The organism is Mycetocola sp. CAN_C7 (assembly GCF_015752285.1).
Taxonomy (GTDB): Bacteria; Actinomycetota; Actinomycetes; order Actinomycetales; family Microbacteriaceae; genus Mycetocola_A.
The window spans coordinates 400,703-513,587 of record NZ_JADOUY010000001.1 but is presented as its reverse complement, the minus strand read 5'-3'; the positions used below and the strand labels follow the sequence as shown (position 1 = coordinate 513,587).

Annotated in this window: 110 protein-coding genes (2 of these 110 cut by a window edge); 61 read left to right on the top strand and 49 right to left on the bottom strand. The window is 67.0% G+C overall.

Translation table 11 applies throughout. The features are described from left to right. A protein-coding gene (locus IWX78_RS02410; RefSeq protein ID WP_196831780.1) for a sortase domain-containing protein crosses the window boundary here: on the top strand, positions 1-542 show its 3' portion. It extends 34 nt beyond the left edge of the window; 542 of the gene's 576 nt are visible here — the last part of the coding sequence; its start codon lies off the left edge, out of view; it ends in the stop codon at positions 540-542. Between the two features lie 29 nt (positions 543-571). On the opposite strand, the gene IWX78_RS02405 is transcribed toward IWX78_RS02410, so the two are convergent. The 4 genes from IWX78_RS02405 to IWX78_RS02390 all read right to left on the bottom strand — a co-directional run bounded on the left by IWX78_RS02405 (position 572) and on the right by IWX78_RS02390 (position 4,981). Further along, positions 572-1,855: a hypothetical protein gene (locus tag IWX78_RS02405; protein WP_196831779.1), complete on the bottom strand. Its 1,284-nt coding sequence runs from the start codon at positions 1,853-1,855 to the stop codon at positions 572-574. 55 nt (positions 1,856-1,910) lie between these two features. After that, entirely contained in the window at positions 1,911-2,615 is a 705-nt protein-coding gene (locus IWX78_RS02400) for an HAD hydrolase-like protein (protein ID WP_196831778.1), read from the bottom strand. Between the two features lie 85 nt (positions 2,616-2,700). Beyond that, a complete protein-coding gene (gene nucS / locus IWX78_RS02395; RefSeq protein WP_196831777.1) occupies positions 2,701-3,396 on the bottom strand; it encodes an endonuclease NucS in 696 nt (231 codons plus the stop codon). A gap of 331 nt (positions 3,397-3,727) precedes the next feature. Continuing rightward, a complete protein-coding gene (locus IWX78_RS02390; RefSeq protein WP_196831776.1) occupies positions 3,728-4,981 on the bottom strand; it encodes an MFS transporter in 1,254 nt (417 codons plus the stop codon). Positions 4,982-5,121: 140 nt separating this feature from the next. Here IWX78_RS02390 and IWX78_RS02385 point away from each other — a divergent pair, with 140 nt between their 5' ends. Next, on the top strand, positions 5,122-6,231 hold the full coding sequence (locus IWX78_RS02385; protein WP_196831775.1) for a LacI family DNA-binding transcriptional regulator: 1,110 nt from the start codon (positions 5,122-5,124) through the stop codon (positions 6,229-6,231). A 4-nt stretch (positions 6,232-6,235) separates the two neighbouring features. Here IWX78_RS02385 and IWX78_RS02380 read toward each other — a convergent pair whose 3' ends face one another. From IWX78_RS02380 to IWX78_RS02335, 10 genes are all read right to left on the bottom strand, one after another. After that, a complete protein-coding gene (locus tag IWX78_RS02380; RefSeq protein WP_196831774.1) occupies positions 6,236-7,336 on the bottom strand; it encodes an FUSC family protein in 1,101 nt (366 codons plus the stop codon). A gap of 78 nt (positions 7,337-7,414) precedes the next feature. Next, positions 7,415-7,984: a GNAT family N-acetyltransferase gene (locus tag IWX78_RS02375; RefSeq protein WP_196831773.1), complete on the bottom strand. Its 570-nt coding sequence runs from the start codon at positions 7,982-7,984 to the stop codon at positions 7,415-7,417. Between the two features lie 114 nt (positions 7,985-8,098). Continuing rightward, positions 8,099-8,752: a response regulator gene (locus IWX78_RS02370; protein ID WP_196831772.1), complete on the bottom strand. Its 654-nt coding sequence runs from the start codon at positions 8,750-8,752 to the stop codon at positions 8,099-8,101. Beyond that, positions 8,749-9,936 (bottom strand): sensor histidine kinase, encoded by a 1,188-nt coding sequence (locus IWX78_RS02365; RefSeq protein WP_196831771.1) that lies wholly within the window; start codon positions 9,934-9,936, stop codon positions 8,749-8,751. The genes IWX78_RS02370 and IWX78_RS02365 overlap by 4 nt, the downstream gene beginning before the upstream one ends. A gap of 57 nt (positions 9,937-9,993) precedes the next feature. After that, positions 9,994-10,860 (bottom strand): ABC transporter permease, encoded by an 867-nt coding sequence (locus IWX78_RS02360; RefSeq protein WP_196831770.1) that lies wholly within the window; start codon positions 10,858-10,860, stop codon positions 9,994-9,996. Continuing rightward, the gene (locus tag IWX78_RS02355; protein WP_196831769.1) at positions 10,853-11,773 is read right to left on the bottom strand and encodes an ABC transporter ATP-binding protein; all 921 of its coding nucleotides are present in this window, start codon (positions 11,771-11,773) and stop codon (positions 10,853-10,855) included. The genes IWX78_RS02360 and IWX78_RS02355 overlap by 8 nt, the downstream gene beginning before the upstream one ends. A 120-nt stretch (positions 11,774-11,893) precedes the next feature. Next, positions 11,894-13,690 carry a glycoside hydrolase family 15 protein gene (locus IWX78_RS02350; RefSeq protein ID WP_196832099.1) on the bottom strand — a complete coding sequence of 599 codons (1,797 nt, stop codon included), beginning with the start codon at positions 13,688-13,690 and terminating at the stop codon, positions 11,894-11,896. 113 nt (positions 13,691-13,803) lie between these two features. Next, complete coding sequence (locus IWX78_RS02345; RefSeq protein WP_196831768.1) at positions 13,804-14,700, bottom strand: glucose 1-dehydrogenase; 897 nt, start codon at positions 14,698-14,700, stop codon at positions 13,804-13,806. 65 nt (positions 14,701-14,765) lie between these two features. After that, on the bottom strand, positions 14,766-15,332 hold the full coding sequence (locus IWX78_RS02340) for an RBBP9/YdeN family alpha/beta hydrolase (RefSeq protein ID WP_196831767.1): 567 nt from the start codon (positions 15,330-15,332) through the stop codon (positions 14,766-14,768). Between the two features lie 21 nt (positions 15,333-15,353). After that, positions 15,354-16,667, bottom strand: a complete 1,314-nt coding sequence (locus IWX78_RS02335; RefSeq protein ID WP_334684508.1) for an MATE family efflux transporter — start codon at positions 16,665-16,667, stop codon at positions 15,354-15,356. 82 nt (positions 16,668-16,749) lie between these two features. On the opposite strand from IWX78_RS02335, the gene IWX78_RS02330 reads away from it, so the two are divergent. From IWX78_RS02330 to IWX78_RS02300, 7 genes are all read left to right on the top strand, one after another. Then, positions 16,750-17,103, top strand: coding sequence for a VOC family protein (locus tag IWX78_RS02330; protein ID WP_196831765.1), 354 nt, complete (start codon positions 16,750-16,752; stop codon positions 17,101-17,103). 59 nt (positions 17,104-17,162) lie between these two features. Next, positions 17,163-17,516 (top strand): VOC family protein, encoded by a 354-nt coding sequence (locus tag IWX78_RS02325; RefSeq protein WP_196831764.1) that lies wholly within the window; start codon positions 17,163-17,165, stop codon positions 17,514-17,516. A gap of 72 nt (positions 17,517-17,588) precedes the next feature. Next, a complete protein-coding gene (locus IWX78_RS02320) occupies positions 17,589-18,542 on the top strand; it encodes an ABC transporter ATP-binding protein (RefSeq protein ID WP_196831763.1) in 954 nt (317 codons plus the stop codon). Further along, a complete protein-coding gene (locus IWX78_RS02315; RefSeq protein ID WP_196831762.1) occupies positions 18,539-20,158 on the top strand; it encodes an ABC transporter permease in 1,620 nt (539 codons plus the stop codon). The genes IWX78_RS02320 and IWX78_RS02315 overlap by 4 nt, the downstream gene beginning before the upstream one ends. A 131-nt stretch (positions 20,159-20,289) precedes the next feature. After that, entirely contained in the window at positions 20,290-22,305 is a 2,016-nt protein-coding gene (locus IWX78_RS02310) for a M13 family metallopeptidase (RefSeq protein WP_196831761.1), read from the top strand. Positions 22,306-22,483: 178 nt separating this feature from the next. After that, on the top strand, positions 22,484-23,410 hold the full coding sequence (locus tag IWX78_RS02305; protein ID WP_196831760.1) for a serine hydrolase: 927 nt from the start codon (positions 22,484-22,486) through the stop codon (positions 23,408-23,410). Between the two features lie 658 nt (positions 23,411-24,068). Next, positions 24,069-24,470, top strand: coding sequence for a VOC family protein (locus tag IWX78_RS02300; protein ID WP_334684507.1), 402 nt, complete (start codon positions 24,069-24,071; stop codon positions 24,468-24,470). Positions 24,471-24,474: 4 nt separating this feature from the next. Here IWX78_RS02300 and IWX78_RS02295 read toward each other — a convergent pair whose 3' ends face one another. From IWX78_RS02295 to IWX78_RS02285, 3 genes are read right to left on the bottom strand one after another with little or no spacing between them, the layout of a single operon-like run. Beyond that, positions 24,475-24,882, bottom strand: a complete 408-nt coding sequence (locus IWX78_RS02295; RefSeq protein WP_196831759.1) for an NUDIX hydrolase — start codon at positions 24,880-24,882, stop codon at positions 24,475-24,477. After that, positions 24,879-25,631: an esterase/lipase family protein gene (locus IWX78_RS02290; protein WP_196831758.1), complete on the bottom strand. Its 753-nt coding sequence runs from the start codon at positions 25,629-25,631 to the stop codon at positions 24,879-24,881. Before IWX78_RS02290 ends, IWX78_RS02295 begins: the two co-directional genes overlap by 4 nt. Continuing rightward, positions 25,628-26,377, bottom strand: a complete 750-nt coding sequence (locus IWX78_RS02285; RefSeq protein WP_196831757.1) for an alpha/beta fold hydrolase — start codon at positions 26,375-26,377, stop codon at positions 25,628-25,630. The genes IWX78_RS02290 and IWX78_RS02285 overlap by 4 nt, the downstream gene beginning before the upstream one ends. 111 nt (positions 26,378-26,488) lie before the next feature. Here IWX78_RS02285 and IWX78_RS02280 point away from each other — a divergent pair, with 111 nt between their 5' ends. Both IWX78_RS02280 and IWX78_RS02275 read left to right on the top strand, forming a co-directional pair. Next, positions 26,489-27,874 (top strand): glycine--tRNA ligase, encoded by a 1,386-nt coding sequence (locus tag IWX78_RS02280; RefSeq protein WP_196831756.1) that lies wholly within the window; start codon positions 26,489-26,491, stop codon positions 27,872-27,874. Between the two features lie 140 nt (positions 27,875-28,014). Further along, positions 28,015-28,404, top strand: a complete 390-nt coding sequence (locus IWX78_RS02275; protein WP_196831755.1) for a DUF4190 domain-containing protein — start codon at positions 28,015-28,017, stop codon at positions 28,402-28,404. Positions 28,405-28,562: 158 nt separating this feature from the next. On the opposite strand, the gene IWX78_RS02270 is transcribed toward IWX78_RS02275, so the two are convergent. From IWX78_RS02270 to idi, 8 genes are all read right to left on the bottom strand, one after another. Further along, positions 28,563-29,906, bottom strand: a complete 1,344-nt coding sequence (locus IWX78_RS02270; RefSeq protein ID WP_196831754.1) for a glutamyl-tRNA reductase — start codon at positions 29,904-29,906, stop codon at positions 28,563-28,565. A 66-nt stretch (positions 29,907-29,972) separates the two neighbouring features. Further along, entirely contained in the window at positions 29,973-30,857 is an 885-nt protein-coding gene (locus IWX78_RS02265; protein WP_196831753.1) for a prenyltransferase, read from the bottom strand. Continuing rightward, on the bottom strand, positions 30,854-31,192 hold the full coding sequence (locus IWX78_RS02260) for a lycopene cyclase domain-containing protein (protein WP_196831752.1): 339 nt from the start codon (positions 31,190-31,192) through the stop codon (positions 30,854-30,856). The genes IWX78_RS02265 and IWX78_RS02260 overlap by 4 nt, the downstream gene beginning before the upstream one ends. Next, positions 31,189-31,518: a lycopene cyclase domain-containing protein gene (locus tag IWX78_RS02255; RefSeq protein WP_196831751.1), complete on the bottom strand. Its 330-nt coding sequence runs from the start codon at positions 31,516-31,518 to the stop codon at positions 31,189-31,191. Before IWX78_RS02255 ends, IWX78_RS02260 begins: the two co-directional genes overlap by 4 nt. Further along, complete coding sequence (gene crtI, locus IWX78_RS02250; RefSeq protein ID WP_196831750.1) at positions 31,515-33,089, bottom strand: phytoene desaturase family protein; 1,575 nt, start codon at positions 33,087-33,089, stop codon at positions 31,515-31,517. Before crtI ends, IWX78_RS02255 begins: the two co-directional genes overlap by 4 nt. Continuing rightward, complete coding sequence (locus tag IWX78_RS02245) at positions 33,086-33,967, bottom strand: phytoene/squalene synthase family protein (RefSeq protein ID WP_196831749.1); 882 nt, start codon at positions 33,965-33,967, stop codon at positions 33,086-33,088. Before IWX78_RS02245 ends, crtI begins: the two co-directional genes overlap by 4 nt. Next, a complete protein-coding gene (locus IWX78_RS02240; protein ID WP_196831748.1) occupies positions 33,964-35,034 on the bottom strand; it encodes a polyprenyl synthetase family protein in 1,071 nt (356 codons plus the stop codon). Before IWX78_RS02240 ends, IWX78_RS02245 begins: the two co-directional genes overlap by 4 nt. After that, a complete protein-coding gene (idi, locus tag IWX78_RS02235; protein WP_334684506.1) occupies positions 35,031-35,588 on the bottom strand; it encodes an isopentenyl-diphosphate Delta-isomerase in 558 nt (185 codons plus the stop codon). The genes IWX78_RS02240 and idi overlap by 4 nt, the downstream gene beginning before the upstream one ends. Before the next feature lie 66 nt (positions 35,589-35,654). On the opposite strand from idi, the gene IWX78_RS02230 reads away from it, so the two are divergent. Both IWX78_RS02230 and IWX78_RS02225 read left to right on the top strand, forming a co-directional pair. After that, positions 35,655-36,194: a MarR family winged helix-turn-helix transcriptional regulator gene (locus IWX78_RS02230; RefSeq protein WP_334684505.1), complete on the top strand. Its 540-nt coding sequence runs from the start codon at positions 35,655-35,657 to the stop codon at positions 36,192-36,194. Positions 36,195-36,225: 31 nt separating this feature from the next. Further along, positions 36,226-36,816: a thermonuclease family protein gene (locus IWX78_RS02225; protein WP_196831747.1), complete on the top strand. Its 591-nt coding sequence runs from the start codon at positions 36,226-36,228 to the stop codon at positions 36,814-36,816. Positions 36,817-36,819: 3 nt separating this feature from the next. Here IWX78_RS02225 and IWX78_RS02220 read toward each other — a convergent pair whose 3' ends face one another. Then, a complete protein-coding gene (locus tag IWX78_RS02220) occupies positions 36,820-38,292 on the bottom strand; it encodes an SDR family oxidoreductase (RefSeq protein ID WP_196831746.1) in 1,473 nt (490 codons plus the stop codon). A 76-nt stretch (positions 38,293-38,368) separates the two neighbouring features. Here IWX78_RS02220 and hemE point away from each other — a divergent pair, with 76 nt between their 5' ends. The 12 genes from hemE (at position 38,369) to IWX78_RS02160 (ending at position 49,243) form a co-directional block, all read left to right on the top strand. Continuing rightward, a complete protein-coding gene (hemE, locus tag IWX78_RS02215; RefSeq protein WP_196831745.1) occupies positions 38,369-39,481 on the top strand; it encodes a uroporphyrinogen decarboxylase in 1,113 nt (370 codons plus the stop codon). Continuing rightward, positions 39,478-40,992 carry a protoporphyrinogen oxidase gene (gene hemG / locus IWX78_RS02210; RefSeq protein WP_196831744.1) on the top strand — a complete coding sequence of 505 codons (1,515 nt, stop codon included), beginning with the start codon at positions 39,478-39,480 and terminating at the stop codon, positions 40,990-40,992. Before hemE ends, hemG begins: the two co-directional genes overlap by 4 nt. A gap of 44 nt (positions 40,993-41,036) precedes the next feature. Beyond that, complete coding sequence (locus IWX78_RS02205; protein ID WP_196831743.1) at positions 41,037-41,420, top strand: hypothetical protein; 384 nt, start codon at positions 41,037-41,039, stop codon at positions 41,418-41,420. A 17-nt stretch (positions 41,421-41,437) separates the two neighbouring features. After that, positions 41,438-41,851, top strand: coding sequence for a phage holin family protein (locus IWX78_RS02200; RefSeq protein WP_196831742.1), 414 nt, complete (start codon positions 41,438-41,440; stop codon positions 41,849-41,851). Continuing rightward, a complete protein-coding gene (locus tag IWX78_RS02195; RefSeq protein WP_196831741.1) occupies positions 41,838-42,074 on the top strand; it encodes a DUF3618 domain-containing protein in 237 nt (78 codons plus the stop codon). Before IWX78_RS02200 ends, IWX78_RS02195 begins: the two co-directional genes overlap by 14 nt. A gap of 389 nt (positions 42,075-42,463) precedes the next feature. Then, positions 42,464-43,183: a hydrogen peroxide-dependent heme synthase gene (gene hemQ, locus IWX78_RS02190; protein ID WP_196831740.1), complete on the top strand. Its 720-nt coding sequence runs from the start codon at positions 42,464-42,466 to the stop codon at positions 43,181-43,183. Beyond that, positions 43,180-44,361, top strand: coding sequence for a ferrochelatase (locus tag IWX78_RS02185; RefSeq protein WP_196831739.1), 1,182 nt, complete (start codon positions 43,180-43,182; stop codon positions 44,359-44,361). The genes hemQ and IWX78_RS02185 overlap by 4 nt, the downstream gene beginning before the upstream one ends. Continuing rightward, positions 44,358-45,317, top strand: a complete 960-nt coding sequence (hemC, locus tag IWX78_RS02180; RefSeq protein ID WP_196831738.1) for a hydroxymethylbilane synthase — start codon at positions 44,358-44,360, stop codon at positions 45,315-45,317. The genes IWX78_RS02185 and hemC overlap by 4 nt, the downstream gene beginning before the upstream one ends. Before the next feature lie 9 nt (positions 45,318-45,326). After that, the gene (locus IWX78_RS02175) at positions 45,327-46,133 is read left to right on the top strand and encodes a uroporphyrinogen-III synthase (RefSeq protein ID WP_196831737.1); all 807 of its coding nucleotides are present in this window, start codon (positions 45,327-45,329) and stop codon (positions 46,131-46,133) included. A gap of 95 nt (positions 46,134-46,228) precedes the next feature. Beyond that, the gene (gene hemB / locus IWX78_RS02170; RefSeq protein ID WP_334684504.1) at positions 46,229-47,155 is read left to right on the top strand and encodes a porphobilinogen synthase; all 927 of its coding nucleotides are present in this window, start codon (positions 46,229-46,231) and stop codon (positions 47,153-47,155) included. After that, positions 47,152-48,474, top strand: coding sequence for a glutamate-1-semialdehyde 2,1-aminomutase (hemL, locus tag IWX78_RS02165; protein WP_196831735.1), 1,323 nt, complete (start codon positions 47,152-47,154; stop codon positions 48,472-48,474). The genes hemB and hemL overlap by 4 nt, the downstream gene beginning before the upstream one ends. A gap of 91 nt (positions 48,475-48,565) precedes the next feature. Next, positions 48,566-49,243, top strand: coding sequence for a hypothetical protein (locus tag IWX78_RS02160; protein WP_196831734.1), 678 nt, complete (start codon positions 48,566-48,568; stop codon positions 49,241-49,243). A gap of 27 nt (positions 49,244-49,270) precedes the next feature. Here IWX78_RS02160 and IWX78_RS02155 read toward each other — a convergent pair whose 3' ends face one another. Continuing rightward, positions 49,271-50,281 carry an MDR family oxidoreductase gene (locus IWX78_RS02155; RefSeq protein WP_196831733.1) on the bottom strand — a complete coding sequence of 337 codons (1,011 nt, stop codon included), beginning with the start codon at positions 50,279-50,281 and terminating at the stop codon, positions 49,271-49,273. Positions 50,282-50,320: 39 nt separating this feature from the next. Here IWX78_RS02155 and IWX78_RS02150 point away from each other — a divergent pair, with 39 nt between their 5' ends. The 3 genes from IWX78_RS02150 to IWX78_RS02140 all read left to right on the top strand — a co-directional run bounded on the left by IWX78_RS02150 (position 50,321) and on the right by IWX78_RS02140 (position 52,382). After that, positions 50,321-51,724, top strand: coding sequence for an MFS transporter (locus IWX78_RS02150; RefSeq protein ID WP_196831732.1), 1,404 nt, complete (start codon positions 50,321-50,323; stop codon positions 51,722-51,724). A 10-nt stretch (positions 51,725-51,734) separates the two neighbouring features. After that, on the top strand, positions 51,735-52,019 hold the full coding sequence (locus IWX78_RS02145) for a hypothetical protein (RefSeq protein WP_196831731.1): 285 nt from the start codon (positions 51,735-51,737) through the stop codon (positions 52,017-52,019). 111 nt (positions 52,020-52,130) lie between these two features. Then, complete coding sequence (locus IWX78_RS02140) at positions 52,131-52,382, top strand: hypothetical protein (protein WP_196831730.1); 252 nt, start codon at positions 52,131-52,133, stop codon at positions 52,380-52,382. On the opposite strand, the gene trhO is transcribed toward IWX78_RS02140, so the two are convergent. After that, the gene (gene trhO / locus IWX78_RS02135) at positions 52,383-53,288 is read right to left on the bottom strand and encodes an oxygen-dependent tRNA uridine(34) hydroxylase TrhO (protein WP_196831729.1); all 906 of its coding nucleotides are present in this window, start codon (positions 53,286-53,288) and stop codon (positions 52,383-52,385) included. It abuts the gene before it with no gap. A 189-nt stretch (positions 53,289-53,477) separates the two neighbouring features. Between trhO and IWX78_RS02130 the strand changes: the two genes are divergently transcribed. From IWX78_RS02130 to IWX78_RS02080, 11 genes are all read left to right on the top strand, one after another. Next, the gene (locus tag IWX78_RS02130) at positions 53,478-54,668 is read left to right on the top strand and encodes a thiolase family protein (protein ID WP_196831728.1); all 1,191 of its coding nucleotides are present in this window, start codon (positions 53,478-53,480) and stop codon (positions 54,666-54,668) included. A 144-nt stretch (positions 54,669-54,812) separates the two neighbouring features. Beyond that, entirely contained in the window at positions 54,813-55,577 is a 765-nt protein-coding gene (locus IWX78_RS02125; protein ID WP_196831727.1) for an SDR family NAD(P)-dependent oxidoreductase, read from the top strand. A gap of 37 nt (positions 55,578-55,614) precedes the next feature. After that, positions 55,615-56,385 (top strand): enoyl-CoA hydratase/isomerase family protein, encoded by a 771-nt coding sequence (locus IWX78_RS02120; protein ID WP_196831726.1) that lies wholly within the window; start codon positions 55,615-55,617, stop codon positions 56,383-56,385. Between the two features lie 146 nt (positions 56,386-56,531). Continuing rightward, positions 56,532-57,353 (top strand): SDR family oxidoreductase, encoded by an 822-nt coding sequence (locus tag IWX78_RS02115; RefSeq protein ID WP_196831725.1) that lies wholly within the window; start codon positions 56,532-56,534, stop codon positions 57,351-57,353. A gap of 76 nt (positions 57,354-57,429) precedes the next feature. After that, a complete protein-coding gene (locus tag IWX78_RS02110; protein WP_196831724.1) occupies positions 57,430-57,906 on the top strand; it encodes a hypothetical protein in 477 nt (158 codons plus the stop codon). Positions 57,907-58,051: 145 nt separating this feature from the next. Then, positions 58,052-59,086, top strand: a complete 1,035-nt coding sequence (locus tag IWX78_RS02105) for an enoyl-CoA hydratase/isomerase family protein (RefSeq protein ID WP_334684503.1) — start codon at positions 58,052-58,054, stop codon at positions 59,084-59,086. Between the two features lie 92 nt (positions 59,087-59,178). Next, a complete protein-coding gene (locus IWX78_RS02100; protein ID WP_196831722.1) occupies positions 59,179-59,847 on the top strand; it encodes a GntR family transcriptional regulator in 669 nt (222 codons plus the stop codon). Further along, a complete protein-coding gene (locus IWX78_RS02095; RefSeq protein ID WP_196831721.1) occupies positions 59,844-61,367 on the top strand; it encodes an MmgE/PrpD family protein in 1,524 nt (507 codons plus the stop codon). Before IWX78_RS02100 ends, IWX78_RS02095 begins: the two co-directional genes overlap by 4 nt. Further along, the gene (prpB, locus tag IWX78_RS02090) at positions 61,367-62,266 is read left to right on the top strand and encodes a methylisocitrate lyase (RefSeq protein ID WP_196831720.1); all 900 of its coding nucleotides are present in this window, start codon (positions 61,367-61,369) and stop codon (positions 62,264-62,266) included. Before IWX78_RS02095 ends, prpB begins: the two co-directional genes overlap by 1 nt. 73 nt (positions 62,267-62,339) lie before the next feature. Beyond that, a complete protein-coding gene (locus tag IWX78_RS02085) occupies positions 62,340-63,455 on the top strand; it encodes a bifunctional 2-methylcitrate synthase/citrate synthase (protein ID WP_196831719.1) in 1,116 nt (371 codons plus the stop codon). 149 nt (positions 63,456-63,604) lie between these two features. Then, a complete protein-coding gene (locus IWX78_RS02080) occupies positions 63,605-64,189 on the top strand; it encodes an acyl-CoA thioesterase (RefSeq protein ID WP_196831718.1) in 585 nt (194 codons plus the stop codon). A gap of 103 nt (positions 64,190-64,292) precedes the next feature. Here the strand turns inward: IWX78_RS02080 and IWX78_RS02075 are convergent, their stop codons facing one another. Then, entirely contained in the window at positions 64,293-65,660 is a 1,368-nt protein-coding gene (locus IWX78_RS02075) for an FAD-dependent oxidoreductase (RefSeq protein ID WP_196831717.1), read from the bottom strand. Between the two features lie 98 nt (positions 65,661-65,758). Here IWX78_RS02075 and IWX78_RS02070 point away from each other — a divergent pair, with 98 nt between their 5' ends. Further along, positions 65,759-66,745, top strand: a complete 987-nt coding sequence (locus IWX78_RS02070; protein ID WP_196831716.1) for a DNA-3-methyladenine glycosylase family protein — start codon at positions 65,759-65,761, stop codon at positions 66,743-66,745. Positions 66,746-66,772: 27 nt separating this feature from the next. On the opposite strand, the gene IWX78_RS02065 is transcribed toward IWX78_RS02070, so the two are convergent. Then, the gene (locus tag IWX78_RS02065) at positions 66,773-68,443 is read right to left on the bottom strand and encodes a phytoene desaturase family protein (protein WP_196831715.1); all 1,671 of its coding nucleotides are present in this window, start codon (positions 68,441-68,443) and stop codon (positions 66,773-66,775) included. Positions 68,444-68,545: 102 nt separating this feature from the next. Continuing rightward, the gene (locus IWX78_RS02060; RefSeq protein WP_196831714.1) at positions 68,546-69,421 is read right to left on the bottom strand and encodes a LysR substrate-binding domain-containing protein; all 876 of its coding nucleotides are present in this window, start codon (positions 69,419-69,421) and stop codon (positions 68,546-68,548) included. A gap of 154 nt (positions 69,422-69,575) precedes the next feature. Here IWX78_RS02060 and IWX78_RS02055 point away from each other — a divergent pair, with 154 nt between their 5' ends. Continuing rightward, complete coding sequence (locus tag IWX78_RS02055; RefSeq protein WP_196831713.1) at positions 69,576-73,229, top strand: proline dehydrogenase family protein; 3,654 nt, start codon at positions 69,576-69,578, stop codon at positions 73,227-73,229. 8 nt (positions 73,230-73,237) lie between these two features. Here the strand turns inward: IWX78_RS02055 and IWX78_RS02050 are convergent, their stop codons facing one another. Further along, positions 73,238-73,975 (bottom strand): hypothetical protein, encoded by a 738-nt coding sequence (locus IWX78_RS02050; protein WP_196831712.1) that lies wholly within the window; start codon positions 73,973-73,975, stop codon positions 73,238-73,240. Between the two features lie 111 nt (positions 73,976-74,086). Between IWX78_RS02050 and IWX78_RS02045 the strand changes: the two genes are divergently transcribed. Beyond that, positions 74,087-75,478: a DHA2 family efflux MFS transporter permease subunit gene (locus tag IWX78_RS02045; protein ID WP_196831711.1), complete on the top strand. Its 1,392-nt coding sequence runs from the start codon at positions 74,087-74,089 to the stop codon at positions 75,476-75,478. Positions 75,479-75,494: 16 nt separating this feature from the next. On the opposite strand, the gene IWX78_RS02040 is transcribed toward IWX78_RS02045, so the two are convergent. Both IWX78_RS02040 and IWX78_RS02035 read right to left on the bottom strand, forming a co-directional pair. After that, positions 75,495-75,863, bottom strand: a complete 369-nt coding sequence (locus IWX78_RS02040) for a GntR family transcriptional regulator (protein ID WP_196831710.1) — start codon at positions 75,861-75,863, stop codon at positions 75,495-75,497. A 2-nt stretch (positions 75,864-75,865) separates the two neighbouring features. Further along, complete coding sequence (locus IWX78_RS02035) at positions 75,866-76,636, bottom strand: GTP pyrophosphokinase (RefSeq protein WP_196831709.1); 771 nt, start codon at positions 76,634-76,636, stop codon at positions 75,866-75,868. 165 nt (positions 76,637-76,801) lie between these two features. Here IWX78_RS02035 and IWX78_RS02030 point away from each other — a divergent pair, with 165 nt between their 5' ends. Next, the gene (locus IWX78_RS02030; RefSeq protein WP_196831708.1) at positions 76,802-77,635 is read left to right on the top strand and encodes an alpha/beta fold hydrolase; all 834 of its coding nucleotides are present in this window, start codon (positions 76,802-76,804) and stop codon (positions 77,633-77,635) included. A 61-nt stretch (positions 77,636-77,696) separates the two neighbouring features. Here the strand turns inward: IWX78_RS02030 and IWX78_RS02025 are convergent, their stop codons facing one another. After that, on the bottom strand, positions 77,697-78,035 hold the full coding sequence (locus tag IWX78_RS02025) for a cupin domain-containing protein (RefSeq protein ID WP_196831707.1): 339 nt from the start codon (positions 78,033-78,035) through the stop codon (positions 77,697-77,699). Between the two features lie 153 nt (positions 78,036-78,188). Between IWX78_RS02025 and IWX78_RS02020 the strand changes: the two genes are divergently transcribed. Further along, the gene (locus IWX78_RS02020; RefSeq protein ID WP_196831706.1) at positions 78,189-81,884 is read left to right on the top strand and encodes a choice-of-anchor I family protein; all 3,696 of its coding nucleotides are present in this window, start codon (positions 78,189-78,191) and stop codon (positions 81,882-81,884) included. 147 nt (positions 81,885-82,031) lie between these two features. Then, positions 82,032-82,196 carry a hypothetical protein gene (locus IWX78_RS02015; RefSeq protein WP_196831705.1) on the top strand — a complete coding sequence of 55 codons (165 nt, stop codon included), beginning with the start codon at positions 82,032-82,034 and terminating at the stop codon, positions 82,194-82,196. Between the two features lie 133 nt (positions 82,197-82,329). Here the strand turns inward: IWX78_RS02015 and IWX78_RS02010 are convergent, their stop codons facing one another. Then, complete coding sequence (locus IWX78_RS02010; protein ID WP_196831704.1) at positions 82,330-82,767, bottom strand: Lrp/AsnC family transcriptional regulator; 438 nt, start codon at positions 82,765-82,767, stop codon at positions 82,330-82,332. 179 nt (positions 82,768-82,946) lie between these two features. Between IWX78_RS02010 and ddaH the strand changes: the two genes are divergently transcribed. Both ddaH and rocD read left to right on the top strand, forming a co-directional pair. Then, positions 82,947-83,807 carry a dimethylargininase gene (gene ddaH, locus IWX78_RS02005; protein WP_196831703.1) on the top strand — a complete coding sequence of 287 codons (861 nt, stop codon included), beginning with the start codon at positions 82,947-82,949 and terminating at the stop codon, positions 83,805-83,807. Continuing rightward, entirely contained in the window at positions 83,804-85,045 is a 1,242-nt protein-coding gene (rocD, locus tag IWX78_RS02000; RefSeq protein ID WP_196831702.1) for an ornithine--oxo-acid transaminase, read from the top strand. Before ddaH ends, rocD begins: the two co-directional genes overlap by 4 nt. Before the next feature lie 10 nt (positions 85,046-85,055). Here rocD and map read toward each other — a convergent pair whose 3' ends face one another. After that, entirely contained in the window at positions 85,056-85,838 is a 783-nt protein-coding gene (gene map / locus IWX78_RS01995) for a type I methionyl aminopeptidase (RefSeq protein WP_196831701.1), read from the bottom strand. Positions 85,839-85,917: 79 nt separating this feature from the next. Between map and IWX78_RS01990 the strand changes: the two genes are divergently transcribed. From IWX78_RS01990 to IWX78_RS01980, 3 genes are all read left to right on the top strand, one after another. Then, complete coding sequence (locus tag IWX78_RS01990) at positions 85,918-86,190, top strand: helix-turn-helix domain-containing protein (protein ID WP_196831700.1); 273 nt, start codon at positions 85,918-85,920, stop codon at positions 86,188-86,190. 84 nt (positions 86,191-86,274) lie between these two features. Next, a complete protein-coding gene (locus tag IWX78_RS01985) occupies positions 86,275-87,741 on the top strand; it encodes a peptide MFS transporter (RefSeq protein ID WP_196831699.1) in 1,467 nt (488 codons plus the stop codon). A 74-nt stretch (positions 87,742-87,815) separates the two neighbouring features. After that, positions 87,816-88,559, top strand: coding sequence for a polyprenol monophosphomannose synthase (locus IWX78_RS01980; protein ID WP_196831698.1), 744 nt, complete (start codon positions 87,816-87,818; stop codon positions 88,557-88,559). A 7-nt stretch (positions 88,560-88,566) separates the two neighbouring features. On the opposite strand, the gene IWX78_RS01975 is transcribed toward IWX78_RS01980, so the two are convergent. From IWX78_RS01975 to IWX78_RS01965, 3 genes are all read right to left on the bottom strand, one after another. Beyond that, on the bottom strand, positions 88,567-89,829 hold the full coding sequence (locus tag IWX78_RS01975; protein ID WP_196831697.1) for an alpha-hydroxy acid oxidase: 1,263 nt from the start codon (positions 89,827-89,829) through the stop codon (positions 88,567-88,569). A 50-nt stretch (positions 89,830-89,879) separates the two neighbouring features. Continuing rightward, positions 89,880-90,632, bottom strand: a complete 753-nt coding sequence (locus IWX78_RS01970) for a FadR/GntR family transcriptional regulator (protein ID WP_196831696.1) — start codon at positions 90,630-90,632, stop codon at positions 89,880-89,882. Positions 90,633-90,844: 212 nt separating this feature from the next. Continuing rightward, entirely contained in the window at positions 90,845-91,765 is a 921-nt protein-coding gene (locus IWX78_RS01965) for a 2-hydroxyacid dehydrogenase (RefSeq protein ID WP_196831695.1), read from the bottom strand. Between the two features lie 54 nt (positions 91,766-91,819). On the opposite strand from IWX78_RS01965, the gene IWX78_RS01960 reads away from it, so the two are divergent. Beyond that, the gene (locus IWX78_RS01960) at positions 91,820-92,038 is read left to right on the top strand and encodes an SCO4848 family membrane protein (RefSeq protein ID WP_196831694.1); all 219 of its coding nucleotides are present in this window, start codon (positions 91,820-91,822) and stop codon (positions 92,036-92,038) included. 55 nt (positions 92,039-92,093) lie between these two features. Here the strand turns inward: IWX78_RS01960 and IWX78_RS01955 are convergent, their stop codons facing one another. The 3 genes from IWX78_RS01955 to IWX78_RS01945 all read right to left on the bottom strand — a co-directional run bounded on the left by IWX78_RS01955 (position 92,094) and on the right by IWX78_RS01945 (position 96,382). Continuing rightward, positions 92,094-93,509: a rhamnulokinase gene (locus tag IWX78_RS01955; protein WP_196831693.1), complete on the bottom strand. Its 1,416-nt coding sequence runs from the start codon at positions 93,507-93,509 to the stop codon at positions 92,094-92,096. Beyond that, complete coding sequence (locus tag IWX78_RS01950) at positions 93,506-95,542, bottom strand: bifunctional aldolase/short-chain dehydrogenase (RefSeq protein WP_196831692.1); 2,037 nt, start codon at positions 95,540-95,542, stop codon at positions 93,506-93,508. The genes IWX78_RS01955 and IWX78_RS01950 overlap by 4 nt, the downstream gene beginning before the upstream one ends. 78 nt (positions 95,543-95,620) lie before the next feature. Continuing rightward, on the bottom strand, positions 95,621-96,382 hold the full coding sequence (locus IWX78_RS01945) for a DeoR/GlpR family DNA-binding transcription regulator (RefSeq protein ID WP_196831691.1): 762 nt from the start codon (positions 96,380-96,382) through the stop codon (positions 95,621-95,623). An 80-nt stretch (positions 96,383-96,462) separates the two neighbouring features. On the opposite strand from IWX78_RS01945, the gene IWX78_RS01940 reads away from it, so the two are divergent. After that, a complete protein-coding gene (locus IWX78_RS01940; RefSeq protein ID WP_196831690.1) occupies positions 96,463-97,140 on the top strand; it encodes an ABC transporter permease in 678 nt (225 codons plus the stop codon). Between the two features lie 84 nt (positions 97,141-97,224). Next, entirely contained in the window at positions 97,225-97,803 is a 579-nt protein-coding gene (locus tag IWX78_RS01935; RefSeq protein WP_196831689.1) for a dienelactone hydrolase family protein, read from the top strand. Between the two features lie 13 nt (positions 97,804-97,816). Here IWX78_RS01935 and IWX78_RS01930 read toward each other — a convergent pair whose 3' ends face one another. The 3 genes from IWX78_RS01930 to IWX78_RS01920 all read right to left on the bottom strand — a co-directional run bounded on the left by IWX78_RS01930 (position 97,817) and on the right by IWX78_RS01920 (position 101,017). Continuing rightward, positions 97,817-99,268: an HNH endonuclease signature motif containing protein gene (locus IWX78_RS01930; protein ID WP_196831688.1), complete on the bottom strand. Its 1,452-nt coding sequence runs from the start codon at positions 99,266-99,268 to the stop codon at positions 97,817-97,819. Positions 99,269-99,457: 189 nt separating this feature from the next. Continuing rightward, on the bottom strand, positions 99,458-100,624 hold the full coding sequence (gene rhaI / locus IWX78_RS01925; protein WP_196831687.1) for an L-rhamnose isomerase: 1,167 nt from the start codon (positions 100,622-100,624) through the stop codon (positions 99,458-99,460). Positions 100,625-100,675: 51 nt separating this feature from the next. Next, positions 100,676-101,017 (bottom strand): L-rhamnose mutarotase, encoded by a 342-nt coding sequence (locus IWX78_RS01920; protein ID WP_196831686.1) that lies wholly within the window; start codon positions 101,015-101,017, stop codon positions 100,676-100,678. Positions 101,018-101,213: 196 nt separating this feature from the next. Between IWX78_RS01920 and IWX78_RS01915 the strand changes: the two genes are divergently transcribed. The 4 genes from IWX78_RS01915 to IWX78_RS01900 are packed head-to-tail and all read left to right on the top strand — an operon-like array spanning position 101,214 to position 105,699. Next, entirely contained in the window at positions 101,214-102,230 is a 1,017-nt protein-coding gene (locus IWX78_RS01915; RefSeq protein WP_196831685.1) for a LacI family DNA-binding transcriptional regulator, read from the top strand. A 42-nt stretch (positions 102,231-102,272) separates the two neighbouring features. Beyond that, complete coding sequence (locus IWX78_RS01910; RefSeq protein ID WP_196831684.1) at positions 102,273-103,934, top strand: circularly permuted type 2 ATP-grasp protein; 1,662 nt, start codon at positions 102,273-102,275, stop codon at positions 103,932-103,934. Further along, entirely contained in the window at positions 103,928-104,857 is a 930-nt protein-coding gene (locus IWX78_RS01905; protein WP_196831683.1) for an alpha-E domain-containing protein, read from the top strand. Before IWX78_RS01910 ends, IWX78_RS01905 begins: the two co-directional genes overlap by 7 nt. Then, the gene (locus IWX78_RS01900) at positions 104,854-105,699 is read left to right on the top strand and encodes a transglutaminase family protein (RefSeq protein WP_196831682.1); all 846 of its coding nucleotides are present in this window, start codon (positions 104,854-104,856) and stop codon (positions 105,697-105,699) included. The genes IWX78_RS01905 and IWX78_RS01900 overlap by 4 nt, the downstream gene beginning before the upstream one ends. Positions 105,700-105,937: 238 nt before the next feature. Here the strand turns inward: IWX78_RS01900 and IWX78_RS01895 are convergent, their stop codons facing one another. Continuing rightward, complete coding sequence (locus IWX78_RS01895) at positions 105,938-107,380, bottom strand: MFS transporter (protein ID WP_196832095.1); 1,443 nt, start codon at positions 107,378-107,380, stop codon at positions 105,938-105,940. A gap of 5 nt (positions 107,381-107,385) precedes the next feature. After that, the gene (locus tag IWX78_RS01890; protein WP_334684502.1) at positions 107,386-107,811 is read right to left on the bottom strand and encodes a MarR family winged helix-turn-helix transcriptional regulator; all 426 of its coding nucleotides are present in this window, start codon (positions 107,809-107,811) and stop codon (positions 107,386-107,388) included. A 107-nt stretch (positions 107,812-107,918) separates the two neighbouring features. Here IWX78_RS01890 and IWX78_RS01885 point away from each other — a divergent pair, with 107 nt between their 5' ends. Together IWX78_RS01885 and IWX78_RS01880 are read left to right on the top strand one after the other, a co-directional pair. Beyond that, complete coding sequence (locus IWX78_RS01885; RefSeq protein WP_196831681.1) at positions 107,919-108,791, top strand: alpha/beta hydrolase; 873 nt, start codon at positions 107,919-107,921, stop codon at positions 108,789-108,791. Beyond that, complete coding sequence (locus IWX78_RS01880; protein WP_196831680.1) at positions 108,758-110,287, top strand: carboxylesterase/lipase family protein; 1,530 nt, start codon at positions 108,758-108,760, stop codon at positions 110,285-110,287. Before IWX78_RS01885 ends, IWX78_RS01880 begins: the two co-directional genes overlap by 34 nt. A gap of 5 nt (positions 110,288-110,292) precedes the next feature. On the opposite strand, the gene IWX78_RS01875 is transcribed toward IWX78_RS01880, so the two are convergent. After that, positions 110,293-110,916 carry a histidine phosphatase family protein gene (locus tag IWX78_RS01875; protein ID WP_196831679.1) on the bottom strand — a complete coding sequence of 208 codons (624 nt, stop codon included), beginning with the start codon at positions 110,914-110,916 and terminating at the stop codon, positions 110,293-110,295. Positions 110,917-111,012: 96 nt separating this feature from the next. On the opposite strand from IWX78_RS01875, the gene IWX78_RS01870 reads away from it, so the two are divergent. Together IWX78_RS01870 and IWX78_RS01865 are read left to right on the top strand one after the other, a co-directional pair. After that, a complete protein-coding gene (locus IWX78_RS01870; RefSeq protein ID WP_196831678.1) occupies positions 111,013-112,062 on the top strand; it encodes a lipoate--protein ligase family protein in 1,050 nt (349 codons plus the stop codon). 65 nt (positions 112,063-112,127) lie between these two features. Further along, positions 112,128-112,885, top strand: the 5' portion of a protein-coding gene (locus IWX78_RS01865; RefSeq protein WP_196832093.1) for a DNA-methyltransferase. Its footprint extends 109 nt past the window's final position; only the first 758 of its 867 coding nucleotides appear in the window; the start codon lies at positions 112,128-112,130; its stop codon lies off the right edge, out of view.

The window sequence follows — 112,885 nt, the reverse complement described above, 5'->3', positions numbered from 1 at the left end:
TCGTGCTTGCGGCGACGCTCGCTCTCACCGCCCCCCTTGCTGCCGCATCCGTGCAACTCGGCCCGCTGCCCTCGACGACGGATGCCGTGGTCACGACCGCGAACCCGACCATCATCGGAACGCTCCGTATCCCGCGCTTCGGCGGTGAGTACGCCGAGCAGATCGGCGAGGGCATCGGTGAGAGCGCGGTGCTCAACCACATGGTCGGGCATTTCCCCGGCACTGCGGCCCCCGGGGGGCTCGGCAACTTCGCGCTGGCAGGTCACCGCGTCACCTACACCGCGCCGCTCTACAACATCCACACGCTCATCATCGGCGACCCGATCTACGTCGACACCGCCGAAGGGCGGTACCTCTACCGCTTCCGATCGCTCGAATACGTCGACCCGTCGGCGATCGAGGTCACCTATCCGGTGCCGCACGAGTCGGTGTCGACCTCACTCGACCGGATCATCACCTTCGTGGCGTGCAGCCCGATGGGCTCGACGGCCGAGCGGGTCATCGCGTACGGCGTCTTCGAGTCGTTCACGCCAGCCGACTGAGCGGGTCCACGTCGTCCCGGGGAGCTGCGTCAGCTTCGGTAGGGAGCGGTGGTCGGACCCACGTCGTAGCGCGCGAGCGCTTCGGCATCCTGGGCCAGCCGGGAGACCCGCCGGGCGGTGTCGAGGGCGTCGACCGGGTCGTCAGCCGCTTCGGCCAGGGCGAGCTGGCGCTCCGCCTCCGCGAGCCGGGTGCGTGCGTCTGGTCCGACTCGCCCGCGGTTGCCCGCGATGAATGTCGAGGCGACCTCGAGGTGGCTGCGTGCGGAGAAGAGCGCACCACGAAGGGCTTCCCTGGCTGAGTCGATCCGCTGCTGTCGGGTTCTGGCGCTGGAGAGCGCAGCGTCCAGCCTGGTCTCCGCGTCGCGGACGATGTCGAGGCGGGCGAGGGGATCAGGCAATTCGTTGCGATCAGAGCCTCGGGCGAGCGCGTCGGTAAGAATGTCGATCCCGGCCGAGATGTCTGCGGCCGCCTCGGGGAGCTCGGCCGTATCGCGCCGCCTGCGCGCTTCGTCGAGGGCGGCGCGACCCCGCTGGATGGCTGCGTCGAGCTCCCTGCTGGCAGCGTCGAGCGCTGTCGCGGTTCGGGTGACGTCGTCGAGCGCGTGGCGCGCGGCGAGCAGGCTCTGGGCTGCGTCGTCGAGAACGTCTGCGGCAACCTCGCGTGCCGAAACCCTGGTCTCGGCCTGCTGAAGGGCGGTGTGCGCCCGTGAGAGGGCGGCGCGGGCCCGTGAGGGGGCATCCGTCACCGGCGCGACCGCGGAGAGGGCGACCTGCCCGGTCAGGCGGTCGATGGTGGCTTCCGCCTCGGTCAGCCGGTCCTCGGAGGCGGCGATACCCTGCCTGAGCTCGCTCAGGCGGTCGGGGGCGTTTCGCTCGACGGCACGGCGGTCGTCGAACCGGCCGGTCTGCTCCAGCACCGTCGAGGTGACCGAGCCGCAGAGCTCTGCGATGCGCCTGGCCCAGCGACGTCGCTGGGAGTCGCTGTCCGGGATCGCGTCTGCGAGCTGCTGATGCAGCTGAAAAGCTTCGCGCAGCTGGTCACGGGCGGTCGCCATCGCGGCGGAGAACTCTCGCGCTGCGGCATCCCCGAACTCTGCTCGAGCGAAGTCCACTTCGTCTTCAGCCGCGTGTACCAGGTCGTCTGCGCGCACGAGTGCGACCCCGGCCTCCTGCTCGAGCGCGGCGAGGTCGTTCGTCACCCCGGATCCGAGTCGTCGCCGTCTACCGGCCGCGACCCGGGCAATCACGACGATGCCGACGCCGACCGAGCCGAAGACGATGAGGGACGGGAGCCACCAGAGTCCGTCAGTCATGCTCCGAGCCTAGGGGGCTGCGGTGGGAGGACGCCGAGAACGCCGGCTCTCGAGGTCAGCCGAGCAGGAGCTTCGAGAGCTGGTCCGTCGAGTGGACGACCGCCATCGCGTGCGTCGCTTCAGCCGGTGAGCCGTAGCCCCACTCGACCATGATGGTGGGGATGCCGTGAACGGCAGCACCCTCGACGTCGTGGTGGCGGTCGCCGACGAGCACGGTGTGGGTCAGGTCGATGCCCTTCTCCGTGAGGCGCACGATGGCCTCGGCCACCACATCGGCCTTGGCGCTTCGCGTCTCATCTTCGGACGCGCCGCAGATGACCGTGAAGAATTCGGTCAGCCCGAAGTGGTCGAGCACGGCATGGATCTGCGATTCCGGCTTGCTGCTCGTGATGGCCAGCGGGATGCCGCTCGCGGCGATCTTCTTGATGAGACCGGCGATCCCCGGGTAGACGGCGGATCCGGTCCACGGCCCGTCGGCATCCGAAATTCCGCGGTATACGGTGAGGGCACCGAACGCTTCTGCTGGCGTCATGCCGGCGCGCAGCTCGAGGGACTCGAGCATCGGCGGGCCGACCCAGTGGAGCAGCTCTTCCTCGGACGGGACGGGGAGATCGAGTGCAGCGAACATCTTGGCGAGCCGCGCGACGATGCCGGGCGCGGAATCCGTGATCGTTCCGTCGAGATCGAAGAGGATGCACGACCAGGTGCGGTTGACGATGATCGAGCCGGTGCTCGTTCGTTCGGGAGAAGAGATAGACATAAGGGCTCCATAGTAGGCAGTTTCGCTGCCCATTCGACAATTGCGTGTGATGCGTGCGTCAGCTCCGGGCCCGGAGCTGACGGAACTAGAAGAGGCGTCCGTCGGCGTTGTCGAGTCCACGCATCGCGTCGTAGTCGAGGACGAGACAGCGGATGCCGCGATCCTCGGCCAGCGTACGTGCCTGAGGCTTGATCTCCTGGGCCGCGAACACGCCGCGAACGGGGGCGAGGTGCGGGTCCCGATTCATCAGTTCGAGGTACCGGGTGAGCTGCTCGACGCCATCGATGTCTCCACGGCGCTTGAGTTCGACGGCGATCGATGCGCCCGTCTCGTCGCGAGCGAGGATGTCAACAGGACCGATCGCCGTCATGTACTCGCGGCGCACGAGGGTGTGGCCGTCGCCGAGAAGGCCGATCTGTTCGGCGAGCAACTTCTGCAGGTGCGCCTCGACTCCGTCTTTCTGCAGTCCGGGGTCGACGCCGAACTCGAATGCGGAATCGGAGTGGACCTCGTAGATCGACACGACGAGCTGGTCGCCTGTCTTCGCGTGGGTGACCGTCCAGAGTTCGCTGATGCCGGCATCCGTCTGGATCGCGTCCGGCTCCGAGACGCTCAGCGTGCACGGAGGGCTCATCCAGTTGAGCGGCTTGTAGCTGCCGCCGTCGGAGTGCACGAGCAGGCTGCCGTCGCTCTTGAGCATGAGCAGACGTGTCGCCAGCGGGAGGTGCGCCGAGAGTCGACCGGCGTAGTCCACCGAACACTTCGCAATCACCAAACGCACTCGACGAGTTTAGCTGGCTGGGTCGTTGGTCATGAACGGTGGTTACGCGGGCGATCAGCCACGGTTCGCGACGGATGAGCGGGGTGGCGGATGCGACGAGGCGATTCATCCGTCGCACGTGGTGTTATGCCGGGGCAGAAGTCGGCATCAGCGACGGACGGAGAGGGGCTGATGTCGAGCCGGTCGATTCATCCGCCGCGTGTGTCCGTTTTGCGAGGCGAAAGTCGGCAAGAGCGACGGGTGGGCGCCAAAGGATGCGTCGTGGCCGTTCCTGGGACGCAAACAGTGGTTATGCGGGCGGGTCAGCGACCGCCTGCGGCGGATGAGTCGCTCACTCCCGGCGAGCGCCGACTGTCGCCGTGGCGCGGCCTCGCGCGGCCGGGGATGCCAGCCCGGACAGCACAACAAGCACGAGCACCACGTAGAGCGCGTTGAGCAGTCCGACGTGGTCGCCGAGGATGCCGATGAGCGGCGGCCCGACGAGGAACGCGAGGTATCCGATCATCGCGACGGCACTCACCCGCGCTGCGGCATTTTTCCCCTCGGCAGCCGCAGACATGCCGAGCGGGAAGCCGAGGGCACTCCCGAGGCCCCAGAGCACCGCACCGATCAGCACGATCGGAAGGTTCGGCGCGAGGATGAACACCAGCAGGCCGACGATCGCGGAGACCGCGGACACCTGCAGCACGAGCACACGCCCGAACCGGTCGATGAGCGGCCCGCCGGCAACACGCCCGACGGTCATGGCCGAGACGAAGACACCGAAGACGATCGCGCCCGTCGGCTCAGAGAGGCCGTGGCCCTCGACGCTGGCGAGGGCGAGCCAGTCGTTCGCACTCCCCTCAGCGAAGGCCATTCCGAGCATGATCACGCCGATGAGGATCAGCCGCACGTCGGCCCAGACCGACAGGTTCGCGCGCAGCCTGGCCCTCCAGTCGAGCTTGTGCGAATGGGTCGGGGTGTCGTCGCCGAGCTCCTCTCGTACCGGAACGAAACGCACGGCAATGACCGCAGCGATCGCGATGACCACGGCCATGGCGATGGCGTGCCATTCGACCCCGATCGACAGTGCCGATGCCGCGGCGCCGATCCCGGCGCCGATCACGGTTCCGAGACTGAAGCAGGCGTGCATCAGCGGAAGGACGGTCTTGCCGAGCTCGGTCTCTGCTGCAGCGCCCTCGACGTTCATCATGACGTCGACGCATCCGTTTCCGAACCCGAACAGCGCGAGGCCGATGAAGACGAGAACGGGGGAGAAGGTCAGCCCGGCCCCGATGCCGATGAGCACAAGGCCGACAGAGACGAGGCTCAGTGCCAGCACCATGCCGGTTCGGGCGCCGAGACGCACGAGAAGCCAGGCGGATGCCATCAGCCCGAGAATCGACCCGACGCTCATTCCCAGGATGAGCACGCCGATCGATCCGGTGGTGACGTCGAGGTTGTCCTTGATCGCGGGTAGCCGAGCAGCCCAGGTGGCGATGCTCAGGCCGGAGAGCGTGAAGATCACGAAGATCGCGTTGCGCCAGGCGACGAGCTCACGGCGAGGCCGAAGAACAGGAACAGAGGGCGTGGGAGGAGAGGACATATCAATTCGAGGGGTCGTAGCGGAGAAAAAATGGAGGTCGAATCGATTCGAGCCGGTGTCGCCTAAGCTAGCCCGAGACGACTGTAACGGTCAAGCCGCACTCCGGCCCGAGCCGTTCGAGTACGAGCGATCGAGGAGTCATGACCCGTCAGCCTGAGGCATCCGGCGCGACCGGGCGCGGTGATGCCGGCGTCGACGCCGCACGGCCAGATGGCCGTCCGACCCTCGCCACTGTCGCCGCGCGTGCGGGCGTCTCGCCCTCGACCGCCTCCCTTGCCTTCAGCGGACACGGTCCGGTGTCAGACGACACGAAGGCAAAGGTCCTCGCGGCGGCCCGCGAGCTGGATTACGGCGGCCCGGACCCGTTGGCGCAGTCGCTTCGGCGGGGGCGCAGCGGCATCATCGGCGCCCTGATCCCGGCCCGAATCGGGGTGTCGTTCCGCGACCCTGTTCTCATCCAGACCCTCGACGGACTCGCCGAGGAGATCAGCGCGATCGGTGCCGGGCTTCTGCTCATGCCCGACCTCGGCGACGGCGAGGTCAGTGTGACGAGCGCCCCCGTGGATGCCGTGGTGCTCGTAGGCTGCAACGCTGACGCCCTGGGAACACTCGAGGTGCTGCGCAGGCGAAACATTCCGATGGTGCAGATCGAGGGTGACGACAGCGCGGGAGTGGTCACGATCAGCGTCGACAATCGTGGGGGCAGCCGCCTGCTCGCCCAGCACCTCAAGGATCTCGGCCACGAGCGGGTGGCGATCGTCGCCCTGGGGCTCGACCGAGGCCGTACCGTCGGCCCGCTGACGGCCGAGCGGGAGTCCGCAGCCACAGTGACGACCACGGTCGAGCGGCTCGCCGGGGCTCGCGACGTCTACCCGCACATCGGCGGCTGGATCGCCGGCAGCAGCCGCAGCGACGCCGGGCGCGCGGCGGCGCTCACGCTGCTCGACGTTCCGCCCAACGAGCGCCCGACGGCGATCCTGGCCCAGAGCGACCTGCTGGCTGCCGGGGTGATCGCCGCAGCGGAGGAACGGGGTCTGCGCGTGCCAGAGGATCTCAGCGTCGTCGGTTTCGACGGCATCCGCGTGGATGGTCTTGAACGATCGCTGACCACGATCAGGCAGCCGTCGCAGGAGAAAGGCACGGCAGCGGGTCGGGCCGTCGTCGAGATGCTCGCGGGCCGGACGCCGGTCGCCGTCGCCTTCGACGTGACCTTCCAGCCCGGAGACACCACAGGGCCTCCGCCCGCCTGAACCGTCAGCTCTGCTCGCTGCTTTGAGCGTCGGCCTGGCGCATGATGGCGAGAATGCGACGCAGGTCCATCGCAACGGATGCCGCTGGACTGAGCGACGACGGCGAGAGGTCGCTCTGGTCGTCGAGCCGGGCGAGCAGCGTAACGAGGGCGTCGTCCGCCGCGGTCACGCTCGGCGTGAGGTCTTTGCCGTCATTGCGGGCGATCAGCACATCGGCGACGGCACACAGGGTGGTGCTGAGCGGTTCACGGAGTCCCTCGGGGAGTTCGGCGGGAAACGGCCCCTCCCAGATCGAGGCAGACAGCACACCGGTGAGGTCGCGAACGTGGAATGTCATCGTCTCGAGCGCCGTGAGGTCTTCGTAGTCCCGGTTGAGGTCGCGCTGGTGCAGTCTCGCCCGCGGGTTGAGCCGCCTGCTCTCGTCTGCGTGCCTGACGGCGGCGCGCACCTCGTCTGCCGTCTCGGCGAGAGCGCCGCTGCGTCCCGCCCACTGCTCGTGCTCCGGAGGCCAGGTTTCGACGAGGGCGGCGGCGATCTCGCGCATGTGCGTTGACAACTGTGTGCGGAACGAGGCGAGCTGCAGCACGGCAGCACTGAAGTTGAGGGGTGGGAGCACGATCATGTTGACAGCGAGCCCGACCGTGATCCCGACACTCATCTGTACGAGATAGCCGATCGAGTACGCGTCGGCGTTCTGGCCTCCGACGATCAGCACGAACAGCGCAGCGACCGCGACATAGTCGCCGCCCGTCGTCAGCCAGCGGCTCCCGGCGATCAGCACGCCCACACCGATGACGAGTGAGATGGTGATCACGTTCGGCTCGGCGAGGAAGATCACGATTCCAGCCAGGAGGATGCCGATCGCCAGCGCCGCAAGCGTCTGAACGCCGTGCTTCACCGAACTCATCAGGGTCGGCGACATGCTGATCAGTGCGCCGAGCGGCGCGTAGTAGGGGTAATCGTCTGCCACCCCGGGCATGAGCGGTGCGATAAGCCAGGCGATCCCGACGGCGACGCCCGTTTTGACGGCCAGGAGGAGCCGCGGGTGAACGAGCCACGACTTCAGGCGCGACGCCACGGGGCGTTCAGTGGAGAGGATGCGCATCTGATCATCATCACAAATGGATGCGCGGAACATCGATTACTGGAGCCCCCCTTGCGCTTTCGGCACGGAAGTCCCGCCTCAGTCGTTGCGCGCCGACCACTCCCGGTCGAGTATCGCGTAGACACCGGTGTCTTCCCACCGGCCCTTGATGAACATGTCCTCGACGAAGTGGGCTTCCTCGCGCATTCCCAGCCGGAGGCAGAGTTGAACGGACGCCGTGTTCTCCGGGGTGAGCGACGCGATGATCCGGTGCACCCCCATGGTCTCGAAGCCCAGGGACAGAACCGCCAGGGCGGACTCACTTGCGTACCCGCGCCCGGAGACGTCGGGGTGGAAGACCCAGCCGACTTCGAGCGTCGAGTACTCGGCGTTGTCCACGGTGAGAAACATCTGGCCGATCACCTGGTTGTCACCCCGCCGTTCGACGGCCAGTTGCAGGTAGTCGCCGTTCTTCTCGAGTCGCGTCCTGGCGGCATCCTCCGCCACCTTGACGGCAACCGTTGCGCGATCCCGCGGTTCGTAGAGGAGGTAGCGGCAGACGTCCTCACGCGACTGCCACGAGTGGATGGCGTCGACGTCGGCATCCGTCTCTCGACGCAGGAGAAGCCGCTCGGTCTCAAGGGGCTCGGTGAACTCGAACGCGTGCATGCCTCATGCTAGCGACTGCGGTCCGAGCAGCGAGAGCGCACTTGCGCACTCAAGAACGGGATTTCTCGCGATCATGAGTGCTCAACTGCAATCTCGACGCGGGTCACGTCCCGCTCAGAGCAGTCCGAGTTCGAGCGCGAGGGTGACGGCCCGCGTGCGGTCTTTCACCCCGAGTTTCTCGAACGCGTGCAACAGGTGGGTCTTCACGGTCGCCTCGCTGATGAACAGCCGGGCGGCGATGGCTGGGTTGCTGTTGCCTGCAGCGACAAGCCGCAACACGTCGAGTTCGCGAGCGCTGAGTCTGGGCGGAATCGGCGCAGCCCCCTGTCGCATCCGGTCGACGAGTTTCGCCGCGATGGCCGGGGCGAGCACCGTCTGGCCGCCGACCACCGATCGCACTCCGGCGACGATCTCGTCCTGCGGTGCCGCCTTCAGCAGGTAGCCGCTCGCGCCGGCCTCGATCGCCCCGAGGATGTGGTCGTCTGTCTCGTACGTGGTGAGGATCAACACCCGGGTGCCCGGCAGCGCGGCGATGATCTGCGCGGTTGCCGCGGCACCGTCGATCTCGTCGCCGCCCGGATTCGGCATCCGCAGGTCCATCAGCACGAGGTCGGGTCGGTGTTCTCCGGCGAGGGCGATCGCTTCGGCGCCGTTCGCGGCCTCCCCGACGACCTCGATGCCGTCGGCGAGCGAGAGTAGCGCAGCGATGCCGGAGCGCACGATCGGATGGTCGTCGGCCACCAGTACCCTGATCGGCTGATCGGTCATGCCTGCACCTCTCGCGTGAGGGGGATCTCGACGGTGAGTTCGGTGCCCGACGTGGTGGCGGCATCCGCAACGGTGAGGGCGCCACCGACCAGTCCGACCCGGTCGCGCATGCCGCTCAGGCCGAATCCGCGTTCTGACCCGCTCTCGTCGTTCGGCTGATAGCCGCGCAGCCCGCGCCCGTCGTCGGTGACGCGCAGGCTGACCGTGAACGCGGTCTGGATGACGAGAACGGATGCCGCACGCGCGTCCGCGTGCTTCCTCACGTTCGCGAGTCCTTCCTGTGCGCAGCGGAGCAGCACCACCTCGATGTCCCTGGGGAGCCCGGCCAGGTCGGTGTGCGTCGTCACGGTGACTCCCGTCTCGCGGGAGAAGCGCTCGCCGAGGCGGGCAAGGGTGTCGGTGAGCGAGGCATCGCTCGACGGCAGCCCGGCATTCGCCGTCACCAGGGCTCGGGCTTCACTGAGCGCGTCCCTGGCTGTCGATTCGATGAGCTCGAGGGTGGAATCTGCTGTGGGCTGCTCGAGCCTGGCCCGCTGCGCCAGCATCACGACGCTCGTCAGGCTTTGCGCGATCGTGTCGTGGATCTCGCGGGCGATGCGTTCGCGCTCGGCGGTCGCGCCGGCATCCCGACTCAGCAGTTCCAGCTCGCCCTGGGCAGACCTGAGGTCGTCGAGGAGCCTCTGGCGTTCGTCGCCGTACTCAGCGATGCGCGTGATCCAGAGTCCGAGGGCCAGGCTGAAGCCGAGCGAGAGCCCGCCGACGAGGAGCGCCTGGACGGTGCCACCGATGCCTTCGCCGAGGCCGATGAAGAAGCCGATGGTGATGATGAGCGCCGTGGCGCAGTTCGCGAGAACCGCCTGCCTGGTGCTGAGCGACACCACCCAGATGAGCGGGTAGACGACGAACTGTGCGGTGAGGATGTTCGGTTCGAACGCGGCGCCGGTGCCGACGATGAGCCCGAGGAGCGCCTGCAACGTGATGCTCGGCGCCAGCGAGGTGGGCGCCGGAATCCGGTCGACTGCGCCGACGATCCGGCGGCCGAAGCCGTAGTAGACCGCAGAGAGCAGGCCGAGGGCGATCCAGGCGGCCCAGCGGTCGAGGCCATCCGCCGCTACGGTGACCGTGACCCCGACCACGATGACCGTGGCGGCCACCGCGACGTCCCACCACCTCGGATTGTTCACGGTCCTACTCTCTCGTACTTCGGGTCTCTCCCCGTCGGAACGGATGCCGCAGCGCCGTCAGCTGTCTTTGCGGATCCAGCGGAAGGTGAGTCTGCAGAGCACAAGCCCGACGATGCACCAGATGAGCAGGTTGATGCCGACGAGGCCGAGCTCCCACGCGCCGTTCTGCTCCACTGCGGCGAAGGATTCGGGCAGGAACACCGACCGCATGCCCTGGGCGAGCCATTTGAGCGGGAAGAGGCTGGCGATGTTCTGCAACCAGTCGGGGAGCATCGTGAAGGTCAGGTAGACGCCTGAGATGAACTGCAGCACGAGCACGATCGGGATGACGACCGCTGTCGCGCTCTTGCCCGACCGCGGCAGGGCCGAGAGGGCGATGCCGAGTACGGCAGAGGTGACGATGCCGAGCAGGTAGAGCCAGCCGAAGGTGAGCCACTTCTCGGGCTCGGTCGGCAGTTCGATCGAGAATGCGACGCGGGCGACGACGAGCAGCAGCGCGACCTGCGCGACGGAGGTGACGAAGACCTGCCCCATCTTGCCGATGAAGTAGCTGATCACCGGTAGGGGCGATCCGCCGAGCCGTTTGAGGGTGCCGTCGCTTTTCTCGGTGGCGATGTCCGTGGCGAGATTCTGCACACCGGAGAGCAGGATGCCGGCTGCGACCATGCCGGGGAGGAAGTAGGCGCCCTGGCTGATTCCTCCGCTACCGTCGGGGTCGGTGCCGACGTTGCCCGCCGTGCTGAACGCGGTGGCGAAGATCGAGAGCATCACCACAGGGAACAGGAACGTGAAGAACACCTGGTCTCCGACCCGGAAGTACACCCGGGTCTCGTAGGCGATTCGGGCGAGGCCGAGACGGATGCCACGTCCGCGCGGCAGCGCGGGTACCGGGCCAGCCGGTCGGGTGAGCGTCTGTTCAGACATGTGCTGCTCCTGTCGATTCGGTCGTCGTCGCGGCATCCGTCACTTGTGTGCCGACGAGGTCGAGGTAGACGTCTTCGAGGGTGGGGCGGATCACTTCGAGATCGCGTGGTTCGCCGGCCCCAGCTGCGAACAACCGCGATACGACGGCCGCAGGGGTGTGGGTGCGTTCCTCGTGGAGGCCGCCTGCGTCGCGCCAGCGGACGACGGGCACACGGGCATCCGCCCCGCCGATGGTGTCGACAGGGCCGATCTCGACGAGGCGGCCGTTGGCGATGACCGCCACCCGGTCGGCGAGTTGCGCGGCCTCGTCGAGGTAGTGAGTCGTGAGGAGGATCGTGGTGCCATCGGCCTTGAGCGAGCGGATGAGCTCCCAGAAGTGGCGACGGGCTTCGGGGTCGAACCCCGTCGTCGGTTCGTCGAGGAACAGCAGCTGGGGACGCCCGATGACGCCCAGCGCGACATCGACGCGTCGGCGCTGGCCACCGGAGAGCTTGCCGATGCGGGTCTTCGCCTTCTCGGCGAGGCCGACCGCGTCGAGGACCTCATCGACGTCACGGGGATTCTCGTAGTAGGCGGCGAACTGCTCGACCTGTTCACGGACCGAGACGTGCGCCGCTTCTGCGCTCGATTGGAGCACGATGCCGAGCTGGGCCTTCCAGGCGAGATCGGCCTTCTGCGGGTCGCGGCCGAGCACGCTCACGTCGCCGCTCGAGCGGTCGCGGAAGCCCTCGAGGATTTCGATGGTGGTCGACTTGCCCGCCCCGTTGGGTCCGAGCAGCGCGAAGGTCTCGCCTCGGTAGATGTCGAAACTGACGCCGTCGACGGCGGTCAGGGCGCCGTAGCGCTTGGCGAGATTGCGGACGCTGACCACGGCATCGGTCGACTCGTGGTGTCCGGGTTCTGGGATGGTCATGGCACCAGCATGCTCTTCCGGCGCGCACCGCAACAGCGGTGGTCCGGCTGATTCCGGGGTCAACCGATCGGTGGATGCCGCGCTGCTTTCATCGTCGTCAGCGGAGGCAGCGCCGATGCGTCAGTCGCCGAGTTCGTCGATGAGGATGGCGGTGTAAATGAGCGACAGGTGGCTGAGGCCCTGTGGCAGGTTTCCGGTGAAGTCGAGCGAACCGGCTTCGATCATCTCGGCGTAGAGGCCGACGTCGTTCGAAAGGGCGACGAGGTCGTCCATGAGTTCCCGAGCCTCGTCGACCCGGCCGACGCAGGCCATTGCGCCGGCCAGCCAGAACGCACACGCGACAAAGGTCGACTCCTCCTCCCTCATTCCCGTGTAGCGATAGAGGAGCGGGCCGTCGCCGAGCTCTGCCCTGATGGCGTCGATCGTTGTCGACATCCGTTCGCCCCGGTCGAACCCGCTGGGGGCATGGAGCAGGATCGAGGCATCCAGTTCGTCAGACCCCGGATACATCGTGAACGACTGTTTCGCCTCTGACCAGCAGTTCGCGTGAACCCACGAGCCGATGCGGTCGCGTTCGGCGATCCAGCGGTCGGAGTTGCCGTGGATCTGCCCGAGCTCTGCGAGGTGCACCGCGCTGTTGAGCGCCTGCCAGCAGCCCAGGGCGGACGTCGTGTAGTGGCGGTTCTCCTCGAGTTCCCAGATGCCGGCATCCGGTCTGTGCCAGTCGTCACACGCACGGTCAGCGACCGACGCCAGCAGTGCGCCGGTTTCGGGGTCGAGAATGTTTCCGGCGTCGACGTAGGCGCGCATGACATCGAACAGGTCGCCGTACGGGGCAAGCTGAAGCTGGTGCCTGGCGTCGTTGCCACTGACGACGGGCGGAAGGTTGCGCCAGCCCGGGGCGTCGGTGTGCCTGATCGCGTCGGGGATCTCACCGTCGAGGGTGTAAAAAATCTCGAGCTCAGGGCCGTGTCTGCGGATCGTCGTGAGGAGCCACGAGACGGCTGCCTGGCTCTCTTCGCGCAGGCCGAAGCGGATGAGCGCCTGCAGCGTGTACGCGACGTCGCGGACCCAGGCAAACCGGTAGTCCCAGTTCTTGCCGCCGGTGACGGTTTCGGGGAGCGACGTGGTCGCAGCAGCGGCGATCGCGCCCGTCGGGCTGTGGATGAGGAGCTTGAGGGCGAGCGCACTGCGCCGGACGGCATCCGCCCACGGCCCGTCGTAGGAGAACTCGGTCGACCACGCGCGCCAGTTCGCCACCGTGCGGTCGATTCCCCTGTCGACGTTCTGCGGGTTCGGCGGGTGAATCGGTTCGCGATGCGTACCGGAAACCGTAATCAGCGAGCGCGACGCCGGCTCGGTCGCGAATGCGCCGTCGAGCCGTTGGGCACCCGGTTCGTTCGGACCGTGCCCGAAACCCGTCACGGTGAGGGTGACGCCGTCGACCCGCAGCACCGGGCCATGCACCGTTTCGTGCACCCAGGGCATCGCGGTTCGCAACGCGCGGCCGGGTTCGACGCTCCACGCCATCCGCACCGAGCCGGAGATCCCGTCGACGCGACGGGCCAGTTCCGTCCAGGGCAGGCGACCGGCTACTCCGGTGACGAGGGCATCGGTGACCCGTACGACCCCGGATGCCGTCGTGAACGTCGTCTGCAGCACATTCGTTCCAGACACGTACCGTCTGGTCACCGTGAACGGGTCGGTCGGCGCGAGGGTGATCCGTCCGCCGTGGTCGGTGTCGAGGAGGGCAGCGAAGACGGGCGCCGAGTCCAGGGCAGGAATCGGGAACCAGTCGACGCTGCCGTCCAGGGCGATCAGCGCGACGGTACGACCGTCGCCGATTCCCGCGTATCCGCGGAGGTCGGCGTAGCCGTTATCGCGTTCAAGCGCGCCGCCGCGGTCGGCCGTGCGCAGCCGGTGTGATGGCGAACTGGGCAAGCGGTCACCTCTCGTGGTTCATCGGCGACCCGTCGCCCAGCGTGCGCGAACGACGGTTTCACCGCCCGGTTGGGCGGCGAACCCGATCGTTACGGGGTCGGCATGCCGCCGTTGACGTTGAGCGTCTCACCCGAGACATAGCTCGACTCACCCGATGCCAGGAACACATAGGCGGGGGCGAGCTCGGCCGGCTGGCCGGCGCGGCCGAGCGGCGTCTGCTCACCGAACTCGGGCAGCACATCCGTCGGCTGGCCGCCCGCGGTCTGCAACGGGGTCCAGATCGGGCCGGGAGCCACCACGTTGACGCGGATGCCCTTCGGAGCGAGTTGCTGCGCGAGCGCCTTCGAGAAGGCGTTGATCGACGCCTTGGTCGTTGCGTAGTCGACGAGGTTCTCCGACGGGGAGTATGCCTGGATGGACGACGTGTTGATGATGGTCGAACCAGGAGCGAGGTGAGGCAACGCCGCTTTCGTGGTCCAGAACATGGCGTAGACGTTCGTCTTGAACGTCTCGTCGAACTGTTCGTCGGTCAGCTCGGCGAGGTCTTCGACGTGCTGCTGCTTGCCGGCGTTGTTGACGAGGATGTCGAGTCCGCCGAACGCCGAAACCGTCTTCTCGACGATGCCCTTCGCGTATGCGGAGTCCGTCAGGTCGCCGGGGAGGGCGAGGGCCTTCTGGCCGGCCTCCTCGATGAGCGCGACGACAGCCTTGGCGTCTTCTTCTTCTTCGGGAAGGTACGAGAGAGCGACGTCCGCGCCCTCCCGGGCGTATGCGATGGCGACGGCAGCGCCGATCCCCGAGTCGGCTCCGGTGATCAGGGCCTTGCGCCCCTGGAGGCGGCCCGTGCCCCGGTAGGACTTCTCGCCGCGGTCAGCGGTCTCCTCGAGCTGGGAATCGAGCCCGCTGCCCTCCTGGTACTGGGCGGTCGTGTCGATGTCGGCGTACTTCTTGGTCGGGTCTTCGAATGTGTACTGGTCGGCAGCCATGAGCTGGTCCTCCTGTGATCTGGACGCGTTTCCGATTCGACTGAACTCGGTCACTCCCGATGCTGTCAGGGGTTGCGCATTGCGAGCATGAGGTTGATTACGGGGAGGAGTTCAGCTATGGCTCGACAGCCCTGGCGCTCGACGAAATGACCTCCGCCGGGAATGATCGTGAGCGGTGCGTCGAGGCTCCTGGCGAGCGCCGCGGTGATCGGCGGGGCCACCGTCGTGTCGTTGTCTGACCCGAACACGTGACGGTGCCTGATGTTGGCCCGAATCGGCTCCAGGTCGAGTGACGGCACCGTGAACGGGTCGAGCTTCGGCAGGTTCGGCAGGGGTTCGGCGAAACCGGCGACGATCACGAGTCCGCCGAGCGTCCATGGCCGGGGAAGCGCGGCCAGCACCCGCAGCGTGGTGATCGTCCCCAGGCTGTGCCCCACGAGCACGGTGTCGTCGTCGACCTCGCCGATCGCCGCGGCGAGGGTCTCGAGCCAGGCGGCCGGTTGCGGCTCGGTCGGGTCGGGCAGCGCCGGTACGTGCACCACATCGGCCCCGTACTGTTCGACGAGCCAGGGGAACCAGTGTTTGTCGGGAGACGCGAGGTACCCGTGTGCGACGACGATGCGTTTGCCCATGTCGTCGAGTGTGCCAGCTGTTCAGGCGCCCGTGCGCATCCAGGCCGTCGTTCGGGCACGCAGACCCAGGGTCACAGCGCGGGCCGCGACGTAACCGAGCGCGAATGCGGCGGTGAGCAGAGCGAGCCCCGCGGCATCCGTTGGCGCTGAGAACAGGACCCACAGCGCGAGCGGCACGAAAACGACGACGTTGAGGATGCCGGTGAGCGCGAGATAGCGGGCGTCACCTGCACCGATCAACACGCCGTCGAGCACGAAGACGAAGCCGGCAAGCGGGGTGCTGAGCCCGAGCACGAGAAGGCTCGGCATCAGCAGCGCGGCAAGAGCCGGGTCGCCGGTGAACAGCAGCCCGGTCACCCCCGAGGTTCCGGCGACGACGAGTCCGAGCACCACGCCAGAGCCGACTCCCCACTGCAGGCAGCGCAGAAGCACCGCCAGCACGCCCTCGGTGTCTGCGGCGCCGAGTCCTTTGCCGATGAGCGCCTGCGCCGCGATCGCGAGGGCATCGAGGGCGAACGCGGTGAGGGTGAAGATCGTCATCACCACCTGAAAGCCGGCGAGCTCGCTCGTGCCGAGCCCGGTCGCAACGAAGACGGCCAGCAGGATCGCGGCCCTGAGGCTCACCGTGCGCACGAACAGCCAGCCGCCTGAGAGCGCCGATCCCGAGATCCCGGCGCGGTGCGGCCGAATGCCTGCCCCCGTCCGCCTGGCGTGGGCGAGCACGACGGCGAAATACACAGCGGCCATGCCCCACTGGGCGATCACGGTGCCGATCGCCGAGCCGGCGATCCCGAAGCCGAGCAGGTAGATGAGCACGGCGTTGAGCGCGACGTTCGCGGTGAACCCTGCGACGGCGACGAGCAGCGGCGTCCGGGTGTCCTGCAGGCCGCGGAGCAGGCCGGTCGCCGCGAACGCGAGCAGCATCGCCGGAAGCCCCGCCATCGAGATCGAGAGGTAGACGGATGCCTGCTCCGTCACATCCGCAGGCGCTCCGAACGGTGCGAGAAGGACCGGTGTCGCCAGCGCCCCGATGGCGGCGAGGGCGATGCCGAGTCCGAGGGCAAGCCAGAGCCCGTCGATGCCGACCGAGACGGCGCCGCGTTCGTCCCCGGCGCCGAGTCGACGGGCGACGGCCGGGGTCGTGGCGTATGCGAGAAAGACCATCAGCCCGATGATCGTCTGCAGAACGGCGCCGGCGAGGCCGAGGCCGGCCAGCTGGGTCAGGCCGATGTGGCCGATCATGGCCGAGTCGGCGAGGAGGAACAGGGGCTCCGCGAGCAGGGCGCCGAGTGCGGGGACCGCGAGGCGAAGGATGTCGCGGTCAACGGTTCTCACCCGCTCGAGCCTACTGCCGGCAGGCAACCGGGCGGGTGCCCCTTCTTCCGCTATGCCGCTTTCCGCCGGTAATGTCGCGATCATGATCGGAGAACTGCACGCCGTCGTGATCGACTGCCCGGACATCGAGGAACTCGCCACCTTCTACCAGGAACTGTTGGGAATGGTCCGCGTCTCGACCGATGACGACTGGATCATGATCGGCGACTCGCCCGATCGGTCCAGGGTCGCATTCCAACTCGTGGACCCATACACGCCGCCTCAGTGGCCGGGCCAGCTGGTGCCACAACAGATGCACGTCGACGTGCGGGTCCCCGACCTCGACGAGGGTGAAAAGAACGTCATCGCCCTGGGCGCGACCGACGCCGCATACCGCGAAGACGACTTCCGGGTCTACCTCGACCCGGCCGGGCATCCGTTCTGCCTCGTCCTCTGACGGGCCGAGGCCCGTGGCACGGTTGCCGAGCGGGTGGTCCGCCGCTAGCCTCAGAAACCATGATCGGTGAACTCCGCAGCTTCGTCTTCGACTGCCCGAACCCCCGCAACCTCGCTTCGTTCTACGAAGAGGTGCTCGGGATGGACCGCATCATCGACAACGATGACTGGGTCGCCCTCAAAAAATCCGATGGCGGTCCCCGGCTGGCCTTCCAGCAGGTCGAAGGCTACGTCCCGCCGCAGTGGCCAGGCCAGCTCGTGCCCCAGCAGGCACACCTCGACGTCGAGGTCACAGACATCGCCGAGGCCGAGCGCGCCGTTCTCGCCCTCGGTGCAACAGACGCCGGCTACCGCGAAGACGATTTCCGCGTCTATCTCGATCCAGCCGGCCACCCGTTCTGTCTCGTCTTCTGACTCACACCGCCGGTCGTACCTGCGGCTGGATGCCCCTTACGAACACGCCCGCTGAGGCGTAGTGTCCGCAGCATGAGCACGGTCATTTCAGCGCGCGACCTGCGAAAGTACTACGGGCGCGTCCATGCACTCGACGGCCTCGACCTCGAGGTCGCGGCGGGAGACATCCACGGATTTCTCGGCCCGAACGGTGCCGGAAAGTCGACGACGATCCGCATCCTGCTCGGACTGGCGAGAGCCACATCCGGCAGCGTGTCGGTCTACGGCAGGGACCCGTGGACCGATGCCGTTCCGCTCCACAGCCGGATGGCCTACGTGCCGGGGGGTGTCCCGCTCTGGCCCACACTCACCGGGGGTGAGGCGATCGACCTGCTCTGCCGGCTGCGAGGCATCCAGGACCCGGCGGCCTATGTGGCGCGGCGCGCGCATCTCATCGAGGCGTTCCAGTTCGATCCGAGCCGCAAGGGACACACCTACTCCACCGGCAACAGGCAGAAGGTCGCCCTCATCGCGGCGCTCGCCGTGCCTGCCGGACTGTACCTGCTCGACGAGCCGACCTCCGGTCTCGACCCGGTGATGGAGGCCGTCTTCCGCCGCGAGATCTCGGCGGCTGTCGCCGACGGCAGCACCGTCGTTCTGTCGAGTCACATCCTCAGCGAGGTCGAAGCCTTGTGCGACAGAGTCAGCATCATCCGGGCCGGAAAAATCGTCGAGACCGGGACCCTCGCCGATCTGCGTCACCTCACCCGTACCGACGTCGCCTTCGCGCGTGAGGGACTCAGTGACGACGACCTGCGCGCCATCCCCGGCAGCCCCGATCTCGTCTTCGACGGGACCCGTGCCCACTTCACCGCAGACAGCGACGAACTCGTCGACGTTCTGCCGGCTCTCGCTGCCCTGAGGGTGCGCGGGCTCACGATCACGCCGCCATCGCTCGAGGAACTGTTTCTCAGCCACTATGGCGGCGAAGAAACAGAGGCCGCGCCTCGAACGAGGCGCCAGGCTCGCGTCCACAGGGCGAAATGATGGACACCCTCCTGCGTCTCGTCCTCCACCGGTTGCGGCGGGACCGTCTGCAGATCCCGATCTGGATCCTGTCGATCGCCGGGTTCGTCTTTCTTGCCGCCGTCGGTCTGCAGAACACCTTCGGTTCGCTCGCGGAGCGGACGGTGCTCGTTCGGCTGGCGACGGCCAACCCCGCGATCATGCTGCTGCGTGGTCCACCGCAGGGCACCGATCTCGATGCCCTGCTGATCTTCACGGTCTTCGGTTTTCTCGGCGTTCTCGCCGGGCTGATGAACACCTTTCTGGCTGTGCGCCACCTGCGGGCAGAGGAGGAGAGCGGACGGGCATCGCTCATCTCAGCGACACCCGCCGCCCGGGTGTTCCCTCCGCTGTCGACGCTCGTCTACGGCTTCGGCGTGGACGTGGTGCTCGCTCTCGCGGTCGCTGGGTGCTTTCTCGCCGCGGGCCAGGACCTCTCCGGCTCGATCGTCGCTGGACTCGCTCTCGGCGCGGTCGGCATCGTCTTCCTCGGTGTGGGTGCAGTGGCATCCGAGCTCATGGCCAGTTCCCGTGCAGCGAACGGCGTCGGTGTCGGAGCGGTGCTGCTCGCCTATCTGCTGCGCGGCCTCGGTGACGCGTTCGGTACGGTGTCTGCCGACGGCCTCAGCGCCGAGAGCGCCTGGCCGTCGTGGCTGTCACCGATCGGCTGGGCCCAGCAGACCCATCCGTTCACTGAGAACACCCTCGCGCCACTCATCCTGTCCGTTATCGTTGCCGCGGCGCTGATGGGGGTAGCCGGCCTCGTGCTGGTGCGGCGCGACTCAGGGGCGAGTGTGCTCGCGAGCGGCGCGGGCCGGGAGGCCGCCGACCCTCGCCTCTCGGGGGCATTCGGCCTGGCGTGGCGGCTGCAATGGCCGTCGATCCTGGCCTGGTCTCTCGGCGGCGCGTTGTTCGGAGTCTTCGGCGGTTCGCTCGGAACCGCCATCGGCTCATCGGATCTCGGAAACGGGCCGATCGCCGACGAGCTCAGTGGACTCACCGGGGGTACCGGCTCCCTGACCGAGGCATTCGTCTCCGTGGTCTTCACCATCGTCGGCGTGATTGCGGCGGGCAGCGCCATCCAGTCCGTCGTGCGATTGCGGCAGGAGGAGGCGTTGGGAACAGGGCACCTTCTCCTGGCCACTCCGCTCTCGAGACTCGGCTGGCTGGTCAGCTATCTGGCCGTCGGAGTGATGGCCGTCGTGCTCGTCCTCGCGTCCGGCGCCGCTGCGGCGGTCGTCTCCTCAGCCGCGGTCGGAGCGCCTGAGCTCGCAGACGATGCGGTCCTGGCAGCTGTGGCCCAGGTTCCTGCCGCACTCCTCTTTCTCGGCGCGGTGGCCACCGTCTGGGCCCTGCTTCCTCACCTCACGGCAGGACTCGGCTGGGGAGCTCTCATCCTCGCCGTCTTCCTCGGAATCTTCGGGCAGCTCATCGGACTGCCGGACTGGACGGCCGACCTGTCGCCGTTCACCCACAGCCCGCAGCCAGCAGGGGCAGACACGGACTGGACCGGGGGAATCGTCATGGCCGGAATCGCTCTCGCGGCCGGGGTCGCGGCATCCGTCTTCTTTCGCCGGCGGGATATCGCGGGCGGATGACGCCGGTGACAGCGCCGGGCGTCAGGTTCAGGTGGGGGTCGACCGAGGACCGCTGAGCGCGACGACCGAGCCGCATCCGTCTGGTGCGAATTCGCAGCCCGCGATCCTCCCCGTTCTCCTAGGGTGGAGGCATGACTGACGCAGATCTTCCCTCCGGCATTCTTCTCGACGAACTCGATCGGGCGGTGCGGCCGCAGGACGACCTCTACCGGCACGTCAACGGTCAGTGGCTCGATCGCACCGAGATCCCGGCGGACAAGGCGCGCTGGGGGTCGTTCCACATGCTCGCCGAAGAGGCCGAGAAAGCCGTGCAGACGATCATCCTCGAAGCGCAGGATGCCGGCGACAGCGTGGAGGCCGACGGCGAACAGCGCAAGGTCGGTGACCTCTACGCGAGCTTCATGGATGACGATCTCATCGAGGCGCTCGGCGCGACTCCGATCGCCGGTCAGCTCGCCGCCATCGAGAACATCGGCTCGATCGAGCAGCTCGTGCGCACCACGGCGCAGTTCGACCGCGCAGGGGTGAGCGGCTTCTTCCAGCTCTACGTCGACAACGACCCGGGCAACCCGGAGCGCTACCTCGTTCTCGTCGAGCAGGGCGGCATCTCGCTGCCGGACGAGAGTTACTACCGAGACGACAAGTTCGCCTCGATCCGGTCCGCCTACGTTTCGCACGTGCAGCAACTGTTCGAACTCGTCGCTGACGGAATTCCGGGTGGAGCGCAGTTCAGGAACGCCGCTGCCCGCGCGCAGCACGTGTTCGACCTCGAGACCGAGATCGCCGCCGTGCACTGGGACAACGTTCGTTCACGGGACAGTGAGGCGACCTACAACCTGCACACGTGGGCCGAAGCCGCAGCACTGTTCGGGGGCGAAGGAGGAGCATCCGCTCTCCTCAGCGCCTGGCGTGAGGCACTCGGCGCGCCGGAGGGAGCCTTCGACGAACTCGTCGTCCGGCAGCCGAGCTTTTTCGCCGGCCTTGCGCCTCTGCTCGTGCCGTCGAAGCTCGAGGCCTGGAAGGACTGGCTGGCGTGGAAGGTGATCCACGGAGCAGCCCCCTACCTTTCGAACGAATTCGTGGCATCGAACTTCGCTTTCTACGGTCGCACCCTCTCTGGCACCCCTGAGATCCGCGACCGCTGGAAGCGCGGCGTCTCGCTCGTCGAGGGCGTGCTCGGCGAGGCCGTCGGCAAGATCTACGTGGAGCGTCACTTTCCGCCGCAGGCCAAGGAGTCGATGGACGTGCTGGTCGAGAACCTCGTCGAGGCCTACCGGCAGTCGATCTCGACGCTCGAGTGGATGGGCAACGACACCCGCAGGCGCGCCCTCGAGAAGCTCGAGAAGTTCACGCCCAAGATCGGGTTCCCCACGACGTGGCGCGACTACTCGACCCTCGACGTTCAGCGCACAGACCTCATCGGCAACGTGCGCAGGGCGAGCCTGTTCGAGTTCAACCGCGAGCTCGGCAAGATCGGCAAACCGCTCGATCGCGACGAGTGGTTCATGACCCCGCAGACCATCAACGCCTACTACAACCCCGGTTTCAACGAGATCGTCTTTCCTGCCGCCATCCTCCAGTTCCCGTTCTTCGACGAAGGGCGGGATGCCGCCGCGAATTACGGTGCGATCGGTGCAGTGATCGGCCACGAGATCGGGCACGGCTTCGACGACCAGGGTTCGAAGTACGACGGAGACGGCAAACTCACCGACTGGTGGACCGCGAAGGACCGCAAGGCGTTCGAGAAGCGCACAGCGTCGCTGATCGAGCAGTACAACGCGCTCGCGCCCGCGCAGGTCCCAGACCACCACGTCAACGGCGCACTCACCATCGGCGAGAACATCGGCGACCTCGGTGGCCTGTCGATTGCGTGGAAGGCCTACCTGCTCTCCCTCAACGGGGAGACGCCTCCGGTCGTCGACGGCCTCTCCGGTGCTGAGCGTTTCTTCCTCTCCTGGGCGCAGGCCTGGCAGCAGAAGGGCAGGGACGCTGAGGTGATCCGCCTGCTCGCGATCGACCCGCACTCGCCGAACGAATTCCGCTGCAACCAGATCGTGCGCAACATCGACGAGTTCTACGAGACGTTCGGCGTCGGGGCATCCGACGCGCTCTGGCTGGAGCCGTCGCAGCGGGTCACCATCTGGTAGCTCGCTGTCGCTCGCTCCGACCGGGCGTGTCTCACATCGGATCTGCGATACTGACAGAGACGGCTGGTCGATGCATCCTGCACCTTCGGACGGCATCCGTGGCCGAACGCAGAGCAAACCGATCCGGTGCGACCGCGAAAGCGGCAGTGGGGACGCGTCGGGCACTTCACGGAGATACATGCCAGTGGCACCGCCGACGCAACACCCAGCACCGCAGTCCCGCGGTCGAACGCGGCAGCGCGAGCGTCGGCGAGCCCGGCACAGGTCCGCGGAGCCCGCTGAGACGTTCAGCCACAGCCTCAAAGCGCTGGGCTACCTGGCCCGCAACGGTGTGCAGGTCTCTGCTCGGGTCACCGACCTGGCCACCGGCAGCGAGTTGCTGAGTGTCGATGACTATGTGGTGATGCCGACAGCGTCGATCGGCAAGGTCCTGCTGCTCGTCGATGTGGCCGCGCGCCTCGACGACACCGAGTTCGCGGCTCTCACGATCCTCGACCGCGAATCGAATGACTCGGTCGGGGACTCGGGCCTCTGGCAGCACCTCCAGGTGCCGTCGCTCCCGGTCGCGGATCTGGCCTCGCTCATCGGGGCGACGAGCGACAACCTCGCCACCAACGTGCTGTTGCGGCTGATCGGCCTGGACTCGGTCCGCAATCGCGCCGAGGCGATCGGCCTGAAGCGCACGGCTCTTCTCGACCGGGTGCGCGACCACCGCGGCCCTGACGATGCGCCCCATCTCTCGGTCGGATCGATGAAGGAGCTGGCCTGGCTCTTCTCTGCGATCGCCCGCGGTGAGATCGTCGACGCATCGACGAGCCAGCGGGTGGCGGGCTGGCTGTCGCTCAATGCCGACCTCTCGATGGTGGCCTCAGCGTTCGGCATGGACCCGTTGTCGCACCGGAGCGGAGATCACGGCATCCAGATGTTCAACAAAACAGGCGTAGACACCGGGGTGCGCGCCGACGTCGGTGTCGTTCGCGGTCCGCGGGCCGGGGTGTCGTACGCGGTCGCCGTGTCGTTCGCCGACACCGACCTTTCGACCCGCCTCGCCGTCTACGACGCGATGCACACAGTGGGCCTCGACCTCGTGGAGTACATCCACTAGCGCGCGCCGGCGCGCCGAGGGCGTCCGTTCGCCCGTGGCGCTGCCGTGTGGGTGAACTATGCTGCACCTTTACGTCGATGCTGCTGTTGCAACAGCAGCATCGGCAAGAAAGTGCAGCATGGACGCGGCGGGCACTCACGAAGGTGCAGCATCGACACGAAACTGCAGCATCGATACACGACGGCCCGGATGAGGGCTTCTGGACCGCGCGACGCTGTCGACCGCACAACGAGCACTTGTGATCATTCGGGCGGGAATGCGATCGGCGTGCCGTCGATGTTTGACGTGCGACCACAGCGGGCGCACCGGTAATAGCGGCCCCCTTCTGGTGAATCCTGTGTGATGACGTATTTGTGGATGCCGATTCGGCATCGCAGTGGTCGTTTCATGTCCGCCTCCCCTGACTGGGTTTGCGTCGGGTGCAGCGGATCGCGAACCGGCGAGCGGCTGACGCCATCGGCGCCGTTTCTCGGCACGGTACTCCCGCTCGCGACCGGAGACAACCTCTCTGCCGCGCCGAAGGCATCCGTTCCGGTCGAAGACACCCCGCACGCCGGATGCCTTCGACCTCAACGGGAGTTCTCGCTATGTTTCGGTCGAGGGAAGGGTGCGGTCGCCTCCATGGTTGCACTCCTCACGACAACCGGAAGGACACCCCGTGGACAACGTTCTGCAGATGAGACTCGTCGTCGAGGCCGACGACTACGACGCGGCTGTTGCGTTCTACCGCGACGCGCTCGGGCTCGACGAGGAAGCGGCGTTCGAGGGCGACGACGACGCCCGCGTGATGATCCTCGACGCCGGTCGGGCGACACTCGAGATCATCAACCCGGCGCAGAAGCGCATGATCGACGACGTCGAGGTGGGGCGCCCCGTCGCCCCGAAGTTCCGGCTGGCCTTCGAAGTCGCGGATGCCTCCAGCGCCACCGAGACGCTCACCGAGGCGGGTGCGACCCTCGTCGCCGCGCCGACCGAAACGCCGTGGCGGTCACTGAATGCGCGGCTCGAGGCCCCCGACCTGCAGATCACGGTGTTCCAGGAGCTCGACGAGTCCCACTGACCGGTCAGTCGATCAGGTCCATCTCGGCCAGACGACGCAGCACCTCGGCGCCGGCCGGCGGGCAGCGGTGCAGGTCGGCCGTCGTCACCCAGTGCAGCGCGCTCACTTCCGCGCTCGGCCTGGGCTCGGCATCGGCGTCGGCGGTGAAGACGACCATTCGCACCAGGCGGCCGTCCGGCTCACCGTGCGCCTGGGTCACCACGGTGAAGAGTTCGCGTACAGAGCCGGGGACGAGCCCGACCGCGACTTCTTCGCGGGCCTCGCGCGCAGCGGCATCCGCCGGGAGTTCACCCGGGTCGATCTTGCCGCCGGGGAGGTAGAGCACGTCGCGACCGCGCGCGGTGACCATGAGCATCCTGCGGCCGCTGAGCAGCACGACGGCGGCGACCTGCAGTTCGGCGAGAGAGGTCATCGGTCGTCTCCGGAGACGGTACCTGCCCCCGCATGGTCCCGCATCGGATGCTCCGTGGTCTCGACGAGAAGCTGAACGCCCTCGCTGACCGCATCGATCGTTTCGGTGCGACTGAGGATGCGGAAATGTCCGTCGACGGGGAGCAGTACGTTGGTCGCGCCGGTGAGGACGCTGCCGTCGGGAACGTGGGGGTCGAACCCACCGAAGACCGAGACGATCGCCCCGTTCACCCCCGAGCTGTTGCCGAGGCTCACGATCGTCTCGTCCGTGGGCATGAACGCACGCAGAGTGCTGCCGAGCACGAACCGGGCGTAGCGGGAACCACCGAAGGGTGTGCAGACGGCGACGAGTCCACGCAGGTGCAGATCGTCGCCGGTGAGCAGCAGGTGCTTGCCGACGAGCCCGCCCTTGCTATGCGCGACGACAAGGCGCCCAGCCGGGTTCGCTCTCACACGGGAGAGCGCACGGGCGAGGCGCTCAGATGTGTCGACGATCGGGCGACGGTTGTAGCCGAGGCCGTGCACGACGCTGATCGGATAGCCGTCGGCGTTGAGCCGTTCTGCGATCGGCCGGAGAAAGCTCCACCGTTCGTAGACGCCGGGGAGAAGAACGATGGTCGGCTTTCCGGGGTCCCCGGTGGCGAACGAGACCGGGACTCCCCAGGTGAGCAGCGCACGCGCGTGCATGGCTCCCGCGTGCACATAGTCGACAGCCCAGACCCTGAGCTTGTGGAACAGTGCGGTCATCATCGTCGTCCTTCCGCGTGGCGGGCGACCAGCGACGCTACCGCCTTGCCGTTCGTCATCATCACTTCGTGCCCGGTCCCTGGCACCTCCATGTACCGCGAGTCAGGGACCGCAGCGAGGATCCTGTCCACCCAGCTCTTCGGACAGAGTCTGTCATCACTCCCGCGGATGATCAGCGTGCTGGCCCGGACGTGCGGCATCGTCTTCTCGACCTCGTGGTCGATCATCATCCGCAGCTTCTTGACGTACCAGCGCGGCCCTGCCTGCAGGTAGTAACGCAGGCCGGACCGGAGCACACTCAGTTGCGCACCCCAGAGGTCCTGGGCGAGTCTGAGGGCCTGGATCCGTCTGCCCCGTTCATCAGGGTTCACGGTCGGGCTGATGAGCACGACGCAGTCGAAGAGCTCAGGATGCCGTGCGGCGGCCTCGACCGCGATCTGCGATCCCATGGAGTGCCCGACCAGGACCGGTCGCTCGATCCGCAGGCGCTCGACGAGTTCGGCGATGAGGTCCCCTGACTGCACCATGTCGAGCGGTGTCTCGGGTTCGGGGGCATCTCCGAAGCCGGGCAGGTCGAGTGCGTAGACGCGACCGGTGCGTCCGAGCGTGTCGGTCAGCGTCCCCCAATAGCGCCTGCCCATGCCGATTCCGTGCAGCAGAATGAAGCTCGGACCGGTGCGCACGCCGCTCTCCGCCACGATCGTCACGCGCTCCCGCGAGCGAAACTCGGAGACGGAAGGGGCAGACATTGCGCCAGTCTACGGACGCACGATGGGCGGCGACCGGGGCGAAGTCGCGCGGCTAAGCTTGGAGGGCGTCCGTGCAGCCGGCACGGGCCCCCGTTCGCATCAGGAGCCACAGTGGCCGCATCCAGCCGTCTCGACTCAGTCATCGCCCTCGCCCGCCACCGCGGATTCGTGTTCCAGGCCGGTGAGATCTACGGAGGGTCGCGATCCGCCTGGGACTACGGGCCGCTCGGCGTCGAGCTCAAAGAGAACATCAAGCGGCAGTGGTGGAAGTACATGGTCACCCGCCGCGACGACGTCGTCGGTCTCGACTCCAGCGTCATCCTGCCGAAGAAGGTCTGGGAGGCATCCGGTCACGTCGGTGTCTTCACCGACCCGCTGGTCGAGTGCCTGCACTGCCACAAGCGCTTCCGTGAAGACCATCTCCTCGAGGCATTCGAGGAGAAGAAGGGGCGAGCGCCCGAGACCGGGATGCTCGAGATCGCGTGCCCGAACTGTGGCACTCGCGGCGAGTGGACGCCACCCCGCGACTTCAACATGATGCTCAAGACCTACCTTGGCCCGGTCGAAGACGAGTCCGGCATGAACTACCTGCGCCCGGAGACCGCTCAGGGCATCTTCGTGAACTTCGCCAACGTGCTGCAGGCGTCGCGCATCAAGCCGCCGTTCGGCGTCGGCCAGATCGGCAAGAGCTTCCGGAACGAGATCACGCCAGGAAACTTCATCTTCCGTACCCGCGAGTTCGAGCAGATGGAACTCGAGTTCTTCGTCGAGCCGGGCACAGACGAGAAGTGGCACCAGTACTGGATCGACTACCGCTTCTCCTGGTACACCGACCTCGGCATCGACCCCGAGAACCTGCGCCTGTTCGAGCACCCGCAGGAGAAGCTGTCGCACTACTCGAAGCGCACCGTCGACATCGAGTACAAGTTCGGTTTCGTCGGAGGGGAGTGGGGCGAGCTCGAGGGAGTCGCCAACCGCACCGACTTCGACCTCACCACGCACGCCGAGCACTCCGGCAAGGACCTCTCCTTCTTCGACCAGGGCAAGAATGAGCGCTGGGTTCCGTATGTCATCGAGCCGGCGGCCGGACTCACCCGCTCGCTCATGGCCTTCCTCGTCGACGCGTACTCCGAAGAGGAGGTGCCGAACGCAAAGGGCGGCACAGACAAGCGCACCGTGCTCAAGCTCGACCCGCGCCTCGCTCCTGTGAAGGCTGCCGTCCTCCCGCTCAGCCGCAACGAGGCCCTGTCGCCTGTTGCCAGGAAGATCGCAGCCGAGCTGCGCGAGACCTGGAACATCGACTTCGACGACGCTGGCGCCATCGGCCGTCGGTACCGTCGGCAGGACGAAATCGGTACTCCGTACTGCATCACCGTGGATTTCGATTCGCTCGACGATCACGCCGTCACCGTGCGCGATCGCGACACCATGGAGCAAGAGCGCGTGCCGATCGACACGCTCTATCTGTACCTCGCTGAGCGGCTCAAGGGCGCATAGCCTCACGATCGTCCTCAGCCGGATGGACACCGGCACCGGCCCAGGACAGGGGAGAAGTCCCCATGCCACACACCGTCACGGTCGTTGACACTGCTGAGCCCTGCTGACAGCATGGAACCCGGCTTACGAAGGAGCAGACAATGACTGACAACACCCCGCCAGTACCCCCCGCCGGCTCGAACCCCTCCGGACAGAACGCGCCCCAGTACGGCGCGCCCCAGTACAACGCGCCGCAGCAGCAGGCTCCGGGCTATGGCGCACCGGCTTACGGCCAGTCCGGCCAGACCAACCCGAAGTGGAACGTCCTCTCGATCGTCTCGATCGCTGGCGCCGTCCTCGGCTTCAACATCATCGCGGCCATCCTCGGATTCATCGCGCTCAACCAGATCAAGAAGACCGGCGAGCAGGGCAAGGTGCTCGCGATCATCGCGATCGTCCTCGGCATCCTGTCGCTCATCATCATCATCATCGCCGTGATCGCGTTCTTCGCGGCACTCAGCGCTGGTGTCTCGACGTACGAAACGTACTAGAGCGCACAGAAACGCCCCGCCACGATCTCGTGGCGGGGCGTTTTTTGTGTTGTGCTGCGACGGAGAACAGGCATCATCGCACGGTTGTCGCGCTCAACAGGTGCGGATGCACGCTTCCGAGCGGCGGTACCTGTCGAGCGTCACACGACGGCTGCCGATCAGGATGCCGCTTCGTCTTCGGCGAGGATCGTCGCGACCGGCTCGACCTCCACAGTCAGCCCGAGCAGCGCGTCGAGGGCGTCGAGGTACCTCTGCGCCTCACCCGAACGCGCCAGCTCGCGAGCGCGGACGGTCGGCGCGTGCAACAGGCGGCCCATCATGTGCCTGAGTGCCTGCTCGGCCACACCGTCAGGATCGCGGGGTGCGACGCGGGCGATCTCGGCGTCGAGGAGATCGTGGGCACGCCGACGCAGAGCGACGACAGCCGGGTCGAGGCTCTGCTCGTCGGTGACGGACGCGAACTTGCGGGCGGCGCGATTGACGATCTGGTGGGCGTGGTCCGTTGCCTGCAGTTCCTCGAGGGGAGCGTGGATGCGGATCGTCTCGAGGTCGAGCAGGTCGACGCCGTTCACTCCGGCAACATCGGGGTCGACGTTGCGCGGGAGTCCGAGGTCGATGACGAGCTGGCCGGCACGGTGATCGACCGGGCAGCCCGGCGTCTCGTCGCGCTCGAATGCAGGGAGCGACTCGCTGAGCGCGATCCGCCCGGCCGTGAGGCTCGCAGCATCCAGGACGAAACCGGATGCCGTCGTGCAGGTGACGATGATGGTCGCGTCTGCGGCTGCGCTGGGGAAGGCATCCGCTTCGACGGCGTGAATCCCGTGGCTGGCGGCGAACCGTGCCGCGCGCCCGGATGGAGAATAGACGCCGACGTCGGTGACACCGCGGTCGCGGAGGGCGGCGAGGCTGGCACCGGCATACGCCCCGGTCCCGATGAGCAGCACGCGAACGGTGGACCAGTCGACGATACGGCTCTCGGCGAGGTCGAGCGCGAGGCGCACGATGGAGCGGCCCGCGCGTCCGAGCGGGGTGTTGTTCTTCACTCCGCGTGACGTTTGTGATGCCCGCTGGAACAGCCGCTCGAGGTCGCTCGTCGTCGTGCCCGATTCGCGTGCACTTTCGAGCGATCGTCGCACCTGACCGGCGATCTCACCCTCGCCGACGATCACCGACTCGAGTCCGGCTGAGACCGCGAAGAGATGCCGAGCGGCTTCTTCATCGGTGTGGACGCTCCAGGTGGCGTGCAGTTCGTCTGCCGGGATGCCTGAGGCGGCGCTGACGGCGGCGGTCGCGGCTTCGACACCGACCTGCTGGCCAGCGGTGACCGGCTCATCGAGATCGATGTAGGCCTCGAACCGGTTGCAGGTCGAGATGACGACGGCGCCCGCGACGCATTCGGAGTGCCCCGTGATGAGTCGCGCAACCGACTCGGCGCCCCCGGAGAGTCGCTCGAGCAGGTCGAAAGAGGCGTTTTTGTGACTCGCCGTCAGACACATGAGCACGGATCAAGGATACCTTCTCCGATCGGGTGCTCCGGTCGGGGAAGGGTTCGGAGTCACGCGGCGCCGTCAGGAGCGGATGAACTCCCAGCCGATCATCAGCATGGTCACGAGAAAACCGACGAGGAAGTTGAGCCAGAGAAAGTGCCTCCACCCGCGGTTCGCCCGCTCGGAGACGTCATCATTGATCGACCGGTACGGCAGAACGGCGAGGAGGTACGGTACGGCCAGAAGGGTCGCGAGAGGGCCCGGCCAGTCCGTGAACAGCATGAGGAGCCCCGCGAACGTCCACGCGCCGAGAGCGAGGCGCACGGTTGTTCGCGCGCCGAGCACGGTGGCGATCGACGCGACCCCGCCCGCTCGGTCCGGGAGCACATCCTGCACGGCGCCGAAGGCGTGGCTCGCCATTCCCCAGAGGAAGAACGCGCCGAGGACGGCGAACAACTGCGGGGTGAATGTCGCCCCCGCGAGCACCAGGGCGTAGACCGCCGGGCTCACGAAGTGGGTGCTCGACGTGATCGAGTCGAGGAAGGGTCGCTCCTTGAACCGCAGGCCAGGGGCCGAGTACGCGACGACGGCGAAGAGGCTGACAGCGAGGACGAGCCAGGATGCCGGCGAGCCCAGCACAACGAGCACGACGATGAACGGCAGGCACGTCACAGCGGAAGCGAGGAGCGTCCACCGGTGCAGACTCCGGTCGAGCAGTGCGCCTTCGACTCCGCCCTTGCGTGGGTTGGCGAGGTCGGATTCGTAGTCGAAGACGTCGTTGATGCCGTACATGGCGAGGTTGTACGGAACGAGGAAGAACAGCGTTCCGACGACGAGCGTGAGGTCGATCGACCCGGTGGTGAGGAGGTATGCGGCAGCGAACGGGAATGCGGTGTTGATCCAGCTCAGTGGCCGTGAGGAGAGCAGCAGCTGCCCGGCGACGCGACTCGGGCTGTTCACGGTCATTCGTCACTCCGGAGGGATGCGCGGGAGCGCCGTCCGAGCAACGACCAGAGAGCGGGAAGCAGGAGCAGCCCGGCGAGGGGATACGCGAAGTCCTCGAGAGGGGCGGATCCGATCAGGATGCCGGCCAGGTGCCCGGGTTCGTAGACCATGAGGCCGGTGGCGATCATCACGTTGTCGAAGAGGGCGGTGAGGACCATCAGTGCGACGCCGGCGGCGAGAACGGGAAGCCGCCAGCGGGCGACAAGGTCACTCCGGTCGTCGCGGGTGGCCAGCGCCAGTGCCAGAACGACGGCGGCGACGGCGAGGAAAGCGATGCTCAGTGTGAGGTAGGTCACTGTCGAACCTCCGTGCGTGCGCGGATCAGCCGGTCGGTGCCTGTGACGAGGATCATCGTGAGGTAGCAGAGGAAGGTGAGGAAGAAGAGTTCTTCGATCGGCAGTTCAGGCGCGACCACGAGGCCGGTCATGAACTCGGTCTCCCCGCGGTAGAAGATGCCGAGCCCGATGCCGAACAGGTCCCAGAGCACGAAGAAGGCGACCCCGATGAGGGTGACGATCGTGGCGCGACGGGCATCGCGCCAGAAGAAGAGTGAGAATCGCCGGTCGAGGAGCACCATGCAACCGAGTGACGCCAGCAGGGTCAGCAGGTAGATGACGCTCATAGCGGCTCGGGAAGCGGTCCGGTGCTGAGGTCGCCGCGGATCCGCTTGATCACGAGTTCGGCGCTGATCAGGCACATCGGCAGCCCGATGCCCGGCACGGTCGTGGCCCCGGCATAGTAGAGGCCGTCGACCTTCGACGAGACGTTCTTGCCGCGGAGGAAGGCGCTCTGCCTGAGCGTGTGCGCCGGGCCGAGCGATGTGCCCCTCCACGAGTTGAAGTCCTCGGCGAAATCCCGCGGGCCGACGGTGCGACGCACGACGATGCGCTCGGCGAGGTCCGGCACGCCGGCCCAGGTCGAGATCTGGGCGATGACCTCATCGGCGAGATGCTCGACGAGGGGGGAGCCGTCGCCATCGTCGCCGCCCGAACCGATCGACGGATCGGCGGGAACGGGAACGAGCACGAAGAGGTTCTCGTTTCCGTCCGGCGCTGCGCCGCCATCCGTGGCGCTCGGGCGACAGACATAGATGGATGCCGGGTGCGGAATCGACGTTTTGTCACCGAAGATCCGGTCGAAGTTGTCGTGCCAGTCCTCAGTGAAGAAGAGGCTGTGGTGGGCGAGCTGCGGGAGTGCGCCCTCGACGCCGAGCAGAAGGAGCACGGCGCCAGGCCCGGGGACGCGGTCTTCCCACCAGCTCTCGGGGTAGCTCTGAAGTGCGGGAGGGAGCAGTTCGGTCTCGGTGTGGTGGAGGTCCGCTGCTGAGACGACGACGTCTGCGGTGAGGCGGTGCCCGGCACCCGAGCCGTCGGTGTACCGGACACCGGTGACCTGGGCGCGCGTGCCGCCGCCCGTCGTTATCGCGGTAACCGTGGCATCCGTCGTCACAGTGACCCCGGCGCCGACGGCGAGCGCTTCGATCCGCGAGATCACCTCGGTGAAGCCGCCTCGAGGGTAGTAGACACCGTCCTCGAGGTCGAGGTGGCTCATCAGGTGATACAGGCTGGGGGCGATGAACGGCGACGAGCCGAGGAATACCGCGGGGTAGCCGAGGATCTGGCGCAGTCGCGGGTCGCTGAACGACCGCGAGATGAGGGTGTCGAGCGGCTGCAGGAGCAGTCTGGCCAGCCGACCGGTGCGGCCGAGCACATCGCGCGTGATCGCTGTGCGATACGACTGGAAGGTGCTGTAGAGGAACCGTTTCACCGCGATCTGGTAGGTGTCGCGGGCGGATGCCAGATAGCGGGTGAGCGCGATGCGTGCGCCAGGTTCGACCCGTTCGAAGGTGTCGAGATTGGTCTCACGGTCTGCGGCGATGTCGATGGGCTCGTCGTGCTTCTCGAAGAAAACGCGATAGCCGGGGTCAAGCTTCTCGAGGGCGAGTTCGGCGTCTGCCGAGCTGCCCATGAGCCTGAACCAGTGGTCGAAGACCTCGGGCATGAGGTACCACGACGGGCCGGTGTCGAACCGGAAGCCGTCTTTCTCCCAGCTTCCTGCGCGGCCTCCGACAGCGCTCCGCGATTCGAGCACGGTGACCGAGAAGCCGTCGGCGGCGAGGAGCCCTGCCGTCGCGAGCCCGGCGATTCCTCCTCCGATGACGACAGCGGTGCGTCCGGTGGGTGCGGCGTTCATCGGAACCTTCCCGGGGTCGCCGAGCGCGCGAGGACGGCCAGTTTGGTCCGCGTCGAGACCCGCACGCGGGTGGTCAGCAGAAGCGCGGCCGGGGTGGCGCTGACCTTCTCGGTCAGCACGCTGAAGAGACCATGGGCTGCGGCGACTGCCCTGCGGCAGTTGGCGGGGAGGTCGGGGATGGTCGCGCCTGCAGCGTCGAGGTCGTCCTGGATGTCGGCGACAAGAGCGTCCTTCTGGGTCTCGGTGAGTGTGCCCGGATCGATGCCGGGGAAGTAGCTGCGACCGAGCACCGCCCAGTCGACGGCCAGGTCGCGCAAAAAGTTGATCTTCTGGAACGCGGATCCGAGGCGCCTGGCGCCCTCCTCGAGCCGCAGCCGCTCCGAAGCGCTCACGTTGTGCGTGGAGAGGAACACCCGCAGGCACATCAGGCCGACGACCTCGGCTGAGCCGTAGATGTACTCGCTCAGTTCCTCCTGGGTGAAGTTCACCGGGGTGAGGTCGCGGCGCATGGATGCGAAGAACGGCGCAGTGAGGTCTGTTCCGATTCCGCACTCCCGCGCGGTGATCGCGAAGGCGTGCACGACGAGGTTGGTGCTGTAGCCGTCGAGCATGGCGGCCACCGTCTCCGCCTCGAGTGCGTCGAGCAGGGCGCGCTGCCTGTCGAGGTCGAGGCCGGCCTGCTCGGCTGCCCCGTCGACGACCTCGTCTGCGACCCGGACCAGTGCGTAGATGTCTTCGACGCGGTCCCGGACGTCACCGGAGAGCAGCCGGGATGCCATCCCGAAGGACGTCGAGTAGTCGCGGATGATCCGTGAGGAGCTGCGGTGGGCGACCCGCGAGTACAGCGCGAGGTCGTCTGCCCGCTTTGTGACCGTCATGCCGCCCGCACCACGGCATGCCTGGCGACCTCGCGAAGGTGCGCAGTGAGGGTCTCGGGCAGGGACGAGCCGTCGACGTGGTCGACGGCTCGTGAGACGTGGTCGTCGATGAGCGTGTCGACGAAGGTGCGGGCGCCGCATTCCTCGAGGGTGGCGCGCACGAGCAACCCGACCTCGTCTGACAGGTCGGGGTCGCCCAGGGCTTCGGCGATCCTCGGCCATTCTGCTGTGGATCTGGCGTGGGCGATCAGCGGGGTCTCTTTGCCGTTGCGGAGGTCGTTGATCACGCTCTTGCCGGTGACGGCCGCGTCACCGAACACACCGAGCTGATCGTCGCGGAGCTGGAATGCGATGCCGGCGAGCCGACCGAACTCTCCGAGCACCTCCAGGGTGTCGGTCCCGGCTCCGGCCAGGATCGCTCCGGCCTTGAGGGGAGCTTCGAAGGAGTAGCTCGCGGTCTTCTGCTCCGTCATCGCCATCACATCGGCGAGCGACGGCACCCGGACGCGGGCGCTGAATGCGACGTCGGCGAGTTCCCCGGCCGCCGTCACGAATACGCTCCGGTCGAAGAGGTCGAGAAGACGGGACCGGATGTCATCGCGCACGGTGAGGCGGGCGATGAACCCCTGTGCGGCCTGGATCAGGAGATCGCCGGCGAGGATTGCGGAGGCTTCCCCCCAGGTCCTGGCTGCCGCGGGTGTGGCGCCGAGCTCGGTGGCATCCGCTGCGAACGAGCCGACGAGGTTGGGCACGCCACGACGCACGAGATCCTGGTCGATGACGTCGTCGTGGAGAAGGAAGGCGGTGTGCAGCAGCTCGAACGCCGTAGCGACCCGGAGCGCCGAGTCGATGTCGATCCCGCCGAGATCGCGATACACGCCGACAACGAGTGCGGGGCGGAACCGCTTGCCGCCGGTACTCGCCTCTCGGGCGGCTTCCCAGAGCAGGCGATAGTTGTCGCCGTAGGCGGAGGCGAGACTGATTCGTTCGTCGAAGAAGTCGTCGAGCCGGTTCTGCACGGCGTCGTGCACGTCGGTGCCGGCGAAATCGGTGAGCACGGAGGTCATTGGCGCACCGGCCGGGTGCCGCCGAGGAACTCGAGTTGCGCGGCCTGGAGCACGAGCCACGGACTGAACGCCCAGGGCGTCGCAGCGATCGACTCTGCCAGCAGGGTCGGGTGCACCCACCTGGTGTCCATCACCTCGAGCGGGTTCGGTGCGGCGTCACGGTGGGTCACCGCGACGTAAACAGGGCAGACCTCGTTCTCGACGATGCCTGAGGCGTCGACGGCGCGGTACCGGAAGTCGGGCAACTCCAGCTGAATGTCGACGAGATCGATTCCGAGTTCGTACTCGGCACGACGGTGCACGGAGGCGATCGACTGTTCGTCCGGGCCGGGGTGACCGCAGAACGAATTCGTCCAGACGCCTGGCCAGGTCGACTTGCCGAGCGCCCGTCGGGTGACGAGAACGTTTCCGTCAGCATCGAACACGTGGCAGGAGAACGCCAGGTGAAGCGGGGTGTCCATCGTGTGGACCCTGGCCTTGAGATCGGTGCCGATGGCGGCACCGGCAGCGTCGAGCAGAACGACCCTCTCGACGGTCTCCTGGAGGTGCATCATCGCCTTCCCGCTTTGCTAGCCAAGTGAATTGCTAGATTAGCATGGCACTTTCCGTATGATTGCGGGATGGGTACTGATCGCACACCAGCCCCTCAGGCGTGGATGCTCGACCCTCGGGTGATCGACCCGTCGCAGGAGCTGGTGAATCGCTCGACGATGGACGACGCCGAGGTCGACTCCGTCGTGCGCGTGCTTGCTGCCCTCCGGGCCTGGTCAGACGCTGAGCAGAAAATGAGCCGCGCGTCGCAGAAACACATGAAACTCAACGCGACAGACATGAAAGCACTCCGTTTCCTTATGGCGTCGCGCAACGTCGACGCTGTCGTGACACCCGGGATGCTTGCCGAGACCCTGCAGATCTCCTCGGCGTCGACGACGAAGCTCCTCGATCGGCTCGAAAACGCCGGCCACATCCAACGCTCGCCACACCCCACTGACCGCCGCGCCCTGATGATCACCGTGACGGATGCCACGCGCACCGACGCGCGGGAGAGCGTGGGACGCAGCCACGCGCGCCGATTCGAAGCGGCCGCGAAGCTCAGCCCTGCCGAGAGGGACGTCGTCGTGCGCTTTCTCACCGACCTCAGTGAGCTCCCCGACCGATAGGCTCTGCTGGCAGCAGTCGAAGGAGGATTCGTTGCTCCGCAGACTGATGGTCCTGGTGATCGCCGGCGTACTCGCCATCGGCGCTCTTCTCGCGTACTCTTCCGGGTTCGATCTGCCGATCCCCGGACCGGGTACAACGGCAACGGCCCCTCCCGCCCCGCCGAGCTCGAACGACCACGACCTGCCCACCGCTCCAGGGTCAGCCGCCGAGTCGGCGACGGTCGTGCGCGTCGTCGACGGAGACACCCTGGTGATCGACCGCGGCAACGGCGACGAGCGGGTTCGGCTGGTGGGAGTCGACACTCCCGAGACCGTCGCGCCGAACAGCCCCGTCGAGTGTTTCGGCCCCGAGGCATCCGCCTACCTGACCGGGATGCTCACGGGCGCCTCTGTACGTCTCGATGCTGATCCGAGCCAGGCGGATGCCGACCGTTACGGCCGACTGCTCCGGTACGTGTGGGTCGCAGACGAGACCGGCAGCTGGGTGTCGGTCGAGGCGCTGCTGCTCGCCGGTGGCTACGCGGAACCGTATCGCGACGCTCACTCCCGCAAGGCCGGCTTCGACGCCGTCGCCGCGGAGTCGCAGGCCGCCGGGCGCGGCCTGTGGAGCGCCTGCCCGTGAGCGTCAGGCCGGCCGCTGCTCCGCTTCGAGGGTGATGCGGTTCGCCATGCCGTTGAAGATGATGCCGTGGAACGGCAGGATGGCGAGCCAGTACAGTCGCCCCGACAGACCACTGGGGAAGAAGACGGCGCGCTGGCGGTAGCGAGATCGACCGTTTTCGCCCGGTTCGATCTGCATCTCCAGCCAGGCTTTCCCCGGCACCAGCATCTCGGCACGGAGCCGGAGGTGCTTCTCGTGCTCGATCGATTCGACGCGCCAGAAGTCGAGCGCGTCACCGGTCTGGAGTTCCTGGGCGTGGCGCCGGCCGCGGCGCAGGCCGACTCCTCCGACGAGTTTGTCGAGCCAGCCGCGCAGCGCCCAGGCGAGGGGGAACGAGTACCAGCCGTTGTCGCCGCCGATCCCCTCGATGACCGTCCAGAGTTGCGCGGGCGAGGCATCCGTCTCACGGACCTTGAGGTCGATGAAGACGGTGTGACCCGCCCAGTCCGGGTCGCTCGGCAGCGGGTCGCTCGGGGCTCCGTCGACCGATGCGTTCTGCCAGCTCGTCTCGACGTCACCGTCGTTGATCTTGGCGAGGGCGAGGCGCACGGCACGGCGGTACCCGGTGAGCCCGCCATCCGGCGGGGCGATCACCGCATCGATGTCATGTTCGTTCATCACGCAGTCGTGCTGCAGCGACTCGATGATCGGCACGGCGATCCGGCGCGGGATCGGGGTGACGAGGTTCACCCACTGTGAGGCGAGCCACGGGGTGAGAACCGGGAGCGCCGCGATCGCGCGCTGGGGGAGGCCGGCTTCGACGGCATAGCCGTTCATCATCTGCCCGTACCGGAGGATGTCAGGTCCGCCGATGTCGAAGGTGCGGTTCACATCCGACGGCAGGTCGATGGCTGCAATGAGGTAGTGCAGCACGTCACGGATGGCGATCGGCTGGATCCGGTTGCGCACCCATTTCGGTGCAGGCATGTACGGCAGCACCTCGGTGAGGTGGCGGATCATCTCGAACGAGGTCGACCCTGACCCGATCACCACCCCGGCCTGGAACGCCACGGTCGGTACACCCGATGCGAGGAGCGTCGTGCCGACGAGCGCCCGCGAGCGCAGGTGCCGAGAGAGGTCAGGAACATCCGGGTGCAGTCCACCGAGGTAGACGATCCGCGAGACACCCGCATTCTTCGCGGCGGATGCCACGCTCTCGGCCGCTGCGCGTTCTTCCGATTCGAAGTCACCCCGGCCGGTCATCGAGTGGACGAGGTAGTAGAGCACGTCGATGTCTGCGCACGCGGCCGCCATGGCATCCGTGTCCTGCAGGGAACCTTCGACGATCTCGACCTGCCCTGCCCATGGCACGTCGCGCAGCTTCTGCGGCGAGCGGACGACGACCCTGACCTGGTGTCCAGCGTCGAGGAGTCGTGGGACGAGCCTGCCGCCCACGTACCCGGTCGATCCGGTGACCAAAATCCGTTGCGCGCTCATGGGCAGACCATACGCCCTCGGAACCGGAACACCATGGGAGGGCGGGGACACAGGAGGGATTTGACAGAATGAGAGCGTGCAGCTTTCTCAGAACCACCCGCTCGAAGCAGGACTCACCTCAGACTCCCGGCTGATCACCGCCTACCGTGGCGGCCGTCCGGACGTCACCCCGGTGTGGTTCATGCGCCAGGCCGGCCGGTCGCTGCCTGAGTACCGCGACCTGCGCGTCGGCACAGCCATGCTCGATGCCTGCCTGACCCCGGAGCTTGCCAGCGAGATCACGCTGCAGCCCGTCCGCAGGCACGGCGTCGACGCCGGCATCTTTTTCAGTGACATCGTCGTTCCGCTCAAACAGGTCGGCGTCGACGTCGAGATCGTGCCTGGCAAGGGGCCAGTCCTCGGCTCCGCCGTGCGAACGGCCGCCGATGTCGACCGGCTCGTCGCCCTCGACCCCTCCGTGCTCGACGAGACCCTGGTGCCGGTGATCGAAGCCGTCCGACTGACCATCGCAGAGCTGGGTTCGACCCCGCTGATCGGTTTCGCCGGTGCCCCGTTCACCCTCGCCGCCTACCTCGTCGAGGGAGGGCCGTCGAAGGATCACATCCACGCACGCACCCTCATGCACTCCGATCCGGATGCCTGGTCGCGGCTGATGGAATGGGTCGCAGAGGTCACCGGCCGGTTCCTGCGCGCGCAGGTGCTCGCCGGAGCATCTGCCGCCCAGCTGTTCGACTCCTGGGCAGGAGCACTGTCGCTCGACGACTACGTCCGTCACGTCGCCCCGGCGTCGACCCGCGCCCTCGAACACGTGCGCGACCTCAGCTACACGACGTCATCCGCTGACGCGGCGAGTTCCGGGACGCACAACGTGCCGATCGTGCACTTCGGCGTCGGAACCGGCGAGCTGCTCAAGGCCATGCATGACATCGGTGCAGACGTCGTCGGTGTCGACTACCGGGTGCCGCTCGATGAAGCCTCACGCAGGCTCGGCGGTGTTGTGCCGCTCCAGGGCAACGTCGACCCTGCGCTCCTCGCCGCTCCGTGGCCGGTGCTCGAGGCCCACGTCCGCGATGTGCTCGACCGTGGCGCGAGCGCCCCGTCGCACGTGCTCAACCTCGGCCACGGCGTGCCGCCGGAGACCGACCCGACCGTGCTCACCCGGCTCGTCGAATTCGTGCACTCACGATGATCGAACCCCGGCACCTCGTGGTGGTCGGCGGCGGGATCGCCGGCCTCGTCGTCGCTCTCGATTGCGCGAGGGTCGGCATCCGCGTCACCCTCATCGAGAAGGCGGGACGGCCGGGCGGGGCTGTCGCCACCGAAACGGTCGCCGGAATCCGCGTCGACACCGGCGCCGAGAGTTATGCCACGCGCGGCGGCACCGTGCGGTCGTTCGTCGACACCCTCGGGCTCGCGGACTCCGTTGTCACCCCCGCTGCCGCCGGTGCGTGGGTGCGACTGGAGAGCGGTCGCACCGTGCCCCTCCCGAAAGCCGGTCTGCTCGGCATCCCCTCGAACCCGCTCGCCGACGATGTGCGTCGCGTGATCGGCTGGCGCGGTGCGCTCCGCGCATACCTCGACCGCATCCGCCCGGTCCTGACGATCGGCCGCGAGCACAACCTCGGCGATCTGGTCGAACGCCGGATGGGTCGCGCCGTGCTCGACTCTCTCGTCGCCCCGGTCACCCGCGGCGTGTACTCGGCCGATCCAGCCGACCTCGATGTCACCCGTGCGGCGCCCGGGCTGAACCGTGCACTCACCGTGGCAGGCTCGCTGTCTGGTGCTGTCGCGATGCTGCGGGCGGATGCGCCGGCCGGTTCGGCGGTCGAGGGCCTGCGCGGTGGGATGTCGACCCTCGTCGACGCACTCGTCGCCGAAGTGAAGCGTCGCGAAGGCGAGGTGATCCTCGGCGTCGGAGTGACCGGTCTCGCGCGGATCGGGACGCCAGCAGAGGCTCTTTCCCGCTGGCAGGTCACCCTCGACGACGAACGTGTTCTCGACGCGGACGCCGTCGTTCTCGCCACCCCCGAAGCGGAATCGCTGAGCCTGCTTGCACCTTTCTCGGCAGCGATCTCCGCCGAGGAACCCGTCGCCACCCCGACGGTCGAGCTGGTCACCCTTGTTCTCGACGCTCCCGCGCTCGACGCGGCACCGCGTGGCACCGGAGTGCTCATCGCCGACTCGGACCGGTCGTCGGTCGTCGCCAAGGCGCTCACGCACTCCACAGCAAAATGGCAGTGGCTGCACGACGCCGCGACGGCGGAGCATCCGCATCGTCACGTGATCCGCCTGTCGTACGGTCGGCAGGGCGCCGAGAATCCGATCCTTGGTCGCCCTGACGACGAGGTCGTGCCTCTCGCGCTGCAGGACGCCGCCGAGATCCTCGGAGTGCCGCTCGACGAGTCCGCCGTCGTCGGTTTCACGCGCACGGTCTGGAGGGGCACCCTGCCGGGAGCGGCGATGGGCCAGCGCGAGCGCGCGGAGTCGCTGCGGAACGCGGTTCTCGAGATCGGAGACATCGACATCACCGGGGCGTGGCTCTCCGGCACCGGCCTGGCCTCCGTCGTGCCGGACGCCCTCGCGTCATCCGGCCGGATTCGGCACGTCATTGCCGCGTCGTACCTCGAATCAGGCGAGCTGAGCGACGGGCATACCAGAACAGGCATGGACAAAGCCAGCCCGGACGAAACCCCCGAGTAGGGTCTACGCTTGACACGCTGGCAGCGCGACGAAACGGAGTGAACATGAGGGGCAAGCTGATTTTTGTGGCCGGTCTGGCCACCGGATACGTGCTCGGATCCCGTGCGGGACGTGCACGCTACGAACAGATCAAGAAGAATTGGCTCAAGGTCTGGAACACAGACGTTGTGCAGGACAAGGTCGAGATCGTCGAAGGTTTCGCCAAGGCTCGCGCGAGCGAGATCCCTGGAGCATTGTTCGCCGGAGTGAAGAAGGTGTCCACCGCTATTGGTGGAGACGGAACTCCCGGCCAGAAACTCGACGCAACCATCGCCAAGACGAAGGATGCCGTCGACGACGTGGTCGAGAAGGTCAAGCCGGAGAGCTCGACGACGAAATCGAACGGTTCCGGTTCGAAGAACTCGTCCACCACAAGCACCACCAAATAGATGTCAGGAGTTCTGTCATGACGGACCCCACCGTGAACGACAAGAGCCGTGAATCGCTCGTCACCCTGATCGGGAACCTTCCCGGTCTGGTGACCAACCTGATCCAGGCCGAGATCGAGCAGCTCAAAACCAAGGCGAAGCACCTCGGCAGTTATGCGGGCAAGGGCGCGATCTTCATGGTCATCGCCCTGATCTTCCTGTTCTTCGCCATCGGCACGCTCGTCGCCGTCGGCATCCTGGCTCTCGCACTCGTGCTTCCTGCCTGGCTGGCGGCACTGATCGTGTTCGTAGCGTTCCTGCTCATCGCGGTCGTGCTCGCACTCATCGGACTCAGCTTCTTCAAGAAGATGAGTGACGATGCAGGTCCGGTCGAGAGCGTCAAGAAGGATCTCCGAGCCGTGAAGGGGGTGGGCGAGTATGAGCGTTACTAGCTCGACCGAGCAGGCACGAGCCGAACTCGCATCCACGCTCAACGCGATCGAAGACAAGCTCAACGTTCCCCGCAAGGTGAACCGTGCGATCGCGCGCGGCAAGGTCACCGTTGCCAGGCTGCAGCGCGACAACCCCGCTGCTCTGGCCGCAGGCATCGCAGCGGTAGCTGTCACAGCCGGCGCAGCCGCGTGGGCGATCACCCGGGCTCTCGTCCGGCGCTAGGTCCGGTTCCCGCACGTCTGGCAGGAGATCGCGCAGTTGTCAGGATGCTCTCGGCATCTGTGTCCTGACACTCGTGCGATCTCCTGATTGTGCGTGCGGGAAGGCATCCGCCGGTCCGGTCGCTACTCGGATGGCTCTAAATTCAGGAACGAACTCTACATTCAGGAGTTCTGTTCCGACCCGCCGTACGAGAGCGCTCCCACCACGGCGTGTCGCCAGAATCTCCTGAATTTGGAGGGATTGAAGCCAGCGCCCGTGGTCTGCTTTCCACCGGGTTTCGACACAACGCGGCAAGCGTGCCGCGTCGATCGACCTGCTTCGCTGCGAATGCTCCGTGTCCTCGGCACAGCAATTTGGGTAGTTCAGGAGAAAGAGTGATGATGTTAGGTATGACACACCCGGCCTCTGCCGAGGCACCCTCCCCTTCCACACCCGAACCTGAAGAGAACCCGATCGGCTTCGCACTCTGGGCCGTTCTGCGCCGGGACCCCGAACATCGGGCGCCACTGAGCGACCACGCCGTCTTCGAACTCGACGGCGCCGTTGCCCGCATCCAGGCCGACGGCGTCACTGTGCGCGGCTTCTACGACGTGTCGGGACTCCGAGCGGATGCCGACCTCATGGTCTGGCTGCACGGTGAGACCGCGGAAGGCCTGCAGCGTGCCCTGCGCGTACTGCGCCGCACGAGCATCCTGCGTTCGCTGCTTCCGACCTGGAACGCGATGGGCGTCCACCGCGAGGCCGAGTTCAACAAGCGTCACGTCCCCGGTTTTCTCCGGGGTATCGACCCGAAGGGCTGGCTCACGGTCTACCCCTTCGTGCGCAGCTACGAGTGGTACCTGTTGCCAGACGCGGAACGCAGCACGATGCTCGCCGACCACGGCCGCAAGGGTGCAGCCTTCCGTGGTGCCATCGCGAACACCGTCTCGGCGTTCGCCCTCGGCGACTACGAATGGATCCTCCCGATCGAGTCTGACGACCTTCTCGAACTGGTCGACCTCATGCGTGACCTCCGCGCGACGGATGCCCGCATGCACGTGCGCGAAGAAGTCCCGTTCTACACCGGCCGACGCATCGCGACGACCGAGATCCCGGAGGTCCTGCAGTGAGTGAACTCGTCCTCGGCGCATCGGATGCCGCGGCATCCGGCGAACCGCATATCACCGAACCGGTCGCATACGACGCCATCCTCCTCGCCGGTTTCGGCGGGCCTGAGGGCCAGGACGACGTCATCCCGTTCCTTCGCAACGTCACCCGAGGCCGCGGCATCCCCGAGGAGCGCCTCGAAGAGGTCGCGCACCACTACCGCCACTTCGGCGGCGTGAGCCCGATCAACGACCAGAACCGCCAGCTCAAGGCCGCTCTCGAAGCCGAACTCGCCTCACGCGGCATCGACCTTCCCGTGTTGTGGGGCAACCGCAACTGGGATCCGTACCTGCGCGACGCGCTGGTCGAGGCCAATGAGCGCGGCTTCACCAAACTCATCGCCATCGCCACGAGCGCGTATTCGTCATACTCCAGCTGCCGCCAGTACCGCGAGGACTTCGCGATCGCTCTCGACGAGACGAGCCTGTTCGGGCACATCTCGATCGACAAGGTCCGCCAGTTCTTCGATCACCCCGGGTTCGTCACCCCGTTCATCGACGGCGTGCGCGACGGCCTCGAGAAGGTGCAGCGTGACAACCCGGGCATCGACCTCTTCTCCGAGGTCGAGATCCTGTTCTCGACGCACTCGATCCCATCGACGGATGCCGCGAAGTCCGGTCCGGCGGAACGCGGCTTCGGTGAGGGTGGCGCGTACGCTGCCCAGCACAACGCCGTCGCCGAGGTCGTCGTCGAATCCGTCACGCGTGAGCTCGCGCTCGAGGGTGAACTCGCCTGGCAGCTCGTCTACCAGTCCAGGTCGGGCCCGCCGAGCATGCCCTGGCTCGAGCCCGACATCAACGACGTGATCGCCGGGCAGCCGGCACGTGGCATCCGCGCCGTCGTCATCGTTCCGCTCGGATTCGTCAGCGACCACATGGAAGTGCTCTGGGACCTCGACAACGAGGCCACCGAGTCGGCCGAGGAGAACAAGGTGTACTCGGTGCGGGTTCCGACGCCTGGGACGCACACGGCCTATGTCTCCGGACTCATCGATCTCGTGTTGGAACGCCGCGACGGCACCCCGGTCGAGGAGAGACCCGCCATGACCGATCTCGGACCCTGGTACGACGTCTGTCGACCCGGATGCTGTGAGAACGTCCGTCTCGGTTTCAAGCCGGCCCTCTCCGGACTCCAGCCATGACACTCCGCGTCGGAACCCGGGGCAGCGCACTCGCGATGGCCCAGTCGGGTGACGTCGCGCGTGCGATCACGGAAGCGACGGGCGAGCCCACCGAACTCATCCCGGTCACCACCCACGGAGATGTGTCACGCGAGTCGCTGTCGAGCCTGGGCGGGACCGGCGTGTTCGCCTCAGCCCTGCGCGAGTTCCTCCTGCGCGCGGAGTGTGACCTCGTCGTGCACTCGATGAAGGACCTCCCGACCGTCGCGTATGCCGGCCTCCGAATCGGAGCGGTACCCGAGCGTGCCGATGCCAGGGACGTGCTCTGCGCCCGGGATTCGCTGGCCCTCGCCGACCTCCCCGATGGGGCACGCGTCGGAACCGGCTCCCCGCGACGGGCAGCCCAACTCGCTTCGCGCCGTCCCGACCTGCAGGTCATGGACATCCGCGGCAACGTCGAGACGCGGCTCGGTTTCGTGGCGTCTGGCGAACTCGACGCCGTCGTTCTCGCTGCTGCCGGCCTGTCCCGCCTCGGGCGGCTCGACGCGGTCACCGAGTTCTTCGACCTCGAGTCCTGGCCGACCGCTCCCGCTCAGGGGGCGCTCGCCATCGAGGTACGCACCGCCATCTTCGACGACCGCGACGGACACGCTGTGCTGTTCGCTGCTCTCGACGCGCTCGAGCATCCGGCCACGCGGGCGACGGCCACGGCCGAACGTGCCGTCCTCAATCGCCTCGAGGCCGGATGCGCCGCCCCGATCGGCGCGCACGCAGAGACGACAGCAGGCGGAATCCGCCTCACCGCCGCTGTGTATGCACCAGACGGTTCCGGTACGCTGGCTCTCACCCGAGAGGCCGATTTCGCGACCTCAGCCGGACACGAGATCATAGGGACGGCAGAGAACGTCGGCAGTGCCCTGGCCGACGACCTCCTGGCCCAGGGCGCGGCAACGCTCGCGCCGCTCCGGCAGAGCTGAAGGCAAACAATGATGTCCATACCCGCGTCCCCCAAACCGCTGAAAGGCTGGCGCATTCTTGTGCCCCGCGGCGGTCCGTGGGGCGACAGCGTCGCCGCCGATCTGCGCGCGCGGGGGGCGACACCCGTCGTGGCACCGATGATCAACTTCGCGCCGACGGAAGACCCTGAGCGGCTCACATCGGCGCTCGTCGCGCTCGCCGACGGCGCGTTCGACTGGCTCACGGTGACGAGTGCCACCACGGTCGACGTGATGTATTCGCAGGGTGTCAGGATTCCGGAGCGCACGCGCGTGGCGGCCGTCGGCGAGACGACGGCGGCTGCTCTGCAGGCGGTCGGCTACCGGGTCGACCTCGTTCCGGTGAAGGACAACTCTGCGAGGGGGATGCTCACCGAGCTCACCACTCTGGAACCGACCCCGAAGCGCTTCCTCACCCTTCGCTCGGAGATCGCCAAACCGCTCCTCACCGAGGGTCTCATCGCCGCGGGCCACGACGTGGAATCCGTCGTCGCCTACCGGACCATCGGCGAGCCGGTGTCCGACAAAGTCATCGCCGACGTGCGGTCAGGCCGCATCAACGGCATCCTCGTCACCAGCGGCAGCGTCGCCCAGCAGGTCGTCGACCAGTTCGGCGAGCTTCCGAACTCCACGCTCGTGGCCGCAATCGGACCCCGAACGGCAAAGGACGCGGCGAAGTACGGGCTCAGCGTCCACGTCGTCTCGCGGCACCAGACCGTCGCGGCTCTGCTCGACTCGATGGTCGCACTCGTCGAGGCCGGCGAAGCACCGCGCGCGGCAGAAGCCGCCCAGCACTGACCACGCCCGGCCACTCGGCTGCGTTTCAGTGCGCGTAGGCTGAACAGGTGAATGTACCTGTGATCCGTCCCCGCAGACTCCGCCAGACTCCCGCAATGCGCCGCCTCGTTTCCGAAACCCGGGTGCATCCGTCCGAACTCATCCTCCCCCTCTTCGTTCGCGAAGGTGTGACCCAGCCGGTACCGATCTCGTCGATGCCCGGTGTCGACCAGCACTCCATCGATTCGCTGAAGCGGGCAGCGACGGATGCAGCAGAAGCAGGTGTCGGTGGCGTCATGCTGTTCGGAGTGCCGAGCATCCGTGATGCGACCGGAACGCAGGCCACCGACCCCGATGGCATCCTCAATCGGGCGACGGCGGCCCTCGTTGCCGAGGTCGGCGACGCACTCGTCGTTCAGACGGACCTCTGCCTCGACGAATTCACCGACCACGGCCACTGTGGCGTCCTCGACGAGGTCGGCCGGGTCGACAACGACGCCACCATCGAGCGTTACGTCGACATGGCACTCGTCCAGGCCGATGCCGGATCGAGCATATTGGGCCTGAGCGGAATGATGGACGGGCAGGTCGACGCCGTTCGGACGGCGCTCGACGAGGCCGGTCACATCGACACCGCGATCCTCGCCTACTCGGCCAAATACGCCTCGGCCTTCTACGGCCCGTTCCGTGAGGCCGTCGACTCGCAGCTCTCCGGCGACAGACGGACGTACCAGCTCGATCCAGGCAACCGGCGCGAGGGAATGCGCGAAGCGACGCTCGATATGTCGGAGGGTGCTGACATCGTTATGGTCAAGCCAGCTGGCAGCTATCTCGACGTGCTCGCTGACGTTGCCGCCATGAGTGACATTCCGGTGTGGGCATACCAGGTCTCCGGTGAGTACGCGATGATCGAGGCCGCCGCAGCGAACGGCTGGATCGACCGCCGCCGCGCCATCGAGGAGTCGGTCGTCGGCATCCGTCGTGCCGGTGCGGACGCCGTCCTGACGTACTGGGCGACCGAACTTGCAGGGTGGCTCCGATGAGAAACGACGACCTCTTCGACCGCGCCAAACTCTCCATCCCCGGAGGGGTCAACTCTCCGGTGCGGGCGTTCGGGTCGGTCGGCGGCACGCCCCGGTTCCTCGCGCGGGCGTCCGGCGCCACAGTGACGGATGCCGACGGTCGGGACTACCTCGACCTCGTCGGTTCCTGGGGGCCGGCAATCCTCGGCCACGCCCACCCGGACGTGGTCCGGGCCGTGCAGGAGGCCGCATCGCGAGGCCTGTCATTCGGAGCGTCGACCCCGGCAGAGACGGAGCTTGCGGAACTCGTCAAGGAGCGGGTCTCCGCGGTCGGAGTCTCGCCGATCGAGAAGATCCGCCTGGTTTCGACGGGCACGGAGGCCACGATGACGGCCATCCGGCTCGCGCGCGGGTTCACCGGCCGGGATCTGCTCGTGAAGTTCGCCGGGCATTACCACGGACACTCAGACGGACTCCTGGCTGAGGCCGGCTCAGGGCTCGCGACGCTCGCCATGCCCGGCTCGGCCGGAGTCACGGCGGCCACAGCCGGCCAGACCCTCGTTCTTCCGTACAACGATCTCGATGCTCTCCGCACGGTTTTCGCCGAACGCGGCGACCAGATCGCCGCAGTGATCACCGAGGCGGCCGCAGCCAACATGGGTGTGCTCCCTCCAGACCCCGGGTTCAACGCCGCGCTGGTCGAACTCGCTCACGAGAACGGTGCCCTCGTCATTCTGGACGAGGTCCTCACCGGCTTCCGGGTCAGTGCATCGGGCTACTGGGGCCTGTCGCTCGCCGACGGACCCGTCTACCGGCCCGACCTGTTCACGTTCGGCAAAGTCATCGGCGGAGGTATGCCGTTGGCTGCATTGGGTGGTCGTGCGGAAGTCATGGACTATCTCGCCCCGAGCGGGCCGGTCTACCAGGCCGGAACGCTCTCGGGGAACCCGGTGGCTGTCGCTGCCGGGATCGCCACACTCGAGCGAGCCACACCAGCTGTCTACGCTCGCCTCGATGAGGCCGCAGCGACGCTGTCATCGGCGGTCTCCGATGCGCTCGAGCGCGAGGGGGTCGCCCACGTCGTGCAGCGTGCCGGCAACCTGTTCAGCTTTGTCTTCGCCGCCAGGCACCCCCGGAATTACGCCGATGTCCAGGCCCAGGAGAGCTGGAGGTACGCCCCGTTCTTCCACGCGATGCTCGACGGCGGGGTCTCGCTGCCCCCGAGTGTGTTCGAGGCGTGGTTCGTGTCGGCCGCCCACGACGACGATGTACTGCGGCGCATCATCGACGTGCTCCCCGCTGCGGCGCAGGCCGCGGCATCCGCGGTGAAACCAGGTTGAGCGGGACCCAGTGGCATCGCACAAGCTGGGTGTTACCTCTTTGTGAGGTTTCGCCACGGGTATTCGACCCGGTCACCGGCAGACTAGAGAGATGGCTCGACTTCTCCTGCATTCCGACCGTCTCGAAGTGATTCTGTCGACCGCGGAGAAGACCCTGGCGCTGCGTCGGGAGAACATCAGCATCCCGCGATCCTCGATCCGGTCCGCGACGCTCACTGACGATCCGTGGATCTGGGTGCGGGGCATCCGCGCACCGGGCACAGCGGTTCCGCTGACGCTCGCTGTTGGCCAGTGGAAGTTCCACGGAGGCAAGGACTTCCTCGTGCTCAAGGGCACGCGCCCGTCGGTTGTGATCGATATCGCCGATGAGGAATATTCGCGCGTCATCATCACGACGAAGCACGGGATGGAACTCGTCTCGAAGCTGCAACTCGACATCAAGCCGGTGACGAAGTCACCGCGGACGCGCAAGACGAGCCCGCAGGTGACTCCCAAACCGAAGCGGGCAGCCAAGCCGAAGACGGCACCAGACGAGTCGCAGACGGATGCTGCGCCACTCACCGACGGCGCCGCCGTGATCGCGCCGGCCACGGCCGCTGCAGCGGCGAAGGCGCGTGCGCCGAAACGACCTGCCGCAGCCAAGGCGCCGAAGTCACCCAAGTCAGCCCACGCCCCGACGAGCCCGTCTCAAGCCACGACGGTCCTTCCGGGCGATCCGTCGAGCGGGCTTGCGACCAAACCCGCGAACGAGTCTCCCGACCAGATCTGACGCGACACGCGACCACGGTGCCGCCGATCAGGCGTGGACGTCGACGACCGTCCGGCCGCGCACGTTCCCGGCCAGGATGCTCGTGGCGCGATCCAGCGCCCCCTCGAGCGGGATGGTCTCGCTCATGCCGTCGAGGAGTGAGGGGTCGAGGTCGCTGGCGAGGCGCTGCCAGGCCTCCTCCCGACGTTCGCGAGGGGCCGTCACCGAGTTGATGCCGGCGAGGCTGACGCCGCGGAGGATGAACGGAAGCACGGTCCCGTCGAAATCCGGACCCTGGGCGAGGCCGCACGCCGTGGCGATGCCGCCATCGGCGAGTTGGGCGATGGCGTTCACGAGAGTGGTGCTTCCCACAGCGTCGACCACGGCAGCGTAGCGCTGGGACTGCATCGGCTTGCCGGGTTCGGAGAGGCCGAGGCGGTCAATCACTTCGGCGGCGCCGAGGGTGCGCAAATAAGAACCCTGACTGTCTGCCCGTCCCGTCGATGCCACGACCTCGAAGCCGAGGTGGGAGAGGAGGGCGACGGCGACGGATCCGACGCCGCCTGCTGCGCCGGTGACGAGAACCAACCCGTCTGCCGGGGCGACGCCGTGGCGCTCGACGGCGAGCACCGAGAGCATCGCGGTGAACCCGGCTGTTCCGATGGCGGCGGCGCGTGACACATCGATCGATGGAGGAACGCGCACGAGAGACGACCCGTCGACGCGGGCGCGTTGCGCCAGTCCACCGTGCCTGGTCTCGCCGAGGCCTGCCCCGTTGAGCACGACGCGGTCTCCGGGCGACCACCGGCTCGAGCTGGACGACTCCACGGTGCCGACGAGGTCGATCCCGGGAATCAGGGGCCAGGTGCGGACGACTCCTGGCCGGCCGAGGAGGGCGAGGCCGTCCTTGTAGTTGATGCTCGAGTACTCCACCGAGATGACGGTGTCTCCGGGCATGAGGTCGTCGTCGGTGAGGTCGCGCAGGCTGGCTGTCTGCGTGGTCGTGCCTGTGGCATCCGTCTGCTTGTCGACCCACCAGGCCGCGAACGTCGTCGTCATACGACCAGCCTAGGCCGACGGTCGAGGGAGAATGGGGGGATGCCACGGTCCGCGTCCCTCAACCGGCCGCTGGCGCTGCTCGTCGCCGGCACCTTTTTCATGGAGACGCTCGACGGAACGATCATCCAGACCGCGGCACCGGCGATGGCCGCCGATTTCGGTGTGCGGGCGGTCGACATCAACGTGGCGATGACCGCTTACCTGCTGACCCTCGCCATCGGTGTTCCGGTGAGCGGCTGGCTGGCCGACCGCTTCGGGACGAAGCGGATCTTCTGTATCGCGATCGCCATCTTCACGATCGCGTCTGCGTTGTGCGCGATCAGTACCACCCTGCCGATGTTGTACATCATGCGTGTGCTGCAGGGGATCGGGGGCGCGATGATGGTCCCGGTCGGGCGGCTCGCCGTGTTGCGGTCGATCGAGAAACGCGACCTGTTGGACGCTATGGCGTACCTCACCTGGCCGGCGCTGCTCGCCCCCGTGCTCGCTCCGGTGATCGGAGGAGTGCTTGCCGACACGGTCGGCTGGCAGTGGATCTTCCTGATCAATATCCCGCTCGGCGTTGTCGCGTTCCTCGCGGCGCTGAAGCACATCCCGGCCATCGACGAGCGGAGCACAGAACGCCTCGACTGGTGGGGCTTCATTCTCGTCGGCGTCGCCCTCGCCGCGCTGGTGCTCGGCATGGAGTTCGTCGGAGCCGGCCCGACCGACTGGCTGCTCGTCACCCTCCTCCTGGTCGCCGCCATCGGGGTCGGCGTGCTGGCGGTCCGGCGGATGCTGCGCACGCGGCATCCGCTTCTCGACCTGTCTGCGCTGCGATTGCTCACCTTCCGCGTCGGAAACGTGGGCGGGGGCGTCTATCGGCTGCTGATCGGCGCTGCACCGTTTCTGTTCGTGCTGCTGTTCCAGTCGGGTTTCGGTTGGAGCGCGTCGCAGGCCGGCATCGTCGTCATGGCCGTTTTTCTCGGCAACATTCTCATCAAACCGGCGACGAGCCCGCTCATCCGTCACTTCGGCTTTCGGCGGGTGATTCTCTGGAGCAACCTCTGCGGTGCTCTCGTCTTCGCCGGGTGCGTGTTCCTCACCCCGGAGACGCCGATCATCGTCACTGCCCTTCTGCTTTTCGCCAGCGGTGTATTCCGCTCGATCGGTTTCAGCGGCTACAACTCGGTGCAGTTCGCCGACGTGCCCCCGGAGCTCACCTCGCGTGCCAACACCCTGGCCTCGACGCTGCAGCAGGTTGCGGTCGGCCTGGGCATCGCCGCCGCAGCGCTCATCGTGCGCGCGACGACCCTCGCGGCAACGGCGGTCGATCCGGCGCAGCCGGAACTCGGTTATCGGTGGGCGTTCGCCGTGGTCGCTGTGCTGCTGCTGTTCCCGGCGGTCGAGGCGGCTCGGATGCCGGTGCAGGCAGGCGCCGAGGTCGCCGCCCGCCGTGGATAGGGTGGGCTGCATGAAACGCATCGACTATTACGGCCGTTCCTTCACCGTCTCGGACGCCTACGCCGAGGCCCTCGTCGCCCATGTGAACCACCTGGTCGAGACCGGACAGCCGCAGGGGCAGTTCTTTCCGATGCGGTGCTACACCACCGACCCCTCGACCCTCGTCGAGGTCACCGCCCAGTTCGTCGCGGGTGTTCCGTTGCTGGTCTACCCGGCGGATGCCGCCTTCGACGGCATCGCCGAGCCGGCCGACGACCCCGAAACGATCGCGCGGCTGACGGCGTTCCCCGCGTAGCTCGACACGATCGCGCTGAGGCATACCGAGGTCGCCTGCAGCGCAAGGCCCTTGCCGCCGACGAGCCGACACGCCTAGCGTCGAAGAACCCGCAACAAAGGAGAACACCAGATGAGTGACATCGAGAACGGCTCGCCCAAGAACGCCCTCCCCGACGGCCTCGCCGCGACCCCCGAGGTCGTCGACGCCCAGTTCGTCGAGCAGGGGTACAGCGAAGACATCGTCTCCTCGCCCGAGATGCGCGGCCAGGAGTACGGCGGAGACGATCCGCTGCTCAAGGAGCACTACAACGCAGACGACGCCGATCCCGACGCCGCAGACCAGATCGTCAACGACCAGATCGACGGTCGCACCGACGGCTGATCAGCCCGTGATGGCCGCGTGCGTCTTGCAGAGGGGCGCCGCGGTCGCATGCGCGTCGCAGAGGACCAGCTGGGTGCGGCAGGAGGAATTCGCGCAGTTCTGCATGAGTTTCGACGGTGTGCCGCAGATCGCGCAGCTGCCGATGACCGCGGCGTGGTCGGAGAATTCCATCGACATGCGATTGTCGAAGACGTAGAGCGAGCCCTCCCACAGCCCGTCGTCGCCGAAGGTTTCGCCGTAGCGAACGACCCCGCCGTCGAGCTGGTAGACCTCGCCGAATCCGCGGCTTTTCATGAGCCCGGAGAGCACCTCACAGCGGATGCCTCCGGTGCAGTACGTGACCACCGGCTTGTCCTTGAGATGATCGTACTTTCCGCTCTCGAGCTCGGCGACGAACTCGCGCGTGTTCGACACCTCAGGAACAACGGCATTTTTGAAGCGGCCGATCTCGGCCTCGAACGCGTTGCGTCCGTCGAAGAAGACGACGTCGTCACCCCGCTCGGCGACGAGGTCGTGGAGTTCGGCCGGCTGCAGCTTGTCGCCGCCACCGACGACGCCGTTCGCGTCGACCACGAGCTCGCCCGGTGCGCCGAACGAGACGATCTCATCGCGTACCTTGACGACGAGCCGGGGAAAGTCGAGGCTCGCCCCGTTCTCGTCGACGCCTGTGCCCTCTGACCATTTGACGTCGAGGTTCTTGAACGCCGGATACTCCCGCGTCTTGCGCAGGTACTTCTTCACGGCGTTCAGTTCACCGCCGACCGTTCCGTTGATCCCGTCCTTCGAGATCAGGATGCGACCGCGCAGGTTGAGCGACTCGGCGAGGTCACGCTGCCAGAGCCTCACAGCATCCGGGTCGGCGAGTGGCGTGAAGACGTAATAGAGGAGGATCTTCGAAATGGCCACCCGGCGATTTTACCCGGGTTCGCTGCGAGCCGGCCCCGCACGTTCGACAGGCGGATTGGGCGCGCGGTCACACTCGACAGGCGCAAACGACCCCCTCGGCGGTGCCGCACCTGTCGAGCCTGCGGTCGGCGCTGGCCGCCCACCCGGCATCCGTCGTACGCTCGACAGCAACCGACCGATCGGAGCACCATGTCAGCCGTCATCGTCGATGCCGTCCGTACACCGTCCGGAAAGGGCAAGCCGGGCGGCGGGTTGAGCAGCATCCACCCCGTCGACCTGCTTGCGCAGACGCTGCAGCACCTCGTCGCCCGCGCCGGGATCGACCCCGCGCTGATCGACGACGTCATCGCTGGCTGCGTGACCCAGGCTGGTCGGCAGTCGTCGAACATCGCCCGTAACGCCGTGCTCGCCGCCGGATTCCCCGAGAGCGTGCCTGGCACCACCGTCGACCGGCAGTGCGGGTCGAGCCAGCAGGCCGCGCAATTCGCCGCGCAGTCCATCCTCGCCGGAACGAGTGACATCGTCATCGCCTGCGGCGTCGAGCAGATGAGTCGCCAACCCATCGGCTACGCCAGGCTCGGTGAGGATGCATCCGGCCCTCTCCTGCGCCACAGGTACCCGGACGGACTCGTTCACCAGGGCATCTCCGCTGAGCTCATCGCCGCCCGCTGGAACATCGACCGCGCCGAACTCGACGCCTTCGCTGCCCGGTCCCACGCGCGGGCGGTCTCCGCTCTCGACCGCGGACTGTTCGTGCCCGAGGTCGTCGCGGTCACCGGAACTGATGCCGACGGGCACGTCTCGCTTTTCGGCGTCGACGAGACGGTGAGGCGGGGCACCACTGCTGATGCGCTCGCGGCGCTGCCAGCGGCATTCCGTACCGACGAGTATGCGGAGCGTTTTCCCGAGATCGGCTGGAACATCACCGCTGGGAACTCGTCTCCACTCACCGACGGTGCCTCCGCTGCCCTGATCATGAGTGAGGGGAAAGCCGCCGAGCTCGGTCTCATCCCGCTGGCGCGCTTCGTCGGTTTCGCGCAGGTGGGCAGCGACCCGATCGAGATGCTCACCGGGGTGATCCCGGCAACCAGGAGGCTGCTCGAACGAACGGGTGTCGATATCGATGACATCGATGTCTTCGAGGTCAACGAGGCATTCGCCTCTGTGCCCCTGGCCTGGCAGCGTGAGTTCGACGTCGACGAGGCCCGACTGAACCCCTGGGGCGGCGCGATCGCCCTCGGTCATCCGCTCGGCGCATCCGGGACCCGGATTCTCGCCACCCTCGTGAATTCTCTGCAGACCGGCGGAGGACGCTACGGGCTGCAGACGATGTGTGAGGGCGGCGGTATGGCCAACGCGACCCTCATCGAACGGATCTGAGCCGACGCTCGAGTTGTAGACACGACACAAGGGTGTCGCAGGGACGCCGCGTCGCGATCGCCGCCGCCGACAACCGGGGTGGAGCGCTCACCGGCAGCCCCCTAGGCTCACACCACACCCGCTCTGCACCGAGAGGATCCAGCAATGAAGCTTGACGGAGCATCCGCCCTCATCACCGGGGGCGCCTCAGGGCTCGGCAATGCCACAGCCACCCGCCTGGCCGCAGCAGGCGTCTCGGTGGTGATCGTCGACCTTCCGTCCTCGGCCGGCGCGGATGCCGCGACCCGGCTGGGCGCGAACGCCCGCTTCGTAGCCGCAGACGTGTCGAACGACGGCGAGGTCCAGGCGGCCGTCGACGCGGCGGTCGCGCTCGGCCCGCTCCGGATCGTTGTGAACTGCGCCGGCGTCGCCACCCCAGGCAAGGTCCTCGGTCGCGAGGGAACCCTGGCGCTCGCCGACTTCACCCGGGTGATCCAGGTCAACCTGATCGGCACCTTCAACGTCGTGCGGCTCGCCGCCGCAGCCATGGCGGCATCCGAACCTGATCCCGAGGGAGAGCGCGGGGTCATCGTGAACACCGCGTCCGTCGCCGCGTTCGACGGGCAGATCGGGCAGCCGGCGTATGCGGCGTCGAAGGGCGGGGTCCACGCCATGACCCTGCCGCTGGCCCGCGAATTCGCGCGCTACGGCATCCGGGTCACCACGATCGCCCCCGGCATCATGGAGACCCCGATGCTGAAGGGCCTGCCCCAGGCGGCGCAGGACTCGCTCGGCGAGCAGGTGCCGTATCCCTCGCGCCTTGGTCGTCCCGACGAGTACGCGGCGCTCGTGCAGCACATCGCCGAGAACAGCTACCTCAACGGCGAGACGATCCGGCTCGACGGTGCCATCCGGATGGCACCGAAGTGACAGCAGCGCAGACAACACCCGAACCGAAAGGCCGCGTATGAGCGACAGCATCCTTCTCACCGTCGATGACGGACTCGCCCGCATCACCCTCAACCGGCCGCACAGGCTCAACGCGATCAACGCGGATGCCGCCAGGGCCTGGCGCGACATCGCCGCCGAAGTCGCCGGTCGCGACGACGTCGGGGCTGTGCTCTTCGACGCCGAGGGACCCGCCTTCTGCGCCGGGGGTGACGTCGCCGAGATGTCGTCGATGGATGGAGGGGAGGGGTCGATCAGCGGTTTCGCCGACATCATCCACGAGGGCCATCAGACGCTTGGGGCCATGCCGAAGCCGATCGTCGCCGCGGTGAACGGTGCCGTCGCCGGCGGCGGCCTCGGCTTCATGCTCGTCGCCGACTACATCGTCGCCGCTGAGTCGGCGAGATTCGTCTCCAAGTACGCCGACATCGGGCTCACCCCGGACTGCGGCGTCTCCACTCTGTTGCCCGAGGCGATCGGCATGCGCCGGGCGCTGCAGCTCACCCTGACCAGTACCTCGCTGACCGCCGCAGAGGCACTCGACTGGGGCCTCGTCACCGAGGTCGTCGCCGACGGCGGGACGGATGCCCGCGCTCGCGCGATCGCTGCCGGCTGGCTGTCGGGCGCGACCGCCGCCTTCGGCCAGGCGAAACGGCTCCTCCGTGCCGGCGTCGGTCGCGACTACGGTACGGCTCTCGACGACGAGGCCCGCACGATCGGCGCGGCCTTCGAGACGCCGGACGCCCAGGCGCGGATCGGCGCATTCCTCGCCCGCTCCGCCCGCAGGTAGCATCCGCGTCCCCACCGCCCCCTGCCCGACCCGCGACTCGCGCGAGGGCCTCCGTTTCGGACGAAAGCACCCGGCACACCCGATGCCATCGACCACATCGGATGCCCTCGGCAACAGCACCATCAACCTCGACCGAAAGTGACCCCATGACCCTCGCCGGAAAGACACTCCTGATGTCGGGCGGAAGCCGCGGCATCGGCCTCGCCATCGCCCTGCGCGCGGCGCGCGACGGCGCCAACATCGCGATGCTCGCCAAGACCGACACGCCTGACCCGCGGCTCGATGGCACGATTCACACGGCAGCGGATGCCATCCGTCGGGCGGGCGGGCAGGCGCTCGCCGTCGTCGGCGACGTGCGCGACGACACTTCCATCGCGGATGCCGTCGCGCAGACGGTCGCCACCTTCGGTGGCATCGACATCGTCGTCAACAACGCGAGCGTGATCAGCCTGGCCCGCACCCTCGAGCTCGAGCCGAAGCGCTTCGACCTCATGCAGGACGTCAACATGCGTGGCACCTTCATGCTCTCGCGCGCAGCCATCCCACACCTCAAGGAGGCGGACAACGCGCACATCCTTTCACTGAGCCCTCCGATCAACCTCGACCCGAAGTGGCTCGGCGCGCACACCGGATACACGCTCGCCAAGTACGGCATGTCGATGGCGACCCTCGGTATGGCCGCCGAGTTCGCCCGCGACGGGATCGCCGCGAACACGCTCTGGCCACGCACGACGATCAAGACCGCTGCGGTCGGCAACATCCTCGGCGGCGAGGCGCTGCTCGCAAAAAGTCGCACCCCCGAGATCTATGCGGACGCCGCCTACGAGGTTCTGACGAGGCCTGCACGTGCGTACACCGGCCAGTCCCTCATCGTCGAAGACGTGCTGATCGCCGCCGGGGTGACCGACTTCGCGCAGTACTCGCCCGGGGTCGACGAGAAGGACCTGTTCCCCGACATCTTCCTGTAGCGAGGTATCCGCGCCGTTTCGTCAACGGATGAACAGATGTCCTGATGAGACGTCCATACCCGATACGCTTCGGGCCATGGGCAGACGCGTGGCAGATCCGATTCCCGAGACCAGACCACTTATCGTCCGGATGCTCCTCGTGATTCTCGGGGTCACGATGCTGGTGGCCGGCGCGGTCGTCGTACTCACCATGGTCGGCATGATCCTCTTCGGGGGGCTCGATCTCTCCGAACGCGTCGGTAGCACGCTCGCCAGCCAGCTGACGGCGATGTGCGTGACCGGCGTGATCGGCATTCTCCTGGCGAGCGCAGGCTGGGGCATCCTCGGGTCGGGGCTTCGACCGTCGCGCAAGCCGGCCAGTCGCCCGGCGCCGGTCGGCTCGCGGCGAGGGGGCGATGGCGCTGTCGCGTCGGATGCCGGCGGCGGCAGTACACGCGACCGGGACGACGACAGCAGCGGCAACGACGGCAGCGGCAACGACAGCGGCGGCGACGGTGGATACGGGGGCGGTGACGGCGGTGGCGACGGCGGGGGCGGCGGCGGCGGGGACTGATCCCGTCAGCCTCCGGTCGAGATCACCCACTCCGGACGAGCACTCACGCGCTCCGGTCGCACACACCTCGCGCACCAGGTGAGCGCGTCAGGAACAGGTGACGGCGCCGGGCGATAGGCTCGCAACAGACGTGAGGGGAGCAGGTGTGGACGAGCTGCTGACACGCGTGTCCGACAGCGTCGGCCGCATCACGCTGAACCGTCCCGACGCGCTCAACGCGATCACCCACGACATGATCCGCGGCATCCGAGACACGCTCGCAGCCTGGCGTACCGACTCCGAGGTATCGCTCGTTCTCCTCGACGGTGCCGGCGACCGCGGGCTCAGCGCGGGAGGCGACATCCGGGCACTGCACAACAACGCCATCACCGGTCGTAACGACCTCTCGCGACACTTCTGGCACGACGAGTACGAGCTCTGCGCCACGATCGCCGAGTACCCGAAACCATTCGTCTCGATCATGGACGGCATCACCATGGGCGGAGGTGTCGGGGTGTCAGGGCACGCCGGCATCCGCATCGTCACCGAACGCAGCCGCGTGGCCATGCCCGAGACCCGCATCGGCTTCAGCCCGGATGTCGGCGGCACGTCCCTCCTCGCCGGCGCGCCGGGAGAGCTCGGCAGTTACCTCGCCCTCAACGCGGCGACGATGACCGGGGCGGATGCCGTCGCCTGCGGGTTCGCGGACTACTACGTTCCGTCCGAGCGACTCCCGCACCTCTACCAGGCCCTGGGCGAACGCGCAGACCCCGGCTCGCCGGCCGAGGTGGTGCTGCTGTTCGATGAGACCCCGCCTCCGTCCGCCCTCGAAGCACGGAGGGACTGGATCGACCGCTGCTATTCCGCTGGCACCGTCAGCGGAATCCTCGAGCGGCTCGGCGCCGAATCGAATCGCGATGCAGCGCACGCCGCAGATGAACTCACGCGGCTGTCGCCTCTGGCTCTCACGGTCGCACTGGCATCCGTCCGCGCGGCGCGCACCCTGGGATCGCTGCGAGAGGTGCTCGACCAGGAGTACCGCGTGTCGTCCTGGCTCGCCGAACAACCGGATCTGGCCGAAGGCATCCGCGCGCAGGTCATCGACAAAGACCGCAATCCGCGTTGGGCTCCATCGACCCTGGCCGCGGTGCCCCCCGGCGTCGTCGATGCGGCGCTGAATCACCGGCCCCCTCGACACTGACCCGGTATACCAGAGGCGGCGGATGTCGCGGAAACAGCCAGGGAATAGCTTGCTCTGTATACCCAGGCGCCTCGGGCGGCTAGAATGATGCCGTGCGTGCAAGCGATAGGGCCTACGACGTCCTCAAGGACGACATCCTTCAGTGGCGGCTCGCACCCGGGACGGTGCTCGGTGAGACCGAGCAGTCCGAGCGTCTCGGCATCTCGCGCACGCCGCTCCGCGAGGCGATCACGCGGCTCGCCGCCGAGGGACTCGTCGACACCCAGCGCGGGCGAGCGGGCGTCGTCACCGATGTCTCACCGGCGAACCTCACCGAGCTGTTCGAACTCCGCGAAGCGCTCGAAACCCAGGCCGCCCGGCTCGCGGCCCGGCGACGGAAGGCCGAAGTCTTCCTCGCTCTGCGCGACGACTTCCTCGCTGCCCCCGCCGGGCTCGACCGCGACACCGCCGGCTATTACGACCTTGTCGGGCGTCTCGATGCCGCCGTCGACGCTGCGATGGCCAACCGGTTCCTCCTCGCCTCGCTCACCGGCCTGCGCAGCCACCTCGCGCGGGCCAGACGCCTCGCCCAGGACAACCCGGCCCGGCTGGCCGAGTCCGTAGCCGAGCACCTGCTCATCGTGCAGGCCATCCTCGACCGCGACGAGATGCTCGCCGCACAGGCCACGGCCGTGCACCTGCGCAGGAGCCTCGCCAATCTTCTCGACACCGCCGGCTCACCCGGCGCATCCGACTTGTCTTCGACGAAGGGAACACCATGAAGACCCATCACCTGCGCGTACACACGAGCGAAGAGAACCTCGACCGCACCGGCCAGCTGGCCTGGGCGATCGCCGAGGTCGCCGCCGACCGGGTCGACGTGACCCCCGAGGTCACCGACATGATCATCAACCGGGTGATCGACAACGCCGCCGTCGCCGCGGCATCCCTCACCCGCGCGCCGGTCGTCGCCGCTCGCTCGCAAGCCCTCGCTCACCCGTGCACGACCGGCGGAGACGGTGCGACGGTCCTCGGAGCGGATGCCGCCCGCCGGGTCAGCCCCGAGTGGGCCGCCTGGGCCAACGGCGTCGCCGTGCGTGAACTCGACTACCACGACACCTTCCTCGCGGCTGACTACTCGCACCCGGGCGACAACATTCCCCCGATCGTCGCCGTCGCCCAGCATGTCGGAGCATCCGGTGCCGACCTCGTGCGTGGCATCGCCACCGGCTACGAGATCCAGATCGACCTGGTGAAGGCGATCAGCCTGCACAAGCACAAGATCGACCACGTGGCGCACCTCGGCCCCTCTGCGGCCGCCGGGATCGGCACCCTTCTCGGTCTCGACGTCGAGACGATCTTCCAGGCCGTCGGCCAGGCGCTGCACACCACGACGGCCACCCGGCAGTCGCGCAAGGGCCAGATCTCCACCTGGAAGGCCCACGCCCCCGCTTTCGCCGGCAAGATGGCCGTCGAAGCGGTCGACCGTGCGATGCGCGGGCAGACCTCGCCCGAGCCGATCTACGAGGGCGAAGACGGTGTTCTCGCCTGGCTGCTCGATGGACCCGACTCGTCGTACGAGGTTCCGCTGCCCGAACAGGGCGAGCCGAAACTCGCCATCCTCGACAGCTACACGAAGGAGCACTCGGCCGAGTACCAGGCGCAGGCCTGGATCGACCTTGCACGCAAGCTCCACGCCGAACACCCGGAGCTGCTCGCGCCCGGCACCATCGACCGTGTGGTGCTGCACACCTCGCACCACACGCACTACGTCATCGGCTCGGGTGCCAACGACCCGCAGAAGTATGACCCGCTTGTCTCCCGCGAGACGCTCGATCACTCGATTCCGTACATTTTCACTGTGGCGCTCCAGGACGGTCTCTGGCACCACGTCGACTCATACGCGCCCGCCCGCGCCGGGCGTGAAGATACCGTGGACCTGTGGAACCGCGTGAGCACCGAAGAAGACGCCGAATGGACCCGCCGGTACCACTCGCTCGACCCGGCGGAGAAGGCATTCGGCGGGCGGGTCGAGATCACTCTCACCGACGGCTCGACGATCACGGACGAGATCGCCGTCGCCGACGCCCACCCGCTCGGTGCCCGCCCGTTCGCCCGCGAGGACTACGTTGCGAAGTTCCGCACTCTCGCTGCCGACGTGCTCGAGCCGGAGGAGATCGAGCGCTTCCTCGGTCTGGCCCAGCGCCTCCCCGACCTCACCGCAGACGAGCTCGGCGGACTCACCATCCGCGCGGCAGCCGGGGTCCTTTCCTCGGTCGAGTCGCCGAAAGGACTGTTCTGATGCTGTACTCCACCACCACACCCGCCGACAAGCGACGCTTCTTCCGTGAGCGACTGTCGAGTGGTGAACTGCTCCGTTTTCCCGGTGCATTCAACCCGCTCTCGGCACGACTCATCGAGCAGAAGGGCTTCGACGGCGTCTACATCTCGGGCGCGGTGCTCAGCGCAGACCTGGGCCTGCCCGACATCGGCCTGACCACCCTCACCGAGGTGGCCGGCCGGGCGAAGCAGATCGCCCGCATGACGGAGCTGCCCGCCCTCGTCGATGCCGACACCGGATTCGGTGAGCCGATGAACGTGGCCCGCACGATTCAGGAACTCGAGGATGCCGGTCTCGCCGGCATGCACATCGAGGATCAGGTCAACCCGAAACGCTGCGGTCACCTCGACGGCAAGCAGGTCGTCGACGAATCGACTGCGCTCAAGCGGATCCGATCGGCGGCCGACGCACGTCGTGACGACAACTTCCTGATCATGGCGCGCACGGACATCCGTGCGGTCGACGGTCTCGACGCGGCGATCGACCGGGCAAAAAAGCTCGTGGATGCCGGAGCGGACGCGATCTTCCCCGAGGCGATGCGCGACCTCAGCGAGTTCGAGGCCGTTCGTGCAGCGGTCGACGTGCCGATCCTCGCCAACATGACCGAGTTCGGCAAGAGTGAGTTGTTCACCAGTGCCCAGCTCGCCGACGTCGGCATCAACCTCGTGATCTGGCCGGTGTCCCTGCTCCGCATCGCGATGGGAGCAGCCGGTCGTGCGCTCGACACGCTGAACGACGAAGGCTCCCTCACGTCTGCGCTCGGTGAGATGCAGCACAGGGCGGACCTGTACGACCTGATCGACTACGAGGGCTACAACCACTTCGACACCTCAGTGTTCAACTTCACGGTGACCAGGTGACCAGCCCGATCACCTGCCTAGTCACTAGGGTGGACTGGCAGCAGACGCCGGCGACCGAGCAAAGGAGCATCGCATGACCGATTCCGAGATCAAGAAGGGCCTTGCGGGGGTCGTCGTCGACTACACCGCCGTCTCCAAGGTGAACCCGGAGACCAACTCCCTGCTCTACCGCGGATACCCCGTCCATGAGCTCGCGGCCAACTGCAGTTTCGAGCAGGTCGCGTATCTGCTCTGGCACGGGGAGTTGCCGACGGATGCCGAATTGAGGGCATTCGTGGACGTCGAACGCGGCCAGCGCGCCCTCGGCGACAACGTCAAGGCGGTCATCGACCTCATTCCGACGACGGCGCATCCGATGGACGTGCTCCGCACAGCGGTCAGTGCGATCGGGGCGTCCGACCCCGATGCAGAACTCGCCACAGAGGAATCGAGTCTCAACAAGGCGGCCAGGCTCTACGCTCAGCTTCCGGCGATCGTCGCGTACGACCAGCGTCGGCGTCACGGGAACGACCTCGTGCCGCCGAGGGACGACCTCGGCTACTCCGAGAACTTCCTCTGGATGACGTTCGGTGAGGTCCCGGCCCCGGTCGTCGTCGACGCCTTCAACGTCTCGATGATCCTCTACGCCGAGCACTCCTTCAACGCGTCCACCTTCACTGCCCGGGTCATCACGTCGACGCTCAGCGACCTGTACTCCGCTGTCGTCGGCGGCATCGGTGCGCTCAAGGGCGCGCTGCACGGTGGGGCGAACGAGGCCGTCATGCACACCTTCGACGAGATCGGCACGGCAGACAAGGCGGAGGCCTGGCTCGAGGATGCCCTCGCAACCAAGCGCAAGATCATGGGCTTCGGGCACCGGGTCTACAAGAACGGCGACTCGCGGGTGCCGACGATGAAGGCCGCTCTCGAGACCCTCGTCGAGCACTACGACCGTCCGGAGACACTCGAGTTGTACAACACACTCGAAGAGGCGATGGTGTCGCGCAAGGACATCAAGCCGAACCTCGACTACCCGTCCGGCCCCGCATACAACCTGATGGGTTTCGACACGCTGACTTTCACTCCGTTGTTCGTGGCGGCGCGGGTCGTCGGCTGGACGGCCCACATCATGGAGCAGGCGGCGTCCAACGCACTCATCCGCCCGCTGTCCGAGTACAACGGTCCGGACGAACGGCACCTGGCCGGCTGACTCAGATGCTGAGCCCGGTCGAAGGCTCGGTGTCGTCGGCTCGGTGATTGTGGGCTCGGTGCAGAGCACGCACCGGCACGGTTGCGGTGGGTTGTCCGTCTTCTACAGCGCGGATGCCTCGTCGGCGGCGACCGCGTAGCATCCGTCGAATGCACATGATCTTCCGCACCCTCCTGTTGTTCTGGCGTGCTCCCCGTGCGGGCAGGCGCGGCACGCCTCTCGGCCACTACGACGTCGGTCGACTGTCGATGCGGACGCTGCCGACGGATCTCGACCTCAACCGGCACATGAACAACGGCGTCTACCTGTCGGTTCTCGATCTGGGCCGGTTCGACCTGCTCATTCGCAACGGGATCTGGGACATCCTGCGCGGGCGGGGCTGGTACCCGGTGGTCGTGTCCGAGTCGATCACGTTCCGCAAGTCGCTGACGCTCTGGCAGAAGTTCGTGATCGAGACGCGGGTGTCCGGCTACGACGAGAAGGCGGTCTTCGTCGACCAGCGCATCGTCGTCGGTGGTGAGATCTACGCCCAGGCGGTCGTCCGGGCGCGCTTCCTCAAGAAGACGGGTGGAACGGTCTCGGTCGCCGAACTCATCGATGCGATCGGCACTGTTCCTCCCGACCTGCGCCTGCCCGAGTGGCAGGTGCGCTGGGGTGCGGATGTCGCGCTCCCGTCGACCTCGGCCGCCGCGCCGAGCGAGTGGCCGGGCGCGGTGCTCGACCCGCGGGGCTGAAGCGACGCATCCGTCGGCATCCGTTCGTCGCTTCAGACGACGGAAACGGTGGTGTTGCGCGCGTCGCAGCGACCGTTTGTGTCCATTGAACGCAAACGCGCTCTCACACCACTGCGGGGCCGTAGGCGAAAACGCGGTCGGGGTCGTACTGCGCGCGTGTCTTCGACAGCCGCTCGAACGTATCCCCGGGCCAGGCGCTCGCGAACCGCTCCGAGTCGGTGACGTTTCCCGCGAAGTTGATGTTCGTCTCGGGGGAGACCCACCGTGACGCCGCGGCGAGGAACGCGTCCGCCGCCGCCGGCATCCGTTCGAACAACGGCGGAGCGACCCCGATCAACGTCAGGGTGTGTGCGCTCTTCCGTCCGCCAGCTGCCGACCCGCCGGCCACATCCGTCGCGGTCGCGCCACCCAGGTGGCGCACCTCCACCCCGACGAACGGTGCGCCTGCTTCCCGGCCGAAATGGGCGAGGAGTTCATCGACGAATTCCTGATCGATGGGTGTGAGCAGAAATCCGCGCGTCCACACCGGTCCTGGCTCGGACGGGTCCCCGTGGATGCCCCCGACCTCGGTGGCGGGAATCTCGGCGACGCCGTCGATGTACACAGGTGCGGCAGCCCGGAGAGGGGCGAGGATCCGCTCGCCCTCCGTGGAATTCCCCACCCAGGCGAAGCGCAGGCTCAGCAGGAATCGTCCGCGGAACGGTTCGGGGATCTCCTCGATCGGCGGCATGTTCATCAGAGCGACCGATGTGGTTGCGGCCGCAGGCGCCGTCGGCAACCAGTCGGTCCACGCGCGCAGGGCTGCCTCGACGTTCGGGCCGTCGAAGAAGAGGCTCCCGGCATAGAGGGTGCGGATCGGCACGAGCTCGACCCGCATCTCGGTGACGACACCGAGACCGCCTTTTCCGCCGCGCAGTGCCCAGAACAGGTCGGGATTCTCGTCGGCGTCTGCGGTGACGAGGCTGCCGTCTGCAAGCACAACGCGGAATCCTCGCACCCAGTCCGAGGTGAATCCGTGGCTGCGGGCGAGCGGTCCGAGGCCGCCGCCGAGGGTGTAGCCGATCGCACCGACGTGGGTCGACGACCCGGTGATCGGGGCGAGACCGTGCTCAGCCGCCGCTCGGATCACCGCCTCCCAGCGCACGCCGGCAGCGATTGTCGCGACGCGGGATTCCGGATCGACCGACAGGTCGAGCATCCGTTTGGTGAGCAGTAGCAGTCCGTCGATGATCGGTGCTTCGGCTCCGTGCCCGGTGGCCTGAACCCGCACGGCGAGTCCGTGACCGGCGGCGAAGCGCACCGCGGCGCGCACATCCGCGTCGGAATGGGGGATGACGGCGAGGTGCGGTGTGTGAACGATGAGAGTGTTCTGGGCGGCTACTTCGGCCGCGAAGTGCGGATCGTCAGGTTCGAGGACGTCGCCGTTGAGAGCCGCTCTCAGCTCGGCGACATCGGTGTCGGTAAGTGTCATGGCGCACACTTTACGCACGCGGCGGCCGGGAACACCAGTGCTATCTGAGGATGCCTCAACTCTGCGGATGTCGGTGGCGCTGACATAGGGTGAACGGGATGGACGCGCTCGCCGAACCCCGCACCGCCCCAGACGCCGCGTCTGGATCGGCCACCGACGCGCCCGCCAGGCACTCGCGGTATGCCCCGCAACATCCGCTGCAGCTTTCCCGGACGATCGCTCCGCTCGCCCGAGGCGGCGACGGTCCGTGCTTCCGCCGCACCAGCACCGGTGCGTGGATCACGATGCGCACGCCGCTCGGCCCTGCCACGCTGCGTCTCGAGCAGGATGCCGACGGCATCCGATCGACCGCATGGGGTGCCGGTGCCGAGTGGGCGCTCGACGGCGTCCCTGAACTGCTGGGCGCACGCGATGACTGGGACGACATCGACCTGTCTCCGAGCCCTCTCCTGACCGAGGTACGTCGCCGTAATCCAGGCCTGCGACTCAGCCGCAACCGGCTGGTGCTCGAGATGCTCGTGCCGTCGATCCTCGAACAGAAGGTCACCGCGGTCGAGGCCTGGCGGGCCTGGCGGATGCTCGTTCGACGACACGGCGAGGTCGCTCCCGGCCCGGCACCCGACGGCATGGTGGTCGCGCCGACGGCAGACGGCTGGAGGATGATTCCGAGCTGGGAGTGGCATACGGCGGGCGTCGGACCGCAGCGCTCAGAGACGGCGGTGCGCGCGAGCCGGGTCTCCGCCGCCCTGGAGCGCACCGTCACCGGCGCGGGCGATGTCGCCGCCGAGTCGGCCGAGGCATCCGTTCGTCTGCGCAGCCTGCCGGGTATCGGGATCTGGACGGCCGCCGAAGTGACATCGAGGTCACACGGCGACCCGGATGCCGTCAGCGTCGGGGACTACCATCTCGCGTCCACCGTCGGGATGGCGCTCACCGGCTCGCCGGTCGACGACGACGGCATGCTCGAGCTGCTGTCCCCGTGGGCCGGGCAGCGGCAGCGCGTACTGCGGCTGATCCTGGCCAGCGGGATTTCCAAGCCGCGGCGTGGCCCGAAGATCACCATTCAGGATCACCGCGGGCACTGAGTCCCGTACGGGCGCACGTCGTGTGAGCTATTCGCTCTCCAGCACCGCCATCGCCGCATTGTGGCCGCCGAGGCCGGACACCGCTCCGCCGCGCCGCGCACCCGAGCCACAGAGCACGATTCTCGGATGCGCCGTCGCAACACCCCAGCGTTCGGCCGGGGTGGTCGCGGGGGCGTCATCCTCGAGGAACGGCCAGTCCAGCCCGCCGTGGAAGATATTGCCCTTCGGCATGCCGACCGACTGTTCGATGTCGAGTGTGGTCTTGGTTTCGATGCAGGGGCGACCGGCGGCATCCATGCTCAGGACACCCTCGATCGGCTCGGCAAGCACCGAGTTGAGCGATGCGAGCACCGCGGCCTGCAACTCATCCCGACGCTCGGCATTGTTCTCGGGGGTGATCAGTCGCGACGGCACGTGCAGTCCGAACACGGTGAGCGTCTGGGCACCCGCCTCGCGCAGCTCGGGCGACAGGATGGTCGGGTCGGCGAGCGAATGGCAGTAGATCTCGCACGGCAACGGGTTCGGGATGCCGCCGGAAGCGGCCGTCAGGTACGCCTCGTCGAGTTGCGTCCACGACTCGTTGATGTGGAAGGTGCCGCCGAACGCGGCTTCAGGGCTGATCGTCTCGTCACGCAGGCGCGGCAGGCGGGTGAGCAGCAGGTTGACCTTGACCTGCGCGCCCTCGCGGGAGTGGTTGGGGATGTCGTCCGTTCCGATACCGAACGGACGCGCCTCGAAGACGCCGACGGACGGTTCGCCGGCCGCGAGCTGGTCCCGCCCGTACGACACTTCGGTTCCGGCGATGAGAAGGCGGTCGAGGGTGGCGGGAGCGACGTTGGCCAGGACCCACTCGGCCGATGCCTCCAGCTCGGCGCCGTCGACGACGTAACGCACCGAACCGGACGGGTGCACGGCGGCCACCTGTGCTCCGGTGACGAGGGTCGCTCCTGCGTTCCGTGCCGCGCGGGCGAGTTCGGCTGACACTGCGCCCATGCCGCCGACGGGAACATCCCAGTTCCCGGTGCCTCCACCGATGAGGTGATAGAGGAAGCAGATGTTCTGCTGCAGGTCAGCATCATCGGCACGCGCAAAGGTGCCGATGAGGGCGTCGGTGAGCACGACGCCTCTGACCAGGTCGTTGTGCAGGTGCCGGGAGATGATCTCTCCGATTGGATGCTCGATCATGGCGTCCCACACGCTGGAGCCGCCGGCGTCCGTCACGAGTCGTTTCGCCTCCGACCGGGTCAGCAGTGGGCCGGTCATCGTCGGCCAGAGTGCCTGGGTGAGTACACGGCAGTGCTCGTAGAACTGCTCGAAGAGGTCATGCTCGTCGTCGGGCGCGCCGATCCGGGTGAAGGACGCCGCGGTGGCGACCGGGTCATCGTTGTCGACGAGCAGGCCACGGCTCGGGTCGGCCGGGTCGGGCGTGTACGACGAGTAGCGGCGGCGGACCAGCGTGATGTCGAGCCCGAGGTCGTCGATGATCCGCGCGGGGAGCAGGCTGACGAGGTACGAGTACCGCGAGAGCCAGGCCTCGACCCCGTCGAAAGCCTGGGCAGAGACCGCTGCGCCGCCGACGGCATCCAGTCGTTCGAGGAGCAGCACCCGCTTTCCGGCCTTGCCGAGATACGCGGCGGCGACGAGGCCGTTATGGCCTCCACCGACGATGATGGCGTCGTACGTCTGCGCTGTCGTCATGCTGCGATTCTTGCACGGCGCCCGACTCTGACCGCGAGTTGCTGGGTTTGAGGGGTGCGGGTGCAGGGTGACCCCTGTAAACCCAGCAACTCGCGAGGGGGGTCAGATCGCCCGGGCCAGCGCACCGCGCACAGCGGTCACCGCAGGCCGCGCCGCACTCACCCGTCGCGCCGAGGTGAACACCGTCCGCGACGGGATCCCGGGCAGGTCGAGCAGCCGCAGTCCCGGTTCGCGCCCGGCCCAGACCAGGTCCGGCAGCATGCCGACCGCGTTGCCCGATTCGATCAGACGGATGTGTGCGATGAGATCCGCGGTCTCGAAACGAACGTCGGGCTCGAAACCCTCCGCGCGGCAGAGTTGCGTCGCCCAGAGTCGGGCGACGGTCCCCGCCGGTTCCATCACGAACGGGAGCCCAGCGACATCGGCGAGGGACGTCGCGTCGGATGCCGTCGGCACGGCGAGTCTGAGGGCATCCGTCGCGAGGAACTCGCGGTCGAGGTCGGGCAGGTGTGGTCGGGTGTGGCCCGGGTACTGCTCGGCGAGCACGAGGTCGAAGTCGCGCGCGGCCAGGTCGAAGAGGCCGGCTTCGGGCTCGCGTTCGACAATCTCGACGCGCAACTGCGGATGCTCCATCCGCAGGATCGACAGTGCGGCGGGGATGACGGCGTGCGCAGCCGACTGGAAGACGGCGAGCCGCACGGTACCGACGACGGCGTCGAGCGATGTGGCGAGCTCGGCCTCTGCCCGTTCCATGCTGTCGAGCAGTTCGGCTGCACGCGTGGCGAGCAGCTCGCCCTGCGGTGTCAGCTGCACCCGGCGGCCGCTCTTCTGCAGCAGTTTCACGCCGGCCTCGCGCTCGAGTTGAGCGAGTTGCTGCGACACCGACGACGGGCTGAAAGCCAGGGCCGAGGCGACGTCGGCAAGTGTTCCGCGCAACTGCACCTCGCGAAGCAGTCGGAGGCGGCGCATGTCGAGCATGACAGCAGCCTACTCGTCAGAAATCCCGATGAATATCCGTCAGAAACATTCGCTTTTCTGAATCGACGGTGGCGCGCACACTGAGTCTGAGAGTTGCAGCACACGACCGCGCAGCTCCCCGTCATCGACCTTCAGAGGGAATAGTCTCGTGATCATGCCTCACACCTCGGCCGGCGCCGATTTGAGCGCCACTCAGCTCGCGACGGATGCCGTCACTCTCGCCCGCAAGTGGGTCGACGAGAGCGCAGGCGCACCGGTCGACCCCGCCGCCCAGCGCCTCGCCGAGGTTCTGAAGGACCCGAACGGCCTCGACTTCACCGTCGGATTCGTCGACGGTGTCATGCGCCCCGAAGACCTCTTCGTCGCCGGCTACAACCTCCAGCGCGTCGCGAAGCTGACCCCCGCGTTCCTGCCCTGGTACCTGCGTGCCGCCATCCGGGCCGGAGGCATCCTCGGCCCGGTGATCCCCTGGGTCGTCATCCCGGTCGCGCGCCGCGTGTTGCGTTCGATGGTCGGGCACCTCGTCGTCGATGCCACTCCGGCCCGGCTCGGTCCGGCGATCGCTGCGCTCAAGGAGGAGGGCTCGAGGCTCAATCTCAACCTGCTGGGCGAAGCGGTGCTCGGCGAGGGCGAAGCCGCCAAACGCCTCGCGGGAACGCACGCCCTCCTCGCCCGCGGTGACGTCGACTACGTGTCGATCAAGGTCTCGGCGATCGCGTCGCAGCTGTCGATGTGGTCGTTCGACGACGCCGTCGAGCGGGTCGTCGAACGTCTCACTCCGCTCTACGAGCTCGCCGCGAATTCCGGCTCCGAGAAGTTCATCAACCTCGACATGGAGGAGTACCGCGACCTCGACCTCACGATTTCCGTATTCACGCGCATTCTCGACCAGCCGCAGTTGAAGGACCTCGAAGCCGGGATCGTGTTGCAGGCCTACCTGCCCGACGCCCTCGCGGCGATGCAGATTCTGCAGGATTGGGCTGCAGCGCGGGTGGCTTCCGGTGGCGCTCCGATCAAGGTTCGGCTCGTGAAGGGCGCGAACCTGGCCATGGAGGGAGTCGATGCGGCCATCCACGACTGGGCAACGGCGCCGTACGACTCGAAGCAGGACACCGACGCCAACTACAAGCGAGTGATGATGTGGGCGCTCACCCCTGAACGTGCGAAGAACGTGCGGATCGGGGTCGCCGGCCACAACCTCTTCGACCTCGCGTTCGCCTGGCTGCTCGCGCAGGCGCGCGGTGTGACTGACGCCGTCGAGTTCGAAATGCTGCTCGGCATGGCGACCGGGCAGGCCGACGCGGTGAAGCGCGACGTCGGCAACCTCCTGCTCTACACACCGGTGGTGAGCCCGCGCGAGTTCGACGTCGCGATCTCGTACCTGATTCGCCGGCTCGAGGAGAACGCGTCGCAGGAGAACTTCATGTCAGCGGTCTTCGAGCTGCAGGAGAACACGGCGCTGTTCGAGCGCGAGCGGCAGCGCTTCCTTGCCTCAGCTGCCCAGCTCGAAGCGACCCCGCACGAGATCCCCTCCCCTCGTCGCACCCAGAACCGTGAGACCGAATGGACCCTGGCGACGGCAGATGAGCTCGTCGCCCCGAGACAGACGGATGCTTTCACTCGCCCGGACGACGATGAGGTCGGCATGACGCAGCAGGTCCTCGGCCTCTCACGAGGGTCGAAGACGGAGTCTCCTTTCGACACCGTGCGCGTGTTCGACACGACGACGCTCAACACGATTCCTGCGACCGACCTGGGCGCCCCCGGATTCGTCAACACGCGAGACACCGACCCTGCCCTGCCGGCGAACCGCGCCTGGGCCGGGCGCATCCTCGCCCGGGTGCCAGGCAGCGAACTCGGCAACCGGACGATCGCCGAGTGCACCGTCGAGGATGCTGCGACACTCGAGTTCATCGTGGAGGGCGTTCGGTCCCGCGGTGCCGCCTGGGGTGCACTGCCCGCCGCCGACAGGGCCGCCGTGCTCGACCGCGCCGGACTCGCGCTCGCCGCCAACCGTGACCGCCTGCTCGAGGTGATGGCATCCGAAACCGGTAAGACTCTCGCAGAAGCAGACCCCGAGGTGAGCGAAGCCATCGACTTCGCCCACTACTACGCGGCCAAGGCGCGCGAGCTCGACGCGATCCGCGGCGCCCGCTTCGTGCCCTCCCAGCTCACCGTCGTCACTCCGCCGTGGAACTTCCCCGTCGCCATCCCCGCCGGCGGCGTGCTCGCCGCGCTCGCCGCCGGGTCCGGTGTCATTCTCAAGCCGGCACACCAGGCACGCCGTTCGGCAGCCGTTCTCGTCGAGGCGCTGTGGGAGGCCGGCATCCCGCAGGAACTCCTCACCCTCGTCTCGCTCGACGAGCGAGAGCTTGGCAAGCAGCTCGTCTCACACCCTGCTGTGGACCGGGTCATCCTCACCGGCGCCTGGGAGACGGCGAAACTGTTCCGCTCATGGCGACCCGACCTTCCGTTGCTCGCCGAAACGAGCGGTAAGAACGCCATCATCGTCACCCCGAGCGCCGATCTCGACCTGGCCGCTGCCGACGTCGTGAAGAGCGCGTTCGGTCATGCCGGTCAGAAATGCTCGGCCGCGAGCCTCGTCATCCTCGTCGGTTCGGTCGCGAAGAGCGAGCGGTTCCTGCGCCAGCTCGTCGACGCAGCCAGGTCACTCCGGGTGGGCTACCCCGACGAAGCCACGAGCCAGATGGGTCCGATCATCGAGCCCGCCTCAGGCAAGCTGCTGCACGCGCTCACCGAGCTCGGTGTCGGTGAGAAGTGGCTCGTCGAGCCGAAGCGGCTCGACGACACCGGACGGCTGTGGTCCCCGGGGATCCGTGCGGATGTCGCCCCCGGCTCCTATTTCCACCTCACCGAGTTCTTCGGCCCGGTTCTCGGGGTCATGCACGCCGCAACCCTGTCCGAGGCGATCCGGCTCACCAACGCCATCGACTACGGACTCACCTCCGGTCTGCACACGCAGGACCCGGACGACCTCGCTGAGTGGCTCGACTCCGTCGAGGCCGGCAACCTCTATGTCAACCGCGGCATCACCGGGGCCATCGTGCAGCGTCAGCCGTTCGGCGGCTGGAAACGCTCGGCCGTCGGGGCGGGTGCCAAGGCCGGTGGGCCCAACTACCTGCTCACGCTGGGCTCCTGGCTCCCCGATTCCGGGTCGAGCAGCAAGACGCTGCACCTGCGGGGTCTCGACGCCCGGGTGACGCGACTGATCGAGTCGGCACAGCCGTCGCTCGGTTACGAGGAGTTCGACCTGCTCCGACGGTCAGCGCTGTCCGATGCGATCGCGTGGGGCAACGAGTACGGCGAAACGAAGGATGCGTCCGGGATCGCCGTGGAGCGCAACCTTTTCCGGTACCGCCCGGTCCCGGTCTCCGTCCGGGCGACAGCGGATGCCGCACTGGGTGATGTGCTTCGAGTCGCTCTCTCCGCCGTCCGTTCGCGGTCCACGTTCACGTTGAGCGTGGCATCCGCCCTGCCGACCGCCGTCCGCGGCGTTCTCGGTGACCTCGGCATCCCGGTCATCGTGGAGACCGACGGCGAATGGGTCGACCGCACCGCACCGAGTGATGTGCCCCGGGTGCGCCTGGTCGGATCGGATGCCGCGCGGGCAGCCCTGCACGGCGCACTCGCCGAGGCGGCAGACGGAAACCCGGACCTGGCGATCTATGCGGGAGCCGTGACGCAGTCCGGGCGCATCGAACTTCTGCCGTTCCTGCACGAGCAGGCGATCTCGATCACCGCGCACCGCTTCGGCAACCTCGACCCGTGGAGTGAGCAGGTTCTCTGACGCGGGCGTCAGGCCGAGCGGTCAGCGCGGCCTGGAACGGCTGTGGTCGCCGTGCCGGCCGGGAACGCCAGCGACAGCAGATACACGGCGAGCACACTCATCACGGCGATCTCGCCGCCGTCCTCGAGTGCGATGAAGAGCGGGTCGACGACGGGCATGTCGATGAACGGGCTGTGCAGCACATCGACGGCGATGCCGAAGAAGACCAGGGCGGCGAAGATTCCGGCGAGGACCAGGGAGATCCGACGGATCTCGCGGCGAGAGCGACGGTAGGCGACCGCGAGCGAGACGAGCAGGATCACCCCGACGAGAGCAAGCCAGACCGCCTCGCCGATGTGGCTCGAAATCGAGCCGACGTACATCACGCTCGTCGCGAACCAGGTGCCGAAGGCCTCGTGGATCATGAAGTAGTCGTCGATCAGCAGGTAGGTGGTCGCGGCGGCGAAGACCGCGACGATGCCGGCACGGAGGCGAACGCTGGCGGCCAGAAGGAGCAGGATCGACCAGCCCGTCAGCATCTGGAAGAACACCTCGCCGTAGCCCCGTTCGCTGCCGAGGTCGAACAGCGGGCTCCACGGCACACCGATGAACCGGTGAGTGAAGTGCAGCACGAGATAGCATCCGGTCGTCAGCCACAGCAGGGCGAGCAGGCCGGCGAGCCGCGGATCGTCGAAACCCAGGGCGGTCTTCGCCCGGACGACGATCGGCGGCTTCGAGGTGCCCGACTCGGGCCTGTTGGCAAACATTCATCCAATGGTGTCAGAACGGGGGACACCGGCGCCGCGCCGCGCGGCCCGAGACGCTGAATTTCTGCACACCCACCTCCGTGCGGCTGGCGGTCGGAGCATACTGGTGCCATGGCATCCGCTCCCCGGACAGATTCCGGCACCCAGCGCGTCGTACTCCTCGTCGCGATCCTTGCGTCATTCGTCGCCTTTCTCGACGGAACCATCATCAACGTCGCCCTCCCGTCGATCACTCGAGAGTTCGGTGGTGGGCTGCCGGTGCAGCAGTGGGTGGTGGACTCCTACCTCCTGACGCTCGGCGCGTTCATCCTGCTCGCCGGTTCGCTGTCGGATGCCTTCGGCCGGGTCCGCATCCTCGCGATCGGCCTCGTCGGCTTCGGTGTCACTTCCCTGCTCTGTGCCGTCGCCCCGAGCGCCGAGTTCCTCATCGTCGTCCGCGCTCTCCAGGGGGCGACGGCAGCCCTGCTCGTTCCGAGTTCGCTCGCGATCATCATCTCGACATTCTCGGGTCAGGCCCAGGCGAAGGCGATCGGCACCTGGACGGCCTGGACAGGCACTGCCATGATCATCGGTCCGCTGCTCGGCGGCTTGCTCGTCGACACCGTCTCGTGGCGACTGGTCTTCGGGATCAACGTGCTGCCGATCGCCGTGACTCTCTGGCTGCTGCTGAAGATGGAGAAGCAGCCCGCGCTCATTGCACGGCCTCGCGTCGACGTCGTCGGAGCGACGCTCGGCGCGATCGGACTCGGCGGCCCGGTTTTCGCCCTGATTGAGCAGGGCAGGTACGGCTGGACCAGTCCGATCGTCTGGGTTCCTCTCGTCGTCGGCGTGATCGCATTCGCTCTGTTCCTCTGGTGGGAAGGCCGCACCCGTGACCCGATGATGCCGCTGAGCCTGTTCGCGTCTCGCAATTTCTCAGCGGGCAACATCGCCACGGTCTTCGTCTACGGCGCGCTCGGCTTCGGCTTTTTCGTGATCGCCATCTACCTGCAGCAGGTCGCCGGCTGGTCGGCCACCCTCGCCGGACTGGCCACCCTGCCTCCGACGCTCGTGATGCTCGTTCTCTCGAGCCGGATCGGATCACTCGCCGGTCGGCTCGGACCCCGGCTGTTCATGACGATCGGACCTCTCGTCGCCGGCGTCGGCTTTCTGTTCATGCTCACCGTCGCCCCCGAGATCAACTACTGGTTGCAGCTGCTGCCCGGTCTCGTGCTCTTCGGCATCGGCCTGGCGATCACCGTCGCACCGCTGACGAGTGCAATCCTCGGAGCCATCGATCCGGCACAGGCCGGGATCGGATCAGCGGTCAACAATGCGGTCGCCCGTGTGGCCGGTCTCGTCGCCGTCGCGTGCGCCGGGCTCATTCTCGGAACGGTCCTCGACCTCCCCGGCCTGCACCGCGCGCTGGTTGCGACCGCAGTGATGCTGTTTCTCGGGGGAATCGTCTCGTTCATCGGCATCCGCAATCCGGCACCGGTCACCGAACCTGCTACCGCAAGCTGACGTCAGCGGGTGACCGTCAGCGACGGATGCCGAGTGCAGCGGTCACGATGGTGAGCGCCTCATCGGGGGCGAGCCCCAGGGATTTCACGCGGTCGGCGTATGCGACGGCGGCGAGTTGCGCCTGCTGACGACCGGCGTCTCCTGACGCCGCAATGAACGATCCGTTCCTGCCACGGGTTTCGATCACCTCGTCCTGCTCGAGTTCGCGGTAGGCCCGCGCGACGGTGGTGGCCGCCAGGCCGAGTTCCTCTGCCAGCCTGCGTACTGTCGGCAGTTTGTCGCCAGGAACAAGTGCGCCTGACCGTGCCCCTTCGATCACCTGCATCCGCAGTTGTTCGAACGGAGGCGTCGATGAGGTGGAGTCGATGACGAACCGGGATCCCATGGTCACTCCTTCGCGTACGGCAACGACTGCTGCGGTGACCGGGCCGCTCCGAGCATCCTGATCAACGCGTCCGGCAGTTCCATCCGACCGATGTCCTGCGAGTCGATCACCCCGTCGTCGGCGCCGGATACCCCGCTGAGCGCGGTGACCTCGTCGTGCAGCCGCTCCATTTTCAGGTCGAGGCGGTTTGCCGCCGACGCGGCGTCGCGCAGTTCGGTGAGCAGACGCTCGGGCACGTCGCGGTTGTACTTGTAATAGATCTTGTGTTCGAGGCTGGCCCAGAAATCCATCGCGATGGTGCGGATCTGCACCTCGACCTTCACCTGCTCGACATGGTCGGACATGAAGACCGGCACTTCGATGATCATGTGCAGGCTCTTGTACCCGTTCTCCTTGGGCTCGGCGATGTAGTCGCGAACCTGCAGGACTGTCACATCCTGCTGGGCGGCGATCATGTCGAAGATCTTGTAGGTGTCCGAGATGAAGCTGCAGGTGACGCGGATGCCGGCGATATCGTGCAGCCCGGACCGGATGCCGTCGAGGGTGAGCTCGCAGCCCGTGCGATTCGCTTTCGTGAGGATGCTCTCCGGCGATTTCAGCCGGGAACTCACGTGCTCGATCGGGCTGTAATCGTGACGGTGGGAGAACTCTTCCTTGAGGATGTTGATCTTCGTCATCACCTCGTCGATGCCGAATTTGTACGACAGCATGAAGCGAGTGAACTCATCGGTGAGCGCTCGAAGGTCGCTCAGGTCTCGATGGACATCGGACATGTGGCTCGGTTCCTCCCGTGGCGGGGGAGAACCGCCGCCACCAGTCTGCCAGCATGGCGCTGGCTGTCGGCCGTGAGAACTCCTCGCCAGATCGGAGCTGCCGTGGTTACATGACTTCACAACCACTCAAACGCCGCAATGCGGTGAGAAGATGAGGACATTCGAATGAGCTACATCACTGTCGGTCAGGAAAACTCGACCAACATCGACCTCTACTACGAAGACCACGGCTCCGGGCAGGCCGTCGTGCTCATCCATGGCTACCCGCTCGACGGCCACTCGTGGGAGAAACAGTCTGCGGCCCTCCTCGGCGCCGGCTACCGGGTCATCACCTACGATCGACGCGGGTTCGGTCAGTCGAGCCAGCCCACCGTCGGGTACGACTTCGACACGTTCGCCGCCGATCTCAATACCGTCCTCGAGACCCTCGACCTGCGCGACGCGATTCTCGTCGGATTCTCGATGGGAACAGGCGAGGTGGGACGCTACCTCGGTACCTACGGGTCGGACCGCGTGGCCAAGGCCGCGTTCCTTGCATCACTCGAGCCCTTCCTTCTGCAGACGGACGACAACCCGACCGGAGTGCCGCAGGAGGTCTTCGACGGGATCGAGTCCGCCGCGACGGCCGATCGCTTCGCCTGGTTCGACGACTTCTACACGAACTTCTACAACCTCGATGACACGCTCGGGTCGCGTATCAGTGAGGCGGCCGTCCGCGGCAGCTGGAACGTCGCGGTCTCGGCGTCGTGGTTCGCGGCATCTGCTGTCGTTCCGAGCTGGCTGACCGACTTCCGCGGAGACATCCCGAAGATCGATGTGCCGACCCTGATCCTGCACGGAACCGCAGATCAGATCCTCCCGATCGACTCGACGGCTCGCCCGTTCTCGCAGCTCCTCCCGGATGCCGACTACGTCGAGATCGAGGGAGCGCCGCACGGTCTGCTCTGGACCCACGCCGACGAGGTCAATGAGGCGCTGCTCGCCTTCGTCAAGAAGTAGGAGACCCTGAGGCGGATGCCGCCGCTCGCATCCGCGACCGGTGGCATCCGTGCGTCCTGACCTAGTCGAGATCTTCCTGGATCATCCGGGGTGAGGCGTGAATGCACACGAGCTCGAGCCGGTCGGTGCCGGTATTGGTGAAGGCATGGGCGGTTCCAGCCGGCACGGTCACGATGTCCCCGGCCTCGGCCCTGATGCTCTCACCATCGGCGATGATCGTCGCGGAGCCGGCACGTACCACCCAGGTCTCGGTGTACGGATGACGATGAAGACCGGGCCCCTGACCCGGTTCGTTGTCGACCAGAAAAAACGAAACCCCTGACCCGTGGGCCTCGCCTTCGAAGCGAGACGTGCGACCTGAGCCGACGATGAGATCTGCTGCTTTGACGACTGTGACCATTTCGCGGCTCCGTTCGATGCGACTCCCGCCATTGTTCACGTGCTTGCCTCGGCGTTCAAGCGTCCTCCGCCCGGACACCCGCCGTTCACTGTGGAGTAACCCGGGTTCATTAGACAAGACAGGCACCCGTCTTCCACCCACCCTGGAGCCCCCATGCCTGCATCACGCCGTTCCCGGCGCCGCTCACCCGTGTCAGCCATCGCAGCGGCGGGCGTCGTCGCCGTCGGCTGCTCACTTCTGCTCGCTCCGCCGGCCACCGCAGCGGTCGTCACCGAGCCGATCAGCTACTCGGCCCAGGATGCTGCGCTCGGTCTCTCGGTTCTGGGTAGTTATGAGACAGGAATCTTCGACCAGTCCGCCGCCGAGATCGTCGCCTACTACGACGACCGTGTCTTCACCGTCAACGCCCAGGCCGGCGCGGTGGATGTTCTCGACGTCAGCGACCCGACGGCACCGGAGAAGCTCTACTCGATCACCGGTGACGGCATCGCAAACTCCATCGCCATCCGCGCAGACGGTCTCGGCGTCATCGCCCTCGAATCCGCGCCGAAGACCGACGCAGGATCGCTGGTCTTCTTCGACGCGAACAGCGCGACAGCGGATGCCGTTCTCGGCGAGGTCACGGTCGGCGCACTTCCTGACATGGTCACCATCTCGGCAGACGGCCGATTCGCTGTCGTCGCCAACGAGGGCGAGCCCAGCGATGACTTCACGGTCGACCCCGAGGGTTCGGTCGGCGTCGTATCGCTGCCCACCGCACTCTCCGCACCGACACAGGATGCCGTTGCGATCGCCGACTTCCATGAGTTCGAAGCGGGTGGCTCGCTCACTCTCGACCCCGGCGTCCGCGTGTTCGGTCCGACGCCGGAAGCCGGAAACCCGGTGTCGCGCAACCTTGAACCCGAGTACGTGGCCATCGACGGTGGCACCGCATATGCGGCGCTCCAGGAAGCAAACGCGGTCGCAGAAATCGACCTCGCCACCGCGACGGTGACGGACATCGTGCCGCTCGGCTTCACGGACCGCGGAACGACCGGTAACGGTCTCGATGCATCCGATCGCGATCCGCGCGACGCTCCGACCATCAACATCGAGACCTACCCGGGCCTCCACGGCGTGTACATGCCAGACAGCATCAGCACGTACCGGTCGAACGGCACCACGTACCTCGTCACAGCCAACGAGGGCGACTCGCGCGAATGGGGCGACTTCATCGACGCGGCACGGGTGAAGGACCTCGGCGACGACCTCCCGCCGGTCTGTGACACCAGTTCGCTTGCCGGTCTCACCGGTGACGCCGACCTCGGGCGGCTCACCATCATCACGGACCTCGGGTTGAGCGAGTCAGGCGATTGCTACGACGAGCTGTACGCCTTCGGTGGCCGCTCCTTCTCGGTCTGGACGACGGACGGCGACCTCGTCTACGACTCCGGTGACAGCCTCGAGCAGATCACCGCGGCGGCGAACCCCGCCTTCTTCAACTCGAACCATTCCGAATCCAACGCAGAGGGTCGCAGCGACGACAAGGGACCCGAGCCGGAGAACCTCACCATCGGCACGGTCGATGGACGTACATACGCCTTCATCGGACTGGAGCGCGTCGGCGGTGTTGCCGTTTACGACATCACCGACCCGGCTGCACCGACCTTCGTCACGTACCTCAACAACCGCAACTTCGCCGAGTCCGTCGAAGACGGTGGCGACCTGGCATCCGCCGGCGATCTCGGGCCTGAGGGGCTCGCCTTCATCCCGGCAACGACCTCACCGACCGGCACGCCGATGCTCGCCGTCGGCAACGAGGTGTCTGGCACGACGACCCTGTTCTCCATCGACGTACTCGGCGGGGACACCACCACTCTCCAGGTCCTCGGCATCAACGACTTCCACGGCCGGATCGAGCAGAACCTCGGCAACGGTGAAGCGGGAGCAGCGGTGCTGGCCGGAGCGGTCGACGCCCTCACCGCCGAGAACCCGAACACCGTGTTCGTTTCAGCGGGCGACAACATCGGCGCGTCGACGTTCACGTCGTTCTCGCAGCAGGATGCCCCGACCATCGAGGCACTCGTCGCCAGCGGTCTCTCGGTTTCCGCTGTCGGCAACCACGAGTTCGACGGCGGCTTCGCCGACCTGACCGATCGGGTCATTCCCGCGTACGGCGGGTCCGAGTTCGCACTCGGTGCCAACGTGTACCTGACAGGCACGACGACCCCGGCGCTCGACGAGTTCGCCCTCAAGACCGTCGACGGCGTCACTATCGGGTTCATCGGAACCGTCACCGAACAGACGGCGTCGATGGTCTCCCCGGCCGGCATCGCCGACATCGAATTCGGTGACCAGCTCGAGGCGGCGAACCGCGTCGCCGGCCAGCTGCAGGACGGCGACGAGACCAACGGCGAGGCAGACGTGCTCGTGCTGCTCACCCACGACGGAGCGGATGTCGCGGACTGCGACACCATCGCAACGGGCACGAGCGACTATGCACAACTCGTCCGGGGAGCGTCAGGCAACATCGACGCCATCCTGTCCGGCCATACGCACCAGGAGTACGCCTGCTCATACCCGGTCGACGGCTGGGCTGACGGGATCGAACGCCCGGTGGTCCAGGCCGGCCAGTACGGCACCAACCTCGACCGGCTCACGATCGAGGTCGACCCGGCGGATCACACGGTGGTGTCGCTCTCCGCCGACCTGCTGCCCCTCGTCATCGATGGGTCGGCCGCATACGCTGCAGACCCGACGGTCGCGGCCATCGTGGCAGAGGCAACAGCAGAAGCCGAGGTCGTCGGTGCAACTCCCGTCGGCGCGATCAGCGCAGACATTCTCCGCGGTGGAACGGCCGGCTCCGACCGGGGAGTCGAATCCTCACTCGGCAACCTCATCGCTGACATCCAGCTCTGGGCAACGTCACACGACGGCTTCGGCGGCGAACCCGCACAGATCGCCCTGATGAATCCGGGCGGACTGCGCGATGACCTGCTCTACGGCACAGACGGGGTGGTGACCTACAAAGAGGCCGCGGCCGTGCAGCCGTTCGCGAACACGCTCTGGACGGTGGAGCTCACCGGAGCCCAGCTCGCAGACGTCCTCGAGGAACAGTGGCAGCCGGACGGATCGTCCCGGCCCAAGCTGCACCTCGGAACGTCGGAGGGCTTCAGCTACACCTACGACCCGGACGCTGCCCGCGGCAGTCACATCCTCTCGATGACCTATAAAGGGAAGACGATCGCCGCAGACGACGTCTACCGAGTCGCCACGAACTCGTTCCTGGTCTCCGGCGGCGACAACTTCACGACCTTCGCTGACGGCGCCAACGCGACCGACACCGGCCAGGCCGATCTCGCAGCGACCGTCTCCTACTTCGAGGCGCACGACCTCGTCGACCCGGCTCCGCTCGGACGAGCCGTCGTCGCCGGTACCGACTGGGCGACCGTGACGCTCGACTCGGCATCCGTCGAACAGGGCGGGTCTGTCAACGTGACCGTGACCGGGCTCGAGGACGGGCAGCAGATCGACGCCACGTTGTTCTCGGAGCCGATCGTGGTCGCTGGCATCCCCGCCGCAGACGCATCGGGCACGGTGAGGTTCACCGTCGAGGTGCCTGCTGACTTCGACGTGGGTGTGCACACGCTCGCCGTGTCGTCGGTGGGACTCGAACCGATCACGACGGCTGTGACGGTTCTCGCCGCCCCTGGTTCGCCCGCGGGCTCTCCCGCAGACGACCTCGCTGCGACGGGAGCGAACGTCGGACTGCTTGCCGTGCTCGGCATCCTTCTGACGCTCGCCGGAGCCGGCCTGCTCCGTCGCCGCCCGCTCCTGCTCGCCGCGGCGAATAGTCGCCCGACCGTGTAGCCCCGAATACCACTGATGCCGTGACCCGCGAGAAATCGCGGGTCACGGCATCCGTTCGTCGCGGTTTACATAGCAGCGGAGCCGCTGGACCGTCAAGGCCCCCCGCTTTGAAAGCCCCGCCAGTCTCCCGCTGATAGCGTCCTAGTCATGAACATTCTTCTCATCGTCATCGCAGTTATCGCCGTCGTCCTCCTGGTCACCGGTGGTTTCGTGCAGTCCCTGAACTTCCTGCTGTGGGTGGGCGTCGTCCTTCTGGTCCTCGCCATCATCGCGTGGCTGCTCCGCGCAGTAACCGGTCGCAAGAGCCTCTAGCGGTTCACGCTCCGGGGGGATGCCGGAGCGCCTGGCGGGCGGGGGAAAACCGCCAGGCACACAGCTGAAAACCAGGCCACGCCTCTTCACTCCGGTGAAGGGGCGTGGCTTTTTGGCGCAGCCGGAGCCGCCGTCAGTCCGCGGAGCGGTGGATCAGGCGCGACAACACGATGGCGCTGCGGGTGTGGTCCACGTTCGGCGCGTTCCTCACTCGTTCGAGCGCTGCTTCGAGGCTGGGAATGTCTCGTGACCGCATGTGCACGATTGCGTCGGCCCCGCCGGTCACCGTTCCGGCGTCGACGACCTCGGGCACGGCGGAGAGGATCCGCAGCAGCTCGTCCGGGGCCACCGTTCCGCGGCAGAAGAGCTCGACGTATGCTTCGGTGTGGAGCCCGTCGACCGCGGGGTCGACCTGGATCGTGAATCCGCGAATGACTCCATCGGCGACGAGCCGGTCGACGCGGCGTTTGATGGCGGATGCCGACAGGCCCACCTCCTGACCGATGTCGCCATAGCCGGCTCGGGCGTTCTGGCGGAGAAGGTCGATGATGCCGCGATCGAGGTTGTCCATGCGCACAGTCTACGGGAGATCATTGCGTCCAGCGTGCCGCTGACGCACGATTCCTGCGCCCTACAGCGAACAACTTCGCATCGGTGCGTGTCACACTGGGAGAACGGCGTGCCCTGGTCGAGACCGACCGAGGGACTCGAGGACTGCGTCCGCCGCTTACCTTCGTGATGGAGACAAGCATGACAAACACCGAAACGGCGGCGCAGATGGCTCCGGCCACGCGGACCCCCAGCCCTCGCACCTACCTCATGTGCCGCCCGGAGCACTTCACAGTGTCCTACAAGATCAACCCGTGGATGGAGCCGACCAAGCCCACGAACACGGCTCGTGCCCTCGCACAGTGGCAGACCCTCTACGACACCTACATCGGGCTCGGCCACACCGTCGAACTCGTCGACCCGGTCGCCGGACTCCCAGACATGGTCTACTCGGCGAACGGCGGCTTCGTCATCGACAACATCGCATACGGCGCCAGCTTCACCTTCCCGGAGCGACAGGCGGAGGGCCCGGCATACATGGACTGGTTCGGTGCGCACGGATTCGATGTGCGGGTTCCCGAAAACGTCAACGAGGGCGAGGGTGACTTCCTCCTCGTCGGAGACACCATCCTCGCCGGCACCGGATTCCGCAGCGAGTCACGCAGCCATTCAGAGGTCGCCGCGCTGTTCGGCCGCGACGTCGTCACCCTGACTCTGACCAACCCGAATTTCTACCACCTCGACACCGCCATCGCCGTGCTCGACCCTCTCACCGGCGACGACACCGCAAACATCGCCTACCTGCCGTCCGCCTTCGATGCGAAGTCGCTCGCGATTCTTCGCGATCGTTACCCTGACGCGATCATCGTCGGTGAGCAAGACGCGTCGATCCTCGGCCTGAACTCCATCTCTGACGGCTACAACGTCGTGATCGCGTCGAGGGCAACCGGCTTCGAGCGCCAGCTGCGTGAGCGCGGCTACAACCCCATCGGTGTCGACCTGTCGGAGCTGTTGCTCGGCGGAGGAGGAGTGAAATGCTGCACGTTGGAGCTCCGTCGATGACTACCGCAGCGACGACGACACCGAGCGACGTGGTGGCCGAGGCAATCCACGCCGAAGAAGCTGTCGTCGCACACAACTACCACCCGCTCGCCGTCGTCGTGGCATCCGCTGACGGCGCCTGGGTCACCGACGTCACCGGCAAACGGTACCTCGACTGCCTCGCCGCGTATTCAGCGGTGAACTTCGGGCACTCGAACCCGATCCTGCTCGCCGCGGCCCGTGAGCAACTCGACCGGGTCACCCTCACGAGTCGTGCGTTCCACAACGACCAGCTCGGCCCGTTCGCGCAGGCGCTCGCCGACCTCTGCGGAAAAGACACCGTTCTTCCGATGAACACCGGGGCTGAAGCCGTCGAATCCGGGATCAAGATCGCTCGCGCCTGGGGTTACCGCGTGAAGGGTGTCGCCCGGGACCGGGCGAACATCATCGTGATGGCCGGCAACTTCCACGGCCGTACAACGACGATCATCAGCTTCTCGGATGACGACGACGCACGTGCCGACTTCGGCCCGTTCACCCCGGGCTTCCGTACGGTTCCGTATGGAGACGCCGACGCCCTGGCCGCGGCCATCGACGACGACACCGTCGCCGTTCTGGTGGAGCCGATCCAGGGCGAATCAGGCGTCGTCGTGCCTCCGGCCGCCTATCTCCCCGCTGTCCGCGAGATCTGCACCGCGCGGAACGTGCTCTTCATCGCCGACGAGATCCAATCGGGCCTCGGCCGGACCGGCGCGACATTCGCCTGTGACCTCGTCGGTGTTGTCCCTGACCTGTACCTGCTCGGCAAGGCGCTCGGTGGCGGGATCGTTCCCGTTTCCGCCGTCGTCGGCAACTCGGACATCCTCGGTGTTCTGCGTCCTGGGCAGCACGGCTCCACCTTCGGGGGCAACCCGCTGGCATCCGCAGTCGGCCACGCGGTCGTGCGGATGCTCGCGAGCGGCGAATACCAGAAGCGTGCGCGGGTGTTGGGGGCACGGCTGCACCGCCGGCTCGGCGACCTGGTCGGTTCGGGTGTTCTCGACGTCCACGGTGCCGGGCTCTGGGCCGGCGTCGACATCGACCCGTCGCTCGCCACCGGGCGCGAGGTCTGCGAACTCCTGATGGCGCGCGGCGTCCTCGTCAAAGACACCCACGGGTCGACCATCCGGTTCGCTCCGCCGATCGTGATCGAGGAGAGCGACCTCGACTGGATGGTCGATCAGCTCGCAGCCGTGCTCGAGGAGCTGCGCGCAGGGTAGTTCCCGCTGATCACCGGCGGGCGCGGCCCGGCAGAGTGAGGATTTCCGCGCCGTCCGCGGTGATGGCGATCGTGTGCTCGCTGTGAGCGGTGCGGCTGCCTGTCGCGCTGCGGAGCGTCCAGCCGTCGGCATCGGTGACGAGTTCATCGGTGTCGGCCATCACCCACGGCTCCAGGGCGAGTAGCAGCCCCTCGCGGAGCCTGTACCCGCGGCCGGGCCGCCCGTCGTTCGAAATGTGCGGATCCTGATGCATCGTCGACCCGATGCCGTGGCCGCCGAACTCCCCGTTGATCGGGTAGCCGGCCTCGGTGAGCACGGTGCCGATGGCGTGCGAGATGTCGCCGATGCGGGCGCCGGGTCGCGCGGCGGCGATCCCAGCGGCCAGCGCCCGTTCGGTTGCGTCGATCAACGCAGCGCTCTCGGTCGGTCGGGTCCTGCCGACGATAAAACTGATCGCCGAGTCTGCTGCGATCCCATCTTTGAGCACGGCGAGGTCGAGTGTCAGAAGGTCACCGTCCGCGAGCAGGTAGTCGTGCGGCAACCCGTGGAGCACGGCGTCGTTGACAGCCGTGCAGATGTAGTGCCCGAACGGTCCGCGCCCGAATGACGGCGCGTAGTCCACATAGCAGGACTGCGCACCGGCCTCGAGAATCAACGCCTTCGCCCACCGGTCGATGTCGAGAAGATTCGTGCCGACGGTGGCGCGGCTCTTCAACGTGTTCAGGATGTCGGCTACGAGTCGGCCTGTCACGCGAGCTCGTGCCACCTCGGCCGGGTTCAGGATCTCGATCATGTGCTGCCCCTTCGTCGCCGGTCGCGAACCGACCGGCCAATAACTATACCGGCCATATTATCCCGCTAGGATCGGAGCCATGGTCAGGTTGCCTCTCACTCCCGCAGAAGTCGAGCGCGGACAGCGCCTCGGTGCTCTGCTGCGTCGTGCACGCGGACAGCGCTCGATCCTCGACACTGCACTCGACGCCGGAGTCTCCCCCGAGACTCTCCGCAAGATCGAGTCCGGCCGCGTCGCCACCCCGGCTTTCTCGACAATCGCCGCTGTAGCCGGAGCGCTCGGTCTCTCCCTCGACGCTGTGTGGGCCGAGATCGATCAGCCAGATGCTGTCGCCGACCGGATGGTCTCGTAGGCCACAGCCAGGTCTCGCCCCTCCTTCCGTTCGTCCCCGGCACATTTTTCGCGAACCCCGGGGTCGGGGAGTACCGTCGAAGTCATGAGCCAGGTCACAACTCCGGCCTCCGCACGCGAAGACCACAGCTTTTTCGGGCAGCCGCGCTCGCTCGCCAACCTTTTCGGCGTCGAGATGTGGGAGCGCTTCTCCTTCTATGGGATGCAGGGCATCCTCCTCATCTACCTGTACTACTCGGCGGCAGAGGGCGGTCTCGGGATCCCGCAAGCGACAGCGGCAGGAATCGTCGGTGCGTATGGCGGAGGGGTCTATCTCTCGACCATCCTCGGAGCCTGGGTCGCCGACCGCCTGCTCGGCAGTGAACGCGTTCTGTTCTTCAGCGCCATCGTCATCATGGCCGGCCACATCGCGCTCGCGCTCGTGCCAGGCATTCCGGGCGTCGCGCTCGGTCTGATCCTCGTCGCCATCGGTTCGGGTGGGTTGAAAGCCAATGCAACAAGCGTCGTCGGCACGCTGTACTCCGCGGAGGATCCCCGCAGGGATGCCGGGTTCTCGCTCTTCTACCTCGGCATCAACCTCGGGGCGTTCTTCGGCCCGATCCTCACCGGCTTGCTGCAGAGCAGCCTCGGTTTTCACTTCGGCTTCGGCCTGGCCGCTGTCGGTATGGCGGCCGGCCTGATCCAGTACTCCTTCGGGCGCAAGCGGCTCCCCGCAATCGCCAGCACAGTGCCCGACCCGTTGCCCCGGTCGCGGTGGCTGCTCTACGGTCTGATCGCCGCAGCGGCGCTCGTACTCGTTATCGTTCTCGTGGTCGTCGGTGTCATCACCGCAGACAACCTCGTCACCATCGTGATCGGTCTCACTGTGGCATCCGCGATTCTGTACTTCATCGTCATTCTCACGAGCAAGCAGGTGACGCCGATCGAGCGCAAGCGGGTGTACGCGTTCATTCCGCTGTTCATCGCGAGTGCGGCATTCTGGTCGCTCTACCAGCAGCAGTTCACCGTCGTCACGATCTACTCCGACGAACGGCTCGACCGCAGTCTCTTCGGCTGGGAGATGCCGGTGTCGTGGGTGCAGTCGATCAATCCAATCTTCATCATCATCCTGTCCGGCGTCTTCGCGGCGATCTGGACGACGTGGGGTACGAAGCAGCCGAGCACGGCGCTGAAGTTCGCGGCCGGCACGGCCATCATGGGTGTGGCGTTCCTTCTCTTCCTCCCATTCGCGGGCGGGCCGGCGAACTCCACGCCGCTCCTCGCGATGATCGGCATCCTGCTCGTCTTCACGATCGCCGAGCTGCTGCTCTCGCCCGTGGGGCTGTCTGCGGCGACAAAGCTCGCCCCCGAGGCGTTCAGGACGCAGATGGTTGCGCTGTTCTTCCTCTCGGTCGCACTCGGCTCGGCCGTCTCCGGGCTCCTCGCCGAGTGGTACCTCGCCGTCGACGAGTCGCTCTATTTCGGTGTGCTCGGCGGCATCGCGATCGCGATCGGAATCGTGCTTGCGCTCATCGCCCGCCCGGTGCTTCGACTCATGAGCGGCGTGCGCTGACCATCAGGTTCTGCATCGCCGGTCTCGGTTAGGCTGGGGAGTCGCGCGGCGCCCGCCGCATCGGAAGGACGCTCGTGGCTGCACCGACGCTTGTCGTCATTCCGACGTTCAACGAGCGCGAGAGCGTCACGGCCGTCGTCTCCCGGGTGCGCAGCGCGGCGCCCGACGTCGACATTCTGATCGTCGACGACAACTCGCCCGACGGCACCGGTGCGATCGCCGACGCGCTCGCGGCATCCGATCCCGCTCTCCATGTTCTGCACCGCACCGGCAAGGCCGGGCTCGGCAGCGCATACAATGCCGCGTTCCGGTGGGGGCTCGATCGCGGGTACACGCGCCTCGTCGAGATGGATGCCGACGGATCGCACCAGCCCGAGCAGCTGCCTTCGCTCCTCGCCGCAGCGGACTCGGGCGCTGACGTCGTGCTCGGTTCCCGCTGGGTCCACGGCGGCTCCGTCGAGAACTGGCCGACCTATCGCAAGCTGCTGTCGCGCGGCGGCAGCGCGTACTCCCGGTTGGCGCTCGGTCTGCCCCAGCGTGACGTGACCGGCGGCTACCGGGTCCTGACCGCGCACGCACTCGAGAGCATCCGTCTCGATGACGTGCACAGCCAGGGCTACGGCTTTCAGGTCGACCTGCTCTTCCACGCCCACCGGGCCGGGCTTCGCATCGTCGAGGTTCCGATCACCTTCATCGAACGCGAGCTCGGCACGTCGAAGATGACCGGCGGGATCGTCGCCGAGGCGATGCTGCGGGTCACCCTCTGGGGCATTGGTGCGCTGCCCGGGCGGGTGCGGCGCAAGCTCCGCCGCGGCTGAACAGCTCCTACCGCCGTGAGACGGCGTCCGCCGCCGGCTGTGCGTATGGAACGAGGCGGGCGAGCTGAGTGACGTGGCGCGGTTCGAGCTCGTCAAGGCTTGCGACGCCGAGCAGCTTCATGGTGCGGCGGATTTCTTCGGACAGGATCGAGATCGTGCGGTCGACGCCCTCGCGTCCACCAGCCATGAGCCCGTAGAGGTACGCACGCCCGATGAGTGTGAAGCGGGCGCCCAGAGCAACGGATGCCACGATGTCTGCGCCGTTCATGATGCCGGTGTCGAGGTGCACCTCGACCTCGTTGCCGACCTCGCGGACGACGGCCGGCAGCAGGTGGAACGGGATCGGGGCACGGTCGAGCTGGCGTCCACCGTGGTTCGACAGGATGATCGCGTCTGCACCGAGTTCGACGGCGAGCCGCGCATCTGCGACCGACTGGATGCCCTTGACGACGAGCTTGCCCTTCCACTGTTCGCGGATGAACCGGACTTCGTCCGGCCCGACCGTCGGGTCGAACATCGTGTCGATGAGAGCGGCGACGGTTCCTGACCAGCGGTCGAGGCTCGCAAAGGCCAGCGGTTCTGTGGTGAGGAAGTTGATCCACCAGGCGGGCCGTGGCAACGCGTTGAGCACGGTCTTCGGTGTGAGCGCCGGCGGGATCGAGAAACCGTTCTTCACGTCGCGCAGGCGGGCGCCTCCGACCGGGGTGTCGACGGTGACCATGAGGGTGTCGTAGCCGGCGGCCTGGGCCCGATCGACGAGCGCCAGCGACCGGTCACGGTCGGTCCACATGTAGAGCTGGAACCAGTTGCGTCCACCGGGAGCCGCTGCGGCGACATCCTCGATGCTCGTCGTTCCCATGGTCGACAGTGTGAACGGGATGCCTGCAGCCTCGGCGGCGGTCGCTCCGGCGCGTTCACCCTCGGTTTGCATCATCCGGGTGAAGCCGGTCGGCGCGATGCCGAACGGCAGGGCGCTCGTCCTACCGAGAACCTCACGGCTCGTGTCGACTTTCGACACGTCGCGCAGGACGGAGGGGTGGAACTCGATGTCCTGGAACGCCTGGCGCGCCCGGGCGAGCGAGATTTCTCCTTCGGCGGCGCCGTCGGTGTAGTCGAACGGAGCCTTCGGGGTGACGCGTTTGGCGATCGTCCGCAGGTCGGCGATGCTCGTCGCTGAGGCCAGGCGGCGTGTTCGAGCGTTGAACTCGGGTTTCTTGAACTGCATCAGGGGTGCGAGGTCACGCACCTTCGGGATTCGTCTCTCAACCATGGATGTCTCTTTTCTGTCGGTGTACGAGGTGAAATGCCAGGAAGCGTCGTCTACGCGCCGGACGGGGCGGCATCCGCCACCAGTCTTGGTGTCTCGTCGGGTCGGCGGGAGGGGAGGTTGGTTTCGGCGTAATAGCCCGCGATGTGGTCGTGAACGGCGCCGCGGGCGCTCGCCGGATCGCCGGACTCGATTGCCGTGAGGATCGCGCGATGCTCCCTCATCAACCGGGCCGATGTCCCGGACCACGACGGCAGGGTGGATGCGCCGGCGATGGCGTAGTTTTCGATCGAACTCCGCAGGCCGGCCATCGTCGCAGCGATGACCTGATTGCCGGATGCCTCGGCGAGCGAGAGATGAAACTGGGCGTCGAGCGCGAGAAAGTCGCCAGGCGGCAGGTCGCGCGACTCCATCACGTCGAGAAGAGAGGCGGATGCTGTCAGGTCGGGCCGCGATCCGGCAAGGTCGGCGGCGACCGCGGTTTCGAGTACGAGCCTGGTCTGCACGATGTCGGCGACGGCGAACCCGGTGGCGGCGACCTGCAGTCGCATGAGGGCAGACATCCCTCCACCGGGCAGCGCGACGATGATCGCTCCGGACGTCGGGCCGGAACCTGTCGCAGTGCGGACGAGGCCGAGCACCTCGAGCACGCGGATCGCCTCACGCACACTGGACCGGCCGACGCCGAGGTCGGCCGAGAGGGCGCGTTCCCCGGGCAGGTGATCGCCGGGGCGCAGCCGACCATCGAGCAGGTCGCGCTCGATCGACTCGAGCACCACCTGCCACGCGCGTCGTTCGTCTGTCACGCCCGGCCTCCGTTGGCTGTATTGTCAGACTCTTGTGGTCTGACCACACAGCTTACACGGCCTGAGCGCGGACGGTCACCGAGGAGACCGTCCGCGCCGGAGGCATCCGAGGCGGTGGACAGCCCCCGATACGCCGGATGCCCTCGACCACAACGGGAACTCTTGCCGATCGAGCGCAGCGGCAGCGGGAACTGAGCAGCTGGTGCGGCCGGCTAGCTGCGCAGCACGATGTTCGCGGGCTCGTCGCCGCGTCGCATCCGCTCGACCTGGTCGCGCACGAGGCGTGCCATCCGCGGCAGCATGGCAGTCGACGCCCCACCGACGTGCGGGCTGATCAGCACATTCGGGAACGAGAACAGCGGATGCCCGTCGGGCAGCGGCTCAGGGTCGGTCACGTCGAGCGCGAAGCGCAGGCGACCGGACTCGGCATGCCGCAGGATGGCATCCGTGTCGGCAACCTGCCCGCGTGCGATGTTGACCAGCAGCGAACCGTCGCGCATCACGGCGAGGAAGTGCTCATCGACGAGCTTCGTCGTCGCTTCGGTGAGCGGAACGCCCACCACGACGATGTCGGCTTCCGGCAGCAGCTCAGGCAGGTCGTCGAGGTCGTGGATCGGACCGCGCTCGTCGCTGCGGGCGCGACTGGCCACACGGACCACTTTCGTCTCGAACGGGAGCAGACGGTCCTCGATCGCCTTGCCGACGCCGCCGTAGCCGAGCAGGAGCACCGTTCTGTCAGCGAGGCTCTCGAGCCTCGCTGGGGCCCAGCGGCCCTCGTCCGCTGCACGGACGAACTGCGGGATGCCGCGCTGCGACGCCAGGATGAGGGCGAGGGTCAACTCGGCAGTCGACGTCTCGTGCACGGTCGAAGCATTCGCGAAGAGGTGACCTGCTGGCAGGACATCCCCGACGCCGTCGTAGCCGATGGACTGGCTCTGTACGAGCCGGGTGGTGACGCCGGTGAGGTTCGCGAGGCGAGCAGTCCCGTCCATGTACGGCTGGATGACGATGTCGATCGTGTCGACCGGTGGTGGCCCCGACATATCCCACTCGAGGAATTCGACGCCGTCGAGCTCGCCGACCTCCTCGCGAAGCGCGTTGCCTGGGACACTGACGAGGATCGATTCGGTCATGGTCCGAGCCTATCCAGCGCTTCTGTGAATCTCTCGCCCTGTTAGGTTCGAGAGATGGATTCTCCGCTCGCCGCCGCCCTTCTCCTGGCCAACGCCGCGTTCAACGTTCTGGCCTGGCCGACGTTCCTTCGGCGTGTTCTCCGTGACCCGCGAGCACGGGATGCCTCCGGCACGGCGACCCGATTCCTCATGGTTCACATCGTGCTCGTCTCGATCGCGCTCCTCCTGGCGCTGGCGAGTGCGATCGCCGCGATCGTTCTTCTGAAGGCCTGACGGTCTGACGGTCTGACGGTCTGACGGCTCCGCTCGGGCCGTTGCGAACCGAGGCTCAGCGTTCCCGCGGCTCGAAGCGAACAGGCGCAAACGAGCGGGCGACCAGTGCCCGCATGGACTCGAGGTCTCCCGAGAGCAGCCCGACGGCCCTGGCCTGGACGAGGACGTTGCCGAGCGCCGTCGCCTCGACCGGCCCGGCCAGCACCGGCATCCCTGACCGGTCGGCCGTGAGCTGGCAGAGCAGGGTGTTGAGTGAACCGCCCCCGACGATGTGGATCACGTTGACAGGGGTGTTCGCAAGAGCGGATGCCGCGTGGACGGCGCGAGCGAAGGCATCCGCCAGACTCTCGAGAATGGTGCGCACGAACTCGGCGGTGGATCGCGGAACAGGCAGCCCCTGTTCGGTGAGCGCTTCGGCGATGCGTGCTGGCATATCGCCAGGCTGCAGGAACCGAGGGTCGTCGACGTCGAACACCGGCATCGGCGAGCTGACAGCTGCGGCCTGTACCAGGAGGGCAGGCAGGTCGATCACCGAGCCCGTCTCGCGTTCCCAGGTGCGCACCGATTCGCTGAGCAGCCAGAGCCCCATCACGTTGTGGAGGAACCGCACCCGGCCGTCGACGCCGCCCTCGTTCGTGAAGTTCGCCTCGCGGCTGGCCGCCGTCAGCACCGGATGCTCGAGCTCGAGTCCCACGAGTCCCCAGGTGCCGCACGAGATCCACGCGGCGTCGCCGGAGGTCAGTGGGATGGCGACGACAGCGGATGCCGTGTCGTGCGAGCCGACAGCGGTGACCGGCGTCTGTGCAGACAACCCGGTCTCTGCGGCGATGGCTGGGAGCAGCGAACCGAGCAGAGTGCCCGGTGCGACGATCGGGGGGAAGAGGGTGGGGGGAAGCTCGAGTCGGGCGATAAGGTCGTCGTTCCAGCGGCCGTCGATCGACAGCAGGCCGGTGGTCGACGCGTTGGTGATCTCGGCGGTCCGCGAACCGGTCAGCCAGTGGGCGATGAGGTCGGGGATGAGCAACAGAGTGTCGGCGTCGTCAAGCCGGCGTCCGTCTGCGGCGAGCTGGTAGAGCGTGTTGAAGGGGAGGAACTGGAGCCCGTTCTGGGCGTACAGCTCGGCGAACGGCACCAGGGTGTGCACGGTGGCCACCCCTGCGGCGGTGCGATCGTCGCGGTAGTGGAACGGCTCTGAGAGCATCCGTCCGTCAGCGAGCAACGCGTAGTCCACCGCCCAGGAGTCGATTCCGATGCTCTGGATCGCCGGTTCGCGGCGTGCGGCTTCGGCAAGTCCGGTGAGGATGGAATGCAGGAGCCCGCTTGCGTCCCAATGGAGGCCGTCTGCAGTCCGTGCCGGTCCGTTGGCGAAGCGGTGCACGGGTTCGAGCCGCAGGGTGTTCGGTCCCACCCGGCCGAGCATGACCCGGCCGCTCGTCGCCCCGAGGTCGACGGCAGCGACGGCGCCGCTCATCGCAGGAACGCGGCAGCGACACCGGCGTCGACCGGGATGTGCAGGCCGGTGGTGTGCGACAGGTCGCTCGTGCAGAGCACGAATACGGCGTTGGCGACGTTCTCGGGCACCACCTCACGCTTGAGGATGGTGCGCTGGGCGTAGAACGTGCCGAGGTCCTCTTCGTCGATGCCGTAGGTCTTGGCCCGGTTCGCACCCCAGCCGGAGGCGAAGATGCCCGAGCCACGCACCACACCGTCGGGGTTGATGCCGTTCACTTTGATGCCGTACTCGCCCAACTCGGCGGCGAGCAAGCGCACCTGGTGGGCCTGATCGGCCTTGGTCGCCGAGTACGCGATGTTATTCGGTCCGGCGAACACCGAATTCTTCGACGAGATATAGATGATGTCTCCGCCGAGCTTCTGGTCGATGAGCACACGGGCAGCGGCCTTCGACACGAGGAACGAGCCCTTGGCCATCACGTTGTGCTGGAGGTCCCAGTCCGCCTCCGTCGTCTCGAGCAACGACTTCGACAGCGACAGGCCCGCGTTGTTCACGACGAGGTCGAGTCCCCCGAAGGCGAGGACGGCGGCGTCGATGGCACCCTGAACCGCCTGCTCGTTGGAGACATCAGCGGCAATGCCGATGGCGACATCCGGGTTTCCGATCTCAGCGGCTGCGGCCTGTGCCTTCTCGAGCGAGAGGTCGGCGATCACGACGCAGGCGCCCTCGGCGGCGAGGCGGGTAGCGATGGCCTTGCCGATTCCGGATGCCGCTCCGGTGACGAGGGCGACCCGGGCGGCGAGCGGCTTGGGCTTCGGCAGGCGCTGCAGCTTGGCCTCTTCGAGAGCCCAGTACTCGATGCGGAACTTCTCGGTTTCGTCGATCGGCGCGTACGTCGAGAGCCCCTCTGCGCCGCGCATGACATTGATCGCGTTGAGGTAGAACTCGCTTGCGACGCGGGCGGTCTGCTTGGTTGCGCCGTAGCTGAACATGCCCACCCCCGGCACGAGGACGATGAGAGGATCTGCACCCCGGATGGCGGGTGAGTCCGACGACGCGTTGCGGTCGTAGTAGGCCTGGTAGTCGGCGCGGTACTCCGCGTGCAGCGTGTGCAGGCGCTCGATCGTCTCTTCCACAGAAGCGGATGCCGGCAGGTCGACGAGCAGCGGCTTCACCTTGGTGCGGAGAAAGTGGTCAGGGCAGCTGGTGCCGAGAGCGGCCAGCCGCGGGTGCTCGGCGCTGGCGAGGAAATCGAGGACGACGGCGTGGTCGGTGAAGTGGCCGACCTGCGGCTTGTCCGTGGAAGCGAGCCCTCGGAGCGCCGGGGCGATGGCGGCAGCCTTCGCGCGGCGCTCGGCCAGTGGGAGGGCCTCGAAGCCGTCGAGCTCAGGGCCGAACGGTTCCTGTCGTGAGTTCTCGGCGATGTACGCGGCGGCGGTGTCGATGATCCACAGCGAGTTCCTCTCGGACTCGTCGCTGGTCTCGCCCCACGCGGTGATGCCGTGTCCGCCGAGGATGCAGCCGATGGCATCCGGGTTCTCGTTCCTGATGGCCGCGATGTCGAGTCCGAGCTGAAAGCCGGGGCGACGCCACGGCACCCAGACGACCGTGTCGCCGAAGATGGTGCGCGTGAGCTCCTCGCCGTCGGCGGCGGTCGCGATGGCGATGCCGGAGTCCGGGTGAAGGTGATCCACGTGCGCCGCGTCGACAAGGCCGTGCATGGCGGTGTCGATCGACGGCGCTGCGCCCGGCCTGCCGTGCAGCGTGTAGTCGAACGCGGCGACCATCTCGTCTTCACGCTCGACACCGGGGTAGACATTCGTGAGCGCACGCATGCGGTCGAGCCGCAGAACGGCGAGACCCTGCTCGGTGAGCGTGCCGAGGTCTCCGCCCGAGCCTTTGACCCACAGAAGCTCGACGGTCTCGCCCGTGGCCGGGTCGAGAGCTGTGCCTTTGGCGGACGTGTTGCCTCCGGCATAGTTGGTGTTCCTGGGATCGGCGCCGAGCCGGTTACTGCGCGCGATCAGGTCCGCCGCGGTGTCGTTCGTCATCGCCCGTCTCCCGTTGTTTGATTTTGTTAACTCTTACGGAAAGTAACAGGCACGGATCGGAGCGTCAAGCCTGCGGGCTCAGATCACGTCGGTGAGATCCCGGTAGGGGTCGAGGCGCTCGTCGCCCGGATCGAGCTCGGTGACCAGCGCATCGATCCGATCCCAGTCGAGAGACCTGGCGAGAGCACGCTGTCCGAGTTTGCTCGAGTCGAGGAGGAGCACCGTCTCGTCTGACGCCTCGGCGAAGGCCAGTTTGACCTGGGTTTCGGCCAGGGTGACCTCGCTCGTTCCGCGTGCGCTGTCGGCCGCTGCCGACGAGGTGAAGAACTTCGCGTAGTGCAGGGACGATGCAGCCTGGCACGCGAGGAGGCCGACGAAGCTGTCAGTGCGCTCCTCGGCTTCGCCGCCGACGAGCAACGCAGAGATCCCCGGCTGGTGTCGCGCGACCTGGAAGTTCTCCCACGAATTCGTCGCAAGCGTGAGATCGGATGCTCCGTCGAGCCGAGACAGGAGCGTCCCGACGGTAGACGACGCATCGAATGCGGCCGCACCCACCTCGGGCACCAGGGCGAGCGCCTTCTCGGCGATGACCAGCTTCGCCGCCGCTCCCGTCGACATCCGTTCGAGAAAGGAGCGGGGGCGCAGCGACGGTACGGCGCCGCCGCGCACCCGACGAAGCTGCCCGTCTGATTCGAGATCGGCGAGATCGCGGCGGACGGTCATCGCCGAGACGCCGAGGCCTTCTGCGGCCTCTTCGAGCCGGATGATGCCGTCGGCCTCGAGGATCGCGAGCAGTCGCTCCCGTCGTGACTCGGCGTTCACCGTCGACGTCGTTGCCATTGCCTGCTCCTCGCTTCGCCTGAAATGCTACAACGCGCCGGATTCGTCGGCACCCGCCAGGGCTGCCCAGCGCAAGTCGAATGCAACTGTCGCTCGCGCAGCAACAGCAGGTCTCGATTGCGAAGGCGCTCGCCGGTGACGCAGCGACGTTTTACGCGTACCGGTCGATCGCGCTGGTCTGGAGCGACCAGAAACCGGTCAACTCGGCAGAGATCCAGGCGTTCTACTCGGCCGCCAAGGCGATCGAGTTGCCGCTCATCGGCGGCTCACTTCCTCTCATCCCGCTCGGAATCTTCACCTTCCTGATCCCGGTGATCATCGTCGTCTGGGTGCTGCTCAACAAGACGACCTTCGGGCGGCGGGTGTACGCGGCGGGCACCAACGACACGGCAGCAGCGTGGGCCGGCGTCAACGTGCGGCCGAACCGGCTCGCGGTCTACATCCTGTCCGGTGTGATCTCCGGGCTGGTGGGGATCGTGACCGTGGCGCAGTTCGCGTCGGCGAGACCGGATGCCGGGACGAGCGGAAACGGGATGGCGCTCCCGGCGATCACCATCGCCGTGCTCGGTGGCGTTGCCATCACCGGTGGCATCGGCCGGGTCGCTGGTGTCGTGCTCGCCACCGTGCTCATCGTCTGGCTCAACGCCGGGATCTTGCTCGCCTTCCCGGGCAACGACGGGGTGCAGGTGCAGCTGCTTGCGCTCGTCTTCGCCTCGTTGCTCAACGGGCTCACGAAACGAAAGTACGGAGGGATCTGAGTTCGAGATTTTTCTACCAACTGGGACCGAACCCGACCATAATCGGTGGGGACGGCCCGGCCGGGCCCGAAGGAGAGAGTGATTGTGGCTGAGATTCTGGTGTTCCACCACGCGCAGGGCCTGACCGGGGGCGTGCAGGCATTCGCCGAGGCCCTCACCGAAGCAGGGCACGTCGTGCATCTTCCCGACCTCTATGACGGCCACACGTTCGACGAGCTGGACGATGGAATGGCTTACGTACGGTCGATGGGGTTCGACACCGTGCTCGAGCGGGGTCGGGCGGCTGCGGACGGGCTGCCGAATGCCCTGGTCTATGCCGGCTTCTCGCTCGGCGCGATGCCGGCGCAGCTTCTGGCCCAGACGCGTCCCGGCGCGACGGGTGCTCTGCTCTTCTCCGGCACGGTGCCGGTGTCTGAGTTCACCGAGATGTGGCCGGCCAGCGTGCCGGTGCAGATCCACAGCAAGGATGCCGACCCGGAATTCATCGAGTCGGGGGACATCGACGAGGCCCGTGCCCTGGTCGCGCAGGCCGCCGACGGTGAACTGTTCCTGTACCCCGGCGACCAGCACCTCTTCGCCGACAGCAGCCTGTCGTCGTTCGACGAGCGGGCGACTGCGTTGCTCACCGAGCGGGTGCTGACGTTCCTTTCCCGGGTGGGCTGACCTTCCCTCCGTCTCAGTGGAAGTAAGGTTTGCGTTGCAGCCAGTTGGGGATCGAGACGACCGGTCTGCCGTCGACCATCTCGACGGAGAAGACCCCGGTGTCGATCATCCGGTGGTGGAACCAGCAGAACAGAGCACCGTTGTCGGTGTGAGTCGGCCCGCCCTCGGAATGTTCGACGATGTGGTGGGCTTCGCAGGCCGAGGCAGGAATGGTGCACCCACTGATTCCGCAGGTGGGTCCATCTCTGGCGATCATTCCCAGTCGTTGGTCGCGCGAGAATAGTCGTTTCTCGGTACCGAGTGCGACGAGCGCACCGTCGGTGTCGATGATCGCGGGGAGGACGCTGCTGTCACACAGGATCTGTCTGATGGTGGAGAAGGGGACCGGTTCTGGCTCTCCGACGATCTCCCCGGTTCCCTTGTCATTCTTCAGCACTTCTGCGGTGACGGTGACGACGACGGTGGGCGACGCACCGGTGACAGTAGGAACGTCGGCGGAGCGCGCGAGCGAGTCGATCATCGCGGCGAAGACATCGGCACGAATCTGGCCGGGAGTGCGGGTCTCTCGTGGAGTGCTCGCGTCGTTCCCGGTACCCCGGTCGATGTCGGGCGCCGGGGTGCCCGTGGCGTTCGATTCGGCGTCGGTGGGATCGCCCGGAAGGTAGCGGGATGCCGTTCGGGGGCTCAGCACGGCGGAGAACAGAGAACGGAGTTTAGCTCCGACGTCGACGGTGACCTGCCCGCCGAACCGGAACAACCCGTTCGTCGTGGTGTCCGAGACCCAGAACTCCCGGTTCTGAAACGCCTGCTCTGCGCGCGGTTCGACGCCGTCCTGGTCGAGTCGGTCGCGCCACTGCCGTGCCTGAACAGCGATGAGGTCGGGCGGCAGGGGCATGCCCAGGTCTGTTCCGCTGCCGGTGGCCTGTCCGACCAGCGTGGCTTCGGCGGCTGTCAGGCCATCCACATCGGCTCGCGCCGCAGCAGTCGTGAGTTCTTTGCTGATCACATCGGCGGTCTCGGCGCCGATCAGTCCGGCCCGGAGCGCCTCGCCGACGACGGGGAACAGCGGTGGCAGGGGCAGTCCGGCATCCGTTGCCCGCGGGGACGTGCGCGATCCGACGCGGATCAATCTCAGTGCCGTCGCTGCAGACACCCCGGCGACCATCTCGACGAGGTGCGACGGCCGGGCGAAGTTCAACCGGGCCGCCAGCCCGGCACTGCCACGGACTGGATCCGACCGCACCGCGACGTCGTTCGCCGCTGCGGCAAGGATCGCCTCGATCCCGCGACCCAACGCCGCGGTCGTCGACAACACAGTGAGCATACGGTCACCGTCGAGCCGGTCGAGGTGATCGAGGTCAAGAGTGCCGATCACCTCGGCCAGGTGCGACCGCAGTTGGTCGAGCGCAACCTCCTCTGCCGGCACATCGGGTGCCGGGGCGAGGGCGCTGACCGGGGGAGTCATGGTGCCAGGTCACCACCGGCGATTCGAACGGCACCACGCCTCGGCTGACCTGAACGCCGCGGCGCTGGAGGCCGGCGAATACAGGTGGTGCGCGGTTCGTTCATGCTTCTATTCCATCACCGACCACTGACACTGTCCCGCCGCCGAGTGAACCTCGCGCCGGGTCCGGGACGAGCCGCTGACGGCTGCCTATGCTCCCCAGCCGGCCTGCTGTCCGCCGACGCGTTCGGCGGCGATCCTCTGCTGGTAGCCGGATGCCGCATAGGCGGCCATCGGGTCTGCCGGAAGACCTCGCGACTCACGCCAGGCGGCCAGGTCGGATCGAACATCCGTGTAGAAGGCGTCCATGAGTATGGCGTTCGCGCCAAGCACGTCCCCGGCATCCTGCGCTGCCGTCAGTGCGAGGCGGTCGACGAGGAGCGCTCGCGCGGTCATTTCCTGCACGTTGAGTACGCTGCGGATCTGGCCCGGGATCTTGTCCTCGACGTTGTGGCACTGGTCGAGCATGAAGGCCACGGGGCTGTCGGGCCCATACCCGCCGCCGCGCACGACCTCGAAGAGGATGCGGAACAGCTGGAACGGATCAGCGGCACCGACGATGAGGTCGTCGTCGGCGTAGAACCGCGAGTTGAAGTCGAACGAGCCGAGCTTGCCGAGGCGGAGGAGCTGCGCGACGATGAACTCGATGTTCGTGCCTGGTGCGTGGTGGCCGGTGTCCAGGCAGACCATCGCCTTGTCACCGAGCGCCGTCACGTGGGCGTACGAGGTTCCCCAGTCGGGAACATCCGTGTGATAGAACGCCGGCTCGAAGAACTTGTACTCGAGCACGAGGCGCTGGTCGTCACCGAGCCGCGCGTAGATCTGCTGCAGTGAGTCGGCGAGCCGCTCCTGCCGACCGCGGATGTCGCCCTGACCCGGGTAGTTGGTGCCGTCGGCGAGCCAGATCTTGAGATCGTTCGAGCCGGTGGCGTGCATGACGTCGATGCACTCGAAGTGGTGGTCGATCGCCTTGCGGCGAACGGCAGCGTCGGTGTGCGTGAGGCTGCCGAACTTGTACTCGTCGTCCTGGAATGTGTTCGAGTTGACGGTGCCGAGTTCGACGCCGAGGTCCCCGGCGAAAGTTCGCAGAGCGGCGTAGTCGTCGACCTTGTCCCACGGGATGTGCAGCGCGACCTTCGGTGAGAGCCCGGTCAGCGCGTTGACCTGCGCCGCGTCCGACAGCTTCTCCTGGATGGTGCGGGGAGTGCCGGGGGTACCGAACACCTTGAATCGGGTTCCCGAATTGCCGAACGCCCAGGAGGGGAGCTCGATGGCCTGCTCGGCGAGCTGGTCGGCGATGGAATCAAATGTCGTCATGATGTCACTTCTCTGTGGTGTGGGCTGTCTGGAAATGTTGTCGAAACGGTGTCAGGAGGCGGGGTCGCGGAGCTGATCTTCGAGATGAAAGATCTCGGGAATGCGGGTGAAGTCTTCGTCAGGCGTTCCAGTGAGATCCTCGAAGAAACCGGCCATTTCACTTTGCCACCGCGCGTTGACCTCGGTCGCAGCCATCCCTGCCCTCGCAGCGTCGAGCGAGTCGGTTTCGAAATAGCCGATGAGCAGTCCGTCCGGCCGGAGGAACAGCGAGTAGTTGTTCCACCCGGTGTTCGCGAGAGCCCGTGCCATCTCCGGCCAGATCGCCCGGTGGCGTTCGGTGTACTCCGGAACCCGGTCGGGTTTCACCCGGAGCTGGAAACCGACCCGCTCCATCTCAGTACTCCATCGCATCAGGGCCGCGCAACAACAGCCAGCGCGGCATCCCCGCGACACTGAATCGTTTCAAAGCCATGTGACGAATATACGGGCAGCCCGTAGCCACGTCAACGAGACGGATGGTCGGCAACGACGTGAGACGTTTCAGCGCGGTCGACACCTAGGCTTGCTCGAGAGAGCGGAAGGGTGACCGATGGCGTCGACGAGTGTGCGGGATGTCGCGCTGCGGGCGGGCGTCTCTGTCGGAACCGTCTCCAACGTGCTCAACCGCCCCGGCAAGGTGTCGCCCTCGACCATCGAGCGCGTCCATGCCGCCATCGAGGCCCTGGGCTTCGTGCGCAATGACGCCGCCCGCCAGTTGCGGGCGGGTCGAAGCCACAGCATCGGCATGGTGGTTCTCGACGTCTCGAACCCGTTCTTCACCGACGTCGCGCGCGGCGCAGAGGATCGCGCCGCCGATGAGCACCTCACCGTGCTGCTCGGTAACAGTGACGAGAACGCCGACAGGGAGAACGCCTACCTCGACCTCTTCGAGGAGCAGCGTGTCCACGGGGTGCTGATCTCGCCGGTCGGCGACGAAACCGTGCGCCTCGAACGCCTGCTGCGCCGCGGCATCCCGACCGTTCTCGTCGACCGCCAGACCGACGACGACCGCTTCTCCTCTGTCGCTGTCGACGACGTCGCCGGCGGATATCTGGCCGTCCGCCACCTGCTCGACACCGGGCGTCGCCGGATCGTCTTCGTCGGCGGGCCGGAGAGTCTCGCGCAGGTGACCGACCGGCTGGCCGGTGCCCGCACCGCCGTCGGCGAGACATCCGACGCCACACTCGACGTGATCGAGACCGACGCACTCACCGTTCTGCAGGGCCGGATGGCCGGGGAGCGGATCCGCGATCTCGAACCTTCCGACCGACCGGATGCCGTCTTCGCCGCGAACGATCTCCTTGCGATGGGGGTCCTGCAGGCGCTGAGCATGCTCGGAGCCGTGCATGTGCCCGAGGAGATCGCCCTCATCGGCTATGACGACATCGACTTCGCCTCTGCGGCTATCGTGCCGCTCTCGTCGATCCGCCAGCCGAGCGCGCTGATCGGCCACACCGCCGTCGACCTGCTCGTGCGCGAAGCGGCGTCACCGGACGGATTCGTGCACGAGCACGTGGTCTTCCAACCGGAGCTCGTCGTTCGGGCGTCGACGGCTCGCCGCCCCTGAGGCGAAACACCCCGGCAACATGACCCGGGTTAGGCTCGCAGCATGGCGGACCTCTTCGATGGCTACGGCGGCACCCTGGCACCACGCGTCAGCGCCACAGGCGAGACACCGTGGGACGAGATGTTCCAGGATCCGCCCGCTGTCGGGCATCCCGCAGAAGCCCGAGACGCGTACCGCGAGATCTACGCCGGCCTCGCCCAGATGAGTCAGGACGACCTTCGCGGTCGGACCGAGGCGCTCGCCAGCTCGTACCTGGCCCAGGGGGTGACCTTCGACTTCGCGGGTGAGGAACGACCGTTCCCGCTCGACGCGGTTCCTCGGGTGATCGAACAGGACGAGTGGACCGAGGTCGAGGGCGGCATCAAGCAGCGCGTGCGGGCGCTCGAGGCGTTCCTCTCTGACGTGTATGGCCGGCAGAACGCCGTGCGAGACGGGGTCATCCCCGCCGGGCTGATCAGTTCGTCGAGCCACTTCCACCGCCAGGCCGCGGGCATCGTGAGTGCCAACAATGTGCGCATCCAGGTCTCAGGCATCGACCTCATTCGCGACGGGGCAGGCAAGATGCGCGTGCTCGAAGACAATGTGCGCGTGCCCAGCGGCGTCAGCTATGTCATCTCCAACCGCCGGGTGATGGCGCAGACGCTGCCCGAGCTCTTCGTGTCGATGCGCGTGCGCCCGGTCGGCGACTACCCCAACAAGCTCCTGCAGGCGCTCAGGGCGAGCGCACCGAATGGCATCGACGAACCGAATGTCGTCGTGCTCACCCCCGGCGTCTACAACTCCGCATACTACGAGCACACCCTGCTCGCCCGGCTCATGGGCGTGGAACTGGTCGAGGGCCGTGACCTGTTCTGTTCGGGCGGCAAGGTCTTCATGCGCACGACGTCAGGACCACAGCGTGTCGACGTGATCTATCGACGGGTCGACGACGAGTTCCTCGACCCGCTGACCTTCCGCGCCGACTCGATGCTCGGCTCTCCCGGTCTCATGCTCGCAGCGCGTCTCGGCAATGTCACGATCGCCAATGCGGTGGGCAACGGCGTCGCAGACGACAAGCTCGTCTACACCTACGTGCCTGATCTCATCCGCTACTACCTCAGCGAAGAACCGATCCTGCCGAACGTCGACACCTGGCGCCTCGAGGATCCCGTCGCACTCGAAGAGGTGCTCGACCGCCTCGACGAACTCGTCGTGAAGCCCGTCGACGGTTCAGGGGGTAAGGGTCTCGTGATCGGCCCGGATGCCTCGAAGAAGGAACTAGCGGAACTCACCGCGCGACTCCGCAAGGATCCGCGCGGCTGGATCGCCCAGCCCGTCGTCATGCTCTCAACGATCCCGACACTGGTCGAAGACGGAATGCGCCCGCGGCACGCGGACCTGCGCCCGTTCGCCGTGAACGACGGTGAAGACATCTGGGTTCTCCCCGGCGGCCTGACCCGCGTCGCCCTCCCCGAAGGCCAGCTCGTCGTCAACTCGAGCCAGGGTGGCGGCTCGAAGGACACCTGGGTCGTCGGCCGGCGCGGATCGACGGTCGGTCCGCACGACATCCAGGGGCTGGTGGCCGACCAGGCCACCGTCACCCAGGCGCTCCCGATCATCTACGCCGAGCAGCACGAGCCCGAGCATTCGCCGCAGGACGAACCACGCGGGCGCCGGGACCAGCACGAACAGCAACAACAGCAGGCGGGAGACGAGACATGCTGAGCCGGATCGCCGAGAGCCTGTTCTGGATCGGCCGGTATATCGAACGGAGCGACGGCACAGCCCGCATTCTCGACGTGCACCTGCAACTGCTGCTCGAGGACCCGTGGATCGACGAGGACTCAGCCTGCCGATCGCTGCTCAGCGTCATGGGCAGCACAGCGCCCGCCGATACCGCACTTGCCCGTCACGACGTGCTGCAGCACCTCGCCATCGACCGGTCGGAGCCGGCATCCATCGCCTACTCCATCACGGCTGCTCGGGAGAACGCGCGCCGGGCGCGCGAGATCGTCTCGACGGAACTGTGGGAGTGCCTCAACACGACGAGCGCCAGGATGCCGCGCCGACTGCAAACCGAGAAGGTGCACGAGTTCTTCGGCTGGGTCCGCGAACGCGCTGCGCTCGCCGTCGGGATCATCGACTCCGCGACGAGCCGCGACGAGGCCTGGCAATTCTTCACGCTCGGCCGCAGCATCGAACGCGCAGACATGACCGCGCGACTTCTCGCGACGCGGTCGCTCACCGAGGCATCCGGCCCGAGCTGGACGACCATCCTGAGGTCCTGCGGCGCATACGAGGCCTACCTTCGGACCTACCGGGGCGTGCCCAGTTCCAAGAACGCTGCGGAGTTTCTCATCCTCGACCGCCTGTTTCCCCGCTCCATCCTCTTCGCACTGAATCAGGCCGAGGACTGCGTGCGCGAACTGGAGCCGCGAACCAACCGCGTGGGTGTCGGCGGCCAGGCGCAGCGGCTGCTCGGGCAGGCACGCAGCGAACTCGAATACACCCCGATCGGTGAGGTGCTCAACGATCTGCCGAAGCACATGGATGCCGTGCAACAGGTGACCCTCGACACCTCGGAGGCGATCCGGCAGCGGTTCTTCCCGACGCATGCCGAACCGAGCTGGATCGGAGAACACTCGTGAAACGACTGCGCATTCGTCATCGCACCGGCTTCAGTTATGAGGGACAGGTCAACGCGTCATACAACGAAGCGCGGATGCTGCCGTCGACGACCGATGGCCAGTTCGTGTTGTCGTCGCAGATCGACATTCACCCGCCGGCGTCTCAGCACAGTTACGTCGACTATTTCGGCACCCGCGTCACCACGTTCGAGGTGCTCACCCCGCACTCGGAGCTGTCACTGACGGCGACGAGCCTCGTCGAGGTGCGCCCGAGGCAGCACTCCGAGCATCCGATGTCGTGGGAGCAGTTGCAGCAGCAGACCTCGCGGAGCATCGAGACGGTCGAGCAGCTCGCGCAGACCGGGCGGTCGGACCCGCCTGAGGACCTCGCTGAGCTCGCCCGTGAGATCGCCGACGCTCACGACAGCCCATGTGATGCAGCACTCGAGATCGTCGAAACGATCGGCAGGCAGGTGACCTACATGCAAGGGGTCACCGGCGTGCAGACCACGGCGGCGGATGCCTGGGCGCGCAAGCAGGGCGTCTGCCAGGACATCACGCACATCGCCATCGGGGCTCTGCGGTCGGTCGGCATCCCCGCCCGGTATGTCTCGGGATACCTGCTGCCGAAGCCCAATGCCGAGATCGGCGAGACGATCACAGGCGAATCACACGCCTGGGTGGAGTGGAACTGCGGATCGTGGCGCGGATACGACCCCACGAACCTCATCGAGATCGGCGACCGGCATGTGCTCGTCGGCCGCGGCCGCGACTACTCGGATGTGGCGCCGCTCCGGGGCGTCTACGCCGGCCCGTTCAGTTCGCGACTCTTCGTGAAGGTGGAGATCACGCGCGAGTCGTAGCCGGCGGCATCCGCCTCACTTCTGCTCGTCGGCCACGGTCTGCTCGACCACAAATTCAGGAGAGTGCTGCAAATTCAGGAGAGTGCTGCAAATTCAGGAGAGTGCTGCAAATTCAGGAGACTGCTGCAAATTCAGGAGATTCTCCCGACACGCCGACTGGAGAGCGCTCCCACACGGCGTGTCGCAGGGTTTCTCCTGAATTTGGAGGGGGTTCCTGACTATGCGGAAGGCGGGCTGCTCAGTCCTGGCGGGTGGGGGTTCCTGCTTCGGCAAGCGTGCGGTCGCCTGCTTCGGCCAGCACGCGGTCACCTGGCACACCAGCATCCGCACGCGGGCGCCGCTTCTGCCCCGCGAGGGCCGGCAGTGAGATCGGCGACGTGAGCGCGACCTCCTCGGAGAAGTCCTCAGGCACGATCGACGAGACCGGAAGCGGCCTTCCGGCGTGGGTCACCACAGGGCGCCAGCGGTGGTCGGGGTGCAGCTGCACCCGCAGGCTTCGCGCCATCACGGCCCAGGTCAGCGCGAAGGTGCACGCGAGCAGCGCGGCGACCCCGGCCGCAGCGAGTGCCCAGCGTGGGCCCCACGCGTTCGCGATCCCACCGACGATCGGCGCACCGATCGGCGTGCCACCCATCAGCACCGCCATGTAGAGCGCCATCACCCGGCCGCGCACCGCGGCATCCGTCGTCGTCTGCACGAAGGCGTTGGCCGTTGTGAGCATCGTCACGGTGGCGAACCCGATGAAGATCAAGGCGAAGGCGAAGGTCCAGAACGTCGGCATGACGGATGCCGTGAACGCGGCGATCGAGAACAGGCCGACGGCCGCGATGATGACACGCATCCGCGCGCGGTCCCTGCGGGCGGCGAGCAGAGCCCCTGTGAGCGACCCGATCGCGAGGATCGACGAGAGCAGGCCGTAGTCTCCTGCGCCGCCGCCGAGCTCGACAGCCATGGTCGAGGCGAAGATGGGGAAGTTCATGCCGAACGCCCCCATGATGAACACGATCACGAAGATCACGCCGAGGTCGGGGCGCGACATCACGTAACGGAATCCCTGCACGAGCTGACCGCGCTGGCGCGGCGCACGCGGCCGTGCCCGCAACTGGGATGCCCGCAGCTTGTAGAGCGCGAACAGCACCGCGAGGAACGTCGCAGCGTTGACCATGAACACCCAGCCGGATCCGATGACGACGATGAGCAGGCCGGCGAGTGCAGGACCGATCATGCGGGCGGCGTTGAAGGATGCCGAGTTGAGGGCGACGGCGTTCGACATGTTGTGCTCGTCGACGAGGTCCGAGACGAAGGTCTGCCTGGCAGGACCGTCGACGGCGTTCACGATGCCGAGGAGGAGGGCGAAGGCGTAGAGGTGCCAGAGTTCCGCGTGCCCGAGGATGAGGAGCAACCCGAGCCCGACACCGAGCAGCATGAGCGCCGTCTGCGTGATCATGAGGATCTTGCGCCGGTCGAAGCGGTCGGCGATGAGGCCGGTGATCGGCACGAGGAGGAGCTGGGGTCCGAACTGCAGGGCCATCGTGATCCCGACGGCAACGGCGTCGTTGTCGGTCAGAACGGTGAGCACCACCCAGCTCTGGGTGGTCGACTGCATCCACGCGCCGATGTTCGACACGAGGGCGCCGATGAACCACAGGCGGTAGTTGTAGCTCGAAAGCGAACGGAACATTGCACTCACTGGGTGGCGAGTCTCCTCATCAGGTCTGCGGCTTTCGCCAGGGTTTCTCTGTCGGTCGGGTCTAGAGCACGCAGCTGGTGGTGGAGCCACGCGTCGCGCTTCTTCACCGTCTCCTTGACGATCGCCGTTCCGGCATCCGTCAGTTCGATCGTCACGCGGCGCTTGTCTGCGGCATCGGAGATCCTGGTGAGGTAGCCGGATTCCTCCAGGCAGTTCACCGTGCGGTTCATCGATGGGGCTGACACGTGGTCGCGTTCGGCCAGCCCGCTCAGGGTGTGCGAGCCGTGGGTGTACAGCCCGCCGAGAACGGAGAACTGGCCATCGCTGAGCTCATCGGTCGCCCGCTCGTTGCGCAGGCGTCGTGCGAGTTTGAAAGTGCTCATGCGCAGGTCGGATGCCTGCTCCGCGATTGTCTTTGCCACGAAGAACGAGTCTATCAAATTAGTTAGCAAAGGTAAAGGTCTGGTTAGCAAGGCTAATTAACGGTGCCGCGCGGGGATTCCGGGTCGTCGACAGCTACGCTGGGCCGATGGCCGATGATCGAACCGGTGCGGATGCCGCGGCGCCCGAGACACGAACACTTCCCGACGCTCATGGCGTCACCATCTACTACTACGTCTGGGCGGTGACCGCCCCGAAAGCCGTTGTGCACATCAGTCACGGCGTCGGGGAGCACGCCAGGCGGTACGCGGCGCTCGCCGCAGATCTCAACGCAGCGGGATACACGGTCGTCGCCGACGACCACCGCGGTCACGGGCAGACGGGGATTAACCACCTCGGTGTCGGCAAGCTCGGCGAGAAGCCCACGAAGACGGCGGTCGCGTCGGTGCAGCTCGTCGGCGAACATCTGCGCGAGGACTACCGCGACCTTCCACTCGTGCTGCTCGCCCACAGCTGGGGTTCGTTTATGGCGCAGAAGGTCATCAACCGTACGAGCATCTACGACGCCGTTGTGCTCAGTGGCTCATCGCTCTCCGTTCTTGGGGTCGTCAGCAGCGGCAACTACAACAAGAAATGGACGTCGCCGACGGCCACCGGGCTCGAGTGGCTCAGCCGTGACGAAGCTGTCTGGGCGGCGTTCACTGCGGACACGTACAACTTCGATGTTGCGGTGACCCCGGCGTGGACGACGGTGCAGGCGTTGAGGTATCTCGGGCGCCCACCGCGAAAGATGCCGCGTGACATCCCGATGCTCATCCAGGGTGGGTCGGACGATCCGCTCGGCGGCACCCGCGGTCTGACGCTGCTTCGGAACGCGTACGTGAAGCGGGCGAAGCTCAGCGACGTCACGCTCATGATCTACCCGGGCGCTCGCCACGAGATCTACAACGAGACCAACCGTGACGAGATCATCGCCGATCTCGTCGCGTGGCTCGATCGGCACACGGCGGCCTCGGCGTGAGCTTTCGGGTCGAAACCCGATCGGGAACGCTGCTCGGCGAGTCGGATGCCGGGGCATCCGTCTGGCGCGGAATCCCGTTCGCCGCGCCACCGGTCGGTCCGTTGCGCTGGAAGGCGCCCCAGCCCGTCGTGCCATGGGCAGGCGTGCGAGACGTCACGCGGTTCGGGGCAGTCGCGCCGCAGCCGAGCGCACGAAACGCGGGTGGCGTGCCGGCGTCCGTGCGGCGTGACGAGGACTGCCTCACACTGAACATCTGGTCGCCGGGCGCTCCCTCACAGCTGTCCGGCCTCGGCTTGTGCCCCGTCGTCGTCTGGTTCCACGGTGGCGCCCAGATGCAGGGCGCCGGGTCGATGGCCGACTACTCGGGCCGGGCACTGGCCCTTGCCGGCGATCTCGTCGTCGTCACGGTGAACTACCGCCTGGCGGCGCTCGGTCAGCTGGATCTCAGCTCACTCGGACGCCGCGCCGGCTTCGACAGCAACCTCGGTCTGCGCGACCAGGTCGCCGCGCTCGAGTGGGTGCGCGATCACATCGCCTCATTCGGCGGTGACGCCAACCGCGTGACGATCATGGGTGAATCGGCCGGGGGAACGGCCATCACGACGCTTCTGGCACTCCCGGCGGCTGCCGGACTGTTCCGCGGTGCAATCGCCCAGAGTCCAGCACCAACCGCGGTATACGGGCGCGAGGGCCATGCCGAGCGGGCAGTGGAACTGCTCGAGCTGCTCGGTCTCGAGACCGGAGACGTGAAGCGACTTCGCCACGTGCCGACGGACGCCCTCGTCGCTGCCGGCACTCGACTCGCCGGGCGCAACGCCCGGGAGCGACCCGGAACACTCGCGTTCGGTCCGGTCGTCGACGGGACGTACCTGCCGGAGCATCCGATCGATGTGTTCGCCGAGGGTCGCGCGACGCCGGTCCCTCTGCTGATCGGCACGAACCGTGACGAGGCGAACCTGTTCATCCGATCGGATCCGCCCATCCTCCCGGTGAAGGAGACGGCGCTGCGTGACATGCTGCGGATGTTCGTGCCAGAGTCCGCACCGTCGATCGTCGAGGCATACGGTCGCCTGAGGAGTCGCGGTGATCGGCTCGGGTTGTCCGGCGACTGGAGCTTCACCATCCCGAGCCTGCGGGTGGCAGACGGGCACGCCGCTGTCGCCCCCACCTTCATGTACCGCTTCGACCACGCCACGCCGGCCACCAGGGCAGCCGGGCTCGGTGCAACGCACGGCACCGAGATTCCGTACGTGTTCGGCAACCTGGGCGGACCGATCGGCAAGCTCGTGCTGCTGCTCGGCGGGCGCCGGGCGGCGCGCACCCTGTCGCAGTCGATGCAGGCGCACTGGATCTCGTTCATCCGCTCGGGCGATCCCGGGTGGGGTCGCTACGACGCCGACCGCACGACGCGGGTGTTTGCCACCCGCACGGTCGACCAGCGGCATCCGGCTGCGGGTCGACTGCCGGTCTGGGACGACGTCGGACTGCACCTGTAGGCGGCTCAGTACCGGTGTGCTGCGACGTCTGCCGGAACGTTGAACGCGTACATCCGCGCGTGACGGTCAGCATACTCAAGCGTCGTGACCGCGCAGTTCTGCACGGCGGGCATGAGATCGCGGTAGCGGTTGGGGTCGATGCCGAGGAGTTCGCACAGCACCAGTCGCAGCGCTGTTCCGTGGCAGACGATGAGTACGCGGCCGTCGGGGAACGCGGAGTGGATGCGGTCGAAAGCCCGCAGGTATCGCGTGATCCCATCGACGCCGGCCTCGCCTCCCGGGAGGATCGCCTCCGCCGGACGCGCCTCGAACGCGTCGACGGCATCCGCGTAGTCGGGTCGCAGCTCATCGAGCGTGCGTCCTTCGCCGACACCGAACGCCACCTCACAGAGGTCCGGGTCGGTCTCGACGATCTCTCCGGTCGCCCGGGCGCTGGGTTCGGCCGTCAGGATCGAGCGGCTCAGCGTCGACGAGTAGATGGCGTCGAGCTGCGCGTCTGCCGCCCAGAGAGCGAGCCCCTCGGCTTGACGCAACCCGTTCTCGTTGAGTTCGACATCGGCGATCCCCGCGTATCGGTGTTCTGCGTGCCACACGGTCTCGCCGTGCCGTGCCAGGAAGAGTGTCGTCATGCTCCCATTCTGCTCCCGTCGGGGACGGACCTCGCCCTCGCGGCCGGCTGCGGTCGAGGCGGACCCCGCTCTCCCGCCCGAGACTAGGCTGAACGCATGCATGGTGAGTACAAGGTCCCTGGCGGAAAACTCGTCGTCGTCGACCTCGACGTCGTCGACGGATCGATCGCGAACTTCCGTCTCGCCGGGGACTTCTTTCTCGAGCCGGACTCAGCCCTCGACGACATCAACCGCTCGGTCGACGGGCTCCCTGTCGAAACGGATGCCGCCTCACTGGCATCCGCGATCCGCCGGGGTCTGCCCGATGGCGCGACCCTGCTCGGCTTCAGCCCTGAAGCGGTCGGCACCGCGATCCGCCGGTCCCTGGCTGGCGCCGCCGATTGGAAGGACTTCGACTGGGAGCTCATCCACACCGGTTCGGTATCACCCCGTATGCATCTGGCGCTCGACGAGGTGTTGACTGCCGAGGTCGGCGCCGGGCGACGTGGTCCGACGTTGCGGATCTGGGAATGGGATGAATCGGCCGTCGTGCTCGGCAGCTTCCAGTCGGTGAAGAACGAAGTCGATCTCGAGCAGGCGGCAGAGAACGGCTTCGAGGTCGTTCGCCGGGTGTCAGGCGGCGGCGCGATGCTCATGAAAAAAGGGCAGGTGATCACCTATTCGCTCTATGTGCCCGCCGAGCTCGTGCAGGGGATGACCTTCGCAGACAGCTACGCCTACCTCGACGACTGGGTGCTCACCGCACTGCAGTCGCTCGGCATCGATGCGACCTACCAGCCTCTCAACGACATCACCAGCCCGAGCGGCAAGATCGGTGGTGCCGCCCAGAAACGTCTCGGAAACGGCGCCGTCCTGCACCACGTGACGATGAGTTATGACATGGACGGCGAGCTCATGGCCCGGGTGCTGCGCATCGGCCGCGAAAAGCTCAGCGACAAGGGTACGAAATCGGCGGCGAAACGCGTCGACCCCCTCCGCAGCCAGACCGGCCTGACCCGTGCCGAGATCATCGAGCGGATGAAAGACACGTTCGTGAGCCTCACAGGTGCTCGAACCGGGTCCATCACGCCGGAGGAATATGCCGCGGCCGAGGCGCTCGTCGAGTCGAAGTTCGTGACGGACGCGTGGCTGAACCGGGTGCCGTGAGCGACGACGCGGGCGACCGGGTCACGATCAGCGTTCCTGTGCCCGTCGCCGCGCCAACCGCTGTTATGCCGGGCGTCGTCTATGCCGGAGACAACCTCGACATCCTGCCGACGTTGCCGGAGGCATCCTTCACCCTCGTCTACATCGACCCGCCGTTCAACACCGGTCGGGAGCAGCAACGGCACGAGACGAGCAGTGTGCGAAGCGAACCGGGGTCCGGCGGCACGGTCGGTTTCAAGGGCCAGAGTTATGAGCGCATCCGCGGCGCGCTCAAACGCTACGACGATGCCTTCGACGACTACTGGGCCTTTCTCGAACCGCGACTCGTTGAGGCCTGGCGGCTGCTGGCCGACGACGGCACGCTCTACCTGCATCTCGACTACCGAGAGGCCCACTACGCCAAAGTGCTGCTCGATGCGATCTTCGGCCGGGACTCGTTCCTCAACGAACTGATCTGGGCCTACGACTACGGCGCCAAGTCGAAGAGCAAGTGGCCCACCAAACACGACACCATCCTCGTCTACGTCAAGAATCCGAAGACGTACTACTTCGACTCGGATGCCGTCGATCGCGAACCGTACATGGCGCCAGGCCTCGTGACTCCCGAGAAGGTGAAGCGCGGCAAGCTTCCGACGGATGTCTGGTGGCACACCATCGTGTCTCCCACCGGTAAGGAAAAGACCGGCTATCCCACGCAGAAGCCCGTCGGGGTGCTGCGCCGGATCATCCAGGCGTCGAGCCGGGAAGGCGATCGCGTGCTGGATTTCTTCGCCGGAAGTGGCACCACCGGCGCAGTGGCCGCCGCGCTCGGCCGCCCATTCGT

Coding starts and splice junctions, on each gene's coding strand:
- IWX78_RS02405 (WP_196831779.1), bottom strand. CDS start 1,855: ATGACTGACGGACTCTGGTGGCTCCCGTCCCTCATCGTCTTCGGCTCG.
- IWX78_RS02400 (WP_196831778.1), bottom strand. CDS start 2,615: ATGTCTATCTCTTCTCCCGAACGAACGAGCACCGGCTCGATCATCGTC.
- IWX78_RS02390 (WP_196831776.1), bottom strand. CDS start 4,981: ATGTCCTCTCCTCCCACGCCCTCTGTTCCTGTTCTTCGGCCTCGCCGT.
- IWX78_RS02385 (WP_196831775.1), top strand. CDS start 5,122: ATGACCCGTCAGCCTGAGGCATCCGGCGCGACCGGGCGCGGTGATGCC.
- IWX78_RS02380 (WP_196831774.1), bottom strand. CDS start 7,336: ATGCGCATCCTCTCCACTGAACGCCCCGTGGCGTCGCGCCTGAAGTCG.
- IWX78_RS02375 (WP_196831773.1), bottom strand. CDS start 7,984: ATGCACGCGTTCGAGTTCACCGAGCCCCTTGAGACCGAGCGGCTTCTC.
- IWX78_RS02370 (WP_196831772.1), bottom strand. CDS start 8,752: ATGACCGATCAGCCGATCAGGGTACTGGTGGCCGACGACCATCCGATC.
- IWX78_RS02360 (WP_196831770.1), bottom strand. CDS start 10,860: ATGTCTGAACAGACGCTCACCCGACCGGCTGGCCCGGTACCCGCGCTG.
- IWX78_RS02355 (WP_196831769.1), bottom strand. CDS start 11,773: ATGACCATCCCAGAACCCGGACACCACGAGTCGACCGATGCCGTGGTC.
- IWX78_RS02345 (WP_196831768.1), bottom strand. CDS start 14,700: ATGGCTGCCGACCAGTACACATTCGAAGACCCGACCAAGAAGTACGCC.
- IWX78_RS02340 (WP_196831767.1), bottom strand. CDS start 15,332: ATGGGCAAACGCATCGTCGTCGCACACGGGTACCTCGCGTCTCCCGAC.
- IWX78_RS02330 (WP_196831765.1), top strand. CDS start 16,750: ATGATCGGAGAACTGCACGCCGTCGTGATCGACTGCCCGGACATCGAG.
- IWX78_RS02325 (WP_196831764.1), top strand. CDS start 17,163: ATGATCGGTGAACTCCGCAGCTTCGTCTTCGACTGCCCGAACCCCCGC.
- IWX78_RS02320 (WP_196831763.1), top strand. CDS start 17,589: ATGAGCACGGTCATTTCAGCGCGCGACCTGCGAAAGTACTACGGGCGC.
- IWX78_RS02315 (WP_196831762.1), top strand. CDS start 18,539: ATGATGGACACCCTCCTGCGTCTCGTCCTCCACCGGTTGCGGCGGGAC.
- IWX78_RS02310 (WP_196831761.1), top strand. CDS start 20,290: ATGACTGACGCAGATCTTCCCTCCGGCATTCTTCTCGACGAACTCGAT.
- IWX78_RS02305 (WP_196831760.1), top strand. CDS start 22,484: ATGCCAGTGGCACCGCCGACGCAACACCCAGCACCGCAGTCCCGCGGT.
- IWX78_RS02295 (WP_196831759.1), bottom strand. CDS start 24,882: ATGACCTCTCTCGCCGAACTGCAGGTCGCCGCCGTCGTGCTGCTCAGC.
- IWX78_RS02290 (WP_196831758.1), bottom strand. CDS start 25,631: ATGATGACCGCACTGTTCCACAAGCTCAGGGTCTGGGCTGTCGACTAT.
- IWX78_RS02285 (WP_196831757.1), bottom strand. CDS start 26,377: ATGTCTGCCCCTTCCGTCTCCGAGTTTCGCTCGCGGGAGCGCGTGACG.
- IWX78_RS02275 (WP_196831755.1), top strand. CDS start 28,015: ATGACTGACAACACCCCGCCAGTACCCCCCGCCGGCTCGAACCCCTCC.
- IWX78_RS02265 (WP_196831753.1), bottom strand. CDS start 30,857: ATGACCGTGAACAGCCCGAGTCGCGTCGCCGGGCAGCTGCTGCTCTCC.
- IWX78_RS02255 (WP_196831751.1), bottom strand. CDS start 31,518: ATGAGCGTCATCTACCTGCTGACCCTGCTGGCGTCACTCGGTTGCATG.
- crtI (WP_196831750.1), bottom strand. CDS start 33,089: ATGAACGCCGCACCCACCGGACGCACCGCTGTCGTCATCGGAGGAGGA.
- IWX78_RS02245 (WP_196831749.1), bottom strand. CDS start 33,967: ATGACGGTCACAAAGCGGGCAGACGACCTCGCGCTGTACTCGCGGGTC.
- IWX78_RS02240 (WP_196831748.1), bottom strand. CDS start 35,034: ATGACCTCCGTGCTCACCGATTTCGCCGGCACCGACGTGCACGACGCC.
- idi (WP_334684506.1), bottom strand. CDS start 35,588: ATGATGCACCTCCAGGAGACCGTCGAGAGGGTCGTTCTGCTCGACGCT.
- IWX78_RS02230 (WP_334684505.1), top strand. CDS start 35,655: ATGGGTACTGATCGCACACCAGCCCCTCAGGCGTGGATGCTCGACCCT.
- IWX78_RS02220 (WP_196831746.1), bottom strand. CDS start 38,292: ATGAGCGCGCAACGGATTTTGGTCACCGGATCGACCGGGTACGTGGGC.
- hemG (WP_196831744.1), top strand. CDS start 39,478: ATGATCGAACCCCGGCACCTCGTGGTGGTCGGCGGCGGGATCGCCGGC.
- IWX78_RS02205 (WP_196831743.1), top strand. CDS start 41,037: ATGAGGGGCAAGCTGATTTTTGTGGCCGGTCTGGCCACCGGATACGTG.
- IWX78_RS02200 (WP_196831742.1), top strand. CDS start 41,438: ATGACGGACCCCACCGTGAACGACAAGAGCCGTGAATCGCTCGTCACC.
- IWX78_RS02195 (WP_196831741.1), top strand. CDS start 41,838: ATGAGCGTTACTAGCTCGACCGAGCAGGCACGAGCCGAACTCGCATCC.
- hemQ (WP_196831740.1), top strand. CDS start 42,464: ATGACACACCCGGCCTCTGCCGAGGCACCCTCCCCTTCCACACCCGAA.
- hemC (WP_196831738.1), top strand. CDS start 44,358: ATGACACTCCGCGTCGGAACCCGGGGCAGCGCACTCGCGATGGCCCAG.
- IWX78_RS02175 (WP_196831737.1), top strand. CDS start 45,327: ATGATGTCCATACCCGCGTCCCCCAAACCGCTGAAAGGCTGGCGCATT.
- hemB (WP_334684504.1), top strand. CDS start 46,229: ATGCGCCGCCTCGTTTCCGAAACCCGGGTGCATCCGTCCGAACTCATC.
- hemL (WP_196831735.1), top strand. CDS start 47,152: ATGAGAAACGACGACCTCTTCGACCGCGCCAAACTCTCCATCCCCGGA.
- IWX78_RS02160 (WP_196831734.1), top strand. CDS start 48,566: ATGGCTCGACTTCTCCTGCATTCCGACCGTCTCGAAGTGATTCTGTCG.
- IWX78_RS02155 (WP_196831733.1), bottom strand. CDS start 50,281: ATGACGACGACGTTCGCGGCCTGGTGGGTCGACAAGCAGACGGATGCC.
- IWX78_RS02150 (WP_196831732.1), top strand. CDS start 50,321: ATGCCACGGTCCGCGTCCCTCAACCGGCCGCTGGCGCTGCTCGTCGCC.
- IWX78_RS02145 (WP_196831731.1), top strand. CDS start 51,735: ATGAAACGCATCGACTATTACGGCCGTTCCTTCACCGTCTCGGACGCC.
- IWX78_RS02140 (WP_196831730.1), top strand. CDS start 52,131: ATGAGTGACATCGAGAACGGCTCGCCCAAGAACGCCCTCCCCGACGGC.
- IWX78_RS02130 (WP_196831728.1), top strand. CDS start 53,478: ATGTCAGCCGTCATCGTCGATGCCGTCCGTACACCGTCCGGAAAGGGC.
- IWX78_RS02125 (WP_196831727.1), top strand. CDS start 54,813: ATGAAGCTTGACGGAGCATCCGCCCTCATCACCGGGGGCGCCTCAGGG.
- IWX78_RS02120 (WP_196831726.1), top strand. CDS start 55,615: ATGAGCGACAGCATCCTTCTCACCGTCGATGACGGACTCGCCCGCATC.
- IWX78_RS02115 (WP_196831725.1), top strand. CDS start 56,532: ATGACCCTCGCCGGAAAGACACTCCTGATGTCGGGCGGAAGCCGCGGC.
- IWX78_RS02110 (WP_196831724.1), top strand. CDS start 57,430: ATGGGCAGACGCGTGGCAGATCCGATTCCCGAGACCAGACCACTTATC.
- IWX78_RS02095 (WP_196831721.1), top strand. CDS start 59,844: ATGAAGACCCATCACCTGCGCGTACACACGAGCGAAGAGAACCTCGAC.
- prpB (WP_196831720.1), top strand. CDS start 61,367: ATGCTGTACTCCACCACCACACCCGCCGACAAGCGACGCTTCTTCCGT.
- IWX78_RS02085 (WP_196831719.1), top strand. CDS start 62,340: ATGACCGATTCCGAGATCAAGAAGGGCCTTGCGGGGGTCGTCGTCGAC.
- IWX78_RS02080 (WP_196831718.1), top strand. CDS start 63,605: ATGCACATGATCTTCCGCACCCTCCTGTTGTTCTGGCGTGCTCCCCGT.
- IWX78_RS02075 (WP_196831717.1), bottom strand. CDS start 65,660: ATGACACTTACCGACACCGATGTCGCCGAGCTGAGAGCGGCTCTCAAC.
- IWX78_RS02070 (WP_196831716.1), top strand. CDS start 65,759: ATGGACGCGCTCGCCGAACCCCGCACCGCCCCAGACGCCGCGTCTGGA.
- IWX78_RS02065 (WP_196831715.1), bottom strand. CDS start 68,443: ATGACGACAGCGCAGACGTACGACGCCATCATCGTCGGTGGAGGCCAT.
- IWX78_RS02060 (WP_196831714.1), bottom strand. CDS start 69,421: ATGCTCGACATGCGCCGCCTCCGACTGCTTCGCGAGGTGCAGTTGCGC.
- IWX78_RS02055 (WP_196831713.1), top strand. CDS start 69,576: ATGCCTCACACCTCGGCCGGCGCCGATTTGAGCGCCACTCAGCTCGCG.
- IWX78_RS02050 (WP_196831712.1), bottom strand. CDS start 73,975: ATGTTTGCCAACAGGCCCGAGTCGGGCACCTCGAAGCCGCCGATCGTC.
- IWX78_RS02045 (WP_196831711.1), top strand. CDS start 74,087: ATGGCATCCGCTCCCCGGACAGATTCCGGCACCCAGCGCGTCGTACTC.
- IWX78_RS02040 (WP_196831710.1), bottom strand. CDS start 75,863: ATGGGATCCCGGTTCGTCATCGACTCCACCTCATCGACGCCTCCGTTC.
- IWX78_RS02035 (WP_196831709.1), bottom strand. CDS start 76,636: ATGTCCGATGTCCATCGAGACCTGAGCGACCTTCGAGCGCTCACCGAT.
- IWX78_RS02030 (WP_196831708.1), top strand. CDS start 76,802: ATGAGCTACATCACTGTCGGTCAGGAAAACTCGACCAACATCGACCTC.
- IWX78_RS02025 (WP_196831707.1), bottom strand. CDS start 78,035: ATGGTCACAGTCGTCAAAGCAGCAGATCTCATCGTCGGCTCAGGTCGC.
- IWX78_RS02020 (WP_196831706.1), top strand. CDS start 78,189: ATGCCTGCATCACGCCGTTCCCGGCGCCGCTCACCCGTGTCAGCCATC.
- IWX78_RS02015 (WP_196831705.1), top strand. CDS start 82,032: ATGAACATTCTTCTCATCGTCATCGCAGTTATCGCCGTCGTCCTCCTG.
- IWX78_RS02010 (WP_196831704.1), bottom strand. CDS start 82,767: ATGGACAACCTCGATCGCGGCATCATCGACCTTCTCCGCCAGAACGCC.
- ddaH (WP_196831703.1), top strand. CDS start 82,947: ATGACAAACACCGAAACGGCGGCGCAGATGGCTCCGGCCACGCGGACC.
- rocD (WP_196831702.1), top strand. CDS start 83,804: ATGACTACCGCAGCGACGACGACACCGAGCGACGTGGTGGCCGAGGCA.
- map (WP_196831701.1), bottom strand. CDS start 85,838: ATGATCGAGATCCTGAACCCGGCCGAGGTGGCACGAGCTCGCGTGACA.
- IWX78_RS01990 (WP_196831700.1), top strand. CDS start 85,918: ATGGTCAGGTTGCCTCTCACTCCCGCAGAAGTCGAGCGCGGACAGCGC.
- IWX78_RS01985 (WP_196831699.1), top strand. CDS start 86,275: ATGAGCCAGGTCACAACTCCGGCCTCCGCACGCGAAGACCACAGCTTT.
- IWX78_RS01975 (WP_196831697.1), bottom strand. CDS start 89,829: ATGGTTGAGAGACGAATCCCGAAGGTGCGTGACCTCGCACCCCTGATG.
- IWX78_RS01965 (WP_196831695.1), bottom strand. CDS start 91,765: ATGACCGAATCGATCCTCGTCAGTGTCCCAGGCAACGCGCTTCGCGAG.
- IWX78_RS01960 (WP_196831694.1), top strand. CDS start 91,820: ATGGATTCTCCGCTCGCCGCCGCCCTTCTCCTGGCCAACGCCGCGTTC.
- IWX78_RS01955 (WP_196831693.1), bottom strand. CDS start 93,509: ATGAGCGGCGCCGTCGCTGCCGTCGACCTCGGGGCGACGAGCGGCCGG.
- IWX78_RS01950 (WP_196831692.1), bottom strand. CDS start 95,542: ATGACGAACGACACCGCGGCGGACCTGATCGCGCGCAGTAACCGGCTC.
- IWX78_RS01945 (WP_196831691.1), bottom strand. CDS start 96,382: ATGGCAACGACGTCGACGGTGAACGCCGAGTCACGACGGGAGCGACTG.
- IWX78_RS01940 (WP_196831690.1), top strand. CDS start 96,463: ATGCAACTGTCGCTCGCGCAGCAACAGCAGGTCTCGATTGCGAAGGCG.
- IWX78_RS01930 (WP_196831688.1), bottom strand. CDS start 99,268: ATGACTCCCCCGGTCAGCGCCCTCGCCCCGGCACCCGATGTGCCGGCA.
- rhaI (WP_196831687.1), bottom strand. CDS start 100,624: ATGACGACATTTGATTCCATCGCCGACCAGCTCGCCGAGCAGGCCATC.
- IWX78_RS01920 (WP_196831686.1), bottom strand. CDS start 101,017: ATGGAGCGGGTCGGTTTCCAGCTCCGGGTGAAACCCGACCGGGTTCCG.
- IWX78_RS01915 (WP_196831685.1), top strand. CDS start 101,214: ATGGCGTCGACGAGTGTGCGGGATGTCGCGCTGCGGGCGGGCGTCTCT.
- IWX78_RS01910 (WP_196831684.1), top strand. CDS start 102,273: ATGGCGGACCTCTTCGATGGCTACGGCGGCACCCTGGCACCACGCGTC.
- IWX78_RS01905 (WP_196831683.1), top strand. CDS start 103,928: ATGCTGAGCCGGATCGCCGAGAGCCTGTTCTGGATCGGCCGGTATATC.
- IWX78_RS01895 (WP_196832095.1), bottom strand. CDS start 107,380: ATGTTCCGTTCGCTTTCGAGCTACAACTACCGCCTGTGGTTCATCGGC.
- IWX78_RS01885 (WP_196831681.1), top strand. CDS start 107,919: ATGGCCGATGATCGAACCGGTGCGGATGCCGCGGCGCCCGAGACACGA.
- IWX78_RS01875 (WP_196831679.1), bottom strand. CDS start 110,916: ATGACGACACTCTTCCTGGCACGGCACGGCGAGACCGTGTGGCACGCA.
- IWX78_RS01870 (WP_196831678.1), top strand. CDS start 111,013: ATGCATGGTGAGTACAAGGTCCCTGGCGGAAAACTCGTCGTCGTCGAC.